Genomic DNA, 112,792 nt, shown 5'->3' on the forward strand with positions numbered 1-112,792 from the left:
GGTGGAGGTAAACGGGATCGAACCGATGACCTCTTGCATGCCATGCAAGCGCTCTCCCAGCTGAGCTATACCCCCGTCCAGCGAAGAAGCGAGATTCTAGACAGCGATCGGCACCTCGTCAAGACCATTTCGCGAAGTTATTTGCATGAAAGCGCATCGCCATTCAGTCACCCAGCGCAATGGGTTCCCACTACAGAAGCTTGCCCGGATTCATCAGCCCACGCGGGTCGAAAGCGGTCTTGATGGCGCGCATCATGTCCATCTCGACCGGGCTCTTGTAGCGCAGGATTTCGTCGCGCTTGAGCTGTCCCAAACCATGTTCGGCAGAGATCGATCCGCCCAGTGTCGCCACGATGTCATGCACGATGCGATTGACCTCGGTCGTCCGGGCTACGAACGCCACATTGGCTTCGCCCCCCTGAGGCATCGAGGGGTTGTAGTGCAGATTGCCATCCCCTGCGTGCCCGAAAGCCACGATGCGCACGCCCGGGAAGGCAGCTTCCAGCGCCGCATCTGTCTGTTGCAGAAAGGCCGGAATCGCGCTGACCGGCACCGACACATCGTGCTTGATGCTGATGCCGTCCTTCTTCTGCGCTTCAGAAATGTTTTCGCGCAAGGCCCACAAGGCCTGAGCCTGGCTTTCCTTGCCTGCCAACACGGCATCAATCACCCAGCCAGCTTCAAAAGCCTCACTCAGCGCAGTTTCAAGCAAAGCTTCAAGCTCGGCAGCCGGATCACTATCAACCAGCTCGACAAGTGCATACCAGGGTGCAGGTTCAGCCAGCGGACGCACGCTGCCGGGCATTTTCTGGAGCACCAACTCATGTGCTGCCGAGCACACGATTTCAAAAGCCGTGAGGCGCTCTCCTGCGCGCTGACGCAAACTTGCCAGCAAGTGGATAGCCGCCCCGGCATCCGGCAGCGCCAGCCAGGCCACGGCACGGCGGCTCTGGGAAGGAAAGAGTTTGAGCACGGCCGCGGTAATAATGCCCAGTGTGCCTTCGGAGCCGATGAAAAGATGTTTGAGATCGTAGCCGGTATTGTCCTTGCGTAAGCCACGCAAACCGTTCCAGATCCGCCCGTCAGGCAGTACAACCTCAAGCCCCAGCGTCAGCTCGCGGGTGTTGCCATAGCGCAGCACCTGCACTCCGCCAGCGTTGCTGGCGAGATTGCCGGCGATCTGACAAGAACCCTCGGAGGCCAGAGACAAGGGGAACAAGCGGCCCTGCTCCGCCGCTGCAGCCTGCACAGCAGCCAGCGTACAACCGGCTTCCACCGTCAAGGTGTTATTAACAACGTCCACAGCGCGCACCCGGTTCAGGCGTGCCAACGAGATGAGGACTTCATCGCCCCCTGCATGTGGCACGCCGCCACCAACCAGGCCGGTGTTGCCCCCTTGAGGCACCATGGGCACGCCAGCCGCCGCACAGGCCCGTACAACGGCAGCCACCTCATCGGTACAGCCCGGACGCACGACGCATAATGCACGCCCCTTGTAGCGCCCACGCCAGTCTTCTTCATAGGGAGCACAGTCCGGCTCCGTCGTCAGCACATTCGCCTCGCCGACGATGGACCGCAACGCCGCCAGAAATGCCTGCGCCACGACGCTTACTCGTCTGCCCACACCGGCTCGGCGTAGAGGTCGTGTACGTCGCAATCCGTGACGCGCACCTGATAGAACTTGCCGACCTCCATGTCCTGCCCTTCTGGCACGATCACCAGACCGTCGATTTCCGGCGCATCCCCTTCAGAGCGGCAGATGGCGCCCTCTTCCTCGTCGATCTGATCGACCAGCACCACGATTTCGCGGCCGATCTTGGCTTCGAGGCGCTGGGTGGAGATATCTTCCTGGAACTCCATCAGGCGGCGCTTGCGCTCTTCGCGCACTTCGTCCGGCACGGCGCCGGGCAACTGATTGGCCGTCGCTCCCTCTACCGGCGAATAGGCAAAAGCACCCACACGATCAAGCTTGGCTTCATCGAGGAACTCGAGCAGTTCTTCGAACTCTTGCTCGGTCTCTCCCGGGAAGCCGGTAATGAAGGTGGAGCGAATGGTGATATCCGGACAGATTTCGCGCCAGCGGCGAATGCGCTCGAGATTGTTCTCAGCATTCGCCGGGCGCTTCATGGCCTTGAGAATGCGCGGATTGGCGTGCTGGAAAGGCACATCCAGATACGGCAGGATTTTGCCCTCGGCCATCAACGGAATGATGTCATCCACGCTTGGGTAGGGATAGACATAGTGCAAACGTACCCACACATCGAGCTCGGAGAGCTCCTTACACAGGTCGTAGAGTTTGGTTTTCACCGGGCGGCCATCCACGAAACCGGTGCGGTATTTCACATCCACGCCATACGCGCTGGTGTCCTGCGAGATCACCAGCAACTCATTCACGCCGGCCTTCACAAGGGTTTCAGCCTCGCGCAGCACATCGTGGATCGGGCGCGAAACAAGATCCCCGCGCAGCGAGGGGATAATGCAGAAGCTGCAGCGATGGTTGCAGCCTTCTGAAATCTTCAGATAGGCATAGTGGTCCGGCGTCAGGCGGACGCCCTGCGGCGGCACCAGATCGGTGAAGGGGTCATGTGGCTTGGGCAGGAACTGATGCACCGCCGTCATCACTTCTTCCGTGGCGTGCGGACCGGTCACAGCCAGCACCTTAGGATGCGTCTGTTCAACAATACCGCGCCCCGCCGAATCTTTCTTGGCGCCGAGGCAGCCTGTCACGATCACCTTGCCGTTTTCGGCCAGCGCCTCGCCAATCGCGTCGAGCGACTCTTCAACCGCTGCGTCGATGAAACCACAGGTATTCACGACCACCAGATCGGCACCCTGATATTGCGAAGCGACGTCGTAACCCTCAGCGCGCAGACGAGTCAGGATACTTTCGGCGTCACTCGCCGCTTTCGGGCAGCCCAGCGACACAAAACCAACTCGGGGCGTGGAATTTTTGCTCATGTATTCAACCTTAAAAAACACAAGGCGCAGCCACCCGGCCACGCCTCTCTCTGATGCTGCATTTTAGCCCGGATCAGGTGGAATCCCGACTGTTTGAGGCCAAGAACCCCACGCGCAGTAAGGAAAACCCGTTCGCCTCAGGGGGCATCCCCAACGTACGCTTCATGGCAGAAAAACACCGAAAAGGCCATACAGCAAGGCAATAAAAATGAACAGGGCATTATTTCGACCATCGGGCAGCCCCCGGACTTTGGACGCGACGCTGACTAAGTTGGCTGTGCCAGCTGCTTTTCCGGGCGACACCCCCCAACAAAAAAGGAGTCACATCATGCTCAAAACACGCAATATCGTTTTCGCAGTCCTGACCAGTCTGTGCATTTCGAGCAGCTTCGCCGCAGCCCCCAAGCCTGCTCCCGGCTTTGTCAGCCTGAAACAGACCCAGCAGATACAGGCGGGCCAAAGCAAGGACGAAGTCATCCAGATGTTCGGCAAACCGGTTGCTACTCCGAAATGGAGCAACGGCACTTCGTCACTGGTCTACAAGACCGAGGACTCCGCCGCATTCAAGGCTCTGCTATACGTTGATTTCGACACAAAGACTGGCTCGGTGATCAGCTCGGTCATCCGCCCGGACGACAACAGCGGCATGGGGAGCGACTCGTCTGAATGAGTCAGCCCTGCTCAGAGGGGCCCCCTCGGGAGCCCCTGCCAGTCACAATCGATCTTAGAGGCTATTCACGATCTGTAGCGAGAGGCCGTCAGCGGAGTAAAGAGCAGCACAAGAACCGCAGTTTATGTTGATAAATGAGGATTCCAAGCAGCGCATGGGCCCTCTCAGTTATCAATGAGCGACCTCGCAGTCAAATCGTGAATAGCTTCTCAGTGGTGATGCCCGTGCTCACCATGCACATGCTGGTGAGCAATTTCCTCGGCAGTAGCAGCGCGCACATCAATCACCTTGAGCACAAAACTCAAGGCCTGACCGGCAAGCGGATGGTTGCCATCCAGCAGCACCACCGGCCCCTTGATCTTGGTGACAAAGAAATAGCGCAGCTCACCATCCGGACCCGGTCGCTGAATCTGCCCCCCCACCTTTACTCCAGGAGGAAACTCGGCCTTGGGCATGCTCTGCACCAAAGCCTCATCCCGTTCGCCAAAACAGTCCTCAACACTCAGTGACAAGCTGACCTGGTAACCCGGCTCCTGCCCTTCAAGGGCCTCCTCCAGCTTGGCAAAGATATTGTCGTAACCACCATGCAGGTAGGAAACCGGGCGCTTGCCATCGTCGACAGGCATTCCTTTGTCTGTACTGACCTTCATGCTTACGGTTACAGCACTGTCTTTGGTGATTTTCATGGACTTTCTCTTGCAAAGTGAGGCGGGACGCCATTGTCCCCGAACAAGGTTCTGGAGGAAACCCGGTCGCTCAAACCGGATTGTCGATATCCACGAAGATAGCTTCCAGTTCATGCTCGCGCTGCAGCCACGTCGCCAATGCCTGCACCCCATATCGCTCGGTGGCATGATGCCCTGCCGCTAGGTAGGCCACACCGGTTTCACGCGCTAGGTGCACGGTTTGCTCGGAAATTTCGCCAGACAGGAAAAGATCAGCCCCAGCAGCAATCGCGTGCTCGAAGTAACTCTGAGCGCCACCGGTGCACCACGCCACACGCCGGACAACACGTTGCGGCTCGGCGATCAGCAGCGGCTCACGGGCGAGACGGGCAGCCACTGAGCGCGCCACCTCACCGGCAGGCATCGCATGCGGCAAGCTGCCCAATAACACAAGCGACTGCTCCGCACATGGCGACTCGACCTGCCAGCCCAGCACCTGTGCAAGCTGCACATTGTTCCCCAGCACCGGATGCGCATCTAGCGGCAAGTGATAACCGAACAAGTTGATATCGTGGGCTAGCAAAAGCCCCAGGCGCTGACGACGAATCCCGGTCACACGCGGGTCCTCGGACTTCCAGAACCAACCGTGATGCACGATGATTGCATCAGCCTGCAATGCAATGGCACGCTCGATCAACGCCCGACTGGCCGTCACTCCGCAGACCACGCGCGCAATCCCGGCGCGTCCTTCCACCTGCAAACCGTTTGGGCAATAATCGTTGAAGCGGCCGCACTCAAGCAGCGTATCCAGAATCCTCTGGAGTTCCTGGCGGTCCATGACAACTCTCCCTGCACTTGATCACGGCAGACAGCGCGTCTGCGAACGGTGAATTATGCAACGTCTCTGGCTGATTTTTGCCCAGACCGCGACCATCGCGCTGGGTGTACTCTTCGTGATCACAACCCTGAAACCCGAATGGGTGAGTCGCCCCACGCTCTTCGAAGCGCCTCCGCCAGCGCTCGAATCCTCTGCCCAGACAACACCCGGCCCGGCCCGCGCCGCGGACAGCTACGCCAACGCGGCCCAGGCGGCCTTACCTGCTGTGGTGCACATCTTCACCAGCAAGGAAATCGAAGCACCCCGCCACCCGCTCTTCAACGACCCCTTCTTCCGCCATTTCTTCGGCGCCCCCGAGCGCACCCCGCAACGCAGCTCGGGATTAGGCTCCGGCGTGATGGTGAGCGGCGAAGGCTACATCCTCACCAACAATCATGTGATCGAAGCCGCGGACACCATCGAGGTCGCCCTCAACGACGGGCAGAAATACCGAGCCAGAATTGTCGGCCGTGACCCTGAGACAGATCTGGCCGTACTACGCATCGACAGCAAGACAGCACTGCACGCAATCAGCTTTGCAGCGGCAGACAGCGTGCGCGTAGGAGATGTAGTGCTGGCCATCGGCAATCCGTTCGGCGTCGGACAAACAGTCACCATGGGGATTGTCAGTGCTCTGGGCCGCTCGGATCTTGGTATCAACACCTTCGAGAACTTCATCCAGACCGATGCGGCGATCAATCCCGGCAATTCAGGAGGCGCTCTGGTCGATACCAGAGGTCAGCTGGTCGGTATTAACACTGCGATCTACTCGCGCTCCGGCGGCTCACTGGGCATCGGCTTCGCCATTCCGGCCGGCACGGCGCGCAGCATCATGGAGCAGATCATCAAGAACGGGCAGGTCACTCGGGGCTGGATCGGCATTCAGGTACAGGAAATCACGCCCGAACTCGCCCAGGCCCTTCAACTGCCGCAGAAAGGTGCGCTGATTGCCGGCATCGCCCGCAACAGCCCGGCCGCCAAGGGTGGGCTGCAAGCAGGCGATGTGCTCATCGCGCTGGATGGCAAGGCCATCAACAACGCTCACGGCGTGCTTGAAACGGTCGCTAGCCTGCCACCGGGGCAACTTGCCAAGGCCGCCATCATCCGCAAGGGAAAAACCATGGAGGCCGTGCTGCAGATAGCCCAACGGCCTTTGCCCACACAATCGGCACAGGATTAAAGCCAGCCAACGCAGCTCGAATGCCTGGCGGCAGACTCAGCTGCGCGAGCGCTCCAGCATGCGCGCCACCAGAATGCCAACCTCATACAGCAGGCACATTGGCACAGCCAGCATGAATTGCGAAGCCACGTCTGGAGGCGTAACAACGGCGGCGACCACGAATGCCCCCACGATCACGAAACGCCGCGCCTCGGCCAGCTTGGCGGTTGTTACGATCCCCAGCGCTACCAACAACACGACCGCCACAGGCACCTCGAAAGTCGCACCGAACGCGAGGAACATACCCATCACGAAGCTCAGGTATTTGTCGATATCAGTCATCCAGGCTACGCCCTCAGGCGTGAAGCTGGCCATGACCTTGAACATGCCCGGAAAAAAGATGAAATAGGCGAAAGCCATGCCGCTCACGAAGAGCAGACAGCTCGCAACCAGCAGCGGCAAGGCCAGACGCTTCTCGTGAGCATACAAGCCAGGGGCGATGAAGGACCAGGCCTGAAAGAGGATGAAAGGCATGGCAATCAGCAAGGATAGCCAGGCCACCACCTTGATCGGCACCAGAAAGACGCCCACGACGTCTGTCGCAATCATCTGCCCGCCTTGCGGCAGTACGGCCAGCAAAGGCGCTGCCATCAACGCATAGAGATCCTTGGCCCACCACACTAGGCACAGGAAAACCACCAGCACGGCCAGCAAGGAATAGATCAGGCGATTGCGCAGCTCGACCAGATGGGAAATGAAGCTTTCTTGCGAATCCACGCCCATCACCCCTTGTGCACTTTCACTGGCTCCACGGGCATCCCGAAGAGATCGAGCTGACTATCGTCGCGCTCGGGTGGCGGAGTGGGCTCGGAAGACGCGAAGAGATCGGACTCAGCTGCCACGGTCTCTGCCGGCACTTGCTCAAGCACCACGGCCACGGCTTGAGTTTCGGCGGGCGGGCGCGGCTCCTGCACCACCGGTTCGGCCAGCGCCTTGACTTCCTGCTCCACAGCGGCAGCTCCTGCCGACAGCTCAGCCTGAAAAGCCTGCGCCTGCTCGTTGATGGAAGCTTGCAGACTCCGCGCAGACTCCTGCACATCGGCCACTAGCGTCTTCATCTCAGAAGCTTCCATTTCGCGACTGATGTCGGACTTCACATCTGCCACATAGCGGCGCATCTTGCCCAGCAGATGACCCACCGTACGCGCCACACGCGGCAGCTCTTCGGGACCAAAGACAACCAGAGCTACGATGCCGATGAGAAGAAGCTCGGAAAAACCAATATCGAACATGCCGGGCCTGTCAGATCAATCCTGCAGCACAAAAACAAAGGGGCGCTCACGCGCGCCCCCACTCGGGAATGACTTCCCGCTTAGTCCTTCTTCTCGCGCGCTTCACCTTCCACAGTATTGGAGGCAGCAGCGATCTTCTCCGCCGGCTTGTCGTCAGCGCCTTCCTTCATGCCCTGCTTGAAGCCCTTCACCGCGCCGCCGAGATCCTCGCCGATATTGCGCAGTTTCTTGGTGCCGAAAACCAGCAGAACGATGACCAAAACAATCAGCCAATGCCAGATGCTCAACGAACCCATGTGCAGCTCTCCTCAGTATTTCAGCATGGCGGGCATTGGCTGCCCACCAAGAATGTGCAGGTGCAGATGATACACCTCCTGCCCACCATGCCGTCCGGTGTTGATGATGGTACGAAAGCCCTCGCCCGCACCCAGTTCTTTTGCAATGCGCGGCGCCAGCTCCAGCATGCGGCCCAGCACCGGTGCATCTTCCGGCATGGCATCCGCCAGCGTCGCAATATGCTTCTTCGGGATGATCAGGACGTGCACCGGCGCCTGCGGATGGATGTCCTTGAACGCAAGGATTTCATCATCCTCATACACCTTACCGGAGGGAATCTCGCCACGGGCAATACGGCAGAAAATGCAGTCGCTCATGATTTGCGGGAATTCTTTTCTTCGATGCCTGAAATGCCTTCGCGCCGGCGAAACTCGCCGAGCACGTCATCCGCCGACAAACCGAACTGCGACAACAGGATCAGCGAGTGGAACCACAGGTCGGTAACTTCATACACGATGTGGCGCAGATCCCCATCCTTGGCTGCCATGATGGTTTCGGCAGCCTCTTCGGCCACTTTTTTGCAGATCGCGTCAGTTCCTTTGGCGTACAGGCTGGAAACATAGGACGACTCGGGCGGCGCGGATTTCCGCGCTTCAAGCGTCGCCGACAAGCGCTGCAGAACTTCCGGATCAATCATGGCTGAGGCCTTTTACAGAATTATTTCTTGGGGTAAATCTCGGCCGGATCTTTCAGAACCGGCTCGACGTCTTCCCAACCGCCACCATCCAGATGACGCTGGAAAAAGCAGCTGCGGCGGCCGGTGTGACAGGCGATGCCTCCCACCTGCTCAATCTTCAGCAGAACAACATCACCATCACAATCCATACGGATTTCGCGTACGCGCTGAGTATGGCCGGACTCCTCGCCCTTGTGCCACAGCTTGCGCCGGGAGCGCGACCAATACACGGCCTCGCGCTTTTCAGCTGTCAGCGCCAGTGCTTCCCGATTCATCCAGGCAAACATCAGCACTTCGCCCGTATCCGCATCCTGAGCAATAGCCGGCACCAGCCCCTGCTCGTCCCACACCACATCATTGAGCCAGCGGCTGTCTTCGCTCACAGTCTCACCTCCACGCCACGTTCGCGCATGTATTCCTTGGCCTGCCGAACGGTGTACTCACCGTAGTGAAAGATGCTCGCCGCCAGCACTGCATCCGCCCGACCTTCGATCACCCCATCCGTGAGGTGCTGCAGATTGCCCACGCCACCACTCGCAATCACCGGGATATTTACTGCGTCAGAGATTGCGCGGGTCAGCGCCAGATCAAAACCAATCTTGGTGCCGTCACGATCCATACTGGTCAAAAGGATTTCACCGGCGCCAAGCTTTTCGACGCGCTGGGCCCATTCAATGGCATCCAGATCGGTGAGCTTGCGTCCGCCGTGAGTGAATACCCCCCACTTGCCCGGCGCAGTCTGCTTGGCATCTATCGCCACCACGATGCACTGATTACCAACCTTGCCGGAGGCTTCGGCCACCAGATCGGGGTTGTACACCGCAGCACTGTTCATGCTGACCTTGTCCGCACCGGCATTGAGCAGGCGTCGAACATCTTCAACACAGCGCACGCCACCGCCCACCGTTAGCGGAATGAAAACCTGGTTGGCCACCTGTTCGACGATATGCAGCATGATGTTGCGCTCGTCGGAACTGGCCGTGATGTCCAGAAAGGTCAGCTCGTCGGCGCCCTGCTCGTCATAGCGGCGTGCAATCTCGACGGGATCACCGGCGTCGCGCAGCTCAAGGAAATTGACGCCCTTGACGACACGTCCGGCGGTGACATCGAGACAGGGGATGATGCGTTTGGCGAGCATTGATCAGTCAGCCTCGCCATTGAGTTCATCGGCACGCGCCTGAGCCACTTCGAAATCCAGCGTGCCCTCGTAGATGGCCCGGCCAGTAATGGCACCCATGATGCCTTCAGACTCGACAGCACACAGCGCATCAATATCCTTCAGATCAGTGATGCCTCCGCTGGCGATCACCGGAATGCGCAGGGCCTGGGCCAGTTTCACGGTCGCCTCGATATTCACGCCGGAGAGCATGCCATCGCGGCCGATATCGGTATAGATCACGGACTCGACACCGTAGTCCTCGAATTTTTTGGCCAGATCAATCACGTCGTGCCCGGTCAGTTTGGACCAGCCATCGACAGCCACCTTGCCATCCTTGGCATCCAGACCAACGATGATATGGCCCGGAAAGGCGCTGCAGGCATCGTGCAGGAAGCCAGGGTTCTTGACCGCAGCAGTGCCAATGATCACATAGCTGATACCGTCGTCCAGATAACGCTCGATGGTATCCAGGTCGCGGATGCCACCACCGAGCTGAACCGGGATGTCGTCACCGACCTCCTCGCAGATCGCCTTGATCACCGCCTCGTTCTTGGGCTTGCCGGCAAAGGCACCATTGAGGTCGACCAGATGCAGGCGACGCGCGCCTTTATCGAGCCACATCCGGGCCATGGCGCGCGGGTCTTCGGAGAAGACCGTGGCACCTTCCATCTCGCCCTGGCGCAGGCGAACGCAGTGGCCGTCTTTGAGGTCAATCGCGGGAATGAGCAGCATGATTTTTCAGGGGGCGTTAGCGCTTGAAGGCAAGCGGTGAAGTGATTCCGGAGGTTCCGGGCGTTCCTTGTGGGTCAGGCTCAGGGTTGCCAGCTCACGAAATTCGAGAGCAACTGCAGACCCGCAGCAGCGCTCTTTTCCGGATGGAACTGAACTGAAAAAATATTAGCTTGGGCCACCGCCGAGGTAAAGCGCAGGCCGTAATCAGTCGTCGCCGCGCTCGCCGACTCATCATCGGGCTGACAGTAGTAGCTATGCACGAAGTAGAAGCGTGCCCCCGGTTCGATACCCGCCCACAGAGGATGAGCGCGCGTGGGATCAACCCGGTTCCAGCCCATATGCGGCACCTTCAGACGCAAGCCATCCGGCCCGCTCATGCCATCAGCAAAGCGCTTCACCTGACCCGGGATGAAACCCAGCCCAGCCGTATCGCCCTCTTCGCTGTGATCGAAGAGCATCTGCATGCCAACACATACACCCAGAAAAGGTTTGCTCTGCGCAGCTTGATGCACCGCTTCGCGCAAACCACGCCCCATGAATTCGCGCATGCAGTCATGCATGGCGCCTTGGCCGGGCACCACTACGCGATCTGCCGCATGGATCTGCGCGGCTTCGCTACTGATCAGCACACTGGCACTGGCGGGCGCCACCTTTTCAATGGCCTTGGCAACCGAACGCAGGTTACCCATGCCGTAATCGACTACAACGATCTTCATTTCTGTGAGCTTCGCTACGAAGTGAGGAGTGAAGGGCAAAGCCCCTCTGGAGACTTTAGAGCGTGCCCTTGGTCGACGGCATGGCGCCAGCGGCACGTTCGTCAACTTCACATGCCGCGCGCAGGGCGCGGCCAAAGGCCTTGAACACGGTCTCACACTGGTGGTGTGCGTTCTTGCCACGCAGGTTGTCGATATGCAGCGTCACGCCGGCATGATTAACGAAACCCTGAAAAAACTCGCGGGTCAGATCCACATCAAACGAGCCAATCATGGCGCGCGTGAAATCCACATTGAACTCCAGCCCGGGGCGGCCCGAGAGGTCCACCACTACGCGCGACAAGGCCTCATCCAGCGGCACATAGCTGTGGCCATAACGGCGCAGACCCTTTTTGTCACCCACGGCCTTGGCAAAAGCCTGGCCCAGGGTGATACCCACATCCTCCACCGTGTGGTGAGCATCGATGTGCAGATCCCCCTTGGCCTCAACAGTCAGATCAATCAGGCCATGGCGGGCTATCTGATCAAGCATGTGATCCAGAAAAGGCACGCCGCTGGCAAGCTTGGCCGCACCGCTGCCATCCAGATTGAGGCTTACGGTGATTTGGGTTTCAAGAGTGTTGCGGCTGACTTCGGTTTGCCTCATGGCGGGGGCCCATGTCGAAGGAAGTGAAAGCCCGGCACAAGGGCGTCCGGGTAAGCCCTATGATAGCATTGGTGCGGCTTTGCACCATCTGCAAGACCGTGATTGCCGCGCAACGAAACCCTCGGAATGAATCCATGAGTGCCTACTGGAGCGATCTTGTTCATCGCCTGACCCCTTACGTGCCGGGCGAACAGCCCAAGATTGCTAATCTGGTCAAGCTCAATACCAACGAGAACCCTTACGGCCCCTCACCCAAGGCCTTGGCCGCCATCGCTAGCGAAGCTAGCGATGCGTTGCGCCTCTACCCGGACCCGAACTCCGATCTTTTCAAGCAGGCGGTCGCCCGCTTTTTCGCCGTGGAGCCTGCCTGCGTATTTGTCGGCAACGGCTCGGACGAAGTGCTGGCGCATGTCTTCATGGGTCTCCTGAAACACGACAAACCCCTGCTTTTCCCGGACATCACCTATAGCTTCTATCCGGTGTATTGCGGGCTCTACGACATCGCCTACGAAACCGTGGCCCTGGACGCGCAATTCGGCATTTGCGTCGACGACTATCTCGGCCGTGAAGCGGGCGCGATCATCCTCGCCAATCCGAACGCCCCTACTTCGCGTCTGCTCCCCCTGGCAGACATCGAGCGCCTCGCTGCAGGCCAGCCGGATGCGGTAATCGTCATCGATGAGGCTTATATCGACTTCGGTGGAGAAAGCGCCGTGGGTCTGACCCGCAACCACCCGAATCTGCTGGTCATCCAGACGCTCTCCAAGAGTCGCTCGCTGGCTGGGCTACGGGCCGGCTTTGCGGTCGGTCAGGCGCACCTGATCGAGGGACTGGAGCGCGTCAAGAACAGCTTCAACTCCTATCCACTGGACCGCATGGCCATCGTTGCCGCCGCGGCTGCCATGGATGACATCGCCTGGTTTGAGGACACCCGCCAGCGCGTGATCGCCAGCCGCGAAAAACTCAACACCGAGATGCAGGCACTGGGTTTCGAAGTGCTGCCCTCGGCCGCCAACTTCATTTTTGCACGTCACCCAAAGCGCGATGGCGCCGAACTGGCACAGGCACTCCGCGCCCGGGGCATCATCGTGCGCCACTTCAAGCTACCGCGTATCGATCAGTTTCTGCGCATCACCATCGGCACTGACGCGCAATGCTCCCTGTTGGTCGCCGCACTGAAGGAAATCCTCAGCTGAGTTTGCGCGTCTTCTTGCACACACCACTACGGGGATCAAAGGCGTCGAACCATAACTCCTTGCGCTGCAAGGGCTTAGGGTTAAGGAGATTGTAGTTCTCAAGCAGGAATACGCGCCGCTCGCAAAGGCGCGCACGCTTGAACACATCTGCGTAATGCTGCTTGAGCATGCGCAACAAGCTGCCGTCTCGCACCATACTTTCGAGACCCGCAGAGAGGCGTTTGTGCAAGCGCGGATGGGCCGGCGAAACAAACACATAGCCCGGCAGAGGAAACTTGAGCAGGATGTCCTGCTCGACACGCAAATTGGGAGACGCTGATCGAAGCTCGTCGAACTCGGCAAACACTTCATTCAGGCCACGCGGAAAGTAATCAATTTTCCCTGCCAACAGCCGAGCCACCAAAGGCTTGGCGCTCTCCTCCGTGTAAACCGCAAAGCCAGCAATCTCCAGCACTCGCCGCGACGACCAGGCCTCTCCCACCCCCACCCGCAACGCTCTCAGCTGATCAAGGTTCCCTACTGCGCTGAGCTTCGGCTGCACTTCTGCAGTTGTCAGAGCAATCCGGTAATTCGACAGGCCCATATCCGGCGCAATATAGATCGGCAGAAGCTGCAACTCCCAAGAAGGCTGAGTTGCGACGACCGAAACATTGACCTCGTCACCAAGCAGCATCTTGCGTAGTTGCTCTTCACGGCCCACGGGCACTTGCCGGGTCTCGATGCGATATGCGCCATAGCTTGACCTGGTTCGTCGCATCGCCTCATCCAGAACCCGTCCAGCGTAGTCATGCCCAGCGGCGCCCGTATCCTGGAGTGGGCCAAAACGGCGTAAAACATCCTCTGCAAGAGCCAGATTGGAAAAAAAGAGAAGGGCTGCGAGCGGCAGAACACTGCTCAGCAAGGAGGAAAAAGACATACGGCACCAAACTAACTTTCAGCACCTCAATCTACCCTAGAGCATTATTGCCCCCTACTGCACTGACGGGCTATCCACCCGCCCTATTCAAGCCAGATGAGGGAAGCCTGTCGCCCCGACTGAGTACCGTCTCGACGCGCCGAGAAAAAAGCGTCCGCTTCGTCATAGGTGCAGCGATCGCCACCATACACCTGCGTCACCCCCATTAAAGCCAGGCGCTGCCGTGCCAACAGATACAGATCAGCCTGCCATTTCCCCTGCTCCTTGCCCGGCAGGAAGGCCTCCGCTGCCGCGGGCGTATGCGCCAGGAAAGCCGTCCGCACTTCATCACCGACCTCGAAGCGAGCCTGCGAGATGGCAGGGCCGAGCCAGGCCATGATCGACGTGGCCGGTACCTGCATGGCGCGCGCGGAGTTCTCCAGCACGCCCCCCGCCAACCCTCGCCAGCCTGCATGTGCTGCCGCCACGGCTGTGCCGGCAATATCACAGAGCAGTACCGGCAAACAGTCGGCCGTCATCACACTGCAGATCTGGTAGCTCATGCGCGCCACGCTGGCATCAGCCTGCGCATCGGGGCATGTGCAGGCTGCATTGACGACGGTAGAACCGTGCACCTGCTCCAGCCACAAGGGCTCCATGGGCAGCTTGGCTACCAGACGACGGCGATTCTCCAGCACGTGCTCAAGTGAATCACCAACATGCTTGGCCAGGTTCAATGCAGCATAGGCCCCGGTGCTCACACCACCCCAGCGCGTCGTAGAAACGGCTCGAACCTTTTTCGGTGCAGGCCAGTCAGGCGTAATGAATTTCAGCTCGGGCATATCCAGGCGTATCGATCCGTAGCCCGGATGCAGCAAAGCGAAGCCCGGGAGCGTCCACAACACATCCCCGGATCCGGCTTGCAGCCTTCACCCGGGTTACTTTATTTGCGATATTCAGCCGACTTTGCGTGAGCCTGCAGGCCTTCACCATAAGCCAGTGTTGCAGCAACTGGGGCCAGTTCAGCGGCACCGGCAACTGACATGTGAATGATGCTGGTACGCTTCTGGAAGTCATAGACCCCAAGCGGCGAAGAGAAACGTGCGCTGCGCATGGTAGGCAATACGTGGTTTGGCCCGGCACAGTAGTCGCCCAACGATTCAACCGAACAGTGCCCGACAAAAATGGCGCCAGCATGGCGAATCCGCTCAATCCAGGGCTCGGCATCTTCAATGGCGAGCTCTAGATGCTCCGGCGCGATACGGTTAGCGATCTCACAAGCTTCGCCGAGACTCGCCACCTTGATCAGTGCACCACGATTCTTCAGTGAGGCGGCAATGATCTCGTGCCGCGGCATTTCCGGCAGCAGTCTGGCAATCGAGGCAGCAACCGCGTCGATAAAAGCGTCGCTGGTGCACAGCAGGATGGATTGCGCCACTTCATCGTGTTCGGCCTGGGCAAAAAGATCCATCGCCACCCAGTCCGGCTCACCCGTGCCATCCGAAATGATCAGCACTTCCGAAGGGCCGGCGACCATGTCGATGCCCACCGTGCCAAATACGCGGCGCTTGGCTTCAGCCACATAGGCGTTGCCTGGACCAACGATCTTGTCGACCTGAGGAATCGTCTGCGTGCCATAGGCCAGCGCGGCCACAGCCTGTGCGCCACCGATGGTGAACACTCGGTCCACGCCAGCAATGGCCGCGGCGGCCAGCACCAAGGGGTTACGCTCGCCACGCGGGGTCGGCGTCACCATGATGAGCTCGCCCACGCCCGCCACCTTGGCCGGAATCGCGTTCATCAACACCGAACTCGGGTAGCTGGCTTTGCCTCCCGGCACATACAGGCCGGCACGATCCAGCGGCGTGACCTTCTGCCCCAGTCGCGTGCCGTTGTGCTCGGTGAAGCTCCAGGATTCGAGCAGTTGCTTCTCGTGGTAGCTGCGCACGCGAGCGGCAGCGATATTGAGCGCGCTGCGTTGCTCCGGCGTGAGGCTATCGAGCGCTTCCTGTAGGGCTGATTTGGGTAGCTCCAAAGCGGCCATATCTGCCACATCAAGCTGGTCAAAGCGGTTGGTAAATTCGACCACCGCCGCATCGCCCCGCGCGCGCACCGCCGCCAGCACTTCGGTCACGGCCGCATCGACACGCGTATCAGTGCTGTTGTCGAAGGCCAGCAGTGCGTCTAGCGCAGCGATAAAGCCAGGCTCAGCAGCGCTCATGCGGCGAATCTGGCTCATGGCTTGACGGCTCCGGCAAAAGCTTCGATCACGGGTTGCAACAACTCGCGCTTCATTTTCAGCGAAGCCTGATTCACGACCAGACGTGAGCTGATCTGCATGATCTCCTCGACCTCGCGCAAATTGTTGGCGCGCAAGGTACCGCCGGTCGACACAAGATCGACGATGGCATCGGCCAAGCCCACCAGTGGAGCCAGCTCCATCGACCCGTATAGCTTGATCAGATCCACGTGCATGCCCTTGGCTGCGAAGTGCTCGCGGGCAATCTTGATGTACTTCGAAGCCACGCGGATACGCGCACCACGCTGCACGGCAGCGGCATAGTCGAAATCATTCGGCACAGCCACGCTCATACGGCACTTGGCGATATTCAGATCCACTGGCTGATACAGCCCTGCCCCTCCATGCTCGATCAGGGTGTCCTTGCCGGCGATACCCAGATCGGCCGCACCGTACTGCACATAGGTCGGCGTATCGGACGCACGCACGATTACCAGACGCACATCAGCACGATTGGTTCCGATAATCAGCTTGCGCGAAGACTCAGGATTCTCGACCGGCTCGATGCCGGCCGCAGCGAGCAGCGGCAAGGTTTCCTCAAAAATGCGACCCTTGGAAAGCGCCAGGGTAATACCGTTGTAAGTGCTCACAATCCCGTCCTCAGCTGGTGCGACGCACGCGCGCGCCGAGTGCAGCCAGTTTTTCTTCCAGCTTTTCGTAACCACGATCAAGGTGATAGATGCGCTCGATGGTGGTTTCACCTTCCGCCACCAAGCCCGCAATCACCAGGCTCGCCGAGGCGCGCAGATCGGTCGCCATCACCGTGGCACCTTGCAGTTTTTCGATGCCGGTCACGAAGGCCGTGCTGCCATCAATCTTGATATTGGCACCCAGACGCTGCAACTCCACCGCGTGCATGTAGCGATTCTCGAAAATCGTCTCGCGGATGATCGACGAGCCCTCCGCCACGCAGTTGATAGCCATGAACTGGGCCTGCATGTCGGTCGGGAAAGCCGGATAAGGCGAAGTGCGCAGGCTCACGGCCTTCAAGCGCACTGGCGCCGTGATGCGAATCGCATTGCGCTCCGACATGACCTCACAGCCAGCATCCATCAGCTTGTCGACCACAGCATCGAGATACGCCGACGAGGTGTTCAGCAGACGTACATCACCAGCAGTGACGGCCGCTGCGCACAGATAGGTGCCGGTCTCGATGCGGTCCGGCATGATGCGGTGTGTGGTGCCATGCAGACGATCAACGCCCTTGATGCGGATCACGTCGGTACCGGCGCCGGAAATCTGTGCCCCCATGGAGACAAGGCAGTTGGCGAGATCGACAACTTCCGGCTCGCGTGCGGCATTCTCGATCACCGTTACGCCCTCGGCCAGACAGGCCGCCATCATCAGATTCTCGGTGCCGGTCACGGTCACCATATCGGTAAATAGGCGAGCACCCCGCAGACGCGGCGACTTGGCCAGCACATAGCCGTGCTCGACCGACACTTCAGCGCCCATCGCCTGCAGACCCTTGATGTGCTGATCCACCGGGCGGGCGCCAATCGCACAACCACCAGGCAAGCTCACCTTGGTCTCACCACAACGGGCGAGCAGCGGACCGAGCACCAGGATTGCCGCTCGCATGGTCTTGACCAGCTCGTAGCTCGCCACCGGATTGCTGATCACAGCAGCGTTCAGGGTCACCGTATCGCCGTTGCGCTCAACCTTCACGCCCATATCGGCCAGCAGGTGCAGCAAGGTACCGATGTCCTTCAGTTGCGGCACATTGGTGAAAGTCACCGGTTCGGCGGTGAGCAGCGCAGCGCACAGAATCGGCAAAGCCGCATTCTTGGCGCCGGAGATGCTGATTTCACCACTCAGGCGGGCACCGCCTTCAATCAGGAGTTTGTCCATGTCGTTCAGTGAAAGGGAAAAGAGAGGTGAAAAGGCTACAAACCCTTGCCTGCCACTCGTTCCCCGTATTCCTCTTCAATGGCCCGCAGGCCGGTTCAATTCAAAGGGTTTTCTGCAACTCGGCCCACTGGGCCGGGGTATAGGTGGTGAGCTGCAAGGCATGAATTTCGTTGCCCATCAGGCTGCCCAGCGTGGCGTACACGGCCTGATGCTGGCGCACGCGCATCTTGCCCTCGAATTCGGCACTCACGACGATGCCGGAAAAATGCACGCCGTCATCACCTTCGATGATTACGGTGTCGCAGGCTAGCCCCTGCTCGATCAAACGCTGGATTTCGCTGGCTTGAAACATCATTCAACCTCTCAGTTTGTAACCACGCTGCAGCATGTTCAGACACATCCCGGCCAGCGCCAGCAGCGCGGCGCTCACGATGGCAAGGCTCAACCAGGGCGACGCGTCGGAGACGCCGAAAACGCCGTAGCGGAAACCGTCGATCATGAAGAAGAACGGGTTGAAGTGCGACAGTGCCTGCCAGAAGGGCGGCAGCGAGTTGATGGAATAGAACACTCCGGAAAGCATAGTCAGCGGCATGATCAAGAAGTTCTGGAAGGCCGCGAGCTGATCGAACTTGTCCGCCCAGATCCCGCCGACAACACCCAGTGTGCCCAGCAAGGCCGCGCCCAAGACCACGAAAGCCAGTGCCCACAGAGGATGCGCCACTCCGGTCCAGCTGAAAAATAGCGACGCTAGCCATACCCCACCGCCCACCACCACGCCTCGGACGATGGAAGCAATGACGTAAGCGGCATAGAACTCCAGCCAGGAGATCGGCGGCAGCAACACAAACACGATGTTGCCGGTGATCTTGCTCTGGATCAGCGAGGACGAACTGTTGGCAAACGCGTTCTGCAGCACACTCATCATCACCAGTCCCGGAACCAGGAAGCTGGTATAGCTGACGCCATCGAAGGGCTGCAGACGGCCTTCGAGCACATGACCAAAAATCATCAGATAGAGCACCGAGGTGAGTACTGGCGCCCCCACGGTCTGGAAACTGACTTTCCAGAACCTCAATGTTTCTTTGTAAAGCAGAGTGCGGAAGGCAATCATGCCGTGACCTCCGCATTCATGATTTCGACGAAGGCCTGCTCCAGATCGGGACGCGCGACTTCAACCTCCAGAATCCCAGCCCCGGCTTCACGAACCGCAGCCAGCAAGCTTTCTATCTGCGCATGGCGCTCGAAGGGAATCTGCAGCACACCGTCCTGCAACACCGCACCCTGCGTCTGCAGCGAAGCCGGCAGGCAATCAAGTCCCGCCACCCGGAGCTTGAGGGCATGGTGGCTGACACGGGCAAGAATGTTCGGCGTGGTATCAAGCGCGATGACACGCCCAGCCTTGAGCATGGCTATCCGCCCGCACAGCTCTTCAGCCTCTTCCAGGTAGTGCGTGGTCAACACGATGGTGTGGCCCGCCTCGTTGAGCTTGCGGATGAAGACCCACAGGGTCTGCCGCAATTCCACATCGACGCCGGCCGTGGGCTCATCGAGCACGATCACCGGAGGTTTGTGCACCAGTGCCTGAGCCACCAGCACCCGGCGCTTCATGCCGCCAGAGAGCTGGCGCATGTTGGTATCGGCTTTACTGGTGAGGTCTAGGCTGGCAAGCAGCTCGTCGATCCAGTCATCATTGCGACGGATGCCGAAATAACCGGACTGGATGCGCAGCAACTCGCGCACCGAGAAGAAAGGATCGAAAACCAGCTCCTGTGGCACCACACCGAGGCTACTGCGTGCGGCACGGTAGTCACTCACCACGTCATGCCCCATCACCCGGATCGAACCTGCAGTGAGACGCTGCAAACCAGCGAGCGCGGAGATGAGGGTGGTCTTGCCGGCACCATTAGGCCCCAGCAGACCGAAGAACTCACCTTGCCGGATTTCGAGGTCTACACCAGCCAACGCCTGCAGCGAGCCAAACTGCTTGACTGCCCCGCATACCTGGATGGCGGGAGAGTCAATGCTGGACACTGGTGCGGCTACCGTCGGCGGAAAGTTCAGGAAAAAGGAAGGGCGTTACGCTATACAGGCTGGCAAGGCTGACAAATGCAGCCGGGGCCGACACAATAGACAGCTGCTTGCCCGCTGCCAGTGCAGCCCGCTTCCAGCTCAGCAACACGGCAATCGCGGACGAATCCACGGCTTCGATACCCGCAAGATTCACCACGCGATCGGCCTGCACGACCAGCAGTTCGCCCTCCGGCTGCAGCTCCGGCACTGTCTGCTGATTCATGGCCCCCGTGATGAAGAGCTGACCGTCGCGTTCGGAAATCACTTCTTGACCACCTCGGCTTGAGCGTTCTTGGTCTTCAGGCTCTTGATCAGGCCGTCGATACCACCAGCCTTGATCTCCTGCGCGAATGTTTCGCGATAATTGGTCACCAAGCTCACTCCGGCCACCATCACGTCGTAAACCTTCCAGCCCTCAGCCAATTTTTCCATCTGGTAATCGATCGACACCGGTTTGGCGCCGGCCTGCTTGACCTCGGTACGCACGATCACATCGCTATCTGCGGCTTGCATGCGGATCGGCTTGAAATCAATGGTCTGATTCTTGTATTGGGCCAGCGCATTTGAATAGCTGCGCACCAGCAGGATCTTGAATTCCGCCGTCATCGCATCTTTCTGCTCGGCCGAAGCATTCCGCCACTCGCGCCCCATGGCCAGTGCTGTCATGTGACGAAAATCGAAATGCGGCAGCACTTTGGCATCCACCAGCTCGAAAATGCGCTTCTGATCACCCGACTGGATGGACTTGTCGGTACGCACGATCTCCAGCACTTCGTTCATCACACGCTTGGCCAGCGCGTCCGGCGCCTCCTGCGCCACGGCCTGGAGGGCAAAAACCGACAGCAACAGACTCGACAGGAACTTGATCAGTTTCATTCTCTACTCCTTGAGGGAAGTGGCTCAGCGGTAGTCATCGTCTTCACGCGGCGGCCGGCCATCGTAAATCTGGCTCTTGCGGCGCTGCAGATAAAAACCTCTGAGATAGTTGTATTTATCAAGCGCAGCGTCTTCCAGCACGGACTCCGCACCGAGCAGACGCGTACGCGTATCAACAAACTTGGTTACGTAGCCGGCATTACGCATCGGCACGCTTTCGATGAAGTAATCGGGATAGTTCGCCAGCTTGTCCACCACGAAACCACCAGCATCACGTACAGAACTGGGGCCAACCAGCGGCAAAACAAGATAGGGGCCACTCGGAACCCCCCAGCGCCCGAGAGTCTGACCGAAATCCTCGTCATGCTTCTCCAGGCCCAGCTCGGTCGCCACGTCAAAGAAACCAATGATGCCGATCGTGGAGTTGACGGCAAAACGGCTCAAATCATTCAAACCATCCCTCGGCTTGCCTTGCAGCAGGTTATTCACCCCAATCCACACGTCTTCCAGATTACCGAAGAAATTGCTCACATTGCTACGCGTGGGCAAGGGCACGCTGGCCCTGTAAACCTCGGCAACGGGTTTGGCGGCGTAGTCATCGAGATTGTCGTTGAAAGTCTGAACCTTGCGATTCATGCTCTCCCACGGATCATCTGGATGACCACTCGTGCTGGCACAGCCGCTCAAAGCGAGCAGTACTAACAAACAAAGCGAAAGCAGACTGCGGGCACTCACTTCAGCAGACCTCAGTTACCGGTTTTGACGGAAGAGCCTTCGGCCGTACTGAACATGAACTGACTGATCAGTTTTTCCAGCACGACAGCAGACTGGGTTTTCTTGATCACTTCGCCAGCAGCCAGCGTCTTTTCATCACCGCCTGGCTCGAGGCCGATGTACTGCTCACCCAGCAGGCCGGAGGTATTGATCGTCGCGAAAGTGTCCTGCGGGAAGGCGTAGCGCGCATCCATCTGCATGGTCACGTTGGCCTGATAGGTCTGCGAATCGAGCACGATCTTCTCCACCCGGCCAACCACTACCCCGGCACTCTTGACCGGAGCACGGACCTTGAGGCCGCCGATATTGTCGAACTTGGCTTGCAGCTCGTAGGGGTCGCGCAGCTTGCTGCCGCCCAGGTTACCTACCCGCATTGCCAGAAACAGCAAGGCGCCAAACCCGATCACCACAAAAATACCCACCCAAATGTCGATGGTAGTGCGCTTCATATCCGTCAGCCCCTGAACATAAGAGAGGTCAAAATGAAATCCAGCCCGAGGATGGCCAGCGAGGAGGTCACCACGGTACGCGTGGTTGCGCGCGAAACGCCCTCTGCCGTGGCATCCGAGTCATAGCCCTCGAACACCGCCACCCAGGACACCGCCACCCCAAACACCACGCTTTTCACCACGCCGTTCAGGATGTCACGCTTGAAATCAACCGAGGCCTGCATTTGGCCCCAGAAACTGCCGGTATCCGTGCCGATCAGCACGACCCCCACAATGTAGCCGCCCAGCACTCCCATTGCCGAAAACAGTGCAGCCAGCAAAGGCATCGAGATCACGCCGCCCCAGAATCGCGGAGCAACCACGCGCGCAATCGGGTTCACCGCCATCATGTCCATCGCGTCGAGCTGCTCGGTGGCTTTCATCAGACCAATTTCAGCCGTAATCGCCGAGCCCGCACGACTGGCAAACAACAAGCCCGCAACCACCGGCCCCAGTTCGCGCACCAATGACAAGGCTACAAGCACACCCAGCGCCTCTTCCGAACCGTAGCGCGCCAGCGTGTCATACCCCTGTAAACCGAGCACCATGCCGACAAAAAGGCCGGACACCATGATGATCACCAGCGACAGCACGCCGGAAAAATAAACCTCGCGCAGAGTCAGATGGATACGCCTGAAACTCGTTCCAGAAGCCAGCAAGACTGCTACGAAAAATCGAGTGGCGAAACCCAGGTGCCACACAGCGGCCGTGGTGCGCGCACCAATGCCCTGCAATACAGACAACACAGACTCAAGCACGGCTCACCCCCAGCAAGGCAGTTTCGTAGGGCTCGGCCGCCACCTGGAAGGGCACCGGACCATCTGCCTCACCCCACACGAACTGATGCACCCAGGGATCGGTAGAGGCGCGGATTTCATCCGGCGTCCCTTCAGCCACAACCTTGCCTTCAGACAGGAAGTAGATGTAATCGACGATCTGCAGGGACTCATGCACATCGTGGGTCACCACTATCGAACTCGCCCCCAGCGCATCATTGAGCTTGCGGATCAGCTGACCGATCACGCCCAGCGAAATCGGATCCAACCCGGCGAAAGGCTCGTCGTACATCATCAGCTCAGGGTCCAGTGCAATGGCCCGCGCCAGCGCTACTCGCCTGGCCATGCCACCCGAAAGCTCGCTGGGCATCAGGTCCGCCGCACCGCGCAAGCCCACCGCATGCAGCTTCATCAGCACCAGGTCACGGATGATTGGCTCCGAAAGCCCCGTGTGCTCGCGCATCGGAAAGGCAACGTTATCGAACACGGACATGTCGGTGAACAAGGCGCCAAACTGGAACAGCATGCTCATGCGTCGGCGCAAGGCATACAGCCCCTCTCGATCCAGCGCCGGCACGCTCTGACCACACACATTGAGCTCACCTCCGCGCGGCTTGAGTTGCCCGCCGATCAGACGCATCAGCGTGGTCTTGCCACAGCCGGATCCGCCCATGATGGCCACCACCTTGCCACGCGGCACAACCAGATTCACGCCTTGCAGCACGTCACGGTCGCCATATCCAAAGCGCAGATCGCGCACTTCAACCAAAGAAGGAGTTTTGCTCTGTGTGTTCAAAGTATCGGCTGCTGTCGGGGGCTCAGCGGGGGAAGCGGATTTTAGCACGCCACGTTTGCGCGGCAGCGCACACCCATGACTAGGAATCCGCTTTCTCGCGATATGAAAACGAGGAGTTAATATACATACATCCGTGGATGTATGTAAGTCAAAATCTGCAAAAGCTCGCCAATACGGGATCAAGGGTGACAGGCCTCAGAGCATCCATCCTCAAGCTCGCCGCCGGTCAGGGCAATCGAATACGCTACACTGGACACACCCCTGTTCACCATCCAGATTGCCGCCACTGCATGCCTGCAGCCACTGCTCCGCGCCCAAGCCTGCTGCTCGTTGATGACGATCCGCTGATCCGCAGCTCGCTCGCTTACATTCTGGCCACCGATTTCGATCTGTGCATCGCCGAAAACCGCAGCGACGCTCGACAGCAAATCCTTGCCACCGGCAGGCCTCCCGCGCTGGCTCTGCTTGATCTGGGGCTCCCCCCGCACCCGCACCGCGCAGATGAGGGCCTCGCACTGATCGGCGAACTTCTAGCCAGCGACCCCCTGTGCAAGATCATTGTGCTCTCGGGACAGGACGAAGAGGCTCACGCTCGTCATGCCCGCACCCTCGGCGCCCTCGAGTTCATAGCAAAACCCGCCAGCCCGGATCAGTTACGTCAGGCCTTACAACGCGCTTTGCAGCTACGCCGACAAGAAGAGGCTGAACGCCAGCAACCGCTAGCCCTGCAGCGCATTCGGGGTACCCACCCCGCGTTGCAGATTGTGCGCGCAGAGCTGCAACGCAGCGCCACCACACCATTTCCAGTCTTGATCGAAGGCGAATCAGGCACCGGCAAGGAAATCGCCGCACGGGCCCTGCACGAACTGGCTCGCCACCATGACAAACCCTTCGTGGCCCTGAACTGCGCAGCCATCTCGCCCGGCCTGATCGAAGCCACCCTGTTCGGCCATGCACGCGGAGCCTTTACCGGTGCAGTCGGCGCTCAAGCAGGCTTCTTCGAGGAGGCGCGTGAAGGCACACTGTTTCTTGACGAAATCGGTGAGCTACCGCTGGACTTGCAACCCAAGCTTTTACGCGTACTTGAGTCCGGCGAGTACCAGCGTCTTGGCGAAACCCAGCGCCGCCATACCGGCGCCCGGATCGTTGCCGCAACCAATCGCGATCTGCGTGGCGAGGTACGTGCCAGCCGCTTCCGGGCGGATCTTTACCACCGGCTCTCCGTACTGCGTCTGGTCATGCCGCCCTTGCGCAGTCTCGGCGAAGATCGCCTAGCGCTCTTTGAGCACTATGTGCAGGATTACGCCCACCAGTTGCAAGTGCCGCCATGCTCGCTAACGCCTAGCGCCCGCTCGGCCTGGCTTGGCTACGACTTCCCCGGCAATGTACGCGAGCTGCGCAACATCGTCGCGCGCCTGCTCAGCCGCCATGCTGGCCTCGCAGTCAGCGCCACCCAACTCGAAGCCGAGTTCGAATCCTCCCCCGACTGCCTGCCAGCCAGCCCCTCGCCAGCAGTCATGGCAGCCCCAGCTGAACAGGCCGCCCTGCTCGCCCGCCTGCAGGCTTGTGGCTGCGTATCTCTCGATGAAGAGCTGCGCCGCGTGGAAAGCGACTGGATTGCTGCAGCCCTGCAACTGGCCCACGGCAACATGAGCCAGGCCGCACGCCTGCTGGGCCTGAATCGCTCAACCCTCTACAGCCGCATCGATACCCTCGCGCGCCACGCCAGCCAAGCGCCGGCCAACGAATTCTCCAGCCAGGGATAGCCGCCATGTATCGCGAACACTTCGGACTCAGTCACCCGCCTTTCCGGATCACACCGCAAACCGAACACTTCTACACCGGCGCTCAGCGGGGACCACTACTCGAAGCGCTGCTATTCGCAGTCAGCAACGATGAAGGCATTATCCGCGTCAGTGGCGAAGTCGGTACCGGCAAGACCATGCTGTGTCGCATGCTGATCGACCGCCTGCCCACCGACACGCTGGTGATCTACATCGCCAACCCCAGCCTCAGCCCGAGCGAACTGATCGCCACTGTGGCGCATGAACTGCAGGTCGAAGCACAAGAAGGCCACAGCCTGCTGCGCCAGATCGAGCGTCGTCTGATCACGCTATATGCCGAAGGCCGGCGCGTACTCGCCATCATCGACGAAGCGCATGCCATGCCGCGCGAATCCCTAGACCAGGTCCGCCTACTCTCGAACCTCGAAACCAGCACGCGCAAGCTGCTGCAGATCGTGCTCTTCGGCCAGCCCGAACTGGATGCGATCCTGGCCGAACGACCCATGCGCTCTCTGCGCGAACGCATCACCCAGAGTTTTCGCCTGCAGCCACTGGATCGGCAGCAAACCCGTGATTACCTCGATTTCCGCCTGCGTGCCGCGGGCTACCGCGGCCCCGAGCTTTTCGGCGACAAGGTGCTTAACCTGATCGTACATGCCTCGCGAGGCCTCACCCGGCGCATCAACATTCTCGCCGACAAAACCCTGCTGGCGGCCTTCGCCGACAACACCCACACCCTGAACCAACACCACGCCGAAGCCGCCTTGCGCGACGCGGACTACCATGCCCCCATTCCTTGGCAACGCATTAGCCAGATCGGCCTGGTAGCCCTGCTGCTGATCGCCCTGGCAGGCGCCGGCTACCTGTGGCAGCAACGCATGCCAGGCAGCCCGACCACTACACCAGAAGCAAGCGCCTCAACACCGGCAAGCACGCACTCCACGGACAGCAGCGCAGCCAGCACGACGAGCCCGCCAGCCAAGACTGCCACTGCAGCGCTCACCGCCCGTTCCACCCCAGCGGTGGCGCCCATCACGAATACTCCGTCAAACAGCGACTCAAACACTGCCACAGAACGCTTCGCCCCGATTCCGGAACAGCTTGGTGTGCTCGCCCGCGAGCGCCTGCAGGCCTCACGTGCCGACATGCAACAGATCAGTGACAAACAGTGGTTCATCCAGCTGCGCTCGATCCCGGCCTCCAATGCCTCCACGCTGGAGAACTTCATTCCGGCTGCAACCAAAACCATCGACGTGAGCGAACTACGCCTCTACGTCGTCAAGAACGATCCACGCCAGACCATCGGGGTGATCTACGGCAGCTACCCTGATGCCACCGCAGCCCAGAACGCTCTCGCCAACCTGCCGGGCTGGATCCGTGCCGGTGGAGCTTTCGTCCGCCCCTTCAAGTCCCTACGCTGAAAAACATAAAGGCCATCGCAAGGATGGCCTTTATACAAAACGGGGTAGGAATCAACGCTCCAGAGGCGGAGCAGCCAGCAAGGGCGGCGGGGCCAGCGGAGCGGCCTGGGCTTCAGGCACCAGACGGCGCGCACCATTGAAGCGCTTCATCCAGTAACTGCTGTCGATCTCCTCGACGCGCACCACGCCACCTTTTGACGGAGAGTGGAGGAACTTGTTATCCCCCACGTAGATGCCAACGTGCGAAAACGCGCGGCGCATGGTGTTGAAAAACACCAGATCGCCCGGCTTGAGATCCTGAGCGCCAACCTTGTCGCCAATGCGGGCCATTTCAGCCGCCGTCCGGGGCAGATTGAGGCCCAGCGCATCACCAAACACCTTGCGCACCAAGCCGCTGCAATCAAAACCACCCACTTCGGGACCAGTGCCTCCCAAGCGATATTTAATGCCCAGATAACCAAAACCCTTGTCGATCAGGCTGCCAACAGCACCTTGCTCGCCCTGGGCAGCAGGCGCGGCCTCCTGTGCACTGGCCACGGCAGTGACCAGCAGCAGGGACAACACGACAAGACGTTTGGGCAGGTTTCGCATGGACTGGACTATAACCTCAGCAGAAAGAGACTGTAAACCGTGACGGATTTCCGCTGACAGGGAAATCCGCGCCGTAAAACAAGGCCGCCGCTTTGCTCAAAAACAAAGCGGCGGCCCGCATACGCCGGTTTCAGAGGGTTTCAGCCGCGTAATCGGCCAAACGCGAGCGCTCGCCACGCTGCAAGGTAATGTGACCGCTGTGTTCCCAGCCCTTGAAACGATCTACCACGTAGGTCAGGCCTGAACTACCTTCGGTCAGGTAGGGTGTGTCGATCTGCGCAATATTGCCCAAGCAGACAACCTTGGTACCAGGGCCCGCACGCGTGATCAGGGTCTTCATCTGCTTTGAGGTCAGGTTCTGCGCCTCATCGATGATCAGGAATTTGTTCAGGAAGGTGCGCCCGCGCATGAAGTTGAGCGACTTCACCTTGATCCGGGTACGAATCAGGTCGCGCGTGGTTTGCCGCCCCCACTCACCACCATAACCACCATCATCCGGGCTGCCGTTAAGCACTTCGAGGTTATCTTCCAACGCCCCCATCCACGGCGCCATCTTCTCTTCCTCGGTACCGGGCAGGAAGCCGATGTCTTCACCGACTGGCACGGTCACCCGGGTCATGATGATTTCGGCGTAGCGCTTGGTTTCAAGCACCTGAGTCAGGGCTGACGCGAGCGTCAGCAGGGTCTTGCCGGTGCCGGCCTGGCCGAGCAGCGAAACAAAATCGACCTCCGGGTTCATCAGCAGGTTCAAGGCGAAGTTCTGCTCACGATTACGCGCCACGATGCCCCAGACGTTGTTTTTCTGGTGGGTGAAGTCAATCAACGACTCCAGCACCACGACTGGGCCATCCTTCTGCTTCACGATGGCGTACAACGGCTTTTCGCCCTCCTGAAAAACCAGTTCGTTGATGACCAGTTCAGCGCAGAGTGGACCACGGATCTTGTAATAGGTCCGCCCGGCTTCCTTCCAGGAAGACATGTCCTTACCGTGTGTTTCCCAGAAATCCGGCGGCAACTCGCGCATACCGGTGTAGAGGAGATCCGTATCCTCCAGCACCTTGTCGTTGAAATAATCCTGCGCCTCCAGCCCCAGCGCACGGGCCTTGATGCGCATATTGATGTCTTTGGACACCAGGATCACATGGCGATCCTTGCGCTTCTCGGTGAGGTACATGACCACCGCGAGAATCTGGTTATCCGCCTTGGCAGTCGGCACCGAGGCGGGCAACGTGGAGTCGATCGCCTCGGTCTGCAGGTAAAGGCGCCCGGAAGCCTGGCCCCGCGAGGGCTCCTGTAACGGGATGCCCTGCTCGATGTGATGCTCACAGGTCGTGACCACCTCATCCATGGTCCGGCTGGCCTGGCGCGCGTTGCGCGAGACTTCGGACATGCCCTTCTTGTTATTGTCCAGCTCCTCGAGGGTCATCATCGGCACGAAAACATCGTGCTCCTCGAAGCGGTAAAGACTGGTCGGATCGTGCATCAGCACATTGGTGTCGAGAACAAACAGCTTGGTGGTTGGCGGCGTAACTGCTTTTTTACGGGTGGCCATGTCTGCTTTCGAGAGTAGAAGGGAGGGGTCCAGCGGGCGGCAAGCCGCCTAACAACGCTTAAAGAGAGCGAACGAACTCCAGAACTTCCTGCACGTGGCCATCCACCTTCACGCCACGCCATTCACGCGCCAGTTGGCCTGCCGCGTCGAATACGAAGGTGCTGCGCTCGATACCGCGCACCTGCTTGCCATACATATTCTTCATCTTGATCACGCCAAAGGCTTCGCAAAGCTTTTCGTCTGCATCCGAGAGCAGCTCGAACGGGAACTCAAACTTGCACTTGAAACCATCGTGGGACTTCACGCTGTCGCGCGAAACACCGAACACCGCCGCACCGACTGCTGCGAACTCGGTATGCAGACGTGCGAAGTCGATGCCTTCGGTGGTGCAGCCAGGCGTGTTGTCCTTGGGGTAGAAATACACAACGATCTTTTGGCCGGCCAGGGCGGCCAGTGATACTGACGCTCCGCCGGTTGCCGGCAGGCTGATATCGGGGGCAGACAGACTCATGTTTTTATGTGCTCCGCTGATGAGGAAATCGAGCATTCAGGTGCAGCGTATCGGCATTTTCAGCCCCTCGCAACAGCCCGGCCGGCCTGCTTCGCAAGCCCTTGATTACTCAGGCGGCGACTTCCAGGATCAAGGCTGCGGCCACTCGCCGCCCCTCGCTGGCGAGCAGGTTGTAGGTGCGGCAGGCCGCCCCGGTATCCATGATTTCAAAACCGATACGCGCCTCAATCAGCGGGCGCAACACGGCCGGCGCGGGGAAGCGCTGACGCACTCCGGTGCCGATCAGCAGTACAGCGGGCTGCAGCGCACAGGCTGCAGCCAGGCTCGCGGCATCCAACGCAGCAAAACCGGCAACGGGCCAGGCCTGCACCCCATCGGGCGTGATCAACAGGCTGTGCGACCAGGCTACGCCCTGCACGGTAATGGATTGAGGGTCGTGGGCGTCGACAAGAAAGATGCCGCTGGCGGCTTCGCGATTAAGCTTCATGGAAACAAGTGTATCGGCAGGAATACCGGGCCATTCCGGCGGGCCGCGCCCCTTCGGGGATTGGCAGGGATTCGCTATCATAGAGGGTTCAAGGGGCAGTTGCCCCGCCTACCGGAGCTCCGATCATGAAACACGGCCACACCCTGCACGTCGCGACCAACGAAACCCCCGGGGCTTCGGAAGCCGCCGCCCGTGCCGTGGCCCGCTCAATCGCCAAGTCCGACAAGCTCGCCAACGTCTGCTATGAAATCCGTGGCCCGGTACTGGAGCGCGCGCGCCAGATGGAGGAAGAAGGCCATCGCATTATCAAGCTGAACACCGGCAATCCGGCGGCTTTCGGCTTCGAAGCACCCGAGGAAATCACCCAGGACATGATCCGCAACATGGGCAATGCGGCGGGCTATGTTGACTCCAAGGGGATCTTCCCGGCACGCAAGGCGATCATGCATTACACGCAGGAGAAGAAGATTGCCAATGTGCATGTCGACGACATCTACATCGGCAATGGCGCCTCCGAACTGATCGTGATGGCCATGCAGGCACTCCTGAACAACGACGATGAAGTGCTGGTGCCCGCACCGGATTACCCGCTGTGGACCGCCGCCGTAAATCTCTCCGGCGGCAAGGCCCGCCATTACCTGTGCGATCCAGACAACGGCTGGCTGCCCGCGATTGACGACATCAAGGCCAAGATCACCAAGCGCACCAAAGCCATCGTCGTAATCAACCCTAACAACCCGACCGGCGCCGTCTATCCGGACGATGTGCTGCGCGAAATCATAGAACTCGCCCGTCAGCACAACCTGATCGTCTGCTCCGACGAGATCTACGACAAGGTGCTCTACGACGGCGTGACGCACACCTCGATGGCCTCACTGGCCGATGACGTGCTGTTCCTCACCTTCAACGGTCTCTCCAAGAACTATCGCGCCTGCGGTTACCGCGCCGGCTGGATGATCGTTTCCGGCGACAAGCGCAACGCTGCCGACTACATCGAAGGCCTGAACATCCTCGCAACGATGCGCCTGTGTGCCAACGTGCCGGCCCAGTTCGGCATCCAGACTGCACTGGGCGGCTATCAGTCGATCAATGATCTGGTCAAACCCACCGGCCGCTTGACCCGTCAGCGCGACATCGCTTACGAGGCGCTCAGTGCCATGCCCGGTGTTTCCGTTGTCAAGCCCAAGGGCGCGTTGTACATGTTCCCGCGCTTTGACCCGAAGATGTACCCGATCTTGGACGACCAGCAGTTCGTGCTCGAAATGCTCGAGGCCGAACGCGTGTTGATGGTGCAGGGCACTGGTTTCAACTGGGCAACGCCGGATCGGATCCGTGTAGTCTTTCTGCCGAACTCGGACGACCTGACCGAAGTGATGGCTCGCATTGCCCGCTTCCTCGACGGCTATCGCAAGCGTCACGGTCGCTGAACTGCATGACCGGGCACGCGCCGCTGTATCTCGTGAATGTCTGCGACGACGCCGGAGAGGTGACAGAACCTATCTGGCTCGCCCGCGCGGAAAGCATCCATCGTCAACTACGCCCGGCCCTGCCTGCTGATTACGCCGCCAAGATGCGGCGCGTATTTGCCGGCGGGGCACGCATGACCCTGGCCACACGTGGCGAAGCCGTTTGCGGCCTGGCGGTATGGCGCTGGCACGAGAACACCTTCGACGGCATCAAGTTTTACATCGATGATCTGGTCACCGATGCAGCACTACGCTCCCAAGGCGTGGGAAAATCCCTCATTGCCCAGCTTGAAATGGAAGCGCAGCAGCGCGGCGCCGAGGCGCTGGTGCTGGACTCCGGCACGCAGCGCCAGCAAGCGCACCGCTTCTATTTTCGCGAAGGCTTCGTAATCACCTCGTTCAACTTCAAGAAACAGCGCGTATGAAACCGATGAATGTAGGCCTGCTGGGCATTGGCACCGTAGGCGGCGGCACCTGGACTGTCCTCTCCCGTAACGCGGAGGAAATCACCCGTCGCGCCGGCCGCCCGATCCGCATCACCGCCGTGGCTGACCGCAACACGGAGCTCGCTGCAAAAGTCACCGGCGGTGCCGCGCGTGTCACGGCCGACGCCTTCGAATTGGTCCGCGATTCTGAAATCGATATCGTCGTCGAGCTGATCGGCGGCTACACCATCGCTAAAGATCTGGTCCTTGCCGCCATCGAGAACGGCAAACACGTCGTCACCGCCAACAAGGCCCTGCTCGCCGTGCATGGCAAGGAGATCTTTGCCGCCGCACAGGCCAAAGGAGTCACCGTCGCCTTCGAAGCTGCCGTTGCCGGTGGCATCCCGATCATCAAGGCGCTGCGCGAAGGCCTCTCGGCCAACCGCATCGAGTGGATCGCCGGCATCATCAACGGCACCACCAACTTCATCCTCTCCGAGATGCGCGACAAGGGCCTCCCCTTCGCCGACGTGCTCAAGGAGGCGCAAGCGCTGGGCTACGCCGAAGCCGATCCGACCTTCGACATCGAAGGAGTGGACGCGGCGCACAAGATCACATTGATGTCCGCCATGGCTTTCGGCATCCCGGTGCAGTTTGACAAGGCTTACATTGAGGGCATCACCAAGCTCGAAGCCACCGACATCAAATATGCCGAACAGCTCGGCTACCGCATCAAGCTACTGGGCATCGCGCGTCGTCGTGACGCCGGCATCGAGCTGCGCGTGCACCCGACCCTGATCCCTGCCAAGCGCCTGATTGCCAACGTGGAAGGCGCGATGAACGCCGTGCTAGTGCAGGCCGACGCCGTGGGCGCCACGCTGTACTACGGCAAGGGTGCCGGCGCCGAGCCGACCGCCTCAGCGGTGATCGCAGACCTCGTGGATGTCACCCGCCTGGCTACCGCCAGCGTCGAGCACCGCGTGCCGGCACTGGCCTTCCAGGCCGACCAGCTGGTCGACCTGCCCATCCTGCCGATCGAAGAAGTCCAGACCGCCTACTACCTGCGCATGCGGGTAGAGGACAAGACCGGCGTGCTCGCCGACATCACCCGCATCCTCGCAGACGGCAAGATCTCCATCGACGCCATGCTGCAGAAGGAACCGGGCGAAGGCGAATCACAGACCGACATCATCCTGCTGACCCATGTCGCTGTTGAAGGTCAAGTCAATGCAGCGATTGCGCGCATTGAAGATCTCGCCACTGTCGTCGGCAAGGTCACCAAGATCCGTCTGGAAGAACTCAACTAAGCTCACAGCCGGGCGCCAAGGCGCCCGGGCACGGGAATCCTGCAATCATGCAATACCTCTCCACCCGCGGCCAGTCGCCGCAACTCGGCTTCTCCGACATTTTGCTCGGCGGCCTGATGCAGGACGGCGGCCTGTCGCTGCCGGCCGAATATCCGCAGATCACCGACGCCGAGCTCAGCGCCATGCGTGGAATGAGCTACGCGGAGCTGGCCTTCACGATCCTGTCGAAGTTCGCCACCGACATTCCGGCCGAAGACCTGCGCGCGCTGACCGCCAAGACCTACACGGAGCAGGTCTACTGCAACGGCCGCCCGGATTCGGACGCCAAGCAGATCACGCCGCTGCGCAAGCTGGAGAACAACCTCTACCTGCAGGAGCTCTCAAACGGCCCGACGCTCGCCTTCAAGGACATGGCGATGCAGCTCCTGGGCAATCTGTTCGAGTACGTGCTGGCCAAGCGCGGTGAGGAGATCAACATCCTCGGAGCGACCTCGGGCGACACCGGCTCGGCGGCCGAATACGCGATGCGCGGCAAGCAAGGCGTGCGCGTCTTCATGCTCTCGCCGCGCGAGAATATGAGCGCCTTCCAGCGCGCCCAGATGTATTCGCTGCAGGACGCCAATATCTTCAACATCGCCGTGCGCGGCATGTTCGATGATGCGCAGGACATCGTCAAAGCCGTCTCCAATGACCTGGACTTCAAGGCGCAGTACAAGATCGGCGCGGTGAATTCGATCAACTGGGGCCGCGTCGCCGCGCAGATCATTTACTACTTCAAGGGCTATCTGGCCGCCACCACCAGCAACGATCACGAAGTTAATTTTGCCGTGCCCTCGGGCAACTTCGGCAACATCTGCGCCGGCCACATCGCGCGCATGATGGGCCTGCCGATCCGCAAGCTGATCCTCGCCACTAACGAAAACAACGTGCTGGACGAGTTCTTCCGCACCGGCGCCTACAAGCCGCGCAAGACCGCCGACGTGAAGGTCACGAGCAGCCCGTCGATGGACATTTCCAAGGCTTCTAACTTCGAGCGCTTCGTGTTCGATCTGGTCGGCCGCGACCCGAAGGTGGTGGCCGAGTTGTGGAAGGCCGTCGATTCCGGCGGCTACTTCGACCTCTCCGCCACGCCCTACTGGACACGCATGGAAGAGTTCGGTTTCGTCTCCGGCGCCAGCAGCCATGCCGACCGCCTCGCCACGATCCGCCGCGTGCACAAGGACTACGGCCTGATGATCGACACCCACACGGCCGACGGCATCAAGGTGGCGCTGGAACACCGCGATGCAGACATCCCGACCATCGTGCTGGAAACCGCACTGCCCGCGAAATTCGAAGAGACCATCATCGAAGCCTTGGGCGAGAAACCCTGGCGTCCGGCCAGCATGCAGAACATCGAAGCCCTGCCGCAGCGCGTGGAAGAAATGCCTGTTGATGTGCAGACGGTTAAAGACTTCGTCGTGCAGCACACGCGCTGAGCGTTACCGGCACCTGTCACGAAGGGTCGCTGTGGCGGCCCTTTTTTGTGGTCCCCGACCCTAAACAATTCGGATCACCACAAACAAAAAGGGCCGCGATTTCGCGGCCCTTTTCTTTGATACCGCGCCCTGACGGACGCCAATATCAGTGTTCGCCCAGCACGGAAACCGTAACCGGAACCACCACGTCGGTGTGCAGAGCCACTTCAATCGCGTGGTCGCCCACGAGCTTGATGGCGCCGTTCGGCAGGCGAACGCCAGCCTTCTCGACCGGGTGACCCAGTGCCACCAGCGCTTCAGCGATATCGCCAGTGCTGACGGAACCGAACAGACGACCATCCACACCGGCCTTGCGGACGATCTGAACGGTCACGCCTTCCACCTTGGCGGCGGCGGCTTGAGCACCTGCCAGCTTTTCAGCGGCAATCTTTTCCAGTTCGGCACGGCGAGCTTCGAACTCAGCCAGGCTGGCAGTAGTCGCGCGCTTGGCACGGCCGCTCGGGATCAGGAAGTTACGAGCGTAACCTTCCTTCACGTTGACGACATCGCCCAGGTTGCCGAGGTTGACGACTTTTTCAAGCAGAATGATTTGCATCGTGAGTCCCCCGGGTTACTGGTGCAGGTCGGTGTAAGGCAGCAGCGCCAGGAAACGGGCGCGCTTGATCGCGGTCGACAGCTGACGCTGGTAGCCGGACTTGGTGCCGGTGATGCGTGCCGGCATGATCTTGCCGTGCTCGGTCACGAAATCCTTCAGGATTTCGGTGTCCTTGTAATCGATCTCTTCAATCTTTTCAGCGGAGAAACGGCAGAACTTGCGACGCTTGAACAAGCCACCGCCGCGATTGCCACCCTTCTTTTCGTCCTTCTTGGGCCTGAATGCCATGATTAATTTCCTTCCAACAATTCAAATGTTCTGATGTGCAGTACCGGAGCCCGGTTTCGGGCGCTCTTGGCAGCGAGAAAGCCTTCAATGGCGAGTCTGCTACCCGGTGCTACCACTTCGATCTGCTGTGCTGCGGGGCCGACAGCCCTGAGACTGAGTTCGCAGGAGACTTCACGTTCCGCACCGGCTTCCATCTGCCGGCTCTGATGTTCGATGCGTAATTCCAGCACCGGCACCCGGGCAGGCGTCCATCGCATAGCTTCTTTTGCGACCAGGACTCCGGAGATACGAACCGTGTTCTCTCCACTCACTCCGCTCAGGCTTCCGGTTGGGCAGCCTCGGGCTTGGCTTCTTCAGCGGCAGCCGGGGTCAGCGAACGGGACTTCTCTTCCTTCATCATCGGCGAAGGAGTCGTAACAGCCTTCTTCATCTTGATGGTGAGGTGACGCAGCACGGCGTCGTTGAACTTGAACGCGTGCTCAATTTCGTCGAGGGTCGGCTGATCCACTTCGATGTTCATCAGAACATAGTGAGCCTTGTGGATCTTCTGGATCGGGTAAGCCAGCTGACGGCGGCCCCAGTCTTCCAGACGATGGATCTGTCCATTGCGCGAAGCCACGACGGACTTGTAGCGCTCGATCATTGCGGGCACCTGCTCGCTCTGATCCGGATGGACGATGAAAACAATTTCGTAGTGTCGCATGCGGACTCCTTACGGGTTGAAAACAGCTCCCCGGCATGCGTACCGGTGGAGCAAGGGAACCCGCAATACTAGTGCAAAAAGGCGCCCAGAGCAAGCGAACCGGTCATTTCGCCCACAACGCCCAAAGACCATACTGAAAGGAGGCCTCAAGCGGCTTTCCATACGCAACCGTTCTTGCGTAATACTTCGCTCATAACACTGAAAACAGCCCTGCCCCAACATGCTCAAGATACTCGTCATCGACGAAATTCAGGAACGCGCCCTGGAGATCTGCGAGGGTCTGACCCGCGCCGGCCATATGGTCGCTGCGGTACTGCCTGATGCAATCGAACTCCACGACCGGGTGCAGCAGCTGCAGCCCGACGTAGTACTGATCAATACCGAATCTCCCAGCCGTGACACGCTGGAGAACCTCGCCGTGCTGGACCGCAAGATGCCACGCCCGGTGCTGATGTTTGCCGAAGACGATGCGGACGACGTCATTCGCCAGGCCATGCGTGCCGGCGTCTCTTCCTATGTAGTGGATGGCCTAGCCCCCGAGCGCCTGCAAAGCCTGCTCAAGGTTGCCACCCTGCGTTTCGAGGAATACCTGGCCTTGCGCCAGGAGCGCGATGAAGCCCAGCGCAAGCTCTCCGAACGCACCCTGGTCGATCGCGCCAAGGGCATCCTCATGAAATCCCGCAACATGAGCGAAGACGAGGCCTATCACGCCCTGAGGAAGCTGGCGATGGAACGCGGCCGCAAGATCGGCGAAGTGGCAGAGCAGATCATCTCAGCAGCAGACCTGCTGCTCGGCTGACCCCACGCCCTGCCGTCCCTGCCCCACGACAGGCAAGACGGGGCCGCCCTGCACCAGGAAAAAGCCGTAGCACAAGCACTTCGCACAAACCATTTCATAAAAATGGTTTTTTGATTCGGATCAAACTGGTGCCTGAGCGCCATTCCGGCACATTCACAGTGCGTCATTTTTCCTGCCAGGCCACTCTCAAGAAGCGCTCCATAAACATCGAGGCCTTGTAGCGCAAGGATTTCAGGAATCTGGCACGCCCCATGCTAACTCTCCATTGAAGTCGAGCCAAAGATGGCTTGCATGGACAACGGCGTCCAGCCCTTCTGCCAATTCGGCAGCAAGGAGCTGTGGCGCCGTTTTTCTTTTGGTGCCCTTCCAATTACCCCGGAGAGAGAATCATGACGGAGAAATACGATGCCAACCTCAGCCGACGCAGCTTCCTCAAGCAAGGTGCTGCCGTGAGCAGCGCTGCCGCCGTGGCCGCCAGCGGCCTGCTTCCCGCCACCAGCGCGTGGGCCGCAGGCAGCGACAAGCCGGAGCTCACTGAAGTCAATATCGGCTTCATTCCGCTGACCGACTGCTCCTCGGTAGTAATGGCAAGCGTGATGGGCTTCGACAAGAAATACGGCATCAAGATCAATCCGACCAAGGAAGCCTCTTGGGCTGGCGTGCGCGACAAGCTGGTCAACGGCGAACTGCACGCAGCGCACGTCCTCTACGGCCTGATCTACGGTGTGCATCTGGGCATCGGCGGCCCGAAGAAAGACATGGCCAACCTGATGACCCTTAACAACAATGGTCAGGCCATCTCGCTCTCGAACGAAATGCGCGACAAAGGCGCTATCGACGGACCTTCGCTGGCCAAGCTGATTGCCAAGAAGGACAAGGAATACACCTTCGCCCAGACCTTCCCGACCGGCACCCATGCCATGTGGCTCTACTACTGGCTGGCCGCCAATGGCATCAATCCTATGAAGGACGTGAAGACCATCGTTGTGCCTCCTCCGCAAATGGTGGCCAACATGCGCGTGGGCAACATGGATGGCTTTTGCGTGGGCGAACCCTGGAACCAGCGCGCCATCATCGACAAGATCGGCTTTACCGCCACCACGACACAAGACATCTGGACTGATCACCCAGAGAAGATCCTCGGCACCACGGCCGAATTCGTGCAGAAATACCCAAACACGGCCCGTGCCATGATCTGCGCGATTCTCGAAGCCTCGATGTGGATCGACACCAGTGCTGCCAACCGCAGCAAGACTGCCGAAACCATCTCAGCCAAGGCTTACGTCAACACAGACACCGACGTAATCCGTAGCCGCATGATCGGCCAGTATGAAAACGGCCTCGGCAAGACCTGGTCGGAGAAGAACTACATGAAGTTCTACAACGACGGCACGGTGAACTTCCCCTACCTCTCCGATGGCATGTGGTTCCTCACCCAGCACAAGCGCTGGGGCTTGCTCAAGGGAGACGTGGATTACCTGGGCGTGGCCAAGAAGATCAACCAGATCGAGCTCTACAAGCAGGCCGCTGCCATCGTCAAAGCGCCGATCCCGAAGTCCGACATGCGCAGCTCGAAACTCATCGACGGCGTGGTGTGGGACGGCAAGGATCCAAAGAAGTATGCCGAGAGTTTCAAGATCAAGGCCTGACAACCGGGCATTCTGAATCCAGTCAACGGGCGGGGCCCCAGCCCCGCCCGATCAGGAGTAACGATCATGAGTGCAGCCAGCCTGAGCCTTACCGCCAACAGCAGCAACCCGGCGCCCGCAGCCGAGCCCACAAGCCCCGCCAGGACGACAGAGAATCACATGACCAGTGCAGCCCCCGCCACCATCGCCGCGAGCAAGCCGGCGCCTAAAAACTACGCCGAGCCGATCGGCCGCGCCTTGCGCGCCCTCCTCCCTCCGATCCTGGGCTTCGCCTTGCTGGTCGGCATCTGGGCCATCGTCTCGATGAAGAATAAAGGCATACCGACACCGGAAGTCGTCTGGCATGCCGCCGTCACCCTGTTCTCCGATCCCTTTTACAGCAACGGCCCGAATGACCAGGGCATCGGCTGGAACATCCTGTCCTCGCTCAAGCGCGTTGCAATCGGGTTTGGCTTTGCCGCCGCCGTCGGCATCCCGCTGGGCTTCATGATCGGCCGCTTCAAGTTCCTCAGCGCCGCGCTGGATCCGATCATCTCGCTGCTGCGCCCGGTGTCCCCATTGGCCTGGTTGCCAATCGGCCTGCTGGTGTTCAAGAAGGCCGACCCGGCCGCCACCTGGACCATCTTCATCTGTTCCATCTGGCCGATGATCCTCAACACCGCTCAAGGCGTACAGCGCGTACCGCAGGACTATCTCAACGTGGCCCGGGTCCTGAACCTCTCTGAATGGAAGGTCATCACCAAGATTCTCTTCCCTTCTGTTCTGCCCTATATGCTGACCGGCATCCGCCTCTCGATCGGTACGGCCTGGCTGGTCATCGTGGCCGCTGAAATGCTCACCGGCGGCGTTGGCATCGGCTTCTGGGTGTGGGACGAATGGAACAACCTGAAGGTCGAGCACATCATCATCGCCATCTTCGTGATCGGTCTGGTCGGTCTGCTACTTGAACAGTTGCTGATCCAGATCGCCAAGAAATTCAGCTACGACAGCAACAGCTGAGGAGAACCGTCATGAAATCACTGGTACAGATTGAAAACGTCGGCATGAGCTTCGAAACCAAGAAAGGCTCTTTCGTCGCCCTGCGTGACATCAACCTGCAGATCAACGAAGGCGAAGTAGTCTCGCTGATCGGGCACTCGGGCTGCGGCAAATCCACACTGCTGAACCTGATCGCCGGCCTCACCCTGCCCACCGATGGAGCGCTCATCTGTGGCGGACGCGAAATCGCCGGCCCCGGCCCGGAGCGCGCCGTAGTGTTCCAGAACCATTCGCTGCTGCCCTGGCTGACCTGCTTCGAGAACGTGTATCTCGGTGTGGAGCGTGTCTTTGGTCAGAAGGAAGGCAAAGCCAAACTCAAGGCCCGCACAATGGCCGCCATCGAAATGGTGCACATGGCGCATGCAGCAGACAAACACCCCGGCGAGATCTCCGGCGGCATGAAGCAGCGCATCGGCATTGCCCGCGCCTTCGCCATGGAACCCAAGATCCTGCTGATGGACGAGCCCTTCGGTGCACTCGATGCGCTGACCCGCGCCGCCCTGCAGGACGAGCTGATCGGTGTAATGCAGAAAACCGGCGCCACCGTAGTGATGGTGACCCACGACGTGGATGAAGCTGTGCTGCTGTCCGACCGAGTGGTGATGCTCACCAACGGCCCGGCCGCCACCATCGGCGAGATCCTCGAAGTGAATCTGGCCAAACCACGCAATCGCCTGACGCTCGCCAACGACGCGGAGTACACCCGCTGCCGGGCAGCGATCATCGAGTTCCTGTACCAGAAGCAAGTCCGGAAAGCCGCCTGATCCTCCTCCAGCAGTTGTTTGAGCGCCCGTCGGCCTGCAAGCCGGCGGGCGTTTTGTTGTTCAGCCCCTCGGACGCCCGCTCAAGCCTCAAGACAGGGCAGCGCACGCCCACAAACGGGGCACCCCCAGGCATTCAAGGCCTTTTCAGCGCCCCAGACGGCCAATCAAATCCAATCAAATCAGTCTCTTGTGAAAAATGGCCCGGGACCTGCTTAAAACCCTCCACCAAGCACCAAGCCCCGTAAAAAGCCGGGGCGTGCAATTGCACGACAAAGACGTCGCGCAGTACAGGATCAACGGCGATCTCTGGTAGCTGAATTTCAAGCCAACCCACAGAGAAAAGCAGATCCATGGACAAGCAATCCTTTCTCAAGGCCGGCCATACGCCGACCCTGCTCGCCGCCTTCCTGTATTTCGACCTCGCCTTCATGGTCTGGGTGCTGCTCGGCCCGCTGGCCGTACAGATCGCCGTGGATCTGCAACTGAGCGCCGCCCAGAAAGGCCTCATGGTCGCCACACCCCTGCTCGCCGGCGCGCTACTGCGCCTGGTGATGGGCGTACTGGTCGACCAGATCCAACCCAAGAAGGCCGGCCTGATCGGCCAGCTGATCATTCTCGGCGCACTGTGCTGTGCCTGGTATTTCGGCATCCATAGCTACACCCAGATCCTGGTGCTGGCTATCTTCCTCGGCGTGGCCGGCGCATCGTTTGCCGTGGCCCTGCCGCTGGCCTCGCGCTGGTATCCGCCGGAGCATCAGGGCACCGCCATGGGCATTGCTGGTGCCGGCAACTCCGGCACCGTGCTGGCCGCCCTGTTCGCCCCGGGCCTGGCCATGGCCGTAGGCTGGAACAATGTCTTCGGCCTCGTCCTGATCCCGCTCGGCATCGTCTTCGTCATCTACTGCGCAATCGCCAAGGATGCCCCCAACAGCCCACCGCCCAAGCGCCTCGCCGACTATGCCAAAGTACTGACTGATCGCGACGCTTGGTGGTTCATGTTCTTCTACTCGGTGACCTTTGGTGGCTTCTCAGGGCTTGCCAGCTCACTGGTCATCTTCTTCAACGGCGAATATGGCCTGGACCCCAAGACTGCTGGCTACTTCGCTGCGGCCTGTGTGTTTGCCGGCAGCGTGTCGCGCGCCATGGGCGGCAATTTTGCCGACCGCATTGGCGGCATCAAGATGCTCACCGGCGTCTATATCGTGGCCGCGATCTTCCTTGCCATCGTGAGCGCCGGCATCAGCAACGTCTGGCTCGCCGCTGGCGTGATCTCGATTGCCATGCTCGCACTGGGCATGGGCAACGGCGCAGTATTCCAGCTCCTGCCGCAACGCTTCCGCAAGGACATCGGCGTCATGACCGGGCTCGTGGGCATGGCCGGCGGCATCGGCGGTTTCTACCTCGCCTCCAGCCTCGGCTACGCCAAGCAGCACACCGGCAGCTACCAGATGGGGCTCTTGATCTTCATCGGTCTCGCGGTGGCTGCATTGCTGGGCCTCACCGGCGTAAAGACCCGCTGGCGCACCACCTGGGGCGCAGCGGTGGCGGCAAAGATCTAGAAACCTGATAGTGGGGAGTGTGAAGTCGGGCGTGGGATAAAGTCACGTTTCCCCACACTTCCACCTCCCACCGCCACTTCCCACTCCCCCATGCCTCTTACCGTCACCCTCGGTCACGCCTCGCTGACTGGCCCGCGCGCCCGCAACGAGGATTTCGTCGGCGCCGTCACGCCAGAAGGGGCCGAGCTCGACAACAAAGGCCTGCTCGGAGTGGTCGCGGACGGCGTGGGCGGCCACGCTAACGGGCGCGAAGCCGCCGAGTTCACCGTCCGCAGCCTGCTCAGCGATTACTACGCCACGCCGGATACCTGGGCCGTGCCTCAGGCGCTGGACAAGGTGATCGGCGCGGCTAACCGCTGGCTGGTATCACAGTCAGCCCGTCGCAGCGAAACGGCTGGCATGGCCACCACGCTCTCGGCGGTGGTTCTACGAGGCCGGCGCTGGATCACGGCGCATGTAGGCGACTCGCGCATCTATCTGCTGCGTGAAGGGCAATTGCGCCGCCTGACCCAGGATCACGTGTGGGAGCACCCGGAACTGAAGACCGTGCTGTCCCGCGCGGTTGGCCTCGACAAGCATCTGTCCATCGACTTCGGCGAAGGCGAGCTGAATGAGGGCGACTGCTTCATTCTGCTGAGCGACGGGGTGTGGGGCACGCTGCGCGATGCACGCATCCAGAGCCTCATCGAAAGCCATCCGGACGCTCAGGAAGCCGCTTTCGCACTGGCCGACGGGGCGGTCGACAGTGGTGCGCAGGACAACTGCACGGCCCTGGTGATTCGTGTCAGCGAATTGCCGCGCGACACCCTGCGCGATTCGCTGGCCCGCCTGCGCGAGTTGCCGCTGCCGCCGCGCCTCAAACCGGGGCAAAGCCTGGACGGGCTGGAGGTGCTTGATGTGCTGCACGACTCGCGCATCACCCTGCTCTACCGTGTGCGCATGCCCGCCGGCGGTATCGCCGTGCTCAAGACCCTACATGCCAGCGCCGACCTGGAGGATGCCGCCGCACTCGCCCACGAGGAGTGGATTGCCCGCCGGGTCACCGATGCAGCCTTCCCGCAGGTGATCCCGTGGCCCTCGCGCAGCCACCTGTACTACCTGATGAGCTGGCACGAAGGGGAGAGCCTCAAACAGCGCCTCACCCGCGGCCACCGCTTCAATGCGGCCGAAGTGGCCGAGACGGGAGAGCGCCTACTCAAGGGGCTGGCCACTCTGCATCGGCTGGCCATCGTGCATCGCGATATCAAGCCGGACAATCTGCACCTGGGTGCCGATGGGCGCCTGCGTATCCTCGATCTAGGCGTGGCAGCCGCCGATGGCCAGCACGAAGGCGAACGCTTCGGCGAGATCAACAATCCCGGCACCCCTTCCTACATGGCGCCGGAGCTCTTCCAGCAAGGTGCCGAGCGCCCGCGCGCCAACGAATCCAGCGATCTGTACGCCGTTGGCGTCACGCTCTACGAACTCGCCACCCGCAAGTATCCGTATGGCGAGATCGAACCCTTCCAGCATCCGCGCTTTGGCGACCCGGTGCCGCCCACACGTTACCGGCCGGACCTGCCGGAATGGCTCGAATCGGTGTTGCTGAAAGCCGTGGCACGCGAACCGGAGCGCCGCTTCGAAACCGCCGAAGAATTCCTGCTGGCCCTTCAGCGCGGCGCCCATCGCCCGCTCGCCGTGCCACGCCAGCGTCCGCTGCTGGAGCGCGACCCGCACGCGCTGCTGAAGCTCGTGTGCGCCCTGTCGCTGATCGCCAACCTGCTCCTGCTGCTCCTGTTCCTGAGCAAATAAAGAGTGCGGCGCCATGCTTCAAGAACGTGCATCCTCGCCCTCCGCGAGTGCATCGAAGGCCTGATAAAAACACTATAAAAACAACCCAACCCTTGAATTTCAATGAGTTAAAAAGTCTGGCACAACGCGTGCTTTGATTTGGATCAATATCGAGCACCAAGTACGGCTGGGCAATCCTGCCGTACGCAACCGGCCAGCAACGAAGCTGTCCGGACAGGGTCAAGGGCGATCTCTGGTGTAGCTGAAGATTTATGAACAGGACGTATGTCAAGACGTCCTCAGCTTTCAACAGAGGGAACCGCATGGAAAAGCTCAAGCTCGTCATGGTTGGCAATGGCATGGCCGGTGTGCGCACGCTCGAGGAGCTGCGCAAGATCGCTCCGGACATGTACGACATCACTGTCTTCGGCGCCGAACCTCATCCCAATTACAACCGCATCATGCTGTCGCCGGTGCTCGCCGGCGAGATGACCATCCAGGACATCATTCTCAACGACTGGAACTGGTACAAAGACAACGGCATTACCCTGCAGACCGGCAAGAAGATCATCAAGATCGATCGCAAGGCACGCAAGGTTTTCGCTGAGGACGGGACAGAAGCCGAATACGATCGCCTGCTGCTGGCCACCGGCTCGAATCCCTTCATCCTCCCGGTGCCGGGCAAGGATCTGCCGGGCGTGATCGCCTACCGCGACATCGCCGATACCGACGCGATGATCGATGCCGCCGCCCAGTACAAGCACGCAGTGGTGATCGGCGCCGGCCTGCTCGGCCTGGAAGCCGCCAACGGCCTGATCCTGCGCGGCATGAGCGTCACCGTGGTGCACATCGGCGAGTGGATCATGGAACGCCAACTCGACAAGACCGCGGCCAACATGATGCAGAAGGAGCTCGAGGCCCGCGGCATGCAGTTCCGCCTCGGCGCCCACACCGCCGAACTGGTGCAGGGCGAAAGTGGCCGCGTCTGCGCACTCAAGCTCAAGAGCGGCGAAACCCTGCCGGCCGATCTGGTGGTGATGGCTGCCGGTATCCGCCCCAACACCGCGCTGGCCGAATCGGCCGGCATTCACTGCAACCGCGGCATCGTGGTCAATGACACGATGCAAACCTACGATCCGCGCGTGTATGCCGTGGGCGAGTGCGCCAACCACCGTGGCATCGCCTACGGTCTGGTCGCGCCGCTGTTCGAGCAGGCCAAGGTCGCCGCCAACCACATTGCCCAGTTCGGCATCGGCCGCTATCAGGGTTCGGTCACCTCCACCAAGCTCAAGGTCACCGGCATCGACGTGTTCTCGGCCGGCGACTTCTCCGGCGGCGAAGGCACTGAGGACATCGTGCTCTCCGACCCGGCGGCGGGCGTTTACAAACGCGTGGTGGTGAAGGACGACAAGATCGTCGGCGCTGTGGCCTATGGCGACACTGCTGACGGCTCCTGGTACTTCCAGATGCTCAAGGACGGCCAGAACATCGCCGACATCCGCGATCACCTGCTGTTCGGCAAGAGCCACCTCGGCGACGCGGGGCACAAGGGCCAGAACCAGGCCGCCAGCCTGCCCGACACCGCCGAGATCTGCGGCTGCAACGGCGTGTGCAAGGGCACCATCGTCAAGGCCATCAAGGAACAGGGCCTGTTCACGCTCGATGATGTAAGGAAGCACACGAAGGCCTCCAGCTCCTGCGGCTCCTGTACCGGGCTCGTGGAGCAGATCATCGCCTCCACCGTGGGCGGCGCCTACACCCCGGCGGACTCCACCAGCAAGCCGGTGTGCGGCTGTACCGATCACTCGCATGGCGAAGTACGCAAGGCCATCCGCGATCAGCACCTGACCAGCATCCCGGCCGTGATGCACGCGCTGGCCTGGAAGACGCCCAATGGCTGCGCCTCCTGTCGTCCGGCACTGAACTACTACCTGATTTCCACCTGGCCGCACGAGGCAAAAGATGACGCGCAAAGCCGCTTCATCAACGAGCGCGCCCACGCCAACATCCAGAAGGATGGCACCTACTCGGTGGTGCCACGCATGCTAGGCGGCCTCACCACGCCCGACGAGCTGCGCGCCATCGCCGATGCAGCGGACAAGTACGCCGTACCCACGGTGAAGGTCACCGGCGGCCAGCGCATCGATCTGCTCGGCGTGAAGAAGGATGACCTGCCCAAGATCTGGGCGGATCTGTCGAAAGCCGGCATGGTCTCCGGCCACGCCTATGGCAAGAGCATCCGCACGGTGAAGACCTGTGTGGGCGCCGAGCACTGCCGCTTCGGCACCCAGCGCTCGATGGACATGGGCGTCAAGCTCGAGAAGATGCTCTTCGGCATGTGGTCGCCCCACAAGGTCAAGCTCGCCGTCTCCGGCTGCCCGCGCAACTGCGCCGAGGCCGGTATCAAGGACGTCGGCGTGATCGGTGTGGATTCCGGCTACGAGCTGTATGTAGCCGGCAACGGCGGCATCAAGACCGAAGTCGCCGAGTTCTTCTGCAAGGTGAAGACCGACGAGGAAGTCATGGAGTACTCCGGCGCCTTCCTCCAGCTCTACCGCGAAGAAGGTTTCTACCTGGAGCGCACGGTGCACTACGTGCAGCGCGTCGGCCTGGAGTACGTGAAGGGCAAGATCGTCGAGAACGCCGCACTGCGCCGCGAACTCTACGAGCGCCTGCTCTACGCGCTGCAGGACTACACCGACCCCTGGCTCGAACGCAGCACTCTGGCCAACAAGGGCACGCTGCGCGCGGCTTTTGAGGACTTCACGGCCTGAACTCTGTAGGTGCGGCTTCAGCCGCACATCGCCGACTGAAGTCGGCCCTAAGGAGTTCCCTGCACATCTGACAGGAGAAACATCATGAGCGAATGGGAAACCGATTTCGGTTTTGACGACGAAGAGACACATTCGTGAGCTGCGCGCAGGGCGTAGAAAACCCCTGCCCCAACTCACGACGCCTGACTCACTACTCCCGAGAGAACAACCATGTCCGACTGGAAAAAAATCTGCGCCCTCACCGACATCCCGCAACTCGGCTCGCGCGTCGTAAAGACTGCCAAGCACGGTGACATCGCCATCTTCCGCACCTCGGAAGACGAGGTCTTCGCCGTGCATGACAAGTGCCCGCACAAACAAGGTCCGCTCTCGCAAGGCATCGTGCACGGCAAGCAGGTCACCTGCCCGCTCCACAGCTGGAAGATCAACCTCGACAGCGGCGAAGCCCAGGCACCCGATGTGGGCTGCACCAAGTCCTTCGCCGCCAAGCTCGAAGCCGGCGAGGTGTGGCTGTCGGTTTGATTGGTCGGGCGCAACAAGCGAAGCGGATTGCGCCCAAAGCCCCTGCACAGAGATCGAGGAAAACAACATGAACAGCAGCCTCAACCCCACCAGGCGTCGTGTGCTCTTCGCACTTGGCGCCCTTCCCCTGGCAGCCCGTGCGCTGGCTGCCCCCCAGAAGCCCGCAGAGATCGGCATGCTGGAGGCCATCAACCAAGCCGGTCGCCAGCGCATGCTGTCGCAACGCATGGCCAAGCTCTATGCCCAGCAACTGCGCGGCGTGCGCGAAGCCGATGCACGCGGTCTGCTGGCTGATTCGATGGCCTTGTTCGACAAGCAGCTGCAGACCCTGCGCGAGTTCGCCGCCAGGAAAAATGCGCCGGAACTGATCCAGACCTACGAGCAACTGGCCACCCGCTGGCTGGACTACCGGCGCGTGGTCGGCACACCGGCCAGCAATGACGGCCTCAAGACCGTCGCCGCACTCAACGAGCAGGTGCTGGCGCTGGCCAACCAGGGCACGCTGCAGCTTGAAGCCTTGCACGGCGGCTCGCTCGGCAAGCTGGTGAACATCGCCGGACGCCAGCGCATGCTGTCCCAACGCATGTCCAAGTTCTACTTCTTCAGCGTGACCGGCGTGAATACGCCCGAAGTGAGCAAGGGCCTCGACGCGGCACGCAAGGAATTCGTGGCCGCTATGCAGACCCTCAAGATGGCGCCGGAGAACACCAAGGACACCGAATCCTGGATCAAGCTCGCCGAAACTCAGTGGATGTTCTTCGACGACGCCCTGCGCGGCAATGCCAAGCAGCACGAGCAGGCCTATCTTGAAAACAACGTGGCCGTGAGCTCGGAGAACATCCTCCAGGTCATGGACAAGCTGACCGGCCTCTACGCAACCCTGAGCTGAACCGAGCAAACATGGCTGAAACCAAGGCTACCTGCCCCTACTGCGGCGTCGGCTGCGGCGTCATCATCCAGCATGATGGCGCCCGCGTGATCGAAGTGCGTGGCGACCCGGATCACCCGGCCAACTTCGGCCGCCTGTGCTCCAAGGGTTCGACCCTGCACTTCACCGCCCGTCCGGAAACCCGCCTGATCTTTCCCGAGCTGCGTCAGGGCCGCGCCGAGCCGCGCGCCCGGGTAGGCTGGGATCAGGCGCTGGATACGGCGGCGGACAGGTTCGCCAGCGTGATCGCCGAGCACGGCCCGGACGCTGTCGGTTTCTACCTCTCGGGCCAGCTGCTGACCGAGGATTACTACGTCTTCAACAAGCTCGCCAAGGGTCTGATTGCCACCAACAACGTCGACACCAACTCGCGCCTGTGCATGAGCAGCGCGGTGGCCGCCTACAAACAGACACTGGGCGCCGACGCACCGCCCTGTGCGTATGAAGACTTCGATCACACCGACTGCCTGCTGATCGCCGGTGCCAACCCGGCCTTTGCCCACCCGATTGCCTTCCGCCGCATCGAAGCCGCCAAGGCCGCCCGGCCCGGCATGAAGATCATCGTGGTGGACCCGCGCCGCACTGACACTGCCGCAAGCGCCGACCTGCATCTGGCGATTCTGCCAGGCACCGACATTTGGCTGTTCAACGCCATGCTCCACGTGCTGCTGTGGGAAGGCTATGTGAACATGCCGTGGGTGCGCGAGCACACCGAAGGTTTCGGAGCCCTGCGTGAAGCTGTGCGCGAAGCCACCCCGGCCACCGCCGCGCAGATCTGCGGCGTGAATGAAGCGGACATCATCACCGCCGCCAAGTGGTGGGGCGAAGCTCAGGCCCCGCTCTCCCTGTGGTGCATGGGCCTGAATCAATCGCATCACGGCACCCACAACGGCACCGCGCTGATCGCCCTGTCACTCGCCGTTGGCAAGATCGGCACACCCGGCTGCGGCCCCTTCTCGCTCACCGGCCAGCCCAACGCCATGGGCGGACGCGAAGTCGGCGGCCTCTCCAATCTGCTCTCGGCCCACCGCGATCTGGCCAACCCGACGCATCGCGCCGAGGTCGCCGCGCTGTGGGGCATCGACTCAGTACCGGAGAAACCCGGTCTGTCCGCCGTCGAGCTCTTCGAAGCAGTGCGCGAAGGCAAGGTCAAAGCCCTGTGGATCGCCTGCACCAACCCGGCCCACTCGATGCCGCAACAGGCCCTGATCCGCGAGGCGCTGGAGAAGTGCGAATTCGTGGTGCTGCAGGAAGCCTATGCCAACACCGAAACCGCAGCCTACGCCGACCTGCTCCTGCCGGCCCTGACCTGGGCCGAGAAGGAAGGCACGGTCACCAACACCGAGCGCCGCATCACCCATGTGAATGCCGCCATTCCCGGCCCAGGCGAAACCCGCGCAGACTGGGCCATCGCGCGCGACTTCGCGCTCTGCCTCGGCGCGAAGCTCGGCCGTAAGGACGTGCATCGTCTCTTCGCCTACCCCAACGCCGAATCCGTCTTCCTGGAGCATGCCGAATCCACCCGGGGCCGCGATCTGGACATCACCGGCCTCTCCTACGCCGTGCTCGACGAACTCGGTCCGCAGCAATGGCCCTTCCCGGCCGGCGCCTCGGAAGGCCGCACCCGCCTGTATGCCGATGGCAAATTCGAGACCGAGTCCGGCAAAGCGAAATTCGTCGTGCCGGCCACCACACTGACTTCTGAGGCCATCGACGCTCGCTATCCGCTGCGCCTCACCACCGGCCGCCTGCGTGATCAGTGGCACGGCATGAGCCGTACCGGCAAGGCCGCCCGCCTCTACGCCCATGTCGACGAGCCACGCATCGAACTCAACAAGGCTGACATCGAACGCCGCGGCCTGCGCGATGGCGATCTGGTCAGCGTGAAGAGCCGGCGCGGCAAAGTGGTGCTGCGCGCCTATGCCACCGAAGAGATCAAGCCGGGCCACGCCTTCATCGCCATGCACTGGGGGCGCAATCTGCTCTCCTCCTCAGGCGCCAACGAACTCACGCTCAACACCGTCGACCCCTTTTCCAAGCAACCCGAGCTCAAGCATGCAGCGGTGCAGATCGAAAAGGTCGATCTGCCACACCAGGCCCTGCTGATGAGAAGCGCCGTATATGCCGACGCTGCCAACGGCCTCGCCCTGGAACGCGCTGCTGCGCTGTCACATTGGCTCCCCAAGTTCGACTACGCCGCCATCTCGCTGGCTGGACGCGACTTTCCCTCGGTGGTGCTGCGCATCGCCCACAGCGAACCGATCCCGACCGAATGGCTGGAGCAGCTCGACGCCCTGATGGATCTGCAGGGCGATCAATGCATGGCCTATGCCGATGCGCGCCGCGGCGTGAGCAAGAAGGCCATGGTCGAGGAAGGCATCCTCACCGGCCTGCGCCTCACCGGCGAAACCGCCGCTGCGGGCTGGCTCAAGGAACTGATGATCGAGCGCGCCCCGACCGATACCGTGCGCCGCTGGCTCTTCGCTCCCTTGCCCAAGCCGCCCGGCCCCGGCAACAGCCGCGGACGCATTGTGTGCAACTGCCTCAACGTATCCGAGAACGAAATCAAGGTTGCAGTGGCCGCTGGCGCCGATCTGGCCAAGCTGCAGGAAGGGCTCAAGTGCGGCACCTCCTGTGGCTCCTGCGTGCCGGAGTTGAAGCGCCTGATCGCGGAAGGCAGCAAGGCCATCGTCTGACGCCGGGCTCAAGTCATCAAAAGGGGGAGACCTGAACCAGCGCCCCCCCCCCTTTTTTTTCTCATCTCTGAGTGCCTCCTTCGACGCTTGCTGGCGCAAGCTCGCAGCACGCGCCGAAGCTCAAACTAGGCTCAGGACTTCTCACTCCCGGCAGCCTCGGCTTTTTTCGCCGCGAACGGATAGGCGCTGCCGCCCTTGCCCTTGGCCGGAATAAACACCGACAGCAGCATGGTGGTGACCAGGATGCCAAAAGTAACCGATAGCGACAGGACCACGGGGATCTTGTAGAAATCGACGATCAGCATCTTGATCCCGATGAAAGCCAGCACCAGTGCCAGGCCATAGCTGAGCAGGTGGAAACGCTCATGCGCGCCGGCCAGCAGGAAATACATCGCCCGCAGCCCCAGAATGGCGAACACATTCGAGGTCAGCACGATGAACGGGTCGGTGGTGATGGCGAAGATCGCGGGAATCGAGTCCACCGCGAACACCACATCGACGATCCCGATCAGCGCCACCACGATGGCCAGCGGAGTCGCCATGCGCACGCCCTTCACGAAGGTGAAGAACTTCTCGCCGTCATAGTCCGGCGCGATCCGCACCTTGCGGCGAATCCAGTTGAGCGCCGGGTTGTTGTCCAGATCAGGCTCCTGTCCGGCAGCCCACCACATCTTGATGCCGGTAAACAGCAGGAATACGCCGAAGACATACAAGATCCAGTGGAACTGAGCGATCAGCCAGGCCCCCACCAGAATCATCACCGCACGCAACACCAGGGCCCCCATCACCCCGATCATGAGAACCCGTTTCTGAAACTCGGCGGGTACTGCGAAATAGGTGAAGAGCATCAAAAATACGAAGACGTTGTCCACCGCCAGGGCTTTCTCGATCAGATAACCCGTCGTGAATTCGATGGCCTTGGTATTGGCCAGCTCTCGCGCGGCGGCGTCATCCCCCAGCCCGCCGAGATACCACCATAGCCAGCCCATGAACAGGAAGGAAACCGCCACCCAGACCAGTGACCAGACGCCCGCCTCACGCATCGAGACTCTGTGGGCGCCTTGGCGGCTGAGTGCAAAAAAATCCAGAACAAGCGCCAGGAGGACGAATAGCGCGAATAGCGTCCACATCAAAGGCGTACCAACAGTCAGCATGATTTGTTATCCAGTGGAGAAGAGTCTGTGTGACTCAGTACGAAGCAGAATTCGGCTGGTAAGGCTTGTCCGGCCGCAGCGTAGGAATGAAGGGTTTGGGGCTGCGTAAAACATTGGCCAATTGCAGATCCCATGCATCCAGCGCTGCCCACAACAGGATGGCTTCGCCCGAATGCACAAGCTGGTCGGCCCCGATCACGCTCAACGCTGCACGGCACAGGCTGCGTTGCAAGTCCGGCTGATCAATGTCAGCCAGCAGACGGGCGATATCGCCGGGCCTGAATTCAAGCTTGAAATCAGCTCCCACCCGCTGGCTGCGCTGCGCGTCTTCGCAGAAATCGCCCAAAACGGTATCGATCAGGTCGCGATCAATCCCCAGCTTTCTCAAGGCCGGAAAATGATCCAGGACGGCCAGCTCAAGCCGGTCCAGATCTCCATCCGCAAGCGCCGTTAAAACGAGAAATCGGGCGGCGGCCTGAGGGCTGTTCTTCGCATAACTACGCATCATTTTTCTCCTTCGATTCAATCAGGTCATGCCACTCATTCATCATTACCGCCCATACCGAGCAGGCTCAGCAGACTGGTAAAGAGGTTGTAGATCGACACATACAGACTCACCGTCGCCATGATGTAGTTTGTCTCTCCGCCATGAATGATGTTGCTGGTCTCATACAGGATCATCCCGGCCATCAACAGCACCACGACCGCCGACACCGCCAGTGCCAGCCCTGGTACCTGGAAGAACATGGCGCCAAGCCCGGCCAGAAACGCGACCACCATCCCCACGAACAGAAAACCACCCATGAAACTGAAGTCCCGCTTGGTCGCCAGAACCCAGGCCGACAGGCTGAAAAAGATCACGGCTGTTCCGCCCAGTGCCATGGCCACGATCATGCCGCCGTCCTGCATGGCGAGCGTGCGATTGATGATCGGACCGAGGGTGTAGCCCATGAAACCGGTGAGGCCGAACACCGACAGCAGCCCCCAACCTGAGTTGGCGAGTTTTGCGGTCAGAAAGAACAGGCCGAAAAAGCCACCCAGCGTCAGCAGCAACCCGGGGGCCGGCAAGGCCAGTGCAGTACTGAGACTCGCCACCACCGCGCTGAACAGAAGCGTCAGGCCCAGCAGCGCATAGGTATTGCGAAGTACGCGATGCGTGCCGAGCAGCGATGCACCCCCTGCCAGCGTGCCCGTTCTGTAGGCAGAAATACCGTTTGTCATGCTCACACTCCTTTGAGAATCAAGAATCTTCAAACCAGCTCGGCCTCGGCCGGGATGCGCTCACTGCGTGCCGCATAGCGCTGGCGTGCCTGGCGCTCCAGCCGCCGCACTACCGTGCGCCCGGCCCTCGCCAGGCTGCGGTCCAGCACCTGATACAAGTCAGCGCCCAACTCCTCCACCACGACGGAGCCCGGCTGTTGCAGGCTGATCTGCACCGTGCAGGATTTATCGTCACCACCTTTGGGGCCGTTGATATCCACCAGGCTGATGCTCACACGTGCGATCCGCCCCGCGAGTCGCCCGAGAGTGAAGCGCACACGCCGCTCGGCGTGCTCACGCAAGGCCTGGCTCACATCAATCCCGCGAAACTGGATGTCGATATGCATGATCTGCTGCCCTTTCAAGAGATGTCGGTATTGACATGCCTCACTCTAGGCGCAGAGACTTCCATTGAAAATTCGGATTATCAAAACAGATACTCCGAAAAAACGGGAGTATAGAAATGACCAACTACAAGCATCTGCACTACTTCTGGATGGTCGCGAAATCAGGCGGCCTGCTCCCGGCGAGCGAGGCGCTACACACCTCGCAGCAAACCCTCAGCGGACAGATCAAGCTGCTGGAGGATCGCTTCGGCAAAGCTCTTTTTCAGAAGCGCGGGCGCAAGCTGGAACTCACCGAAGCCGGCAAGACCGTTTTCAGCTTTGCCGACGAGATCTTTTCGCTCGGCGCCGAGATGGAACAGGTTCTTCGCACTGAAACCCCGTCCGGGCGAGCCATCGAGTTCCGGGTCGGCGTGGCGGATGCCCTGTCCAAATCCATCGTCTACCACCTGCTGGAACCGGCCATGCGCCTGCCGGAGCCAGTACGCATCGTGTGTCGGGAATGGAAGCTGGACAGCCTGATGGCCGAACTCGCTACCCACCGACTGGATCTGGTGATCGCCGACAGCCCGATCCCCACAGGCCTCTCGGTCAAGGCCTATAACCACAAGCTGGGGCGCTCCGGCCAGAGTTTCTTTGCGGCGCCACAACTGGCGGCCCGTTGCACAGGCAGCTTTCCGGCCACGCTCAACGGCATGCCGATGCTCATGCATGGCGACGACTCCGAAGTCCAGAAACAGCTCGACCGCTGGCTCGAGAGCGAGCACCTGTATCCGAACGTAGCCGGTGTCTTCGACGACAGTGCCCTGCTCAAGGCCTTCGGTCGTGAAGGTCACGGCATCTTTGCAGCCCCCACGATTCTGGAAGCGGAAATCATCAGTCAGTACGGTGTAAAGCTGCTGGGGCGTACCGCGGCCATCTGGCAGGATTTCTATGCCATTTCGATTGAACGGCGGATCACCCATCCCTGCGTGCTCGCCATCTGCAATGCCGCACGTGGCGAGCTATTTGCTCCAATGTGACACGCAGGCCTTGCGTGCCTCCTCCAGCCCCCGGCAAGGCGGTCAACGGTGCCGTGCCGAAGAGCACGTTGCCCAGCAGGGTGTAGATGATCAGCAGCAACAGCCCCAACTCCAGTGCCAGCCCGGCCAGCAACAAAATGCCAGAGTGGCAACTGCAGAGGGCAGCAGACGAAGACATTCGCCATCTGCGCCCGCACGATGGCCATGAGGCAAGCCGTGGTCGCCTGCAGATAGAGCGGATCGCGTGGCGCCAGCGCAGTGTGCGGATGATCGCCGGTGACCATGATCGCGCGCAGCCTGGCACCGTGGCAGGGCTGCACCTCCTTCGCGGCGGATCTCCCGGCCCGAGCAGGCCACACCGATGCAGGCCCTGCTCCACGCTCACGCAAGGCTTCCAGGCGCAGGCCAGCACACGCAGGCTGCGATCGGCCATGTCGTTCTGCGCGCGCTCGAACATCTGCCGCACCGCCGCGTCCAATGGCAGCAAGGCGTCGCCCTTCATCCAGCCGATGCATCCTAACTGAATCGACGCTTCGGGTAGTTCATCAACGCTTAGTCCACAATCCTTGCCTAACGCCCGCCCAAAGCGCGAGATAATCTGCTCCATGCCGCTCAAAAACCCCCTCTTCCGCCAGCACGCCTTCCTGTCTTTCTGGGTGTCGCGCATCTTCACCACCATGGCCAACCAGATGCTGATGGTGGGCGTGGGCTGGCAGATGTATGACCTCACCCACAGCGCCTGGGATCTGGGCCTGGTGGGCCTCGCCCAGTTCCTGCCGGCGCTCGCGCTGACCCTGGTGGTCGGCCATGTGGCCGATCGTTTCGACCGCCGCCGCGTGCTGGGCCTGTGCCTTGTGGCGCAGGGACTGGTGGTGCTGGCAATGGTATGGGGCACGCTTTCTGGCTGGATCAGCCGTGAACACATCCTGCTGGCTTCCGTGGCGCTGGGCGCCGCCAAGGCCTTCCAGATGCCCACCCAGCAGGCGCTGGCGCCGCTGCTGGTGCCGGCCGAAATCCTGCCGCGCGCACTGGCCTTCAACTCAGCCGGCGCCCAGTTCGCCATCATTGCCGGGCCAGCTGCGGGCGGCTTCGTCTATGTGGCCGGTGCCGAGACGGTGTATGGGCTGTGCGGCCTGCTCTTCCTTACGGCGCTGATCTTTCTGGCCCGCGTGCGCTATGACCATGCACCGGCCGTCTCGCGTCAGCCGGTGAGCTGGGACAGCCTGTTCGCGGGCATCCGCTTCATCTGGCAGCGCAAGCCGGTGCTCGGCGCGATCTCGCTGGACCTCTTCGCGGTGCTGCTGGGCGGCGCCACCGCACTCCTGCCGATCTATGCGCGCGACATTCTTCATACCGGCCCCTGGGGCTTGGGCATCCTGCGCGCTGCGCCGGCCGTTGGCGCGTTTGCAATGTCGATCTGGCTGACCCATCACAGCATCGAGCGCGGTGCAGGCAAGCTGATGTTCGGCTCGGTGGCCGTGTATGGGCTAGCGACCCTAGTGTTCGGGCTATCGACGAGTTTCCTGCTGTCACTCGCGATGCTGGCGATTTCGGGCGCGGCGGACATGATCAGCGTCGTAATCCGCCAGTCGCTGGTGCAACTTGAAACGCCAGACGAGATGCGCGGCCGGGTCAGCGCGGTGAACTCGATCTTCATCGGCGCTTCCAACCAGCTCGGTGAGTTCGAGTCCGGCGCCACGGCAGCCGCCTTTGGCGCGGTCTGCTCGGTGGTGCTCGGCGGCCTCGGCACTCTGGGCATCGTCGCCCTGTGGATCCGGCTCTTTCCGCAACTGGCCCAACGCGAGCGCCTGCAGGCCTGAACCTAATCATCTTTTCCATGACACACCACGAAGCGAACGACGAATCCCCGTCCATCCACGAAGACCGCCTATGGGTGGATCGCGGCTGGACTGCACGCGTGATCAAGAATCAGGATGACGACGGCTGGGCCGTCGAGATGATTCTCGACGGCGAACCGGAACCCGCACTGGTCGGCCCGTGGACCATGGGACGCGATAAGAAGAACCCCAAGCCGCTGGATGCAACCGCCTTCAGCACCCTGGTGAAAACCGCATCAGAAGTGATCCGCCGTCACGAGCAGCATCTGCATGCGATGCTCAATAAGCGTCTCTCCGTAAGCACCGACGACGGGGTGGTCGAAGTCTCGCTCTGCATCGTGCCGGACGAGGACGACCCCTACGCCACACTGTCCGCACATGATGCCGCCGGCGAGCTGCTCGCCGAGCTACGGGTGGGGCCGGACTTCCGGTTCAGCCAGACGACTGCCCGTGCCTGGATTGAAAGCGACTTCCGACAGCCCGGGCGCTAGGCCTGGAGCCGAAGCGGCCGAATGAAAACGCAAAAAGCCGGGCACGCCCGGCTTTTTGCTGAGTGCTGCACGCGCTAAACCGCAGCGCCGTTAGCTGGCCGCTTTGCGACTGCGCGAGCGGGTAGCCACGGCAACAGCCTTGGCCGCAGGTTTGGCCGCGACCGGTTTGGCTACAGGCTTGGCAGCCACCAGGTTGCGTGCGGCGACTGCCGGGGCTGGCGCAGCGCTCGGTTTGGCGGCCGCACTGGCCTTTACTGCGGACTTGGGCGCAGGCTTCGGCGCGGCCTTGCTGGCAGCCTTGGCAACGACAGGCTTCGCCGCCGACTTGCTGGCCGCCCTGGGCTTGGCTGCCGGCTTGGTTGCGGCTTTGACAGGCGCTTTCGGTGCAGCTTTCGGCGCACCCCGGGCCACTGCAGGCTGCGCAAGGCTGGCACGGATCTTCGTGATAATCGCCTGCTGCGACGGATCCAGACCATGCTCAATGAAGCGCGGGTCAGCAGCCAGTGCATCGAGCAAAGCCAGGTAACGGCTGCGCTCGTCGGCATTGCTGAGAAGTTTCGGCAGGCTAGCCAGGGCACGCGCGGGCTCGTAACGGCAAATGATTTCCTGCACCCCGCGCAGCTGGCGCCAGTCAGCCCGCTCCATCTTCGGCAGCAGGTGAGCATAGCTCTCTTCGAGATCACGCTTGAGCTCGATCTGCTCCAGCAGGAAGGGCTGGCCGTGGCGCTTGATCAGGGCCGCCGTACGCACCAACGCTTCGGCATAGCCGCCGCGCTCGATGGCGGCCAGCGCCTCCTTCACCACCGCCAGCTGGCGAGGCTCGGTCACCACTTGCGGCACTTCGCGATCGGGGTCTTCCACCCCCATCAGGAACAGGTTTCCGTAGAGTTCGAAGAAGGATTTTTCGGTCATGCCATCGCGCATGTCACGATAGAAATCGAGCAGCGAACTCATCATGCTGGAGCCGAAGCGCTCAGCCTTTCTCAGCGGCGCATCTGCCGGCACGGCACGGCGTTGGGCCTTCACCTGCGCAGCCACCGGCCCCAGCCAAGCCATCATCGGATTCAGGTCGGAGAGGATCCAGCGCTGCAGGCGCAGCGGGTGCAGGGTCCGCAGAGCCTGGGCCATCGGCTCGTTGGCAATCATTTTCACCCAGGGGCGCACGAACATCTCGTAGCTGCGCTGGTTGTGCTTGGAAATCTCGGCCACGGCCTCGAAGATGTTCTCGTCCTTGCGCCCCACCTTGTTGAGGCGCTGGGAGATGTCTTCCAGACGGTGCTCGACGAACTCCACCGAATACTCAATCTTGCCGCCGGCGCCCTTTTCTTCATTGATTTTCATGGCATACAGGCCGGGCGGCAGGCTTTCGATGGACTTCATCACCTCGACGATCTGCGCATGCTCCTTCTTCGCCACCTTGCCGGAAACGAAGATGCCGAGGTGACCGATGTTCTCGTGCAGCATGCCAACGATCACCTGGCCGTTGGCCTTGATGTCGTCGGTGGAGGCATACACGTCAGCCACCCAGTTGAAGGCCTGTTGCGGCGGGGTGATGTTGTCGCCCATCGAGGCGAACAGGATGATCGGCGAGCGGATCGCGCGCAGGTCCAGACGATCGCCGTCACGCGCACGCAGATCACCCTCCCACAGGGTGTTGCCAACGAAGAGATTGCGCACGATCCACTCGATTTCTTCGCGGTTCATCAGGAAGAATCCGCCCCACCAGCGCTCGAATTCGAGGAAGCGCGGCGGCTCGGTATCGATGTTGGCAAACACGTGGTAGTACTTGTCCCACATCGAATTCGAGGGGTGCAGGTTCTCGAAGTTCTGCACCAGCCAGGCGCCGTCGAATACGCCGTTACCCAGATCTGCCGTCAGCGACGAGAGCCAGCTGCCGCCCAGCATGCCGCCGGCGTAACGCATCGGATTGTCGCCCTCGCCTTCCTTGAAGGCGCCGCCCCAGTAGGACATCGGTGCGCCGTTGATCACGATCGGGCCGGTATCTTCCGGATTGCTGGCAGCCAGCATCATCGCCGCCCAGCCGCCCTGGCAATTGCCCACCAGCACTGGCTTGGGGCTGTGCGGATGCAGGCGGCGCACTTCGGCCACGAAGCGGCGTTCGGCCTCACATACGTCAAGCAGAGTCTGGCCTGGTTCGGGCTTCGGATGGAAGGACACGAAGTACACCGGATGGCCTTCGCGCAAGGCCACGCCAACCTGTGAGTCATCCTTGAAACCACCGATGCCGGGGCCGTGACCGGCACGCGGATCGATGATGATGTAGGGCCGCAGCTTCGGATCGATCTTCACGCCCGCCGGCGGGATGATCTTCAGCAGCATGTAGTTGACCGGCGTTTCAAACTTGCGTGCATCCAGCACCACTTCGTAATCGAAGTGCAGCAGTGGCGGCTGGCCGGCCTTCACGTGCTCAAGATAGTTGTTGCCGCGCTGGCGCAGGGTGTCCATGAAAAGCACGGAGCGCTGCGCGAAATCCACCACGTAATCGCCATAGCCACTCCAGAACTCCTGCGGCGTGATCTTGCCGCCCATGGCGTCGGCAAGAGCCTCCTTGAAGCGCGCCGTGGCCTGGGTGTTGGCAAGCTCACTGCGGCGGGAGAAGAGGTGGGAGGACTTCTGATACAGCTCGAAGCTGTTGCGTAGCTGCTGGGCGAATTCGGTGAACATGCGGATCTCCGACAAGGAACGGAAAGCGGTTCAGGCGGCAGGTACGGCACAACGCAAAGAGCCTGCCGGGAGTATGCTGCGCAGCAACAATACGCCTGTTTGCTTGAGCCTGACACCGCACACAAGTACAGCGTCGGGCACCAGCCAGGGGCTGTATCCGGATGCTCCGGCACCATCGGCGGGAATGCCGCAGGCACAGGCGCCTCCGAACCAATGCGTTTCCTCTTTCACTTCAGCTGCTTGACGCCCCGGGCACAGGCCCTGCATCGTTCCAGGGATGAACCCCAGCCCCCTGCCCCAAGCCAGTGCCGACGAGCACGATGCCGTACAACGCGTCGTGAAGGTAAGGCGCGACTACAACACCTGGGTCGCCAGTGAAACCATCGAGGATTACGCCCTGCGCTACACCCCCAAGAGCTTCCGCAAGCTCTCGGAATGGCAGGTTGCCAATACCGCTTTCGGGGCCGCCGCCTTCCTCGTGCTGGAGGCCGTGGGCGCCACCTTGCTGGTCAATTACGGCTTCACCAACGCCGCTCTGGCCATCCTGGCCACCGGCATCATCATCTTTCTGTGCGGCACGCCGATCAGCCTCTACGCCGCTCGCTACGGGCTGGACATGGATCTGCTCACACGCGGCGCGGGCTTCGGCTATATCGGCTCGACCATCACCTCACTGATCTACGCCAGTTTCACCTTCATCTTTTTCGCCCTTGAGGCGGCGGTGATGGCCTACGCACTGGAACTCGCCTTCGACATCCCGCCCGCCTGGGGCTACCTGATCTGTGCTCTGGTGGTGATTCCGCTGGTGACCCACGGTGTCACCGTGATCAGCCGCCTGCAGCGCCTCACCCAGCCGGTGTGGCTGATCCTGCTGGCCCTGCCCTTTGGCTTCGTGCTGACCAAGAACCCCGGCGTGCTCGGCGAACTGGCCGCTTATCCCGGTACGAATGGCCTCGGCGCAGGCTTCAACATGCATCTGTTCGGCGCCGCACTTACGGTGGGCATCGCGCTGATCACCCAAATGGGCGAGCAGGTGGACTACCTGCGTTTCATGCCCGCGCAGACGGCGCAGAACCGCAAAAGCTGGCTCGCCGCAGTGCTGGTCGGCGGGCCGGGCTGGGTGCTGATGGGCGTGGCCAAGATGCTCGGAGGTTGCCTGCTGGCTTATCTTGCACTGCGCAATTCGGTGCCGGTGGACCGGGCCGTCGACCCGAACCAGATGTATCTCGTGGGCTTCGAGTCCGTCTTCAGTCATCCAGGTTTGGCGGTGGCGATCACGACCGGTTTCGTGATCATTTCGCAACTCAAGATCAACGTCACCAATGCCTACGCCGGTTCGCTCGCCTGGAGCAACTTCTTCGCCCGCCTCACCCACAGCCACCCGGGCCGCGTGGTGTGGATGGTGTTCAACACCGCGATTGCCCTGATGCTGATGGAGCTGGACGTATTCCAGGCCCTCGGCCAGGTGCTGGGCCTGTATTCCAACATCGCGATTGCCTGGCTGGTGGCCGTGGTGGCGGACCTCGTCATCAACAAGCCGCTGGGCCTGTCGCCGCCCGGCATCGAGTTCAAGCGCGCGCATCTGTACGACATCAATCCGGTCGGCGTCGGTGCCATGCTGATCGCCTCCACGCTTTCGATCCTTGCCTATCTCGGTGTCTTCGGCGCCAACGCCCAGGCCTTTGCCAGCTTCATCGCACTGGCTGCCGCCCTGATCAGCTCACCACTGATTGCCTGGGCCACTGGCGGCAAGTATTACCTCGCCCGTCCGGCCGTGCCCGCTGCGGCCGGCACCCTGCGCTGCGTGATCTGCGAGCGCGAGTACGAGAGCGAAGACATGGCGCGCTGCCCGGCCTACCAAGGCCATATCTGCTCCCTGTGCTGTTCGCTGGACGCCCGCTGCCATGACCTGTGCAAGCCAGACGCACGCCTCTCCGCACAGTGGTCTGCCGGCATGCGCCGCCTGCTGCCGCGTTCGCTGTGGCCTTACATCGACAGCGGGCTGGGCCACTACCTGCTGCTGATGGCTGCAGTACTGGCCGGCCTCGCCGCCCTGCTCGGCGTGCTGTACTACCAGCAGGCCCAGACCCTTGTCGACCCGGTCTTGATGCCTGCCATCCGCAGCACCTTCACCAAGGTCTTCTGCGTGCTCCTGCTCGCCTCCGGCATCATTGCCTGGTGGCTGGTGCTGACCCACAAGAGCCGCCAGGTGGCGCAGGAAGAATCGAACCGCCAGACCCATCTCCTGATGCGCGAGATCGAATCCCACAAACGCACCGACGAAGCCCTGCAACAGGCCAAACAGGTTGCGGATGCGGCCAACCAGGCCAAGAGCCGTTACGTCACCGCGATCAGCCACGAGTTGCGCACGCCGCTCAACTCCATCCTCGGCTATGCCCAGATTCTGGAGGATGACCCCACCATCCCCAGCCACCGCCAGCAGGCCATCCGCGTGATCCGGCGCAGCGGCGATCACCTGCTGTCGCTCATCGAAGGCACCCTGGACATCGCCCGCATCGAGGGCGGCAAACTCAGCCTGGAAACCCGCGCCATCGACTTCAGCGCCCTCCTCGAGCAACTGGTGCAGATGTTCAGCCTGCAGGCCCAGCATAAAGCGCTGACCTTCGATTACCAGTGCCTCGGCGAGCCGCCTGCCGTGGTGCGGGCCGACGAGAAACGTCTGCGCCAGATCCTCATCAACTTGCTGGGCAATGCGGTGAAATTCACGCGTGTCGGCGGCGTGAAGTTCCGCCTGCGCCACAGCCGCGACATGGCCACCTTCGAGATCGAAGACACGGGCCCCGGCATTTCTGCCGAAGAACTGGAACGCATCTTCGAGCCCTTCTCGCGCGGCAGCAGCGCCCAGAGCACCTCCGGCACGGGACTGGGCCTGACCATCGCGCGCATGCTCACCGGCCTCATGGGCGGCGAGCTCTCGGTGAAGAGCGAACCCGGCATCGGTACCTGCTTCACGGTGCGCCTGTTCCTGCCGCAGGTGCATGCAGCCCAGGCCGCCCGCGAACTGCCACGCCGCCACTACACCGGCTACCGCGGCGAGCGCCGGCGCATCCTGATCGTCGACAACCAGGCCGACGACCGCGAGCTGCTCGCCAGCGTGCTCGCTCCGCTCGGCTTCGAGCTGGACCAGGCCGCCTCTGGCATCGAATGCCTTGAAGTACTGCCGCGTTTCCAGCCGCACCTGATCTTCATGGATCTGGCCATGCCCGGCATTGACGGCTGGGAAACCATCCGCCGCATTCGTGCTCAGCGTCCGCCGGGCCGCCCCGAGGCTGATCAGTCCGCCTCTACAACAGACGCTACGACCGAAACCAGTGCGCCCTTCATCGCCATCCTCTCGGCCAACGCCTTCGACAAGGGGCTGGAAAACGACGCTGGCGTTTCCCCGCAGGACTTCATCCTCAAGCCCTTCAAGGTGGCAGAACTGCTCGACTGGATCGGACGCACGCTGCAATTGGAATGGATCGAAGCCCCCGCCGAAATCACCGCGCCCTTGCCAGAGGAGCGCAGCAGCCAGCCGCCCCGGGCGCTGCTCGAAAAACTCGATCAGCAAGTCCGCCTGGGCTATGTGCGCGGCATCCACGCAGCCCTCGATGCGATCAGCCAGGCCAACCCGGCGCACGCCGCCTGGGCTCAACCGCTACGCGAACTGCTGGCACAATTCGATCTCGATAGCCTGCAACAGCGTGTGAAGAAAGCCCTCGATGCCGCCGCTTGACCTCGACCGCAGCCGCACCGATCTCGTCCTGATCGTCGATGACGTACCGGAAAACCTCTCCGTGCTGCACGATGCGCTCGATGAGGCCGGCTTCACTGTGCTGGTCGCCATCAATGGCGACTCGGCCCTGGCCCGCGCCCGCCAGAGCCTGCCGGACATCATCCTGCTCGACGCGCTGATGCCCGGCATGGATGGCTTCGAAGTAGCGCGTCGTCTCAAGGCCGACTTTTCCACCCGCCACATCCCGATCATCTTCATGACCGGCCTCACCGAAACCGAGCATGTGGTGGCGGCCTTCAACGCTGGCGGCTCAGACTACGTGAGCAAACCGGTGCGCACCGGCGAGGTGATTGCCCGCATCAGCAGCCACCTGGCCAGCGCCCGCCAGATGAAGCAGGCGCGCAGCGCACTGGACGCCTTTGGCCAGGCTACCCTGGCCGTGCGCCCCGAGAGCGGCCGCGTCACCTGGCAAACACCGCTCGCGCGCCGCCTGCTGGCCGACTACTTCCCGGCCGAAAGCGCTGCCGAACTGGCGCCGCCGCCGCTGCTGCAATGGATCATCCGCACCCTTGATCAGGCGCGCCGCGAACCCGGTAGCCCGCTGCTGCCCCTCAACATCGCCCACGAATCCCGGCGCCTGATCTTCACCCTGCATGATCAAACCGCCGACGGCGAATGGCTGATCGTATTGCGCGAAGAAAACGATGCCGCGCAGATCGAGGCCCTGCTTGCCGCCTTCACGCTGACCCGCAAGGAAGCCGAAGTGCTCTACTGGGTATGCAAGGGCAAGACCAGCCCGGATATCGGCGAAATCCTCGGTTCCTCACCGCGCACCGTGAACAAGCATCTGGAGCACATCTACGAGAAGCTGGGCGTGGAGAACCGTACGGCGGCCGCCAAGCTGGCACTCGAAAAACTGCGCGGCTGAGCGCCGTCCCGCCCCCGATACGAGCCGGAGCTCAGAGCTTGAAGCGCGCCAGCGAATCCCGCAGATCGTGCGCCACTTCCTGCACCTCGCCCGCCTCCTGGGCAATATCTCGGGTGGCTGCGGTCGCCGAGTCCGCCCGGCAGGACACCCGGTCCACATGACTGGCGATCTCGCCCGTCACCGTACTCTGTTCGCTCAGGGCGCCGGAAATGGCTTCCACCACCTCCCCCACGCTATGCGTCTGGGTGTTGATCTGAGCCATCCGGCTACCGGCCTCACCCGCATGCGCCACACCGGCTTCGACCTTGCCGACCGCCTGCTCGATGGTATCCAGCACACTCTGCTTGGCCGCGCGCATGTCGTCCATCATCTGGTTGATCTCGTTGGTAGCCTTGGTCGTACGTTCGGCCAGCTTGCGCACTTCGTCAGCCACCACGGCAAAGCCGCGCCCCGTTTCACCAGCCCGTGCTGCCTCGATGGCCGCGTTCAGGGCCAGCAAATTGGTCTGGTCGGCGATCTCCTTGATGATGTTGACGACCTGGGCGGCACGCTCGGACTTTTCGCCCAGCTCCTCGACCCGCTCTGCCGCCTGCGAGATCACCCCGGCAATCGCACCCATTTCGCTGACCGAATTCTGCACCACCTGCCCGCCCTCGGCCGCCGCCGTCTGCGAGGCCGCAGCGAGACGCCGCGCTTCCGCCGCCTCTCCGGTAATCATGCTGATCGAGGCGTTCATCTCCTGCATTGCCGTGGCCATGCTCTGGGTAGCTTGCCCCTGCTCGGCCGCATCGCCGGCAATCGCCTGCACCGAGGCATTCAGCCGCGTCACCAGTGCAGCCAAACGACCCGAACCCTGGCTCACGCGCTGCAGCGATTCGCGCAACTGATCCTGCATCGTGGCCACCGCCTGAATCACCGGGCTGGCCTCGCGCCGCGCGGCATCGAAGCGATAGTCGAGGCGGCCGGCGCTGACTTCCAGCGCGAAGCGGGAGACCTCGGCTGCGTCCAGCACCATCGCGCGCAAGCGCAAGGCCACAAAACACAGCACCACGGTTTCCACCACCACATACACCGCATGCAGCACCACCAGCCCGACTGTGCCGGGCTGCGGGAACACATATACGCCCAGCCCGCCGGCCTGCAACCACGAGAACAGCACGTGATGCACCGCAATCAGCCCGGCCGCAAACACCGGCGGCTTCCAGTCGCAGTACAACACCAGAAAGGCCAGCAGCACGAAGATGCCGAAGTGGGCCTCGATCATGCCGCGCGCCTGATGAATCATCAGTCCTGAGAAAATCATGAAGGCCGCCGCCACTGCCAGTCTGGCGATCAGGCCGCCCGGCTCCAAACGGATCAGGGCCAGTGGCACGACGAGGGCCGGCACGCCCAGCAGAAGCGCCGGCAACCAGCTGCCATTGGCCACGGCAAGGCCCAGGCAGACCAGCAGTAACAGGCCCAGCCCCCCAGCCAACAACCCATCGGCCCGGGCCCGAAAAGCCTGCAAGGCCTGTTGCTCGGAATTCTGTGCAGCGGATGGGTTCATGTGAGCGGCTCCTGTGGTTTGCGTACTTCAGCCAGTAGCCACCCTGCACAGGATGCCGCGCAGAGCCGCTTCGTACTCAACATAGAGCAGCCCGCCGAAACTGGCACTGAGCCAAGCGGCTAGCAGGGTCCAACGGGCAGTACGGGTACGCAGCAAGTCGTGCATGACAGTGCGGATGACAAAAGAGGGAGGCCACGCATTTATCGGCAGTGCGGACTCCTCGCTTGAATGCCCAACAGTGCGCGCGCTTCTTGCATAAGCTGAAGATAGGTTCTGCCAAGGAGACTTGCCATGCCCGAGCTGCCCTCCCGCCCGCGCGGCGTGCTGATCGATCTGGCCGGCGTGATTCACGTCGGTGATCGTGCTCTGCCCGGCACCATCAACGCCTTGGCGCGCCTGCGTGCAGCCAAGCTGCCACTGCGTTTTCTCACCAACACCACACGCAGCCCGCGAGCCAGCGTGGTCGGCAAGCTGCAGGCGATGGGCTTGGGCATCGCGCCGGATGAGGTGATGACGGCGGTGCATGCCACGCACCAATATGTACAGCGTCACCACTTGCATCCCTGGCTGCTGATTCACCCGGACATTGCCGCCGAAATGGGCCCCAGCGCCGCCGCACCGGATGCCGTGGTGCTCGGCGATGCGGCCGATGGCTTCAGTTTTGCCGCCATGAACCAGGCCTTCCGCCTGCTCAAACAAGGCCTGCCGCTGATCGCCATGGCCCGCAACCGTTTCTTCCAGGAAACCGACGGACTCACGATTGACATGGGCGCTTTCGTCACTGCCCTGGAATACGCCGCAGACGTACAAGCCACCATCATCGGCAAACCGGCTGCAGCCTTCTTCGAGGCCGCGCTGGGCGAACTGGGCATCGGCGCGCAGGAGGCCGTGATGATCGGTGATGATCTGCGCGACGATGTGCAAGGCGCCCAAGCCTGCGGGCTTGCCGCCATGCTCGTACGGACCGGCAAATACCGGCCAGCCGATGAACAGGCAGCAGGCGAGCGCCCGGCACTCGTCTGCGATGACTTCGCGGCCGCCGTCACGGCCATCCTGGCGCGCGTCTGAACATACGCCCCGGCCCAAGGAGTAAAAAAATATCAAGTTAACCCACTGGCGCTGAAAAATTCATAAGCTGGCCTCGCTTGCATCGCAGCCCATCCAGCTCACATGAACCACGCTTCCGGCGCCCTCCTCGCCCCGCCCGCCGACGCCCTCTTCAATGAAGGGGTGGCTCTGATGATGGCGGGTACCCGTACCCAAGCCGAGGGCTGTTTCCGCCGCGCGATCAGCCTGCAACCGGAATTCTCGCAAGCCTGGGTGAATCTGGGCCTGCTACTCGATCAGGGCGGCGAGGCGACAGAGGCCGAGCACTGTTATCGCCACGCGCTGGAGCTGGGCGAGCGCAGCCCGCAACTGTTCCTGAACTACGGCGCATTGCTGGCAGCCCGCCAGGACTTCGAAGCCGCCATCGCCACCTATCGCGAAGGCATCTCCAGCGACCCGCACACCCCAGCCCTGTGGTCCAACCTCGGCGCACTGCTGGTCAGCCTGCGCCGTGATGCCGAAGCCGAAGCTTGCTTGTACACAGCCCTCGAGCATTCGCCGGACTACCCCAGCGCCCGCTACAACCTGGGCTACCTGCTCCTGCGCCAGGGCAATTTCGACGAAGGCCTCAGCTACTTCGAGGCACGCGACTGGTATGCCGGCCTGGAGAATGTTCTCGGCGACACCCTTGGCATCCGCCGCTGGCAGGGAGAAGCACTGACGGGAAAGTCCATCCTGATCACCTGCGAGGCCGGCCATGGCGACATGATCCAGTTCAGCCGCTATGCGCGCCTGCTCAAGGCACGCGGTGCGGCACGGGTCGAACTGCTATGCCACCCGGGCCTGCAGCGGCTCTTTACCACGCTGGCGGGTATCGATCAGGTGCTGCCCCTCGACCACCCGGTACATCTGGCGAGCTGGGACTTCTGGTGTCCTCCGCTGAGCCTGCCCCGCTACTGCGGCACCAATGCCCGTAGCATCCCGGCCGCCACGCCCTACCTGCATCCGGATGCTGCGGACAAAGCGCGCTGGCAACGCGTGTTGCCCAACGGTGGCCTGCGCATAGGGTTGGTGTGGCGCGGCAATCCGAAATTCGAGAACGACCGCGAACGCTCCCTTCCGCACCTGCTGCATCTCGCGCCGCTGTGGTCAGTCCCCGGCGTGAGCTTCGTGAGCCTGCAGAAAGGCACTGGGGAAGACGAGGCGCATACCGTGCAGACCGCCTGCCCGATCACTCCGCTCGGCCCGCAACTGCGGGACTTTGCTGATACCGCAGCCGTGATCGCAGGGCTCGATCTCGTGATCAGCGTGGATACGGCGGTGGCTCATCTGGCCGGTGCGCTGGGCAAGCCCTGCTGGGTCATGCTGCCGCATTTCAATACCGACTGGCGCTGGCAGCTGGAGCGCGACGACAGCCCCTGGTACCCGGGCATGCGCCTGTTCCGTCAGCCCAGCCATGGCGACTGGCGCAGCGTGGTTGACGCACTGGTCGTCGCGCTGCAGGCCTTGCCTCAACGCCCGTCGCGCTGAGCACTACGCAGCGCCTACGCACTCTGACGTATTCAGCTCCCGAAGCTGACTCCCTAAAGTGGCACCACGCGATCAGGAAACGGTCGCCTGCACACCACCACACACTCAGGGAGCTTTCACATGCAATCTCGTCGCAGCTTCATTAAGATCTCGGCGCTGTCTGCCGCCATGGCCGTCGCCGGCTTTGCCTCCTTCAGCGCCTCGGCCGCTGACACCATCAAGGTGGGCGTGCTGCACTCGCTCTCCGGCACCATGGCCATCTCGGAAACCGTGTTGAAAGACACCGTGCTGATGGCGATTGAAGAGATCAACGCCAAGGGCGGCGTGCTGGGCAAGAAGCTCGAACCGGTCGTCGTCGATCCGGCTTCCAACTGGCCGCTGTTCGCCGAAAAGGCCCGCCAGCTGATCTCCAAGGACAAGGTCGCCGTCACTTTCGGTTGCTGGACTTCCGTCTCCCGCAAATCCGTGCTGCCGGTCTATGAAGAGCTGAACAGCCTGCTCTTCTACCCGGTGCAGTACGAAGGCGAAGAGCTCTCCAAGAACGTGTTCTACACGGGTGCTGCTCCCAACCAGCAAGCCATTCCGGCTGTCGAGTACCTGATGAGCAAGGACGGTGGCGGTGCCAAGCGCTTCGTGCTGCTGGGTACCGACTATGTGTATCCGCGCACCACCAACAAGATCCTGCGCGCCTTCCTGAAGAGCAAGGGCGTGGCCGATGCCGACATCCTGGAGGAATACACCCCCTTCGGTCACAGCGATTACCAGACCATCATCGCCAAGATCAAGAAGTTCTCCTCTGAAGGCAAAAAGACAGCTGTGGTCTCCACCATCAATGGCGACTCAAACGTGCCCTTCTACAAGGAACTGGGCAACCAGGGCCTGAAGGCAACCGACGTGCCGGTGGTGGCTTTCTCGGTGGGTGAAGAAGAACTGCGCGGCGTGGATACCAAGCCGCTGGTCGGCCACCTGGCCGCCTGGAACTACTTCATGAGCATCAAGAACCCGACCAACACGGCCTTCGTGAAGCAGTGGAGCGACTACGCCAAGAAGAACAACATCGCCGGTCACAAGGACAAGCCGCTGACCAATGACCCGATGGAAGCCACCTACATCGGCATCAAGATGTGGGCGCAAGCGGTCGAGAAGGCCAAGAGCACCGACACCGACAAGGTCATCGCTGCGATGGCCGGCCAGACCGTGAAGGCTCCGGGCGGTTTCGTTTCCACCATGGACCCGAAGAACCACCACCTGCACAAGCCGGTGTTCATCGGCGAGATCAAGGCGGATGGTCAGTTCAAGGTCGTGTGGAAGACCCCGGGCCCGGTCAAGGCCCAACCCTGGAGCCCGTTTGTTGAAGGCAACGACAAGAAGAAGGATGAGCCGGAAAAGAAGTAATCCGGTGATCTGAAAGGACAGGGGATGCATGCATCCCCTTCCTCTTCATGCCGGGTGCGCGCAGCGCGCGTGCATCAAGGCAATTCCCTTGCCCTTGCTGCAGCCGGCCTCACCGCCGGACACCCGGGCCACGCGGCCCGCCACGCCTGAATCCTGGATTTTCAAGACCGCCATGACCTTCATGCGCCCTGCCCTTCTTGCCCTGCTGAGCCTGGCTCTCACGCTTGCCAGCCCGCTCAGCCTCGCCAAACCCGCCCCCGAACTGATCCTCCAGCTCGCCACGGGCGACAACGACGCCAAGGTCGCCGCGCTCTATGCAATTGCCGGCAGCGCCGATCCAGAAGCTCTGCCCATTCTCGAAGCCCTGCGCGACGACACGCTCAAATCGCTCGGAGGCAAGCAAGCCATCATTTTTGATGGAGAAACCGCCAGCGATGCCATCAGCGGTGAAAAACTGGCCAAGGTGCCGGATGAACTCGAAGACGTGGTCAGCAATAACCGCGTCACCAATGCACTGGACGGTGCTTTCGCCGCCCTCGCGCTATCCTCAGCCGACCAGAGCGAACGCCTGGAAGCCGTGAAGAAACTGCAGGACTCGGCCAACCCGGCGATCCTGCCCCTGCTGGACAAGGCGCTGGCCACCGAGTCTGACCCGCAGATCGCCAAATTGCTGCGCCTTACCCAGGCTGCCGCCCAGCTGCAACATCCGGACAAGGCCATCCGGCTCGCGGCCATCCAGACCCTCGGTGGCAGCGGTGAGCCGAACGCCAAGGTATTGCTCGGCGCCCTGCTCGAGAAAGAGGGAAGCAGCTATCGTGAAGCCGACGAAGCCCTGCGCGTGGCGGCCCAGCAGGCCATCAACTCGATCAACTCCCACCTCAAGCTGGGTGAAGCCGCAGGCGGCCTGTTCACTGGCCTGTCACTGGGCAGCATCCTGCTGCTCGCCGCGCTGGGCCTCGCGATCACTTACGGCCTGATGGGGGTGATCAACATGGCCCACGGCGAGCTGATCATGATCGGCGCCTACGCCGCCTACGCCGTGCAGAACCTGATCCGCGCCCACGCGCCGGGGCTCTTTGAGTTCTACCCGCTGATCGCCATCCCGGTCTCCTTCTGCGCCTCCGCTCTGGTGGGCGTGGCGATGGAACGTCTGGTAATCCGCCACCTGTATGGCCGTCCGCTGGAGACGCTACTCGCCACCTGGGGCATCAGCCTGATGCTGATCCAGGCTGTGCGCAGCCTCTTCGGCGCGCAGAACGTGATGGTCGAAAACCCGGCCTGGCTCTCCGGCGGTGTGCAGGTCATGAGCAACCTGATCCTGCCTTACAACCGTCTCGCCATCATCGCCTTCGCCGTGCTGGTCGTGATCGGCATGGGCCTGATCCTGAGCCGCACCCGCCTCGGCCTGTTTGTGCGCGCCGTGACCCAGAACCGCCAGATGGCGAGCTGCGTCGGCGTGGCCACCCCGCGTGTCGACACGCTGGCCTTCGGCCTGGGCTCGGGCATCGCCGGCCTCGCCGGTTGTGCGCTGGCGCAGGTCGGCAACGTGGGGCCGGATCTGGGCCAGGGCTACATCATTGATTCCTTCATGGTCGTGGTGCTGGGCGGCGTCGGCCAGCTTGCCGGCACCGTGTATGCCGCACTGGGCCTCGGTGTGCTGAACAAACTGCTGGAAGGCTTCGCCGGCGCAGTGCTCGCCAAGATCGCGGTCCTCGTTTTCATCATCATCTTCATCCAGAAGCGGCCACAGGGGCTGTTCGCGGTGAAGGGCCGGTTTGTCGACAATTGAGCGTGGAGCCACAAGTAATGAACAAGACCCTCACCGCCCGCCTCTTCGGCCCCAAAGCCTGGGCTGCACTGGCCGCCTTTGCCGCCGTCACGCTGATTCTGGTCCCCATCCTCAACCTCGTCGTGCCGGAAACAAGTGCCCTGCACCTCTCCACCTACTGGGTGACGCTGATCGGCAAGATCATGTGCTACGCCATCGTGGCACTGGCCATGGATCTGGTCTGGGGCTACACCGGCATCCTCTCGCTGGGCCACGGCATCTTCTTCGCCCTCGGCGGCTATGGCATGGGCATGTACCTGATGCGCGCCATCGGCCGCGAAGGCAACTACCAGAGCGACCTGCCGGACTTCATGGTCTTCCTGAACTGGAAAGAACTGCCCTGGTACTGGCAAGGCACCGAACACTTCCTGTGGGCCATGCTGCTGGTCGTGCTGGTGCCGGGCCTCTTGGCCTTCATCTTCGGTTACTTTGCCTTCCGCTCGCGGATCAAGGGGGTGTATTTCTCGATCATCACCCAGGCCATGACTTACGCCGCGATGCTGCTCTTCTTCCGCAACGAAACGGGCTTTGGCGGCAACAACGGCTTCACCGATTTCAAGCGCATCCTCGGCTTTCACATCGCAGCACCGGAAACCCGTGTCGTGCTATTCGGGCTGACCGCCGCAGCCTTGATCGGCTTCCTGTTGCTGGGCCGCTTCATCGTCACCAGCAAGCTCGGCCGGGTGCTCGCCGCGATCCGCGATGCCGAGTCGCGCGTCATGTTCTCCGGCTACAACCCCTTGCCCTACAAGCTCTTCATCTGGACGCTCTCGGCCGTAATCTGCGCGATTGCCGGTGCGCTGTATGTGCCGCAGGTGGGCATCATCAATCCCGGTGAAATGAGCCCGGCCAACTCCATCGAGATCGCCATCTGGACGGCCGTAGGCGGGCGCGGCACCCTGATCGGCCCGCTGATCGGCGCCGGCCTCATCAACGGCGTGAAGAGCTGGTTCACCGTGGCCTTCCCCGAAGTGTGGCTCTACTTCCTCGGCCTGATCTTCATCCTCGTCACCCTGTGGCTGCCACGCGGCGTGGTCGGCCAAGTCCAGAGCTATTTCAGCAAGCAGGAGAAGCGCGCATGAACGCCGCCGCGACAACAGAAAAGAAACCCGGCCTGCCGATCTCCGGCGCCGAGAGCGCCTTCGACCGCGCAGTAGGCCTTGAGCGCCCGGTTGATTCGAGCCAGCTCGATACCACGCACGGCGTGATCCTCTACCTCGAAGGCATCACCGTGTCCTTCGATGGTTTCAAGGCCATCAACAACCTGAATCTCGCCATCGACAAGGGTGAGCTGCGCTCCATCATCGGCCCCAACGGTGCCGGCAAGACCACCATGATGGATGTGATCACCGGCAAGACGCGCCCTAGCGCCGGCACCGCCTACTTCGGCCAGACCATCGATCTGACCAAGCTGAACGAAGCACAGATCGCCCACGCCGGCATCGGCCGCAAGTTCCAGAAGCCCACCGTATTCGAAGAGCTGAGCGTGTTCGAGAACCTCGAACTCGCCATGAAGACCGACAAGGGCATCTGGTCCAGCCTGTTCTTCAAGCTCAGCGGCGAGGCCCGCAGCAAGATCGAACAGAAGCTGGAGCTCATCCGCCTCAAGGATCAGGCCCATCGCCCGGCTGGTCTACTCTCACACGGCCAGAAGCAGTGGCTGGAAATCGGCATGCTGCTGATGCAGGAACCGCTCCTGCTGTTGCTAGACGAGCCTGCGGCGGGCATGACCGATGAAGAAACCGAGCGCAGCGGCGAGCTGTTCCTGGAGCTGGCCGGCGACTACACCCTGGTGGTGGTGGAGCACGACATGGATTTCATCAAGCAGATCTCCGCTCGCAACGGCAAGGTCACCTGCCTGCACGAAGGCAGCGTGCTGGCCGAAGGCTCGCTGGAGCAGGTGCAGAACGATGAACGCGTGATTGAGGTGTATCTCGGCCGCTAGCCGGGATATGTAGGGTGCGCATTGCGCACCGCATGGATGGTGCGCAATGCGCACCCTACGGAATGAATATGCTGACCATCGAAAACCTCAACCAGTACTACGGCGGCAGCCACACCCTGCGCGGCGTTTCGCTTTCGCTCAAGCAAGGCGAAGTCACCACTCTGCTGGGCCGCAATGGCGTGGGCAAAACCACCCTGCTCAAATGCCTGATGGGTCTGTTGCCCGTGGCCAAAGGCTCGGTATCTTTTGATGGCCGCGACATTACCCGGCTGGCTGCCTACAATCGCGCAGCGCTGGGCATGGCCTATGTACCGCAGGGACGCGAAATCTTCCCGCGCCTCACGGTAGAAGAGAACCTGCTGATGGGCCTCGCCAATGGCAAGGCCTCACGTGGCATTCCCGGCTACATCTACGAGATGTTTCCGGTCCTGAAAGACATGCTCAAACGCCGGGGCGGCGACCTCTCCGGCGGCCAGCAACAACAGCTTGCCATCGGCCGCGCACTCACCATGCGCCCTAAAGTTCTGATCCTCGATGAGCCCACCGAGGGCATCCAGCCCTCGATCATCAAGGATATCGGTGCCGCCATCCGCAAGCTGGCCGAAGGCGGTGAAATGGCCATCCTGCTGGTCGAACAGTATTACGACTTTGCGGAATCACTCGCGGACCAGTACGCCGTCATGGCGCGTGGCGAAATCGTCAAGGCCGGCCCTGGCAGCGAGATGCAAGCGGAGAATGTGAAGAGTCTGGTCGCCATCTAACTCAACGCCCGACTCTAGTGCATCATCACGCACCAAACGCGTGCTGATGCACTAAAAACAAGCTTCAAACCTGTCTGCGTAATGCCGGGAGCCGTTTCCCGGCATGGCACCGCTCTTGCTATGCACCGGGATAGGATTTTGAACCTGAACTCAAGTGAACGCCCCTGCTGATCCGACACACCCGCCCCCCTTCACCCAACCCCTAGGCTGGCAGGCTTCGCTCGCCTTGCGCGTGGAGAACCGGACGGGGCGCAGCGTGCTCGCCCGTAATCAGCATTACGGCCCGCTGCGCGTGCAGAAAGCGCTCTACCCGGAAGGCGATCCTGTCTGCCAGATCCTGATGCTGCACCCGCCGGCAGGTATCGCCGGCGGTGACCAGTTGCAGATCGAAGTCGAAGTCGCCGCCGATGCCCACGCCCAGCTCACCACGCCCGGTGCCGGCAAGTGGTACAAGGCACGTGGAGCGGATCAGGCGCTCGCGACGCAGGACATTACCCTGAACATAGCCGCTGGCGGCAAGCTGGAGTGGCTACCGCAAGAAGTTATCCTCTTCGACCAGGCGCAGGCGCGTGCCAGCACCCTCATCAGCCTCGCCGAAGGCGCCCGCGCCATCGGCTGGGACATCCTGTGCCTGGGCCGCCAGGCCAGCGGCGAAGACTTCAGGACCGGCTCATTCCGTCAGCGCCTGCGCCTGCAGCGCCCGGACGGCACACCGCTCTGGCAGGAAGCCATGCATCTGCAAGGCTCGGACTGCGCCATGCGCTCGCCTGTCGGACTCAATAACAACCGGGTTTTCGGCACGCTGTGGCTGGCTGGCATTACGCCGGATGCTACGCTCACCGAATCGCTGCGCACGCTCGCCATCAGCGCCGGAACATATGGGCTATCCGCCCTGCCACAAGTCACGATCGTTCGCGCCATGGCAGACTCTGCCGAAGCGATCCGCCAGTATTTTGAAGCAGTCTGGGCCATCGCCCGGCCGCATGTATTGCAACGCGAGGCAGTATCGCCCCGCATCTGGAAAACCTGATGCCATCCCGGAAACGCCTCGCGCCTGTCGACTTCGCCTTGCCGTGGCCCAGGCACTGCCTGCGGCTCGTCTTCGCGACCGGAACGTTTCCGAAATGGCATGAAATTTAGGAGAAACAATGGAACTCACCCCCCGCGAAAAAGACAAGCTGTTGATCTTCACCGCCGGCCTGCTTGCTGAACGTCGCAAGGCGCGTGGCTTGAAGCTCAACTATCCGGAGGCCGTAGCTTTCATCAGCGCAGCAATCATGGAAGGCGCCCGCGACGGACGCAGTGTTGCCGAGCTGATGAGCTATGGCACGACGCTGCTCGCCCGCGATGACGTGATGGACGGGATCGCCGAGATGATCCCCGAGATCCAGGTTGAAGCCACATTTCCTGACGGCACCAAGCTCGTCACCGTCCACCACCCGATCATCTGACGCACATGAATAAATCTACTGCGCACGCCAATCCCGAAGTTCCAGTGCTCAAGGTACTTACGTACGCCTCCGCGCCTCACTTCGGCCTTGTCGCGCTCGCTACGATTTCTTCACGCGCTTAATCCCTCAAGGAGTCCACCATGAAACGCGCTCTGATTGCCCTCGCCGCTCTGCTCCCCGCCTTCGCCTTTGCCCATGCCGGTGGCGATCATGTCCACGGCTCGGCACTGTTTGCCGGCCTCTCGCACCCCTTCACCGGCCTGGATCACATGGCTGCGATGATCATGGTCGGCGTATGGAGCATGCTGGCATTCCGCCACAACACACGTGCAGCCCTCATCACACCAGCGGCCTTTGCAGGCGTGCTGCTGATCGGCGGCCTCTTGGCCTTCGCAGGCGTACAGGTGTCCGGCGTCGAACCGATGATTGCCGCTTCCCTGCTGGTGCTGGGCCTGCTGGTCGGCCTGCAGGTGAAGCTGCCCGCCATCGTTGGCGCTGCGATAGCCGGCGCTTTCGCCCTCTTCCACGGCCTCGCCCACGGCGCCGAGCTTCCGGCTCAGCAAGCGCTGGCCGCGCTCTCCGGTATGGTCTTCAGCACTCTGGTGCTGCATGTCTTCGGCATGCTGCTGACCCGCTTCGCACTGGAACGCAGTGTGTGGTTGCCGCGTCTGTGTGGCGCAGCCGTCGCCCTGTTCGGCTTCACCCTGCTGGCGGCCTGAGGAGCACGTGATGATCCCCGGAGAACTGCTTGTCGAAGATGGCGAACACGAACTCAATGTCGGCCGCCGTACGCACTCGCTCAGCGTAGCGAACACCGGCGACCGACCCATCCAGGTCGGCTCGCATTACCACTTTGCCGAAACCAATGCGGCGCTCAGCTTTGATCGCGCCGCTGCACACGGCATGCGCCTGAACATCGCCAGCGGCACGGCCGTGCGTTTCGAGCCGGGCCAGAGCCGCACCGTGGAGCTGGTTGATTACGCGGGCGAACGCAAGGTGTATGGCTTCCGCGGCCTCGTGCAAGGAGCACTCTGAGATGGCAAAGATTTCCCGCCGCGCCTACGCGGAAATGTTCGGCCCCACCGTCGGTGATCGCCTGCGTCTAGCCGATACCGATCTGATCATCGAGGTCGAAAAAGACTTCACCATCCTCGGCGAGGAAGTGAAGTTCGGCGGCGGCAAGGTGATCCGCGACGGCATGGGCCAGAGCCAGCTGCCCGCCGCCGAGGTGGCCGACACCGTGATCACCAATGCACTGATCATCGACCACTGGGGCATCGTCAAGGCCGACATCGGCATCAAGAACGGCTACATCTGTGGCATCGGCAAGGCCGGCAATCCGGACGTGCAGCCGGGCGTAACCATCGCCATTGGCGCGGCCACTGAAGTGATCGCCGGCGAAGGCCAGATCATCACCGCCGGCGGCATCGATACCCACATCCACTTCATCTGCCCGCAACAGATCGACGAAGCGCTCATGAGCGGCGTGACCACCATGATCGGCGGCGGCACCGGCCCGGCCACCGGCACTTTTGCCACCACCTGCACGCCCGGCCCTTGGCACATCGCGCGCATGCTGCAGGCAGCCGACGCCTTCCCGATGAATCTGGGTTTTCTCGGCAAGGGCAACGTCAGCCTGCCGGGGCCACTGCGTGAGCAGGTCGAAGCCGGCGCCATCGGCCTCAAGCTGCATGAGGACTGGGGCACGACCCCGCAGGCCATCGACACCTGTCTGGGCGTGGCCGAAGAGCTGGATGTGCAAGTCGCCATCCACTCCGACACCCTCAACGAATCCGGCTTCGTCGAAGACACCGCCGCCGCCTTCAAGGGCCGCACCATCCACACCTTCCACACCGAAGGTGCGGGCGGCGGCCATGCGCCGGACATCGTCAAGCTCGCCGGCATGAAGAACGTGCTGCCTAGCTCCACCAACCCGACGCGACCCTACACGGTGAACACCATCGACGAGCATCTGGACATGCTGATGGTCTGCCACCACCTCGATGCTTCGATTGCCGAAGACGTGGCCTTTGCCGAGTCGCGCATCCGCCGCGAGACCATCGCCGCCGAAGACATCCTGCACGACATCGGCGCCCTGTCGATGTTCTCATCCGACTCGCAGGCCATGGGCCGCGTGGGCGAAGTAATCATCCGCACCTGGCAGACCGCGCACAAGATGAAGCAGCAGCGCGGCGCCCTACCCGGCGACGGAGCGAAGAATGACAACTTCCGCGCCAGGCGCTACATCGCCAAATACACCATCAACCCGGCCATCGCCCACGGCATCAGCCATGTGGTCGGCTCGGTCGAAGTCGGCAAGTTCGCCGATCTGGTCGTCTGGCGCCCGGCCTTCTTCGGCGTGAAGCCTTCCACCATCATCAAGGGTGGCATGATCGCAGCGGCGGCGATGGGCGATGCGAATGCATCGATCCCCACCCCGCAGCCGGTGCACTACCGCCCCATGTTCGGCAGCTTCGGGGGCGGCCTGAAAACCTCGCTGACCTTCGTGTCGCAAGCCGCGCTGGACAAAGGCACCCTCAAGGATCTGGGCCTCGCCAAGCCACTCGTGGCAGTGAAGAACATCCGGGGTGTGACCAAGGCCGACATGATCCACAACGACTGGTGCGGTGAAATCACGGTTGATGCCGAGACCTACGAGGTCCATGCCGATGGCGAATTGCTGACTTGCGAACCAGCAACCAGCCTGCCGATGGCACAGCGCTACTTCTTGTTCTGACGCGGATAATGTAGGTGCGGCTTTAGCCGCACACCATGCGTGGATGGCCGACTGAAGCCGGCCATCCACCGGCGCCCCACTCACGACTTTCCATTTCTGCAACCATGCTCCTGATCGAATCCCTCTGCCCCGCCGACACCCCTGCCAGCGAAAAGCTGATCCTCGATTTCGACGCCCGCACCAAGAGCCGTCTGCGCACCAAGCTCGCCTCCGGTGAAGAGGTCGGGCTATTCCTGCCGCGCGGCACCATCCTGCGCGGTGGTGACAAGCTGCAAGCCAAGGATGGCCGCATCGTGGAAGTGATCGCTGCGCCCGAAGCCCTCGTCGAAGCCCGTTGCAACAGCGCTTTCGAGCTAGCGCGTACGGCCTACCACCTGGGTAACCGCCACGTCGCCGTGCAAGTGGGTGAAGGCGCGCTGCGCATCCAGCAGGATCATGTGCTCGAACACATGCTCGAAGGCCTCGGCGCAGAGTTGCTGCACATCGTCGCCGCATTTGAACCCGAAGCCGGCGCCTACGCGCCCGGCCATCATCATTCCGAACGCGGCGCCACCGAAGCCAAGATTCACGTGATGGGCGGCCATGCGTAACACCGTAGCCCGGATGCAGCGTAGCGGAATCCGGGGCCGGTGCCTCGACATGCTTCCCCGGATTCCGGCCAGCGGCCTTCATCCGGGCTACAGCGCATGAATCTGCAGCTCGTCCGACTCCTCCATCTGGCCAGCCCGGCTTTGCCCGTCGGTGCCTTCTCCTACTCGCAAGGTCTGGAATGGGCCGTCGAATCGGGCGCGGTCAGCTCGGAAGCCGCTGCGCAAGCCTGGATCCGCGATGCCCTGCATCTCGCGCTGGCGCGTTGCGAAGCGCCGGCCCTGATTGGCCTGCTGCGCGCCTGGAAAGCAGGCAACGCTGACGGAATCGCGCGTCTGAATGCCGAATTCATCGCCACCCGCGAAACCAGCGAATTGCGCGCCGAAACCCTACAGATGGGCTACTCGTTGGCGCGCTTGCTGCGCGACCTGCCGGATACGCCAGAGGCCACCAAAACCGCGTTGCTCGAGCTGCGCGAAATAGCCTTCCCCACTCCCTGGGCTGCTGCGGCGGCGCACTGGAACATCGACGAAACAGATGCAGCCAACGCCTATCTGTGGGCCTGGCTGGAGAATCAGGTGATGGCCGCCGTAAAGCTCGTGCCGCTGGGCCAGACCGCTGGCCAGCGCATGCTCGTCGCCCTGGCCGAAGACCTGCCCGCCCTCGCGCTTGAAGCCGTTCGCCGAGCGGATACAGAGGACTGGGAAAACTTCACCCCCGGCATGACGCTGGCGAGTTGTCAGCATGAGACGCAATACACCAGACTCTTCCGATCCTAAGAGGCCGTAGCAAAATGGTTCTGCCTTTGTTGCACCTCCTTGCCGTACCACTTGTACTGTCTGCGTCGGTACGCCGTGCCAGAACCGTTTCGCTGCGCTTCACTCCATTTTGTTACGACCTCATTGAGAACAGATCATGAACGCATCATCCCAACCCCTGCGCGTCGGCATCGGCGGCCCAGTCGGCTCCGGCAAGACCGCCCTGACCCTCGCCCTGTGCACCGCCCTGCGCGATAAATACAACATCGCGGTGGTGACCAACGATATCTACACCGCCGAAGACGCGCAGTTCCTCGTGCGCAACGAAGCCCTGCCCGCCGAGCGCATCCTCGGCGTGGAAACCGGCGGCTGCCCGCACACAGCAATCCGCGAAGATGCCTCGATCAACCTCGAAGCCATCGACCAGCTCAACCGCCGTTTCCCCGGCCTTGAAATCATTTTCGTGGAAAGTGGGGGCGACAACCTTGCGGCGACCTTCTCGCCCGAGCTCTCGGATCTCACGCTGTATGTGATCGATGTGTCGGCAGGCGACAAGATTCCGCGCAAGGGCGGGCCGGGCATCATGAAGAGCGATCTCTTGGTGATCAACAAGATCGATCTGGCACCACTGGTGGGTGCCTCGCTGGAAGTGATGGATCGCGACTCGAAGAAGATGCGCGGCACCAAGCCTTTCGTCTTCAGCAACCAGAAGACGGGCCAGGGCCTCGATGAAATCATCGCCTTCATCGAAACTCAGGGCATGCTGCGCACGGCTGCCTGACTGATCTAGCACCCAGCCCCGGCTGCTCGGCAGCCCGGGAAAGAGACTGCTTCAGCGCAGCCGGATATCCACGTAGAGCGGATCGTGATCCGAGCTGCGGAACGGATCCGGCTGATAGCGATCCGGGGCGCAGCTTCGGCAAGCCGGCTGACGAAACTCCAGGTTGTAATCCAGATAGACCGGCTCATCGGCATTGATATGCCAATGCCCTGCACTGACGATCCGAGGCCATAGGCTTTCGTTCGAGAGGGCATGATCGAGCGCGCCCGACTCTCCGTCGAACACGTAGGAATAGGGCTTCGTATCGAAACGCGCGATCTGGTCGACCAAGCCGTTATGAACCAGTTCCAGTACCGGCGCTTCGCGGGCATAGGCATTCAAATCGCCGATCAGCAATACATCCTGCGCACCGCTGCGCCGCTGCATGGCGCTGATGAAGGTGCGCGTCGCCTGCGCCTGCGCCACCCGCCGGGCATTCCAGCAACCCTGACCGTCGCCCAGATCCCCATCCAGGCTGCCGAGCTCAGACGGGCAACGCCCCTTGGACTTGAAGTGAGCCACGATCACGTTAAAGCGCCTCCCTTGCGCAACCAGGGTCTGCGCCAGCAAGGGGCGATTATGTACCGGGCGGCTATCGCTCACGCTTGCTCCGAGCGGCACAACCCGCGCGGGTCGATAGATCATTGCGCTGCGGATTGCATCACTCCCGGCTCCACCCTCCGGCAGAGACACGCTGGCATAAGTCCCGGCCCCCAGCCGCTCGTTCAACCCGGCCACCAGGTCCTGCACCGCTTCGTTGCCGCGATTCTCAACTTCCAACAAGCCCACCACATCCGCACTCAAGGCCACCAGGGCGTGGATGATCTTGGTGCGCTGACGCTGCAGCTCCATTGCGCTGTCGGCGCCGCGGCAATCATTGCGGGAAGCCCCGGGTCCGCAGTCCGCTCCGCTGCGATCCCGCGTAATGAAGTAATTCTGCAGATTGAAACTAGCGATGCGAAGGTCTCCCTTCGGCGCCGGAGGCAGCTCGGAACGCGGGTTGCCGCGCGTGAACAGGGGCGGTGTAAGGGGATGAAGGCGATACTCTGTCAGCCCGGCTCCCTCGTTGCCGGACAAGCCATAGTCGATCACGCCCAATAGCGACTGCACACGATCCCCGACACGCACCTGCCCCCCGCTGCCCGGATAGGGCGTGGGATCCGGATTCTGGCGGCTGCTGCCATCGTCCAGCACGATCCGCCGGCGAGCATTCTCCGTCGCCAGGGCCCGGGCCTCAGGCGACCCCGCCACGAACTGGCTGAGAGGGCGCATCAGGCGCCCACCTGCCGCCAGCGTAAGCTGGCCATAACGGCCGAGAAAGTAATTCTGGGTCACAGTCAGCAGCCCGGGCAATTCAACCAGCATGCCCTCCACCCGCTCAAGATCGCCCTCTACTGCCGGGGGAAACATGATCCGCTTCGGCACCAGTGACGGGCCCGAGCTCAGGATATCGACCTGCACACGCGTCAGTTCAGTATGCGGGTTGGCGCGCGCCAGAGCGCTGCTCTCCGGCACATACTCATTCACGACCCCCTGGACCCTGACCCGGTCTCCTGGCGTTACCCAGGGCATCAGCCCCTGATGCACATAGATGCCATCCGAAGTGGCTTCATCACCGTCACCGGTTTCATCCTGCATGAAGAAGCCAAGATTGGTGACCAGGCTCACGACCCCGGTGGTGGTAACCGTCTGCCCCTCCAGCGGGCTGCGCACGCCGCGCCCCTGGATCTGCGGGATCGACACGACCAGCGAGGGTTCTGCGGCCTCGGCAGCAAGGGCAAGACACAGAAAGGCAACAAGGAACAGCAAGACGTTTTTCATGCAATTCGGGGTACGGCCAGGCAGCCGCAAACTATACCTGCCCTGCACCCCACAAAACACATGCTTGCAAAGCAGGAATTTGCGTGCCATTGGCCGCGCGAATATGATTACTGCCCCGACTGTCGCACGGCGGATGATGCATGCGGCGGCCAGGGCCGGCCTGCGAATTCCGCGCCACGCGCAAGCTGACTCCTCCTGCGGCACGCCTCTCAATCCTCACGCCCCTCCCGGCCCGGGTCTGCTGAGTTCGGATCGCAGTTGTTTGCCCCTGCGAGCTGGCGCGACTTCGATGTACAGACCATGACCACCTACGATTCGACCCCTGCCCCATCCCGTCCCATGGGGCGCGAGGACTACAAGACTCTTTCCCTGTCCGCGCTCGGCGGCACGCTGGAGTTCTACGACTTCGTCATTTTCGTGTTCTTCTCGGCCACACTAGGCCGCCTGTTCTTTCCATCCACCCTGCCCGACTGGATGATCCAGCTGCAAACCCTGGGCATCTTCGCGGCCGGCTATCTGGCGCGCCCGCTGGGTGGCATCATCATTGCGCACTACGGCGACAAGCTCGGTCGCAAGCGCATGTTCACGCTGTCCATCTTCCTGATGGCGGCGCCCACCCTGCTCATCGGCCTGCTGCCGACCTATGAGGTCATCGGCGTAGCCGCCCCATTGTTGCTGCTCGCAATGCGCGTACTGCAAGGCGCCGCTATCGGCGGAGAAATGCCAGGCGCTTGGGTCTTCGTATCCGAACACGTACCGCCACGCCATTCCGGTTTCAGCGTCGGAGTGCTGACCTCAGGCATCTGCGGCGGCATCCTGCTCGGTTCGCTGATCGCGATCGCCATCAACCGCAGCTTCACGCAGGAAGAAATCGGCAGCTATGCCTGGAGAATTCCCTTCATCCTCGGTGGCCTGTTCGGATTCATCTCGGTGTATCTGCGCCGCTTCCTGTCAGAGACCCCGGTTTTCAAGGAACTCGCCGCACAGCGCGCGCTGGCCGAAGAAATGCCCGTCAAGACCGTGCTGCGCGAGCACCGCGCGGCCTGTCTGCTGACAGGGGCCTACACCTGGTCGCTGTCCACAGCCGTCGTGGTACTGATCCTGATGACGCCGACCCTGCTGCAGAAGATGCACCACATCGCGCCAGCCACTGCGCTCGAAGCCAACTGCGTCGGAACCCTGATGCTGGTGCTCGGCTGCGGCTTCTTCGGCTGGCTGGCTGATCGCGTCGGCATGCGTCTGACGCTGCTGATCAGCTGGGGCGGTCTCGCCCTGAGCGCCTATCACTTCTTCACCGTGCTGCCCGCCGGCGTGAGCTATGGCGAGCTGGTGTTCAATTACGGCCTGATGGGCTTCTTCGTTGGCGCCATCGCCACCATGGCCATTGTTGGCGTGCGCGCCTTCCCACCCATGATCCGTTACTCCGGCCTGTCCTTCGCCTACAACATCGCCTACGCGATCTTCGGCGGCCTGACGCCCGTGCTGACTCAGTTGTGGCTGCAGAAGGATGCGCTGGCCGGTGCACACTATGTGGCGCTGGTATCGGTACTGGCGATGCTGCTGGCCTTCACCTCGCTGGCAGCCTACGGCTGGGCTAACGAACACCGTCGGTAAGCTGACCGCGGGCCTGTCCCTGCTCGCTGGGGGCAGGCCTTCTGCAGGGGCACGTTCACCGAGCTGTTACAATTCCCGGCTTCGCACCCACACAGCAGGAAGCCCAGCTTGCAGCCCTTCAAGCCCCTCAGCGACCAGGAGCTCGCCGCTCATACCCCCATGATGCAGCAGTACCTCCGGATCAAAAACCAGCATCCGGACACCCTGCTTTTCTATCGCATGGGCGACTTCTACGAGCTGTTTTTCGAGGATGCCGAGAAGGCCGCACGGATGCTGGACATCACGCTCACCACGCGTGGCGCCTCAGGTGGCTCGCCGATCAAGATGGCCGGTGTACCGCACCATGCACTGGAGCCCTATCTCGCCAAGATCGTGAAGATGGGCGAGTCCGCCGTGATCGCCGAGCAGGTCGGCGAGCCGGGTGCCACCAAGGGGCCGATGGAACGCGCCGTCTCGCGCATCGTCACCCCCGGAACGCTCACCGACGCAGCCCTGCTCGACGAGCGCGCCGAAGCACCGCTGCTCGCCGTGCAACTCCATCGAGGTGTATTGGGCCTCGTGTGGCTGAACCTCGCCAATGGCGACTTCCGCCTGGTCGAGACCGAGCCCGAAAACCTGATCAGCCATCTGGAGCGATTGAGACCCGCCGAGGCGCTGATCCCCGAATCGCTCAAGCTGCCGGCGCTGGAAGCGCGCGTACCGGCCATCCGTCGCCTCGCGGACTGGCAGTTCGACGCCAAGACCGCGCAGGAACTGCTGACCACCCATTTCGGCACCCGCGATCTGGCCGGCTTCGGTGCCGAAGGTCTCAACGTGGCGCTGGCCGCCGCCAGTGCGCTGTTCGAGTTCGCACGCAGCACCCAGCGTCAGACCCTGGCCCACATCACCACGCTGAAGGTGGAGAGCGAGGGCGACTACCTGCGCATGGACGCGCAGACCCGCCGCAACCTCGAAATCTCCGAAACCCTGCGTGGCGACCCAGCCCCCACCCTGTTGTCGCTCTTGGACCTGACCGAAACCAGCATGGGCTCGCGCTGGCTGCGCCATGCCCTGCATCACCCGCTCGCCAGTCGCAATGCCTGCCGCGAGCGCCACGCGGTGGTCGGGGCACTGCTGGGTGACGCCGGTGACGGCCCGCTGAATGCGGTGGCCGCGGCCCTGCGCCCGATTGCCGATATCGAGCGCATCGCCACGCGCATCGCGCTGACCAGCGTGCGCCCGCGCGAACTCGCCGCGCTGCGCGAGAGCCTTGGCGCGCTCGACTCGGTACGCGCTCCGCTGCCGCAAGCGGATTCGAATCTCCTCAAACACATCCACATGGATCTGGAGACGCCGCTCGACACGCTCCTGCTGTTGAAGAGCGCGATTGCCGAGGACCCCGCCACCCAGGTACGCGACGGCGGCGTGATCGCCAAGGGTTATGACGCGGAGCTGGACGAGCTGCGCGACATCCAGAACAACTGCGGCGAATTCCTCATCGCGCTGGAAGCCCGCGAGCGGGAACGCACCGGCATCGCGACGCTGAAGGTCGAGTTCAACCGCGTGCATGGCTTCTACATCGAAGTCACCCACGCCAACACCGACAAGGTGCCGGAGGACTACCGCCGGCGCCAGACCATGAAGAATGCCGAGCGCTACATCACGCCCGAGCTGAAGGCCTTCGAGGACAAGGCTTTGTCGGCGCAGGATCGTTCCCTGGCGCGCGAGAAGATGCTCTACGAGGCGCTGGTCGCCCAGTTGGCACCCCAGGTGCCACGCCTGCAACAGATCGCCCACGCCGTCGCGCTGCTCGATGGCCTCAACGCCTTCGCCCAGGCCGCCGCACGCTTTGACTACCGCGCCCCCGAGCTTTCGGACGAGCCCGGCATCGAGATCACGGCCGGCCGCCATCCGGTGGTCGAGCGGCAGGTCGACGCCTTTATCAGCAATGACACGCGCCTGGCGCCGACGCGGCGCATGCTGCTCGTGACCGGCCCGAACATGGGCGGTAAATCGACCTACATGCGCCAGGTTGCGCTGATCGTGCTGCTCGCCCACTGCGGCAGCTTCGTGCCCGCAAGTCAGTGCCGGATCGGCCCGGTGGATGCGATCTTCACGCGCATCGGCGCCTCAGACGATCTCGCCTCCGGCCGCTCGACCTTCATGGTCGAGATGACCGAAGCCGCGGCGATCCTCAATGGTGCGACCGACAAGAGCCTAGTGCTGATGGACGAGATCGGCCGCGGCACCTCGACCTTCGACGGCATGGCGCTAGCCTATTCGATTGCCAAGCACCTGCTGGACAAGAATCTCAGCTATTCGCTGTTCTCGACGCACTACTTCGAGCTCACACGTCTGGGCCAGGACTACCCGGAGTGCGCCAACGTACATCTGGGCGCGGTAGAGCATGGCCACAGCATCGTCTTCCTGCACGCGGTACAGGACGGCCCCGCCTCGCAGAGCTACGGTATCGAAGTGGCGGCGCTGGCCGGCATTCCGCCTGCGGTGGTACGCGACGCAAAACGTCGCCTGCGGGCACTGGAAAACCGCGAAGTGGCGAGCGGCCCGCAGGATGACCTCTTCGCCTCGCTGCCCGAACCAGAACCCGCGCAGGTCAGCCATCCGGCCCTGTCGGCATTGGCCGAACTGGACCCAGACAGCATGACGCCGCGCGAAGCCATGGAAGCACTCTACGCGCTGCGCAAAACCCTGCAGCAATAAGCGCCATGAAGCACCCTGCCCTGCCGGCGCGCCAGTTACTGCACGCGCGCATCGCCACCAAGGCCCACTTCTTCATCTGCGGCCTGCTCTTCGCCACCTGGGGCGTGCATGTGCCCACCGTGAAGGCGCAGTTCGGCCTCAACGAGGCCCAGCTGGCCTGGCTGATGCTGGCTGCCGGCATCGGCTCGCTGATCTCGCTCACCCGCGTGGGCGGCTGGGTGGCACGCCACGGCGCGCGCCCGGTGGTGCTGTGCGGCGCCAGCGTGGTCTGTGCCAGCCTTGCCGCCCTGCTCTTCGCCCCCGGCTATGCGCTGCTGATGCTCTTGCTGTTTGCCTTCGGGCTGGGCAGCGGCGGCTTCGATGTGGCGATGAATGCCGAAGCCGTGGCGGTGGAACGCGAGATGGGCAAACCGATCATGTCGTCCTTCCACGGTTTTTTCAGCCTGGGCGGACTCGCGGGCGCGCTGATCGGCAGCTTCGTCGCCGGGGCCGGAATTCGCCCGGTGCTGCACGTTGCGCTCACCTGTGCGGCCGGTTTTGCCCTGGTGTGGTTTGCTGCCCGCGCCATGCTGCCCACCCACGCCACCCATTCGCCGGATGAGCAGCATCAGGGCTTCCGCCTGCCGCATGGCGTGCTGCTGCTTCTGGGCCTGCTGGCTGCACTGGCGCTAGTCAGTGAAGGTGCGATGTACGACTGGAGCACGCTCTACATGAGCCAGGAGTTGGCCAGCCCGGCCAGCATCGCCGCGCTGGGCTATGCCGCCTTCTCCGGCGCGATGGCGGCCGGCCGGTTCGGTGGCGACTGGTTACGCGCCCGCCTCGGCGCCAGCCTCACCTTGCAATGCTCGGCCTGGCTGGCTGGCGCGGCCATGCTGATGACCCTCGTGATCGGTGAGCGCTGGGCCGCGATTGGCGGTTTCGCTCTGGTTGGTCTGGGCCTTTCGAACGTGATCCCGGTGCTGTTCTCAGCCGCCGCCAGGGTGCCGGGCGTATCACCGGCCAGCGGCATCGCCGGCGTTTCCGGCATCGGCTATCTGGGCTTCATGTGCGGCCCGCCATTGATCGGCGCTATCGCCGAGCACAGCAGCCTCTCCAGCGGCCTGCTGGTGGTGGCCTTCTTTGCCGTCCTCGTGGCTTTGCTGACGCCCCATGCCATGCACGGCATCGCACGTCCGGACGCCGCCAGAGTTCCACACTGACGCTAGAGGCCAGCGCAGTACTGGCCTCTCTACGCACCGCCGGGCGCCCCTTCTAGAAAAAGGGTTTTCCCTGTTCAAGCCCCTGCTCCTGTCTGCCGCTATTTCTTGAAGCAAGCCCATCCCGGTAATGGATGGTCCGGCCGCATGTCATGCAAACCCGTCCGCTTCGCTGTGCCGGCGAGCGTCAGACCATGCGCCGCTCAACAGGAGAAGCGCATGTTCGGCCCTTCAAGAAAGCACGTTCAGGAAATCACGGAACTGCGCACCGAGCTTTCATCTCTGCGCGAAATTGCCTCAGCACTGGACCGCTGCGTGGCGCGTATCGAGTTCGGCAGCGACGGGGTGATCCGCAATGCAAATTCTCTTTTCTGTCAGACGATGGCTTATGCCGCCAGTGAAGTAATTGGCCGGGACCACCAGATCTTCTGCGAGCCTGCCTTCGCAAACAGCGATGAATATCGTGATTTCTGGCAGCGCCTACGCCGCGGCGAGTCTTTTACGGGCACGTTCCGCCGCCTGCGCAAGGATGGCGGTGTCGTGTGGCTGGAGGCCACGTATTTCCCGGTAAGCGATGCGGAGGGCAAGGTCTGCAAGGTGATCAAGATCGCCAGCGACGTCACGGAACGCGTCAAGACTGCAGAACAAAGCAAAGCCCTGCTTGATGCCCTCAACCGCTCGATGGCGGCCATCGAATTCGATATGCAGGGCCGGATCATCACCGCCAACCCGCCCTTCCTCGCCGTCATGGGTTACCGCCACGACGAACTCATCGGCCAGCATCACCGTATTTTCTGCACCGCCAGCCATGCCGCCAGTGCGGAATATGCTGAATTCTGGCGCGCCCTCAATAGCGGCCGGTTTTTCACCGGCCTCGTGGAGCGCGTCACGAAACAGGGGCAAACAGTCTGGCTTGAGGCCAGCTACAACCCGGTGCTGGATGAACAGGGCAAGCCCTGCCGGGTCGTGAAATTCGCCAGCGATGTCACACAGCGCGTGCTGCGCGCGCAGGCCGAGCATCAAAGTGCAGAAACTGCCAGCGAAGTTTCACTGCAGGCCGAAGCACTCTCCAACCATGGCAATCTGACCATCCGCGACACGATTGCGCAGATGGAAAAGCTGTCCTCCCAGATGAATGCCTCATCGAGTCAGGTGTATGGCCTGGGTGAGAAGACCAGCCAGATCACTTCCATCGTCAATACGATCAAGGAAATCGCCGACCAGACCAATCTGCTGGCCCTGAACGCCGCCATTGAAGCCGCACGTGCGGGGGAATCGGGGCGCGGCTTTGCCGTGGTGGCCGATGAAGTCCGCAAGCTTGCGGAGCGAACCAGTCTGTCCACCGGGGATATCTCGCGGATGATCAACGAGATCCAGAGCGAAACCCGCACGGTGATCGACAGCATGGACAAGAGCCTGCAGGGGGTTGAAGAAGGCACCCGCATGGTGTCGGAGGTCGGCACCACGATCCGCCAGATTCAGGACGGGGCGGGGAAAGTCGTCACGATCGTGCAAGAACTGAAGAAGGCGGCGGCACATTCAGCCAACTGAGCCCTCGCTCAGGGCACGTCAGTCAGACCGCTGCGCTGGTCATAGCTCTGCTGAGCGGCCAGGATGCCGGGCATGTTGGATTCGGCCCAGCGCGAAAGATGCTCGATGGTTTCGGCCAGCGTGTTGCCAAGCCCGGTCAACGAGTATTCGACCGTGACCGGCACCGTTGCAATCACGCTGCGCCCGATCAGGCCATCACGCTCGAGTTTCTTGAGCGTCTGCGACAAGACCTTTTGCGATACGCCATCCACCTCGCGGCGCAGCTGGTTGAAACGCAGGGTGCCGCCGCGCAGGCGGCCGATCACCAGCAGCGCCCACTTGTCCGCAAGGCGATCAAGCACCAGACGAGCCGGACAGTGACGAGAATAGACATCATAGGCGCCGGACATGCAGCGCTCACTCGAAGTCACTACAGACATGGTTTCTCCAAGGTAACCAGGTGAGTACAAAGTACCTTCTTGTTGACCTGGTTTCCAGAAGATACCATCCATCCAGACTCATCGCGAGCGAGCCAAACGCTCATGCCTGAAGCGATACAGATTTTCTCCCTAGCAGTGCCCAACCGAAAGGACGTCCTCATGAGCAAGATCGTCGTTGTGTATTTCTCCGGCTATGGCCATACCCGTCGCATTGCTGAAGCGGTTGCCGCAGGCGCCAGCGCATCGCTGCTTGCAGTCGACAGCGAAGGCAATATTCCGGAGGCAGGCTGGGATGAACTGGCAGCTGCCGATGGCATCATCTTCGGCGCGCCGACCTATATGGGTTCCGCCCCCTGGCAGTTCAAGAAATTTGCCGATGCCACCTCCAAGGCCTGGTTCACCCGCGCCTGGCAGGACAAGGTCTTCGGCGGCTTCACCAATAGCGCCAGCCTCAATGGCGACAAAGCCGTCACACTGATCAGCCTGCAGACCCTGGCTTCGCAGCACGGCGGCATCTGGGTGAGCCTCGGGCTGCCGCCGGCCAACACGCTGGCCTCCACTCGCCAGGACGTCAACAACCTCGGCGGCTCGGTTGGCCTGCTGGTGCAATCGCCATCCGACGCGGGCGCCGATGCCATTCCGCAAGGCGACCTGGATACCGCCGGAAAGTATGGCGCACGGGTGGCCGAAATCGCCTCACGCCTGAAGGCCTGAAGGCCTGAAGGCCTGAAGGCACTTGATACATCGCACGGGGCTGCCACGGCAGCCCCTTTTTTTTGGGGCGCAAACAGCCGACGACGTTATCGGCAATCTGGGCCGCCCTGCAGAATGGCCAAGAGGGGCTAATATGCTGAAGGGCGGCTTCAGATATCTGTCGCAGCGACCGTTATGACTGCATCCGCCTTCTTACGCCTGCCATGCTCCAGCCTCCCGTACAGCACCTCATCCGACTGCTGACTCTGCTCTTCTGCCTGCTCGGCAGCACCACACTCCAGGCAGAGATCTTCACCCTGACGGCGGCGGAGAGCGGGAGCGATCCGCGCACTTCCTACAACCTGAAACTGGTGAAGCTGGCGCTGGAGAAAACCCGCGCGGAATACGGCGATTACGAGATCCGGACCAGTGCGCCAATGAATACCGCGCGGGCCCTGGCTGAAGCCAGGGCCGGTAGCCTCACCAACCTGCTGGTGATGACCACTTTTCAGAATGCCTTGCTCGATCAGGGCCTGGACTACGCCCGCTTTCCGGTTGATTTCGGTGTGACTGGCTACCGCGTGTGCTTCGTCTCCCCGGCGGCCCATGATGCAATTGCCCGCCTCGAGAGCTTCGAAGAGTTACGCAAGTACACCATCGCCCAGGGCCTGGGCTGGGCGGATGTGAACATCCTGCGCCACAACCGACTCACGGTGCAGGAGGTTGGCAGCTACGAGAGCCTGTTCGGCATGGTAGCCGCCAGCCGGGTGGATCTTTTTTGCCGCGGCATCAACGAGCTGGAACCCGAGCTGAAGAGCCATGAAGGGCAATCGAACCTGTTGGTGGACAGCTCTTTCGCCCTGGCCTATCCCTTGCCGCGCTTTTTCTTTTCCAGCGCACGAAATGGCCCGGCCCTCCAACGGATTACCCGCGGCATGCAGAGGGCGTACAAGGACGGCTCCCTGCGCAAGCTCTGGCTGGCGGAGTTCCGCAGCGCCCTGGCATTTGCGCGCCTTGATCAGCGCCGCATCTTCCACCTGCAGAACCCGGATATCGGACGCATCGATTTCGATTACCAGAAGTATTACTTCGACCCCAAGAAGCCCTTCTGATTGCCCTTGGCCCTGGCCTGGCTCAGGCCGGCCAGCGCAGGGTGGCGCGCTTGTGCACCGCCAGCGGCACCACGCCGTATTCAGCGTCGGTCACGCCTTCCATCATGCTGCTGGCTGCCACCTGCAACTGACGTTCTTCGATCCGCGCACGGCGTTCGGCCACCAGTTCCGCGCGAGCCGGCGCTGCCGGTAAGGGGCGCAGGCGGCCGGCGAGAAAGTCTGGCGTGTCGAGCAGATCGATCCGGCGTTCGGCCAGTTGCACCCACAGCAGATCTCCATCGACCAGCGCACCGATACCGCCGCCCTCATAGGCTTCCGGCACCATGTGGCCCACGCAGGCACCCTTGGTCACGCCGGAGTAGCGGCCATCGGTAATCATGATCGAAGTCTTCTCGATCACCCCGTGATGGCGCATGTACTGGCTGGGCGCGAACATCTCGGGCATACCGAAGGCCTTCGGCCCTTGCCCGGCGATAACGAAGGCGAAAGCCAGCACGCCGCTGGTGATCATCTCGGTGACGCTCTGGTCGGCTGGTGCTCCCGCATGGCGACGGATTGCAGCGAGCAATTCGGGGGTCAGCGCCGGTCGTGCGGCGAGGCGTTCGACGAGATTGGTCGAGCGCAGGTCGTCGTTGCAGTCGATCTCGTTCTCGTAATAGCGCACCAGAAACACACGGCCATTGAAGCGCTGCCAGGACTCGCTGCTCATGCCGGCCACCTTCAGCGTGCAGGACGAGAAGAAGTTGCCGCGCATCACGTCGGTGCCGGAAATGGCGCGGATCGGCTGGATGCGGATCACCGACTTTTCCTGCGGCAGCTTTGGTGACACGGCCACCGGAATCGCCGCCACACGCTGGCGCCAGGTGAGGCCCGCCACCGTCGGCGCATCCAGATCCATCGGCACGCCCAGGTCGGTGAGCACCTTGAACAGGCTGGTCATGCCGTGATGCAGGCCGGCAGCGGCCTGCTGGGCCAGCACGAAGGTGTCGCGCCCCTCGGTGAGGCTGTGGGCGAACACATCCGGCACAGCGTGCGAATCGCGCACCCGAGCATAGTCGAAGAGACTCACGTCGAAACCGGCATGGCGCATCACGCAGGGCATGTGCAGCATCAGGTTGGAGGAACTGCCAGTCGCCCCGTGGATGCGGATGGCGTTGGCGTAGTTCTTCTCGAGCAGATTGCACACCGAATACTCGGGCTTGTTGAACATGCGGAAGAGCTGATCAACATTGCGCTGGACCACATCGGTGCCCGGCTCGTCGGTGAGCAGCTCGGATTCTGCCGGCACGAAACCGAGCGCCGCAACCAGGGTGCGCGAGGAGTTGCCGGTGCCATTGAAGGCGCAGATGCCGCCCTTGTCGTCACAGGTGGCGGCAGCCAGCTCGTTGAGGATCGCATCGGCTTCGGCACGCGTCACCAGGCTCTTCTCCTCGGCGCGCTGCAGATGGCCGAGAAAAGCTTCGTCCGACGAGCACTGCAGGATGTAGTGGCAGTTTTCCTCGATGTCCGCGGCAAGCTGGGCATCGCCGGCGGCGATGGCGGCATCCTGAATAGCCTGCAGCTTCTGGCGCGTGCGCTTCGGAATCGTGCCGCCCTTGAGCACATGCGCCGGCACGAAGATCGCCCACACCGGCGCGGTGCCGCGTGCAGGCTGACGCCGGGCGCGATCCGCCGAGGCGAGGCCGGAAAGGATGCCGGTCGGCGTTTTGTCGCAGCCCGACAGCACATAGGCCGCGTGGTAGCTGTGGCCCTCGAAATTGATGTTCACGGCGGTGGCCGTGTGGTTGCGCGAAGCCAGCGAGTAACTCTGGCCGATGTTGCTCTGCGCGGTGCCGTCGCAGATCACCGGGATGCCGAAGGTGAAGGGCACGCCACCGTTCTGCCAGATGCGCGCAGCGGCGCGCAGGCTGTGCTCGTAATCGAACATGTGCGCCGGATGATCCGGCGAGCCCTGAATGATCGCCACCCGCGGGCGATTGGCCGCGAGACGCGCCACGATCGCCTCCAGCGAATGGTCTCCCAGACCCGCGAACGCTGGCTCATCGCACAGAAGGTCATCCGCCCGGCGCAACAGCGCCCGCACCGTGATCGGCTCGTTGGCCAGACCCTGGATGCAGCTGCGATAGGGGTTGTAAGCCTCATCTATATGGAGGGTGGCGAACTCGGGGTTCACGACGGCGGTGTTGTCCATGGCGCTTTCTTCCTTCCGGACCAGCAAGGGCGAGACTGCCCATCGGCTGCGTTCCAGGTGATTGTAGTACAACCGTATGCAGACAGTAGTATCATGGAAAACACCTATGGGCTCATAAGAGTTTCATGCACTACATTTCACCCCAAGCCAGTCCGGTGTGCGAAAACGCTCCCGCCGCCGGGCCGGCACGACCGCAAGGAGAATCATCGTGAAACAACTGACCCCGCGCCTCGAACACGCCGTTGAATGGCTGATGGCGCTTGCTCTCGCCGTGATGGTGGTGGCCATCGGCGCCAACGTGGTGCTGCGCTATGTGTTCAACACCGGCATTCCAGCGGCCGAAGAGGTGGCCCGCCTGATGTTTGTGTGGATGATCTTCCTCGGCGCAATCCTGGCCCTCCACCGCGGCGCGCACCTGGGCATGGAGATCCTTCAGGCCCGCCTGCCCGCCGGCCTTCGCCGCAGCTGCGCAATCGTGAGCCATCTGCTGATGCTCTACGCGCTGTGGCTGTTCCTCGAAGGCAGCTGGAGCCAGACCGTGATCGGGCTCGACACCTACTCCACCGTGCTGGGCTTTCCCACCGCGCTGATGGCAAGCAGTGGCCTCGTCTGCGCGCTGGTCATGCTGCCGATGGTGGGCCTGAACCTGTGGCGCATCGTGACCCGCCATCCGCTCGCCCGTATCCCGGGCGAGCCGCAGGCCCACGAACACGCCCCCGCCTCCGAACCTGAAGTCAGCCAATAAAGGACGCCGATCATGACGCTCGCTGTATTCCTCGGCTCCCTGCTTGGCCTGATGTTGCTGGGCATGCCGATTGCCTTCGTGCTGGTGCTCACCGGCGTGGCATTGATGTTCCATCTGGACTTCTTCGATGCCCAGCTGGTCGCCCAGAACCTGCTCTCGGGTGCTGACAGCTTCCCACTGATGGCGGTGCCCTTCTTCATCCTCGCCGGCGAACTCATGAATGCCGGCGGCATTTCACGGCGGATCATCGATCTGGCCGTGACGCTCGTAGGCCACATCAAGGGCGGCCTCGGCTATGTGACCATCGCCGCCGCCGTACTGCTAGCCAGCCTCTCAGGTTCGGCAATTGCCGACACCGCCGCACTCGCCACCCTGCTGGTGCCGATGATGCGCAACCACGGCTACCCGGTGCCGCGCTCGGCCGGCCTGATCGCCGCCGGCGGCATCATCGGCCCGATCATTCCGCCCTCGATGCCCTTCATCATCTTCGGCGTCACCACCAACACCTCGATCACCAACCTCTTCCTCGCCGGCATCGTGCCGGGCGTGCTGATGGGCCTGGCGCTGATCTTCGTGTGGGCACGTCTGGCCAAGAACATGGACGTGACGCCGCAGCCGAAATGCACCTGGGGCCAGCGCGGCCAGGCAGTGGTCAAAGGCCTGTGGGCGCTGATGCTGCCCGTGATCATCCTCGGCGGTTTGCGCGGCGGGTTCTTCACGCCGACCGAAGCCGCTGTGGTGGCCGCCGCCTACTCGATGTTCGTGGCGATGGTCATCTACCGCGAGGTCAACTTCAAGCAACTGGTGCATCTCCTGATCGATGCCGCCCGCACCACCAGCACCGTGATGTTCCTGTGTGCCGGGGCGCTGGTGTCGTCCTACATGGTCACGCTGGCCGATCTGCCGCAGCAGGTCACCGAGTTCCTCGGCCCGCTGATGCAGGACCCGCGCCTGCTGATGGCCGCGATCATGCTCCTGCTGTTGGCCGTGGGTACCGTGATGGATCTGACCCCGACCATCCTGGTGATGGGCCCGGTGCTGCTGCCGATCGCGCTGAAAGCCGGTATCGACCCGACCTATTTCGGCGTGATGTTCGTGCTCGTTGGCACCCTCGGCCTGATCCACCCGCCGGTGTGCACCGTGCTCAACGTGGTCTGCGGTATCTCCAAGATCTCGCTCGAAAGTGCCACCAAAGGCATCTGGCCCTTCCTGCTGGTCTACATCGTGCTGATCGCACTCTTCGTGGCCTTCCCGGGAATCATTACCGCCCCGATGGCCTGGTACCGCTGATCTGGAAACCGTTTCGTATCCCCCTCTTCCGCAGTGGAGGAGGGGCGCTTCAAGAAGCCGCTTCGCGACTTTGCTCTCAACCCCGCATCCGCTGGAGGAATCATGAACCGTCTCTTCAAATCCATCATCATCGGTCTGGCTGTGGCCGGCAGCCTCGCCTCCGCCCAGGCGGCCGACTTCAAGCCGCGCATCGTGCGCTTTGGCTACGGTCTGGCGGAAGACAGCAACCAGGGCCGTGCGGTGAAATATTTTGCCGACGAAATGAGCAAGCTTTCCGGCGGCAAATGGAAGGTCAAGGGCTTCGGCGCTGCCAGCCTGGGCAGCGATCCGCAAATGCAGAATGCATTGATCGGCGGCGCGCAGGAAATCATGGTCGGCTCCACCGCCACCCTGGTCGGCATCGTTAGCGACTTCGGCGTGTATGACCTGCCTTTCGTCTTCGCCAACGAGAAGGAAGCCGACACCGTGCTCGACGGCCCCTTCGGCCAGAACCTGATGGCCAAGCTGCAGGCCAAGGGCATGGTCGGCCTGACCTACTGGGAAAACGGTTTCCGCAACCTGACCAACTCCAAGCGCCCGGTCAACAAGATGGAAGACATGGCCGGCATCAAGCTGCGCGTGATGCAGAACCCGGTCTACATCGACATGTTCAAGGGCTTCGGCGCCAACGCCGTACCGCTGGCCTTCTCCGAACTCTTCACCGCACTCGAAACCGGCGCCGTGGATGGTCAGGAAAACCCGGTGACGACCATCGAATCCTCCAAGTTCTACGAAGTGCAGAAATACCTGTCCATGACGCGCCACGTCTACAGCCCGTGGATCGTGACCGTGTCGAAGAAGTGGTACGACGGTCTCTCCGCCGACGAAAAGGCCGCGTTGCAGAAAGCCGCCATCGCCTCGCGTGATTTCGAGCGCAAGGACAGCCGCGCCGCCTCCATCAAGGCCATGGAAGTGCTCAAGCAGAAGGGCATGCAGATCACCACGCCGAGTGACGCCGAGCTGGCCCGCATGCGCGCCACAACCACCGCAGCGGTCGACAAGTTTGCTGCCGACGGCCACACCCAGGTCGTGAAGGATCTGCAGACCGAACTGGCCAAAATCCGCAAATAAGCCGGAAGCCGCATCGGGCCACGCCATGTGGCCCGATGCGCTTGCGCTTCCCTGCTAGGATACCGGCTGCCTGAAAACCTGAAGGAAACCGCCGTGAGCCCCAAGCTGACGAAGACCGACCGCCTGATCCATGCCTTCGGCCGTGACCTCGTCCAGGGCGTGTTCACGCCGGGCGCCGCCCTGCCCTCCGAAGCCGAGCTGTGCGAGCGCTACGACACCTCGCGCAACGTGATGCGCGAAGTCATCAAGGTGCTCGCCACCAAGCGCCTGATCGATGCTCAGCGCTACCGTGGCCTCGTCGCCATGCCACGCGAGCAGTGGAATTACCTCGACGCCGACGTGCTGGAATGGGCGCTTTCCGGCGATGCCGACCCGGCCCTGATCGCCTCCCTGATCGAAGTGCGCAGCCTGATCGAGCCAGCCATTTCGCGCTGGGCCGCCGAGCGTGCCACCGCGGTCGATCTGGTCGCCATCGAAGCCGCACTCAACGGCATGAAGGCCAACACCACGAACCGTGACGCCTTCATGGAAGCGGACATCGCCTTCCACCGTGCGATTGTCGCTGCCACCCACAACTTCGTGGTCCAGCAACTGGCCGATGCGATCAGCGCCCTGCAACGCGCGATCTTCGACCACACCTATCTCTCCGAACCCGGCCACATGGCGCTCACGATCAAGGAGCACAGCGATCTCTTCGACATGATCCGCATGAAGAATCCGGTCGCCGCCGAAGATATGGCTCAGGGAATGATCTCGCGCACTGCCAGCCGCGCCCATATCAAGCTCGAGAGCGCGGCCTGATCAAACGCGGCGGAGTCCAAAACTGCTAGGCTTGCCGCCATCGTTTTTCCTTGCCGGACCTGCCTCATGAATCAGACCCCCAGTTCTTTCGCCGAGATCGTCACTAGTCGTCGCTCGATCCGCCGTTTCCTGCCCGACCCCGTTCCGCGTGACACCCTGCTCGCCCTGCTGGACCTTGCCGCGCGCGCGCCCAGTGGCGTGAATACCCAACCCTGGCATGTGCATGTTGTGACCGGAGCGGCGAAAGAAGCCCTCAGCGCAAAGATTCTCACCGAGTACGAAACCCCCAGCTTCGAGCACAAGGGCGAGTACGCCTACTACCCGGAATCCTGGGGCGAGCCCTATCTGGGCCGCCGCCGCCACACCGGGCTGGCGCTCTACTCCCTGCTGGAAATCGACAAGAAAGACACCGCCCGGATGCGCCAGCAATGGGCACGCAACTACACCTTCTTCGACGCTCCGGTGGGCCTGATCTTCACGATCGACAAGGTGCTCGGCCAGGGCAGCCTGATCGACTACGGTGGCTTCCTGCAGACCCTGATGCTCGCTGCCCGCGCGCATGGCCTGCATACCTGCGTGCAGGCGGCCTTCTGCGAATACCATCCGATCGTGAAACAGCAGCTTGGCATCCCGGACGATCAGATGGTCGTCTGCGGCATGTCGCTGGGCTATGCCGACGAAAGCGCTCCCGAAAACACCCTGGAGCTGCCGCGCATCCCGGCAAGCGAGTTCACCCAGTTTCACGACTGAAGAACGAGCCATCGGCTCACGTCGCACCCAGACAAACTCACAATCCGCACACGCATGAAAAAGGGGCAGCCGAGGCTGCCCCTTTCTTTAACCAGTGTGCACTGACACTCAGGGCTTGGGGGCCCAGCCGATGGCCGAGAACACCTGCTCGCGGGTGGCGTAAGGCGCGGCCTCTGCAGCACTCAGGCCACGGGCAGCAGCTACACGACCGCCAACGTTGAGCGGGGCACCCTGCAAGGTGGCGCTGGCATATTCGCGCCAGCCGGCCTTCTCGCTGGCCTTGGCCGGATTCGGCAGCGGGTTCAGCCACCAGCCTTCGGGCGCGATGTGCTTGTCCATCCGGCTATTCACGAACACCACATTGTCAAAGTAGTTCGGGCTGCCGGCACTGCGGGCGAGCACGGTGGAGCCATCGGGCACCCCTTCCTCCCGGGTCAGGCGGCTGTTGAGGAAAACGTAGCCCTTGTCCACCGCAGTGCTCACGCGGGCCTGCAGCACATAGCCGCCCTTGCTTGCATCGGTGGAATCGACCACGGTGCGGATTTCACTGTTCTCGAACAAGGCTGCCTTGGAGCTGCCCCAGATGAAGTCCACGTCCCCCGCCACCAGGGTGTTGTAAAACCAGCTGTAGGCGTTGAGCTGCAGGGTGTCCTGACGACTGATGAAGTTGGCGTTCTTCGCGATCAGACGTTCCTTGTCGCCCATGAAGAAAATCGTCTCGGCCTGGCCATTCACGCCCAGACGCTTGTAATGCGTGTTCTTCAGGGTCAGGCGATCAATCACCAGCATGTCGGCATTGCCCACGGCAAACACCGCGCGCCCGCCGCCACTGGCCACCGGCTTGTTCATGCCGATGGAAAGGCCGGTATTGAGAGACTCGTAGTTATCAAACTGGATCACCGTAGCTTCGCGGCTCTCGCCCTGAATGCTGACGTTATCCTTGCCACGCAGGAACAGGATTTCCTCATAGCTGCCTTTCTTCACGCTGATGCTGACCGGCGTTTCCTTCGGCAGTTTCATGGCGTGGTCGAGCGCCCCCTGCACGCTGCGATAGTCAGCCTTGCTGCCATCGTCATCTACCGTCAGCCGGGTCAGTGAGGCAGCCGGCGCTTTCTTGGTGACAAAGCTCCAGCCGGCCTTCTTGCCCAGCCCGGTGAAGGGCTTGCCAGCGAGTTTGGCGTCCTTCACCAGATTGTCGGACAGCGCCACGTAGTAGGCCGTGTTGTACTCCAGCTTGCCGTTGTGCGGACGCACGACGAGCTTGTTGCCGACAACGCGCATCAGCGGCATGTTCACGCCACGGTAGAAACCATCCGGCGAGGGGCCAAAGACATTGCCTTCGCCCTTCGGACGGATGACGTCGACCAGTTGATCATCGCTGGCGCGGAAGATGCGCAAGGAGCCGATGCTGTTGAGCACCGGTGGCGCATCGAAGCTCAGGGCCAGTTCGCCATCGGCATACGCAGCCTTGCTGCCCGCGGCCGGCTCGGTTTTCTTTGCTAGATTGCCGTAGCTGGCGGCAGAGAGCGCAAAGGCAGGTTCGATATTGGCTTTCACCGAACGTTGCAGAGCCGGGTTGCTACCACTCTTGAAGGTGATGCTGGCCGAGCCAGCACTCAGCGCACGCAGGCTGACCTGGTTGCCGTGCTGGGTCACAGCCACCACCTTCGGGTCACTCGATACCACGCTGAAGCTGTCCGCCGAAGAATCCGTCTTGGTGGCGGACACTTCGATCACGCGCTCCGCGCCTCCCACTTCACCGTTCCACTCTCCCGGCTGATCCAGCGAAAGCAGGACCGGCTTGACCCTGGCATCGCCCACCACGATATCGTCGATGGCGAAAGAGCGGTTGTCCAACCACAGGCCCAGCTTGCCCGGCCCTTTGATGCTGGCATCGGTGAAGCTGCCGGTGAGGTCATCATCGATATAGAAACTGAGCGTATCGCCCTTCATTTCCATACGCAGCTTGTACCACTGGTCATTCACGATGCTACGGGTCGGGAACTGGCGTGCGCGCAGCCACTTGCCACCATTGGCCTTGTGAAACTCGACCTTGGAGCTGGCGCTGTTCTGCACGTTGAGGCAGCCGCCATACCAGTTGTTCACATCCTGATAGCGCCCCAGCAGGCACAGGAACTTGTTGCTGGTCTGATTGTTGATCGGCTTGATGCGGGCTTCAACAAAGTAATCCGCAGTCTTCACGCCCGCGAAAGCCTCGCTCTTGAGCGCAGCCACCACGCCCTTGCTCTGGCCAGCGTCATATTGCATGAAGCTGTTACCGGCCTCCGTTTTCACGATGGCCACGCCATCGGCCTTGCCGATAGTGGCAGCGCCCCCCGCCGGGAGCAGATCCCAGCGTGCCAGCGTGCCACTCTCGAAGTTTTCGCAGAACCAGATCCCTGGCGCGCATTGCGCAGCCGCAGCCGGCGCAGCAGCGGGCGGGCTGCCCCCCTGCGGAACGGCGCAGGCCGCCAGCAAGGCGGCTGAAACTGCTGCGGCAGCCCGTGTGATTTGACGCAGAGAAGAAGCCATCACATCCCCTTTATTTGGTGAAAAACAGCCCGCCATACGCAGGGCTGGAACCGGTCGCATGTTACACCTGCGCTAGGGCTGCCACGCCCGGCCATCCACACTCCAGGCCGAGTCCGGCACTTCGGCGTGGCCCTGCCGCAACAGGCGCCGGCCGCTCACCACGTCAGCCTGTAACTGCAATACCCCAACGCTGGCGCGGACCACATCCCCCTGCAACGTGGCCTCGCCACCCAGGCCGAGAATCCGCTGCCGCTCGCGCGCAAAGACTTGCTCGTCAGCCAGGCCTTCGCCAGCCCAGGCCCACATCGCCAGCGAGGCCCGCTGATCCGTCGCCTGCGGCGAATGCACGGCGGTAAGGCGCAAGGCCCGCCAGGCGAGTCCGTCGTTATGCAAGGTGAAACCGATCGGCGTCCCGGCCACATCCCAGGCAGCCAGCAGGCGTAGCGCGGCTACCGCATCACCGCGACGCACAAAGAGCGTGCGGCCCGCCGGTAGCGCAATCGCCTGCGGCTGGAAAACCTGGAAATCAAAACCGCCTAGCAGCGTCGCCCCTTCAGGCCCGACTTGCTCGAAGCGCAGATCACGCACCCGCAGCTCGGTTCGATTGGCACGCGTGGAGTACAGCCAGGCCTTGCACCACACCGCCCCCTCAGGCGCCGGCAATGTGAGTTCACGCATCGCAAATCCGTCTTGCCCACCCGCCACTTTGAGCGAATGCTCGCCGCCAATCAGGCGCCGCTCTGCATCGAGGTAGTTCAGGTAGAGAAAAACTTCGCCGCCCTGCAAGCTGGCAGCCAGGCGATAGCGTTGCCCACCCTGCACCGGAAAGCTCTGCGACACCCCAACGCCCTGCGCTTCATCGCGATCGCTCAGATGCAATTCATTCACGCCCTCGCGTGCTTCGACCTGCAGGAAGCTTGTGCGGCCATTCGGCGCGTAATCCGGTCGCCAGCGGCTGACGGCCCGGAACACGTCCAGGCGTTTGTCATCCAGCCAAAACTCGGCGTCCGCCGGCAGGGTCACTACTGACTCCAGTGCCACGTACTCAGGCTTACGCTCACGCACCGAGGCCAGGAACAACACCTCTCCCTCTCGCTGCACGCTGGTCAGGAAGGGCCGCAGGTGGAGCGCCTTCAGGTGACCGGAGCCCGCCTCCAGGGTCTTGTTCTGACCGTAGTAGTCACGGCGGCCATCCATGAAGAAGTTGATGATCGGTACATCCTGTCCGCCACCCAGATTAATCACCAACGGCGAGTTGTCATGCCCCGCGTAATAGCCGGACTCGGCCGAAGCGATGCTGAAACTGCGTCCCAGATAATGCGTATGGCGCTTTTCGGGCGCCTCTCCCCAGCGGGAAGACACCAGGCGCGGGAACGGTCCCTGCAGCCAGCGGCCGGCAGCGGGCGGCGGCGGCGCCCAGGCCAGGGCGGTGTAAGGGCCGCGTGCGGGCTGAACGGGCTCTCCCGTCCAGCCCGCACGCTTCACCCAGGCGTTCAAGCCACCCAGGTTGAAGAGCCGGTCATAGTCACGGCTATGAGTACCGCCGAGGCGCTGCGCCGGCGCATACCAGTTCAGCGCAACGTCATGCCACAGCAGATCCAGTGCCTCACGTGCTTCAGCACGCGCCTGCGGCTGGGCGGAAAGACGATGGATCAGGGCCAGGCTTTCGAGATCAACAGGGTAATAACTCGGGCTGAGGTACTCGTTGATTCCGGTGCGACGTGTATAGGCCAGCCATTCCGTCAGCATGGCGTAGCCCTGGCGGGCCAGCGCCTCGTCCTGCAGCCCTTCACCCAGCGCGATCAAGTTCCAGCATTTCATGAGCCAGATGTTGGTGTAGCTGATGGCCACCGCGTGCCGCGTCACACCGATCCGCGCCCACTCCAGCAAGCTTCGCAACTGCTGGCGTTCTGCCACGCCGAGCTGATCGCCATAGAGCAGCCAGGCCAGCGCCGTCATGCGCGTCACGAACTCCACCCCATTGCGATCCACCAATGTCTGATCGCCCTGATACCAGTGAATATTGCCGTAGCTGCGACTCGCAGTATCGCGATCAATTTGCGCATCAATGGCTGCCAGCAAGCGTGACTGCTGCGCGGGTTCCGACCCGCTGGCCAGCGCATCCAGCAGCAGCCCGGCCGTGTCGATTACGCTGGCATGCGGTTTCAGCTGCTCCCCGCTAAAGAAGCGTTGTTCGCGCTCTGCCACGCTCTCGCGCAGCGCCGCCAATGTCGCCTCATCGAAGCCAGGCTTCACAGGCGCTGCCAGGGCGAACAAGGGCAGCAGCAGGAAAGAGACAAGGAATGCGCGCATCGCAGGCTCCGCCAGGATAGAGCGGCGAGCATAGCGCAGGGCTCATGTGACATACGTCCCATGACAGTCATCTCTGCGCAAAAAATGCGCAACACGGCCGCGCCCCGCAGCAGAGCGGCCTTGGCCGGCTTTCGGATGGATTATCCACAGGCTTCTCCCCACATTGTGTGGAAAGCCCACCCGCTACCGCCCGGAAAACCGGGCCAGAAAGTCAGTTTTTCAAGCCCGGCTACTTGACAAAACCGATGCATAGCAAGGTAGGCACCCACCATCGAATGCAATCCGGATATCGTGCAATTCTTGCTCAGCACCGGATTAGTGAAGGGCTTCAAGCACTTGCCTCGCTTATCCTGCACTCATCCACAGGCTTCTCCCCATTTCGTGTGGATTCCCTAGCCACGAAGTCTGCGGCGGGCAACAAAAGCGTCCAAAAACAGCACTTTGCAGCTTGACCTTTATGGGCGCTCATGCAGGCCGACGCCCATTGGTACAACTGCTCATTTTCTGCCCGCTGCTCAAATTCCGAGGCCGATCAGGCACTTGCCCTGCTTATCCTGCAGTCATCCACAGGCTTCTCCCCGCTTCGTGTGGATTCCCTTGCTGCAAGGGACTCTGCGGGCAGCAAAAGGGGGGAAATAAGCGGTTTTGTGTCTTGACCTTTGGGCCCGTACATGCCGCCCGCCTCCTTCTGGCGAACCTGCTCCTTTTTTGCCCGGCGAGCAAATCCCGAGGCCGATCAGGCACTTGTCCTGCTTATCCGGCACTCATCCACAGGCCTATCCACGCAAACTGTGTATCAAGTCACCCGCAACACCTGCCGTAATCTCAAGAGAGCCATATCTACTGGAATCAGTCTGCCTCAGGAGACTCCGCATGAAAGCCCTGCTCGCCCCCGCACTGGCCCTCAGCTGCCTGCTGCCCACGCTATCTGCCGCTCAGCAGCCCACTTACCGCTTCTCACCGGTCAATCAGTGGGACATCACCAAGACCGCCGCTTACTGGAACCCAATCGTCCAGTACATCAGTGAAAAGAGCGGAGTAAAGCTTGAACTGAAAATCGGACGCACCTCGGCGGACACAACCAGCTATGTGCTGGCTCAGGAAGTTGAATTCGTATTCAGCAATCACCTATTCAGCCCTGAGCGAGAAACCTTGGGGTGGAAGATTTTCGGTCGTCGGCAGGCGCCGGAAATCCATGGTCAGATCGCGGTACCAGAGGACTCACCAATCACCCGCCTGGAAGAGCTCGCCGGGCAGGATATGGCCTTTGCCGGCCCCGAAGCCTTCATCGGCTACAAAGTCCCCTATGCCTACCTGCTCTCGCGCAACATCGAGGTCAAACCCGTCTTCGGCGGCAACCAGAACGCGGCATTCGCTCAACTCTTTGCCGGCAAGGCCAAAGCCGTGGGCAGTAATTCGGCGCTGGTTGAGGGCTATGCGACGCGCGAAAACAAGAAGTTCCGCGTGCTGTGGACGTCCGAGGGCTATCACGATCTGGCCCTGATGGCTTCAGGCAAGGTGGCGGAAAAGGACCTCAAGGCCGTCGCCAACGCCTTTTTCAACATGCATAAGGATCCCCGTGGCAAGGACATCCTGAGCCGCTCTGGCCAAGAAGTGGGCCTCCCGGAGACCCCCTCCTTTGTGCCCGCCACCCAGGCGGACTACACGTCTTACAAGCGCTTCTACCAGAAAGCCCCAAAAAACCTGCACTAAGCCAAGCCCCTGAGATGAAACTCGGTCGTCTGCTGCCGCGCTCTCTGGTCAGCCGGATCTACGCGCTGTACTCCGTGACCTGGCTGCTCTTCTGCAGCAGTGGCCTGCTGATGTTCTATCGCTCGCAATTCGTCCAGCATGTGGAGGATGTCCAGCAGACTGCGTCCATGCTGGTCGAAATCATGACGCAAACCATCGGCGAGAGCGCCGTGATCGGCGACTACGACACCATCCAGCGCACGCTGGATCTGAGCATGCGTCAATCCCCCTTCTCGGCAGCGCTCTTCATCGATCGCAGCGGCGCAAGAATCACCAGCCCGAATCCGGGAATCCGTCAGCAGTCGTCACCCGACTGGTTGCGCGAACGCCTAGCCAGTCAGCTCCTGGATGCCAATCGCATCATCAATATTGGCGGGCGGGATTACGGTGTATTGCGCCTGCAGTTTGATGCAGAGGCCGTCGCCAGCAGTCTCTGGGGGGTCGTCCGCGCAGCCCTTGCGCTGGCCGTCGCCAGCATGCTTGGCGGCATGCTGATGATCTGGTACCCGCTGCGACGCTGGCTAGGGAATCTGCAACAGGGCCGCCGCGCAGCCGGGGCCGCAGAAGCAGGCCCTGTGCAACTGAGTCAGCAGTTGATCGACGATGCTCCGCTGGAATTCCGCCACACCCTGGAGACCCTGCAACACACGGCAGACCGGCTGCGCTCCGAGCTCGCAGGGCGAGAGCAGGCGCTCTCCTCACTGCACCGGCTGGTGGCCGAGCTACTGCCGGAAGCAGCCTCCGACACCTCCGCCGAAGGCGACATCGAAGAGCTCATCGCCACCATCGCACGGCTCGTGAGCGAACGCGAGGAGGCAGCTCGCCAAATGCAGGAAGCCAAAGAAGCGGCCGACGCGGCCAACCGCGCAAAGAGCGACTTCCTGGCCAACATGAGTCACGAAATCCGCACCCCCATGAACGGCATCATGGGCATGATTGACCTGACGATGGACACCCCGCTCAACGACGAGCAGCGCGACTATCTGGGCGTCGCCAAGGGTTCAGCTGACAGCCTGCTCACCATCATCAATGACATCCTGGATCTGTCGAAAATCGAGGCGGGCAAGTTGAGTCTCGAAGCCCTGCCGGTCGAACTCGCCCCACTACTCAGTGATCTTGAGCGCAGCACCCGTGCAGCGATAGGCGAACGCCCCATTCGCTGCCAACTGACAATCAGCGAGGCCCTGCCGCCAGTGCTTCAGGGAGATCCAGTACGACTGCGCCAGATCATCTCCAACCTGTTGGGCAACGCCGTCAAGTTCACCGAGCAAGGCAGCATCACCATCGAGGCGCGCCTGTTGAACCTTGCGGGCACAGAACAGCTTGCCATCGCCGTCCGCGATACCGGCATCGGTATCGCTCAGGACAAGCAAGCCTTGATCTTCGACGCCTTCAGCCAGGAAGACGAGACCACCACCCGACGCTTCGGTGGTACAGGTCTGGGGCTTTCCATCTGCAGCCGGCTAGCCGACCTGATGGGTGGTCGCATCACGCTTCAAAGTGCTCCTGGTCAGGGGAGCTGCTTCGAACTGAGCATACCGCTGATCCGCCTCAGCAACGCAGCAATGCCTGCGCCACCGCAGCCTTCCCCTGCAACCGAGCGCTTCCCGCTCAGCGTTCTGGTCGCCGAAGACAACCCCACCAACCAGAAACTGGTACTCAAACTGCTCGACGGACTCGGCTGCAGCAGCCAACTCGCTCGCGATGGCCACGAGGCAGTGGAACTATGGCGCGGCAGCAACTTCGATGTCATTTTCATGGACATGCATATGCCCGGCATGGGCGGAATTGATGCCACCCTTCAGATCCGTGCAACCGAAGCCGCCTTGGGCCGCCACCCGGTACCGATCTACGCGCTCACCGCAGCCGCTATGGCGGACGAGCAAGCCAACGGGCTGGCCGCCGGCATGAACGACTATCTCACCAAACCAATCAGCCGCCGTGCCCTGGCTGAAGCCCTGCAGGCCGCGCAGGAGCGCCGCACTGTCGGTGTCTGACCGCGGCTGGCTCTGAAACCGCTAGAATCGCGGCCCCGCCATCAGAAAGCTCTGCCATGTCCGACCCCTGCATTGACATCAGCGAAGAAGATGGCGTGCGCTACCTGCATTTCGGCTCGGAATGGGTACAGGGCGCCATGCGCCTGCGCCGCCCGGTGGATCTGGAACTCGAATACACACGCGACATGATGGCCGGGTTGCTCCTGCGTGAAGGCTTTAGCGCGGAAGCCAAATGGCCCAAACGCATTCTTCTGATCGGACTCGGCGCAGGCTCGCTGACCAAGTTCTGCTACTGGAAGCTGCCACAGGCGCGCGTGACCACGGTGGAGATCAGCGAGGAAGTGTGGACCGCGGCGAGTGCGCTCTTCAAGCTGCCGCCCGAGGATCTGCGGCTCTCGATCGTGATCGGCGATGGCGTGGAGTACATGCAGAGACCCAGCCCGAAATATGACTACATCCTGGTCGATGGCTACGATGAGGACGCCAAGGTCGGCCTGCTCGACAGCCTGCCCTTTTACCAGGCCTGCTGGGCGCGCCTCAATGACGGGGGGATCCTCGCCACCAATCTCTTTGGCCGCGCACAGAAATACGCAGCGCCACTCAAGCGTCTTGGCGAAGCCTTTGAGGGCCGCAGCCTGGCGTTGCCCCCCTGCGCCAGTGGCAATGTGGTGGCCCTGGCCACCCGTGGTGTACCGGTCGCACTGTCTGGCGAGGAGCTGAAAGCGCGTGCCGTTCAGCTCAAGGCCAGCACTGGCCTGGATCTTCGCCCTTTGCTCAAACGCTTGCCGGCGGGTGCCGGGCTGCAGCTCTGAAGCCTTGGTACGCAGATTTATCCCAGAAATTCATGCAGATACAGATGCTGCTACGCACAAATCCAGCTTGAGCTTTGCTGCCGGGCTGCCACAATGAATACATCCCCTGGCGCCCGTCCCTGCATCCGGATCGCCCCTGAAAGATCTTCCGGGGGCGGGCGCCGTGAAGGGGACCCTGATCAGCGCTGCACGTTTTCAGCGCGTCGCCGCGCCTGATCAACCTCAGCCTCCAGCCGGATACGTTCGCGATCTGCCTCGATGCGCAAGCGCTCGGCATCCACCCTCTGACGCTCGCGCATGACCTCCGCCTGCTGACGCGCATTCTCCGTCTGCTGGCGCGCGCGCTCGGCCTCCTGGCGTGCCTGCTCGCGCTGGCGCCGCACCTGCTCATCCTGCTCCTGCTGCTGGCGACGACGCTGCTGATCCGCGTCGGCCTCGCGGCGAATGCGCTCACGATCCTGTTCGGCCAGCCGCCTCTGCTGCTCAACCTCCGCCCGCTGGCGCTGCAACACCTCGTCCTGGGGCGTTGCGGCCTGAAGCGGCAGGCAAACCAGACACAGACTGTAAAGACTCAATCGCAAGACAAGGCGCATGACCCACTCCGGAACTCGAACAAGCCGCCATCATAGCGGCAAGCCTGCACTGCCGAAGCAGCGCTGGATCCCGCTAGCGATCGAGTCCGTCGCACGCCCGCCACACGGCGCACGTGTTCCCGTTCCCAAACCGGAACGACGGTGGCAGACTGTGCGCCTCCGCAGCACCCGCCGAGATCATGAACGTCGCCACCTATGCCCGCAAACTCTCCCGCCTGCGCCGTGTGGCTAGCCATGTCGACGCACACCTGGGTGAGTCGCTGAGCCTCGACGCACTGGCCGACATCGCGCATCTCTCACGCTTTCACTTTGAACGCGTATTCAACGAATACTCTGGTGAAACGCCGGTTGCGCGCGTGCGCCGCCTGCGCCTTGCCCTGGCGCGCCGCCGCATCGAGGCTGGGCGCGTCGGCTCACTCCTGGAGTTGGCCTTCGACAGCGGTTATGGCTCTGCTGAAGCCTTCTCGCGTGCCTTCCGGGCGGCACATGGTCTGGCGCCTTCAGCCGTGCGCCCGCGTGCCGCCGAGGCTCGCCCGGTGCGCATCGAGCTGCTCACCGGCCAGCGCATACAGTATGTGCATTTTCGCGGCCGCCTGGGCGAAGGCATTCCGCCTTTCGATGAGCTGCGTGCCCACGCTCTTCTCGCAGGTATCCCGCGCGAGCGCCGCAAGGGCTGGTGCGTGCAACTGGCCGGTGACATGAACAATCCGAGCGGTGAAATCGAACTACAGGCCGCCCTGCTCTCGGAACGCCTCGGCCAGCAGGTGCCGGGGCTGCAGCAGGGACACCTGCCCGAGGGCCACTATGCCGTGCTGCGCATCGGCGGCGGCTTCGCCATCCCGGGGTCGGCTGAGCTGGCAGGTCATATCGAAACCAGTACCGGCTGGCGGATGCAATCTGATGCGCCGATGCTGCGCTGTTTCCATAACACCAGCTATCTGCCGGCCGACTTCGAGCGCCAGTTCGATCTCTATGTGCCGGTAGAGAGATAAGCGCAATCCCTATCAAGACAGCCCGCCAGCCTTGCGCCATGCTCGCGCGATCCATTTCCGTCCGGCAGCCGCAGCGCGGCCTGCCATTCCGCGTCACACAGGAGAAACCATGAACCTGAATCTGCGTCTGTCCATCGTCGCCATGATCGGCGCCTCGCTGATCGGCTGTGCCAGCAATGCCCCAACTCAGGCCCCGGCCGCCAGCCCGGCGGCTGCCCAGTCGGCCGTGAAGCCGCTTGCCGGCGTCACCCTGAGCGGCGTTGCCGGCGCTGGCCAGCAGAAATTCACGGTCACTGCGTATGACGCCCAAGGCAACCGCAAATCCGTCACCAGCGACGACAAGGGTGCCTACAGCTTGAGTGCCGATGGCTTGGTCGCCCCGCTGATGCTGGTCGCCGAAGCCGGCCGTACCCAGTTCGTGAGCCTCATTGCCGAACCGGCCGGCAAGGTCACCGCCAATATCAACGCGCTGACTGACTTCATCGCTTCCGGCGCCGCCAAGGAAGCCAAGTTCCAGGGGCCGGCTGGCATGGTTCAGTCTGGCAAGGCTCCGGCCGTCAAGGCCGAAGCCCTCAAGAGCAAGGCCAGTAGCCTGCAACCGCTGCTTGGCTCAGCCTTGAAGGAAGCCGGCGTCTCCGACGCGGCTAACTTTGATCCGGCCAGCGGCAATGCTGGGGAAGTGCTCAAGTACATCCGCCACAACCGCGGCTATCTCTCCTCGCAAGGCGTGCTCGGCGAAACCTCGCTGTTTGACAGCAACTACCACGAGATCACCAAGCTCAGCCCGCTCTCCATGGCGCACGCCCGCGCTGAAGCCCAGGCCATCGCGGCACCGGGCGTGACCCGCATCTTCATTGCCGGCGACTCCACGGCCAGCAACTACGACGTGGACGTCACCCCACGCAATGGCTGGGGCCAGATCTTCGAGCGCCAGCTCAAGGATGCCAAACAGGTTCAGGTCGTGAACGTGGCGCAATCGGGCCGCAGTTCGCGCAGCTTCATCACCGAAGGCTGGTTCGACATGATCAAGGCCGACATCCGCAAGGGTGACTACCTGCTGGTGCAGTTCGGCCACAACGACGAGAAGTGCGGTGAGGAGCCGCCGCGCCCCGCACCGGCTCGTGACGTGATCGACATCGCCAACCTGTGCACCTACCCTGGCACCGCTGCTGGTGTGCCGGCCGAAATGGGCTTCCAGAAGACCCTGGAGAAGTACATTGCGATCGCCAAGGACGCTGGCGCCACCCCGGTGCTGATCACGCCGGTGACCCGTCGTCAGTTCAAGGACGGCAAGATCGGCGGCACGACCCATACCTGGGGCAAGGGCAAGGTGCCGGGCGATTACTCGCAGACCATCCGCGACACAGCCAAAGCCAACAAGGTGGCGCTGGTCGATCTGGATCAGAAGAGCATGGACTTCTTCAACAAGCTCGGTGAAGCCGAGTCGCTGAACTATTACCTCGCCGTCGATCCGGCCAAGTATCCGTACTACGCGACCCAGACCGGCTCACGCACCAAGCCTGACAACACCCACTTCCAGGAAAAGGGTGCCGAAGCCATTGGTGGCTTGGTCGCCCAGGGCCTCAAGGAAGCCAAGTTGCCGATCGCCAGCCAGCTGAAGTAAGCCCACGGACAGGCAAACAAAAAGCCCGGGCTCTCAGGAGCCCGGGCTTTTTGTCGTTATCTGGCTGTGCAGCGACTGTTACAGCTCAGCCCTGAAGCGCGGCAAAAGCCTTGGCGGTGATCTCTTCCACCGGCCCAAGCCCCAGGATCTTCGCGTAACGCGGCGCCTGCTTGTCACCCGTCGCCGCCCACTTGCCGTAGTACTCAACCAGCGGCTTGGTCTGCGAGTGATACACATCCAGGCGCTTCTTGACGACTTCTTCCTTGTCGTCATCACGCTGAATCAGGTCCTCGCCACTTTCATCGTCCTTGCCTGCCACCTTCGGCGGGTTGAACTTGATGTGATAGGTGCGGCCCGAAGCCAGGTGCACACGGCGGCCGCTCATGCGCTCGATGATCTCGGAGTCCGGTACATCGATCTCCAGCACCACGTCCAGTGCCACGCCGGAATCCTTCAGCGCATCAGCCTGCGGCAGGGTGCGCGGGAAGCCGTCGAACATGTAGCCCTTGGCACAGTCCGGCTGGGCAAGGCGTTCCTTCACCAAGCCGATGATGATGTCATCAGACACCAATTGCCCTGCATCCATCACGGCCTTGGCCTGCACACCCAGCGGGGTTCCGGCCTTGACGGCTGCGCGAAGCATGTCGCCAGTGGAAATCTGCGGGATGCCGTACTTCTCGGCAATGAATTTGGCCTGCGTGCCCTTGCCGGCTCCCGGCGGTCCCAAAAGAATCAGACGCATGTGCGCTATCTCCAGTTTATTGATTGTTGGCGGCAAACAAGGCTCGCACACGGGCGAGATCCTCGGGAGTATCGACCCCGGCAGGCGGTGCTTCGCTCAGGGTTTCAACGCGAATCTGGTAACCGTGCCAGAGGGCACGCAATTGCTCGAGCAGCTCGATCTGCTCGGTCGGCGCCGGGGCCAGGTTGGCAAAAGCCTTCAGAAAACCGACGCGGTAAGCATACAGGCCGACGTGACGCAGCAAGCCCAGCCCTGCGGGCAGGGGATTTCCAGGCTGCAAGGCCCCTGCGAGCACTGCATCGCGCGGAAAGGGAATCGGCGCGCGTGAGAAATAGTGCGCATGACCATTCTTCTGGCACACAACTTTCACCACACCCGGATTGAGGAAATCCTCCACCGTCACGATCGGATGGGCCGCTGTCGCAATTTCCGCATTCACATCGCGCGCCAAGGATTCAGCCACCAGACGCACCATGGCGGGATCAATCAGGGGCTCGTCACCCTGCACGTTCACCACGATATCGCCAGGAGCCCAGCCCAGCTGGGTCACAACTTCGGCCAGGCGAT

General features: G+C 62.0%; 108 protein-coding genes and 1 tRNA gene (1 of these 109 cut by a window edge). 56 read left to right on the top strand and 53 right to left on the bottom strand.

What is annotated here, in order from left to right; genetic code table 11:
- Positions 1 to 2 precede the first annotated feature (2 nt).
- The 3 genes from Q3Y64_RS05200 to rimO all read right to left on the bottom strand — a co-directional run bounded on the left by Q3Y64_RS05200 (position 3) and on the right by rimO (position 2,958).
- Positions 3 to 75 (bottom strand) — tRNA-Ala (locus Q3Y64_RS05200).
- A 115-nt stretch (positions 76 to 190) separates the two neighbouring features.
- Positions 191 to 1,603: an FAD-binding oxidoreductase gene (locus Q3Y64_RS05205; protein WP_303560379.1), complete on the bottom strand. Its 1,413-nt coding sequence runs from the start codon at positions 1,601 to 1,603 to the stop codon at positions 191 to 193.
- 5 nt (positions 1,604 to 1,608) lie between these two features.
- Positions 1,609 to 2,958, bottom strand: a complete 1,350-nt coding sequence (gene rimO, locus Q3Y64_RS05210) for a 30S ribosomal protein S12 methylthiotransferase RimO (protein ID WP_303560380.1) — start codon at positions 2,956 to 2,958, stop codon at positions 1,609 to 1,611.
- Positions 2,959 to 3,286: 328 nt separating this feature from the next.
- Between rimO and Q3Y64_RS05215 the strand changes: the two genes are divergently transcribed.
- The gene (locus Q3Y64_RS05215; protein WP_303560381.1) at positions 3,287 to 3,628 is read left to right on the top strand and encodes a hypothetical protein; all 342 of its coding nucleotides are present in this window, start codon (positions 3,287 to 3,289) and stop codon (positions 3,626 to 3,628) included.
- Positions 3,629 to 3,837: 209 nt separating this feature from the next.
- Here Q3Y64_RS05215 and Q3Y64_RS05220 read toward each other — a convergent pair whose 3' ends face one another.
- Together Q3Y64_RS05220 and Q3Y64_RS05225 are read right to left on the bottom strand one after the other, a co-directional pair.
- Entirely contained in the window at positions 3,838 to 4,314 is a 477-nt protein-coding gene (locus tag Q3Y64_RS05220) for a peptidylprolyl isomerase (protein WP_101941210.1), read from the bottom strand.
- A gap of 70 nt (positions 4,315 to 4,384) precedes the next feature.
- The gene (locus Q3Y64_RS05225) at positions 4,385 to 5,131 is read right to left on the bottom strand and encodes a Nif3-like dinuclear metal center hexameric protein (RefSeq protein WP_303560382.1); all 747 of its coding nucleotides are present in this window, start codon (positions 5,129 to 5,131) and stop codon (positions 4,385 to 4,387) included.
- 55 nt (positions 5,132 to 5,186) lie between these two features.
- Between Q3Y64_RS05225 and Q3Y64_RS05230 the strand changes: the two genes are divergently transcribed.
- Positions 5,187 to 6,350: a Do family serine endopeptidase gene (locus Q3Y64_RS05230; RefSeq protein ID WP_303560383.1), complete on the top strand. Its 1,164-nt coding sequence runs from the start codon at positions 5,187 to 5,189 to the stop codon at positions 6,348 to 6,350.
- Between the two features lie 36 nt (positions 6,351 to 6,386).
- Here Q3Y64_RS05230 and tatC read toward each other — a convergent pair whose 3' ends face one another.
- The 10 genes from tatC to hisB all read right to left on the bottom strand — a co-directional run bounded on the left by tatC (position 6,387) and on the right by hisB (position 11,883).
- Entirely contained in the window at positions 6,387 to 7,112 is a 726-nt protein-coding gene (tatC, locus tag Q3Y64_RS05235) for a twin-arginine translocase subunit TatC (protein ID WP_101941213.1), read from the bottom strand.
- Positions 7,112 to 7,621 (bottom strand): Sec-independent protein translocase protein TatB, encoded by a 510-nt coding sequence (gene tatB, locus Q3Y64_RS05240; protein WP_303560384.1) that lies wholly within the window; start codon positions 7,619 to 7,621, stop codon positions 7,112 to 7,114. Before tatB ends, tatC begins: the two co-directional genes overlap by 1 nt.
- Positions 7,622 to 7,701: 80 nt before the next feature.
- Positions 7,702 to 7,917 carry a Sec-independent protein translocase subunit TatA gene (gene tatA / locus Q3Y64_RS05245; RefSeq protein WP_101941215.1) on the bottom strand — a complete coding sequence of 72 codons (216 nt, stop codon included), beginning with the start codon at positions 7,915 to 7,917 and terminating at the stop codon, positions 7,702 to 7,704.
- Positions 7,918 to 7,929: 12 nt separating this feature from the next.
- Positions 7,930 to 8,274 (bottom strand): histidine triad nucleotide-binding protein, encoded by a 345-nt coding sequence (locus tag Q3Y64_RS05250; RefSeq protein ID WP_101941216.1) that lies wholly within the window; start codon positions 8,272 to 8,274, stop codon positions 7,930 to 7,932.
- On the bottom strand, positions 8,271 to 8,594 hold the full coding sequence (locus Q3Y64_RS05255; protein ID WP_101941217.1) for a phosphoribosyl-ATP diphosphatase: 324 nt from the start codon (positions 8,592 to 8,594) through the stop codon (positions 8,271 to 8,273). Before Q3Y64_RS05255 ends, Q3Y64_RS05250 begins: the two co-directional genes overlap by 4 nt.
- Before the next feature lie 20 nt (positions 8,595 to 8,614).
- Positions 8,615 to 9,016, bottom strand: coding sequence for a phosphoribosyl-AMP cyclohydrolase (gene hisI / locus Q3Y64_RS05260; RefSeq protein ID WP_101941218.1), 402 nt, complete (start codon positions 9,014 to 9,016; stop codon positions 8,615 to 8,617).
- Complete coding sequence (gene hisF, locus Q3Y64_RS05265) at positions 9,013 to 9,771, bottom strand: imidazole glycerol phosphate synthase subunit HisF (protein ID WP_303560385.1); 759 nt, start codon at positions 9,769 to 9,771, stop codon at positions 9,013 to 9,015. The genes hisI and hisF overlap by 4 nt, the downstream gene beginning before the upstream one ends.
- A 3-nt stretch (positions 9,772 to 9,774) precedes the next feature.
- Positions 9,775 to 10,524, bottom strand: a complete 750-nt coding sequence (hisA, locus tag Q3Y64_RS05270; protein ID WP_303560386.1) for a 1-(5-phosphoribosyl)-5-[(5-phosphoribosylamino)methylideneamino]imidazole-4-carboxamide isomerase — start codon at positions 10,522 to 10,524, stop codon at positions 9,775 to 9,777.
- A gap of 80 nt (positions 10,525 to 10,604) precedes the next feature.
- A complete protein-coding gene (hisH, locus tag Q3Y64_RS05275) occupies positions 10,605 to 11,240 on the bottom strand; it encodes an imidazole glycerol phosphate synthase subunit HisH (protein WP_101941221.1) in 636 nt (211 codons plus the stop codon).
- A gap of 55 nt (positions 11,241 to 11,295) precedes the next feature.
- Positions 11,296 to 11,883: an imidazoleglycerol-phosphate dehydratase HisB gene (gene hisB / locus Q3Y64_RS05280; RefSeq protein ID WP_101941222.1), complete on the bottom strand. Its 588-nt coding sequence runs from the start codon at positions 11,881 to 11,883 to the stop codon at positions 11,296 to 11,298.
- 134 nt (positions 11,884 to 12,017) lie between these two features.
- Between hisB and hisC the strand changes: the two genes are divergently transcribed.
- Entirely contained in the window at positions 12,018 to 13,079 is a 1,062-nt protein-coding gene (gene hisC, locus Q3Y64_RS05285; RefSeq protein WP_101941223.1) for a histidinol-phosphate transaminase, read from the top strand.
- Here hisC and Q3Y64_RS05290 read toward each other — a convergent pair.
- From Q3Y64_RS05290 to Q3Y64_RS05355, 14 genes are all read right to left on the bottom strand, one after another.
- Positions 13,072 to 13,995: a hypothetical protein gene (locus Q3Y64_RS05290; protein WP_101941224.1), complete on the bottom strand. Its 924-nt coding sequence runs from the start codon at positions 13,993 to 13,995 to the stop codon at positions 13,072 to 13,074. The two genes, hisC and Q3Y64_RS05290, sit on opposite strands and share 8 nt — an antisense overlap.
- 83 nt (positions 13,996 to 14,078) lie before the next feature.
- Entirely contained in the window at positions 14,079 to 14,879 is an 801-nt protein-coding gene (pgeF, locus tag Q3Y64_RS05295; RefSeq protein ID WP_368506644.1) for a peptidoglycan editing factor PgeF, read from the bottom strand.
- A gap of 38 nt (positions 14,880 to 14,917) precedes the next feature.
- Positions 14,918 to 16,213, bottom strand: a complete 1,296-nt coding sequence (gene hisD, locus Q3Y64_RS05300) for a histidinol dehydrogenase (RefSeq protein WP_101941225.1) — start codon at positions 16,211 to 16,213, stop codon at positions 14,918 to 14,920.
- A complete protein-coding gene (gene hisG, locus Q3Y64_RS05305) occupies positions 16,210 to 16,845 on the bottom strand; it encodes an ATP phosphoribosyltransferase (RefSeq protein ID WP_303560608.1) in 636 nt (211 codons plus the stop codon). Before hisG ends, hisD begins: the two co-directional genes overlap by 4 nt.
- Before the next feature lie 28 nt (positions 16,846 to 16,873).
- Positions 16,874 to 18,124, bottom strand: coding sequence for a UDP-N-acetylglucosamine 1-carboxyvinyltransferase (gene murA / locus Q3Y64_RS05310; protein ID WP_303560387.1), 1,251 nt, complete (start codon positions 18,122 to 18,124; stop codon positions 16,874 to 16,876).
- A 100-nt stretch (positions 18,125 to 18,224) separates the two neighbouring features.
- Positions 18,225 to 18,476 carry a BolA family protein gene (locus Q3Y64_RS05315; RefSeq protein ID WP_101941667.1) on the bottom strand — a complete coding sequence of 84 codons (252 nt, stop codon included), beginning with the start codon at positions 18,474 to 18,476 and terminating at the stop codon, positions 18,225 to 18,227.
- 3 nt (positions 18,477 to 18,479) lie between these two features.
- Positions 18,480 to 19,235, bottom strand: a complete 756-nt coding sequence (locus tag Q3Y64_RS05320; RefSeq protein ID WP_303560388.1) for an ABC transporter permease — start codon at positions 19,233 to 19,235, stop codon at positions 18,480 to 18,482.
- Positions 19,232 to 20,146 (bottom strand): ABC transporter ATP-binding protein, encoded by a 915-nt coding sequence (locus Q3Y64_RS05325; protein ID WP_303560609.1) that lies wholly within the window; start codon positions 20,144 to 20,146, stop codon positions 19,232 to 19,234. The genes Q3Y64_RS05320 and Q3Y64_RS05325 overlap by 4 nt, the downstream gene beginning before the upstream one ends.
- Positions 20,142 to 20,459 carry a lipid asymmetry maintenance protein MlaB gene (locus tag Q3Y64_RS05330; RefSeq protein WP_101941228.1) on the bottom strand — a complete coding sequence of 106 codons (318 nt, stop codon included), beginning with the start codon at positions 20,457 to 20,459 and terminating at the stop codon, positions 20,142 to 20,144. The genes Q3Y64_RS05325 and Q3Y64_RS05330 overlap by 5 nt, the downstream gene beginning before the upstream one ends.
- Positions 20,456 to 21,070, bottom strand: coding sequence for a phospholipid-binding protein MlaC (locus tag Q3Y64_RS05335; RefSeq protein ID WP_101941229.1), 615 nt, complete (start codon positions 21,068 to 21,070; stop codon positions 20,456 to 20,458). The genes Q3Y64_RS05330 and Q3Y64_RS05335 overlap by 4 nt, the downstream gene beginning before the upstream one ends.
- A 24-nt stretch (positions 21,071 to 21,094) precedes the next feature.
- Positions 21,095 to 21,805: a VacJ family lipoprotein gene (locus Q3Y64_RS05340; RefSeq protein ID WP_303560389.1), complete on the bottom strand. Its 711-nt coding sequence runs from the start codon at positions 21,803 to 21,805 to the stop codon at positions 21,095 to 21,097.
- An 11-nt stretch (positions 21,806 to 21,816) separates the two neighbouring features.
- Positions 21,817 to 22,293: an outer membrane lipid asymmetry maintenance protein MlaD gene (gene mlaD / locus Q3Y64_RS05345; RefSeq protein ID WP_303560391.1), complete on the bottom strand. Its 477-nt coding sequence runs from the start codon at positions 22,291 to 22,293 to the stop codon at positions 21,817 to 21,819.
- A 5-nt stretch (positions 22,294 to 22,298) separates the two neighbouring features.
- Positions 22,299 to 23,078: a lipid asymmetry maintenance ABC transporter permease subunit MlaE gene (gene mlaE, locus Q3Y64_RS05350; RefSeq protein WP_101941232.1), complete on the bottom strand. Its 780-nt coding sequence runs from the start codon at positions 23,076 to 23,078 to the stop codon at positions 22,299 to 22,301.
- Positions 23,079 to 23,082: 4 nt separating this feature from the next.
- Positions 23,083 to 23,904, bottom strand: coding sequence for an ABC transporter ATP-binding protein (locus Q3Y64_RS05355; RefSeq protein WP_101941233.1), 822 nt, complete (start codon positions 23,902 to 23,904; stop codon positions 23,083 to 23,085).
- 290 nt (positions 23,905 to 24,194) lie between these two features.
- On the opposite strand from Q3Y64_RS05355, the gene Q3Y64_RS05360 reads away from it, so the two are divergent.
- Complete coding sequence (locus Q3Y64_RS05360; protein ID WP_303560392.1) at positions 24,195 to 25,670, top strand: sigma-54 dependent transcriptional regulator; 1,476 nt, start codon at positions 24,195 to 24,197, stop codon at positions 25,668 to 25,670.
- A 5-nt stretch (positions 25,671 to 25,675) separates the two neighbouring features.
- The gene (locus tag Q3Y64_RS05365) at positions 25,676 to 27,109 is read left to right on the top strand and encodes an ExeA family protein (protein ID WP_303560393.1); all 1,434 of its coding nucleotides are present in this window, start codon (positions 25,676 to 25,678) and stop codon (positions 27,107 to 27,109) included.
- A gap of 51 nt (positions 27,110 to 27,160) precedes the next feature.
- On the opposite strand, the gene Q3Y64_RS05370 is transcribed toward Q3Y64_RS05365, so the two are convergent.
- The 4 genes from Q3Y64_RS05370 to Q3Y64_RS05385 all read right to left on the bottom strand — a co-directional run bounded on the left by Q3Y64_RS05370 (position 27,161) and on the right by Q3Y64_RS05385 (position 30,250).
- Complete coding sequence (locus Q3Y64_RS05370) at positions 27,161 to 27,700, bottom strand: C40 family peptidase (protein WP_101941236.1); 540 nt, start codon at positions 27,698 to 27,700, stop codon at positions 27,161 to 27,163.
- 130 nt (positions 27,701 to 27,830) lie between these two features.
- Entirely contained in the window at positions 27,831 to 29,252 is a 1,422-nt protein-coding gene (locus tag Q3Y64_RS05375; protein WP_101941237.1) for a PhoH family protein, read from the bottom strand.
- Between the two features lie 58 nt (positions 29,253 to 29,310).
- Positions 29,311 to 29,763 carry a peroxiredoxin gene (locus Q3Y64_RS05380; RefSeq protein WP_303560394.1) on the bottom strand — a complete coding sequence of 151 codons (453 nt, stop codon included), beginning with the start codon at positions 29,761 to 29,763 and terminating at the stop codon, positions 29,311 to 29,313.
- 109 nt (positions 29,764 to 29,872) lie between these two features.
- Positions 29,873 to 30,250: an Mth938-like domain-containing protein gene (locus Q3Y64_RS05385; RefSeq protein WP_101941238.1), complete on the bottom strand. Its 378-nt coding sequence runs from the start codon at positions 30,248 to 30,250 to the stop codon at positions 29,873 to 29,875.
- A 125-nt stretch (positions 30,251 to 30,375) separates the two neighbouring features.
- Between Q3Y64_RS05385 and Q3Y64_RS05390 the strand changes: the two genes are divergently transcribed.
- The 4 genes from Q3Y64_RS05390 to thrC are packed head-to-tail and all read left to right on the top strand — an operon-like array spanning position 30,376 to position 34,926.
- Complete coding sequence (locus Q3Y64_RS05390; RefSeq protein WP_303560395.1) at positions 30,376 to 31,677, top strand: pyridoxal phosphate-dependent aminotransferase; 1,302 nt, start codon at positions 30,376 to 30,378, stop codon at positions 31,675 to 31,677.
- 5 nt (positions 31,678 to 31,682) lie between these two features.
- Positions 31,683 to 32,141: an N-acetyltransferase gene (locus Q3Y64_RS05395; protein ID WP_303560396.1), complete on the top strand. Its 459-nt coding sequence runs from the start codon at positions 31,683 to 31,685 to the stop codon at positions 32,139 to 32,141.
- The gene (locus Q3Y64_RS05400) at positions 32,138 to 33,448 is read left to right on the top strand and encodes a homoserine dehydrogenase (RefSeq protein WP_303560397.1); all 1,311 of its coding nucleotides are present in this window, start codon (positions 32,138 to 32,140) and stop codon (positions 33,446 to 33,448) included. Before Q3Y64_RS05395 ends, Q3Y64_RS05400 begins: the two co-directional genes overlap by 4 nt.
- 47 nt (positions 33,449 to 33,495) lie before the next feature.
- The gene (gene thrC / locus Q3Y64_RS05405) at positions 33,496 to 34,926 is read left to right on the top strand and encodes a threonine synthase (RefSeq protein ID WP_303560398.1); all 1,431 of its coding nucleotides are present in this window, start codon (positions 33,496 to 33,498) and stop codon (positions 34,924 to 34,926) included.
- Positions 34,927 to 35,071: 145 nt separating this feature from the next.
- Here the strand turns inward: thrC and rplI are convergent, their stop codons facing one another.
- From rplI to rpsF, 4 genes are read right to left on the bottom strand one after another with little or no spacing between them, the layout of a single operon-like run.
- Positions 35,072 to 35,521 (bottom strand): 50S ribosomal protein L9, encoded by a 450-nt coding sequence (gene rplI / locus Q3Y64_RS05410; protein WP_101941243.1) that lies wholly within the window; start codon positions 35,519 to 35,521, stop codon positions 35,072 to 35,074.
- A gap of 15 nt (positions 35,522 to 35,536) precedes the next feature.
- Positions 35,537 to 35,809 (bottom strand): 30S ribosomal protein S18, encoded by a 273-nt coding sequence (gene rpsR, locus Q3Y64_RS05415; RefSeq protein ID WP_101941244.1) that lies wholly within the window; start codon positions 35,807 to 35,809, stop codon positions 35,537 to 35,539.
- 2 nt (positions 35,810 to 35,811) lie between these two features.
- Complete coding sequence (gene priB / locus Q3Y64_RS05420) at positions 35,812 to 36,120, bottom strand: primosomal replication protein N (RefSeq protein WP_254048191.1); 309 nt, start codon at positions 36,118 to 36,120, stop codon at positions 35,812 to 35,814.
- Between the two features lie 5 nt (positions 36,121 to 36,125).
- A complete protein-coding gene (gene rpsF, locus Q3Y64_RS05425; RefSeq protein ID WP_101941246.1) occupies positions 36,126 to 36,512 on the bottom strand; it encodes a 30S ribosomal protein S6 in 387 nt (128 codons plus the stop codon).
- Between the two features lie 220 nt (positions 36,513 to 36,732).
- On the opposite strand from rpsF, the gene Q3Y64_RS05430 reads away from it, so the two are divergent.
- The 4 genes from Q3Y64_RS05430 to Q3Y64_RS05445 all read left to right on the top strand — a co-directional run bounded on the left by Q3Y64_RS05430 (position 36,733) and on the right by Q3Y64_RS05445 (position 40,762).
- Positions 36,733 to 37,311, top strand: a complete 579-nt coding sequence (locus Q3Y64_RS05430; RefSeq protein ID WP_101941247.1) for an ANTAR domain-containing response regulator — start codon at positions 36,733 to 36,735, stop codon at positions 37,309 to 37,311.
- A gap of 389 nt (positions 37,312 to 37,700) precedes the next feature.
- A complete protein-coding gene (locus Q3Y64_RS05435) occupies positions 37,701 to 38,960 on the top strand; it encodes a CmpA/NrtA family ABC transporter substrate-binding protein (protein ID WP_303560399.1) in 1,260 nt (419 codons plus the stop codon).
- 66 nt (positions 38,961 to 39,026) lie between these two features.
- The gene (gene ntrB, locus Q3Y64_RS05440; protein ID WP_101941249.1) at positions 39,027 to 39,959 is read left to right on the top strand and encodes a nitrate ABC transporter permease; all 933 of its coding nucleotides are present in this window, start codon (positions 39,027 to 39,029) and stop codon (positions 39,957 to 39,959) included.
- Between the two features lie 11 nt (positions 39,960 to 39,970).
- Positions 39,971 to 40,762: an ABC transporter ATP-binding protein gene (locus tag Q3Y64_RS05445; RefSeq protein WP_101941250.1), complete on the top strand. Its 792-nt coding sequence runs from the start codon at positions 39,971 to 39,973 to the stop codon at positions 40,760 to 40,762.
- Between the two features lie 133 nt (positions 40,763 to 40,895).
- On the opposite strand, the gene Q3Y64_RS05450 is transcribed toward Q3Y64_RS05445, so the two are convergent.
- Positions 40,896 to 41,114: a hypothetical protein gene (locus Q3Y64_RS05450; protein ID WP_303560400.1), complete on the bottom strand. Its 219-nt coding sequence runs from the start codon at positions 41,112 to 41,114 to the stop codon at positions 40,896 to 40,898.
- On the opposite strand from Q3Y64_RS05450, the gene Q3Y64_RS05455 reads away from it, so the two are divergent.
- The 6 genes from Q3Y64_RS05455 (at position 41,113) to Q3Y64_RS05480 (ending at position 51,011) form a co-directional block, all read left to right on the top strand.
- Positions 41,113 to 42,321, top strand: a complete 1,209-nt coding sequence (locus Q3Y64_RS05455; RefSeq protein ID WP_101941252.1) for a NarK/NasA family nitrate transporter — start codon at positions 41,113 to 41,115, stop codon at positions 42,319 to 42,321. The genes Q3Y64_RS05450 and Q3Y64_RS05455 overlap by 2 nt on opposite strands.
- 90 nt (positions 42,322 to 42,411) lie before the next feature.
- A complete protein-coding gene (locus tag Q3Y64_RS05460; RefSeq protein WP_303560401.1) occupies positions 42,412 to 44,112 on the top strand; it encodes a bifunctional protein-serine/threonine kinase/phosphatase in 1,701 nt (566 codons plus the stop codon).
- A 302-nt stretch (positions 44,113 to 44,414) separates the two neighbouring features.
- Entirely contained in the window at positions 44,415 to 46,865 is a 2,451-nt protein-coding gene (nirB, locus tag Q3Y64_RS05465; RefSeq protein WP_303560402.1) for a nitrite reductase large subunit NirB, read from the top strand.
- A gap of 210 nt (positions 46,866 to 47,075) precedes the next feature.
- Positions 47,076 to 47,387: a nitrite reductase small subunit NirD gene (nirD, locus tag Q3Y64_RS05470; protein WP_101941255.1), complete on the top strand. Its 312-nt coding sequence runs from the start codon at positions 47,076 to 47,078 to the stop codon at positions 47,385 to 47,387.
- A 67-nt stretch (positions 47,388 to 47,454) separates the two neighbouring features.
- Complete coding sequence (locus Q3Y64_RS05475; RefSeq protein ID WP_303560403.1) at positions 47,455 to 48,276, top strand: type IV pili methyl-accepting chemotaxis transducer N-terminal domain-containing protein; 822 nt, start codon at positions 47,455 to 47,457, stop codon at positions 48,274 to 48,276.
- Between the two features lie 11 nt (positions 48,277 to 48,287).
- Positions 48,288 to 51,011, top strand: coding sequence for a nitrate reductase (locus Q3Y64_RS05480; protein WP_303560404.1), 2,724 nt, complete (start codon positions 48,288 to 48,290; stop codon positions 51,009 to 51,011).
- Positions 51,012 to 51,142: 131 nt separating this feature from the next.
- Here Q3Y64_RS05480 and Q3Y64_RS05485 read toward each other — a convergent pair whose 3' ends face one another.
- Genes Q3Y64_RS05485 through Q3Y64_RS05500 form a run of 4 tightly spaced genes read right to left on the bottom strand, consistent with a single transcriptional unit; the run spans position 51,143 to position 53,772 of the window.
- Positions 51,143 to 52,165: a TerC family protein gene (locus Q3Y64_RS05485; protein ID WP_101941258.1), complete on the bottom strand. Its 1,023-nt coding sequence runs from the start codon at positions 52,163 to 52,165 to the stop codon at positions 51,143 to 51,145.
- 34 nt (positions 52,166 to 52,199) lie between these two features.
- On the bottom strand, positions 52,200 to 52,673 hold the full coding sequence (locus Q3Y64_RS05490) for a hypothetical protein (RefSeq protein ID WP_303560405.1): 474 nt from the start codon (positions 52,671 to 52,673) through the stop codon (positions 52,200 to 52,202).
- Between the two features lie 32 nt (positions 52,674 to 52,705).
- On the bottom strand, positions 52,706 to 53,386 hold the full coding sequence (locus Q3Y64_RS05495) for a Bax inhibitor-1/YccA family protein (protein WP_101941260.1): 681 nt from the start codon (positions 53,384 to 53,386) through the stop codon (positions 52,706 to 52,708).
- Between the two features lie 29 nt (positions 53,387 to 53,415).
- Complete coding sequence (locus tag Q3Y64_RS05500; protein WP_101941261.1) at positions 53,416 to 53,772, bottom strand: HPF/RaiA family ribosome-associated protein; 357 nt, start codon at positions 53,770 to 53,772, stop codon at positions 53,416 to 53,418.
- A gap of 116 nt (positions 53,773 to 53,888) precedes the next feature.
- Here Q3Y64_RS05500 and nhaR point away from each other — a divergent pair, with 116 nt between their 5' ends.
- From nhaR to Q3Y64_RS05520, 4 genes are all read left to right on the top strand, one after another.
- Positions 53,889 to 54,791 (top strand): transcriptional activator NhaR, encoded by a 903-nt coding sequence (gene nhaR / locus Q3Y64_RS05505; RefSeq protein WP_303560406.1) that lies wholly within the window; start codon positions 53,889 to 53,891, stop codon positions 54,789 to 54,791.
- Between the two features lie 86 nt (positions 54,792 to 54,877).
- Positions 54,878 to 55,315, top strand: a complete 438-nt coding sequence (locus Q3Y64_RS05510; RefSeq protein WP_303560407.1) for a hypothetical protein — start codon at positions 54,878 to 54,880, stop codon at positions 55,313 to 55,315.
- 81 nt (positions 55,316 to 55,396) lie between these two features.
- Positions 55,397 to 56,611: an MFS transporter gene (locus tag Q3Y64_RS05515; protein ID WP_303560408.1), complete on the top strand. Its 1,215-nt coding sequence runs from the start codon at positions 55,397 to 55,399 to the stop codon at positions 56,609 to 56,611.
- Positions 56,612 to 56,628: 17 nt separating this feature from the next.
- Positions 56,629 to 57,120, top strand: coding sequence for a hypothetical protein (locus Q3Y64_RS05520; protein ID WP_303560409.1), 492 nt, complete (start codon positions 56,629 to 56,631; stop codon positions 57,118 to 57,120).
- 90 nt (positions 57,121 to 57,210) lie between these two features.
- Here the strand turns inward: Q3Y64_RS05520 and Q3Y64_RS05525 are convergent, their stop codons facing one another.
- A complete protein-coding gene (locus tag Q3Y64_RS05525) occupies positions 57,211 to 59,805 on the bottom strand; it encodes a DUF3141 domain-containing protein (RefSeq protein WP_303560410.1) in 2,595 nt (864 codons plus the stop codon).
- Positions 59,806 to 60,082: 277 nt separating this feature from the next.
- Here Q3Y64_RS05525 and Q3Y64_RS05530 point away from each other — a divergent pair, with 277 nt between their 5' ends.
- On the top strand, positions 60,083 to 63,541 hold the full coding sequence (locus Q3Y64_RS05530; RefSeq protein ID WP_303560411.1) for an ATP-binding protein: 3,459 nt from the start codon (positions 60,083 to 60,085) through the stop codon (positions 63,539 to 63,541).
- On the top strand, positions 63,528 to 64,469 hold the full coding sequence (locus tag Q3Y64_RS05535) for a response regulator transcription factor (protein WP_101941268.1): 942 nt from the start codon (positions 63,528 to 63,530) through the stop codon (positions 64,467 to 64,469). Before Q3Y64_RS05530 ends, Q3Y64_RS05535 begins: the two co-directional genes overlap by 14 nt.
- 31 nt (positions 64,470 to 64,500) lie before the next feature.
- Here the strand turns inward: Q3Y64_RS05535 and Q3Y64_RS05540 are convergent, their stop codons facing one another.
- A complete protein-coding gene (locus tag Q3Y64_RS05540; RefSeq protein WP_303560412.1) occupies positions 64,501 to 66,015 on the bottom strand; it encodes a methyl-accepting chemotaxis protein in 1,515 nt (504 codons plus the stop codon).
- Between the two features lie 27 nt (positions 66,016 to 66,042).
- Complete coding sequence (locus Q3Y64_RS05545; protein ID WP_303560413.1) at positions 66,043 to 66,180, bottom strand: hypothetical protein; 138 nt, start codon at positions 66,178 to 66,180, stop codon at positions 66,043 to 66,045.
- Positions 66,181 to 66,306: 126 nt separating this feature from the next.
- Here Q3Y64_RS05545 and Q3Y64_RS05550 point away from each other — a divergent pair, with 126 nt between their 5' ends.
- The 15 genes from Q3Y64_RS05550 to ureG all read left to right on the top strand — a co-directional run bounded on the left by Q3Y64_RS05550 (position 66,307) and on the right by ureG (position 80,836).
- Positions 66,307 to 67,083 carry a TIGR01458 family HAD-type hydrolase gene (locus tag Q3Y64_RS05550; RefSeq protein WP_303560414.1) on the top strand — a complete coding sequence of 259 codons (777 nt, stop codon included), beginning with the start codon at positions 66,307 to 66,309 and terminating at the stop codon, positions 67,081 to 67,083.
- Positions 67,084 to 67,185: 102 nt separating this feature from the next.
- Positions 67,186 to 68,592 carry a tetratricopeptide repeat protein gene (locus Q3Y64_RS05555; protein WP_101941271.1) on the top strand — a complete coding sequence of 469 codons (1,407 nt, stop codon included), beginning with the start codon at positions 67,186 to 67,188 and terminating at the stop codon, positions 68,590 to 68,592.
- Positions 68,593 to 68,712: 120 nt separating this feature from the next.
- Positions 68,713 to 69,987 carry an urea ABC transporter substrate-binding protein gene (urtA, locus tag Q3Y64_RS05560; protein ID WP_101941272.1) on the top strand — a complete coding sequence of 425 codons (1,275 nt, stop codon included), beginning with the start codon at positions 68,713 to 68,715 and terminating at the stop codon, positions 69,985 to 69,987.
- A 28-nt stretch (positions 69,988 to 70,015) separates the two neighbouring features.
- Positions 70,016 to 71,776, top strand: a complete 1,761-nt coding sequence (gene urtB, locus Q3Y64_RS05565) for an urea ABC transporter permease subunit UrtB (RefSeq protein WP_303560415.1) — start codon at positions 70,016 to 70,018, stop codon at positions 71,774 to 71,776.
- A gap of 17 nt (positions 71,777 to 71,793) precedes the next feature.
- Positions 71,794 to 72,897, top strand: coding sequence for an urea ABC transporter permease subunit UrtC (gene urtC / locus Q3Y64_RS05570; protein ID WP_303560416.1), 1,104 nt, complete (start codon positions 71,794 to 71,796; stop codon positions 72,895 to 72,897).
- Positions 72,894 to 73,760, top strand: a complete 867-nt coding sequence (gene urtD, locus Q3Y64_RS05575; RefSeq protein WP_303560417.1) for an urea ABC transporter ATP-binding protein UrtD — start codon at positions 72,894 to 72,896, stop codon at positions 73,758 to 73,760. Before urtC ends, urtD begins: the two co-directional genes overlap by 4 nt.
- A gap of 68 nt (positions 73,761 to 73,828) precedes the next feature.
- A complete protein-coding gene (urtE, locus tag Q3Y64_RS05580) occupies positions 73,829 to 74,521 on the top strand; it encodes an urea ABC transporter ATP-binding subunit UrtE (protein ID WP_101941275.1) in 693 nt (230 codons plus the stop codon).
- A 154-nt stretch (positions 74,522 to 74,675) separates the two neighbouring features.
- The gene (locus Q3Y64_RS05585) at positions 74,676 to 75,551 is read left to right on the top strand and encodes an urease accessory protein UreD (RefSeq protein WP_303560418.1); all 876 of its coding nucleotides are present in this window, start codon (positions 74,676 to 74,678) and stop codon (positions 75,549 to 75,551) included.
- Positions 75,552 to 75,669: 118 nt separating this feature from the next.
- Positions 75,670 to 75,972 carry an urease subunit gamma gene (gene ureA, locus Q3Y64_RS05590; protein ID WP_101941277.1) on the top strand — a complete coding sequence of 101 codons (303 nt, stop codon included), beginning with the start codon at positions 75,670 to 75,672 and terminating at the stop codon, positions 75,970 to 75,972.
- Between the two features lie 140 nt (positions 75,973 to 76,112).
- Positions 76,113 to 76,691, top strand: coding sequence for a HupE/UreJ family protein (locus Q3Y64_RS05595; RefSeq protein ID WP_101941278.1), 579 nt, complete (start codon positions 76,113 to 76,115; stop codon positions 76,689 to 76,691).
- Positions 76,692 to 76,701: 10 nt separating this feature from the next.
- The gene (locus tag Q3Y64_RS05600) at positions 76,702 to 77,007 is read left to right on the top strand and encodes an urease subunit beta (RefSeq protein WP_101941279.1); all 306 of its coding nucleotides are present in this window, start codon (positions 76,702 to 76,704) and stop codon (positions 77,005 to 77,007) included.
- A 1-nt stretch (position 77,008) separates the two neighbouring features.
- Complete coding sequence (gene ureC, locus Q3Y64_RS05605) at positions 77,009 to 78,709, top strand: urease subunit alpha (RefSeq protein WP_303560419.1); 1,701 nt, start codon at positions 77,009 to 77,011, stop codon at positions 78,707 to 78,709.
- 104 nt (positions 78,710 to 78,813) lie between these two features.
- The gene (gene ureE, locus Q3Y64_RS05610) at positions 78,814 to 79,299 is read left to right on the top strand and encodes an urease accessory protein UreE (RefSeq protein ID WP_101941281.1); all 486 of its coding nucleotides are present in this window, start codon (positions 78,814 to 78,816) and stop codon (positions 79,297 to 79,299) included.
- 96 nt (positions 79,300 to 79,395) lie between these two features.
- Entirely contained in the window at positions 79,396 to 80,076 is a 681-nt protein-coding gene (locus Q3Y64_RS05615; protein WP_101941282.1) for an urease accessory protein UreF, read from the top strand.
- Positions 80,077 to 80,212: 136 nt separating this feature from the next.
- Positions 80,213 to 80,836, top strand: coding sequence for an urease accessory protein UreG (gene ureG / locus Q3Y64_RS05620; RefSeq protein WP_303560420.1), 624 nt, complete (start codon positions 80,213 to 80,215; stop codon positions 80,834 to 80,836).
- Between the two features lie 51 nt (positions 80,837 to 80,887).
- On the opposite strand, the gene Q3Y64_RS05625 is transcribed toward ureG, so the two are convergent.
- Positions 80,888 to 82,696, bottom strand: a complete 1,809-nt coding sequence (locus Q3Y64_RS05625) for an ExeM/NucH family extracellular endonuclease (RefSeq protein ID WP_303560421.1) — start codon at positions 82,694 to 82,696, stop codon at positions 80,888 to 80,890.
- Between the two features lie 258 nt (positions 82,697 to 82,954).
- Here Q3Y64_RS05625 and Q3Y64_RS05630 point away from each other — a divergent pair, with 258 nt between their 5' ends.
- The 4 genes from Q3Y64_RS05630 to Q3Y64_RS05645 all read left to right on the top strand — a co-directional run bounded on the left by Q3Y64_RS05630 (position 82,955) and on the right by Q3Y64_RS05645 (position 89,757).
- On the top strand, positions 82,955 to 84,310 hold the full coding sequence (locus tag Q3Y64_RS05630) for an MFS transporter (RefSeq protein WP_303560422.1): 1,356 nt from the start codon (positions 82,955 to 82,957) through the stop codon (positions 84,308 to 84,310).
- A 159-nt stretch (positions 84,311 to 84,469) separates the two neighbouring features.
- Complete coding sequence (gene mutS, locus Q3Y64_RS05635) at positions 84,470 to 87,010, top strand: DNA mismatch repair protein MutS (RefSeq protein WP_303560610.1); 2,541 nt, start codon at positions 84,470 to 84,472, stop codon at positions 87,008 to 87,010.
- A 5-nt stretch (positions 87,011 to 87,015) separates the two neighbouring features.
- Positions 87,016 to 88,209 (top strand): MFS transporter, encoded by a 1,194-nt coding sequence (locus Q3Y64_RS05640; RefSeq protein WP_303560423.1) that lies wholly within the window; start codon positions 87,016 to 87,018, stop codon positions 88,207 to 88,209.
- A gap of 216 nt (positions 88,210 to 88,425) precedes the next feature.
- A complete protein-coding gene (locus Q3Y64_RS05645; protein ID WP_303560424.1) occupies positions 88,426 to 89,757 on the top strand; it encodes a PAS domain-containing methyl-accepting chemotaxis protein in 1,332 nt (443 codons plus the stop codon).
- 8 nt (positions 89,758 to 89,765) lie between these two features.
- Here Q3Y64_RS05645 and Q3Y64_RS05650 read toward each other — a convergent pair whose 3' ends face one another.
- On the bottom strand, positions 89,766 to 90,176 hold the full coding sequence (locus Q3Y64_RS05650) for a helix-turn-helix domain-containing protein (protein ID WP_303560425.1): 411 nt from the start codon (positions 90,174 to 90,176) through the stop codon (positions 89,766 to 89,768).
- A gap of 159 nt (positions 90,177 to 90,335) precedes the next feature.
- On the opposite strand from Q3Y64_RS05650, the gene Q3Y64_RS05655 reads away from it, so the two are divergent.
- On the top strand, positions 90,336 to 90,890 hold the full coding sequence (locus tag Q3Y64_RS05655) for an NAD(P)H-dependent oxidoreductase (RefSeq protein WP_303560426.1): 555 nt from the start codon (positions 90,336 to 90,338) through the stop codon (positions 90,888 to 90,890).
- Between the two features lie 203 nt (positions 90,891 to 91,093).
- The gene (locus Q3Y64_RS05660) at positions 91,094 to 91,981 is read left to right on the top strand and encodes a hypothetical protein (RefSeq protein WP_101941288.1); all 888 of its coding nucleotides are present in this window, start codon (positions 91,094 to 91,096) and stop codon (positions 91,979 to 91,981) included.
- A 22-nt stretch (positions 91,982 to 92,003) separates the two neighbouring features.
- Here Q3Y64_RS05660 and Q3Y64_RS05665 read toward each other — a convergent pair whose 3' ends face one another.
- Entirely contained in the window at positions 92,004 to 94,172 is a 2,169-nt protein-coding gene (locus Q3Y64_RS05665) for a dihydroxy-acid dehydratase (protein WP_303560427.1), read from the bottom strand.
- A 208-nt stretch (positions 94,173 to 94,380) separates the two neighbouring features.
- Here Q3Y64_RS05665 and Q3Y64_RS05670 point away from each other — a divergent pair, with 208 nt between their 5' ends.
- From Q3Y64_RS05670 to Q3Y64_RS05690, 5 genes are all read left to right on the top strand, one after another.
- Positions 94,381 to 94,917: a TRAP transporter small permease gene (locus tag Q3Y64_RS05670; RefSeq protein ID WP_101941289.1), complete on the top strand. Its 537-nt coding sequence runs from the start codon at positions 94,381 to 94,383 to the stop codon at positions 94,915 to 94,917.
- 12 nt (positions 94,918 to 94,929) lie between these two features.
- Complete coding sequence (locus tag Q3Y64_RS05675) at positions 94,930 to 96,207, top strand: TRAP transporter large permease subunit (protein WP_101941290.1); 1,278 nt, start codon at positions 94,930 to 94,932, stop codon at positions 96,205 to 96,207.
- A gap of 102 nt (positions 96,208 to 96,309) precedes the next feature.
- Positions 96,310 to 97,317 (top strand): TRAP transporter substrate-binding protein, encoded by a 1,008-nt coding sequence (locus tag Q3Y64_RS05680; protein WP_303560428.1) that lies wholly within the window; start codon positions 96,310 to 96,312, stop codon positions 97,315 to 97,317.
- A 93-nt stretch (positions 97,318 to 97,410) separates the two neighbouring features.
- The gene (locus Q3Y64_RS05685) at positions 97,411 to 98,118 is read left to right on the top strand and encodes a FadR/GntR family transcriptional regulator (RefSeq protein ID WP_254048193.1); all 708 of its coding nucleotides are present in this window, start codon (positions 97,411 to 97,413) and stop codon (positions 98,116 to 98,118) included.
- A gap of 66 nt (positions 98,119 to 98,184) precedes the next feature.
- Positions 98,185 to 98,868 (top strand): nitroreductase, encoded by a 684-nt coding sequence (locus Q3Y64_RS05690; RefSeq protein WP_101941292.1) that lies wholly within the window; start codon positions 98,185 to 98,187, stop codon positions 98,866 to 98,868.
- 108 nt (positions 98,869 to 98,976) lie between these two features.
- On the opposite strand, the gene Q3Y64_RS05695 is transcribed toward Q3Y64_RS05690, so the two are convergent.
- Positions 98,977 to 101,400 (bottom strand): pectinesterase family protein, encoded by a 2,424-nt coding sequence (locus Q3Y64_RS05695; RefSeq protein WP_303560429.1) that lies wholly within the window; start codon positions 101,398 to 101,400, stop codon positions 98,977 to 98,979.
- 72 nt (positions 101,401 to 101,472) lie between these two features.
- Entirely contained in the window at positions 101,473 to 103,713 is a 2,241-nt protein-coding gene (locus tag Q3Y64_RS05700; RefSeq protein WP_303560430.1) for a hypothetical protein, read from the bottom strand.
- An 873-nt stretch (positions 103,714 to 104,586) separates the two neighbouring features.
- On the opposite strand from Q3Y64_RS05700, the gene Q3Y64_RS05705 reads away from it, so the two are divergent.
- From Q3Y64_RS05705 to Q3Y64_RS05715, 3 genes are read left to right on the top strand one after another with little or no spacing between them, the layout of a single operon-like run.
- A complete protein-coding gene (locus Q3Y64_RS05705) occupies positions 104,587 to 105,426 on the top strand; it encodes a phosphate/phosphite/phosphonate ABC transporter substrate-binding protein (RefSeq protein ID WP_303560431.1) in 840 nt (279 codons plus the stop codon).
- A gap of 14 nt (positions 105,427 to 105,440) precedes the next feature.
- Positions 105,441 to 107,462: an ATP-binding protein gene (locus Q3Y64_RS05710; protein WP_303560432.1), complete on the top strand. Its 2,022-nt coding sequence runs from the start codon at positions 105,441 to 105,443 to the stop codon at positions 107,460 to 107,462.
- A gap of 56 nt (positions 107,463 to 107,518) precedes the next feature.
- A complete protein-coding gene (locus Q3Y64_RS05715; protein ID WP_101941297.1) occupies positions 107,519 to 108,274 on the top strand; it encodes a spermidine synthase in 756 nt (251 codons plus the stop codon).
- A 179-nt stretch (positions 108,275 to 108,453) separates the two neighbouring features.
- On the opposite strand, the gene Q3Y64_RS05720 is transcribed toward Q3Y64_RS05715, so the two are convergent.
- Entirely contained in the window at positions 108,454 to 108,867 is a 414-nt protein-coding gene (locus Q3Y64_RS05720) for a hypothetical protein (RefSeq protein ID WP_101941298.1), read from the bottom strand.
- 179 nt (positions 108,868 to 109,046) lie between these two features.
- On the opposite strand from Q3Y64_RS05720, the gene Q3Y64_RS05725 reads away from it, so the two are divergent.
- Positions 109,047 to 109,859: an AraC family transcriptional regulator gene (locus Q3Y64_RS05725; protein WP_303560433.1), complete on the top strand. Its 813-nt coding sequence runs from the start codon at positions 109,047 to 109,049 to the stop codon at positions 109,857 to 109,859.
- Between the two features lie 109 nt (positions 109,860 to 109,968).
- Positions 109,969 to 111,483, top strand: coding sequence for a rhamnogalacturonan acetylesterase (locus Q3Y64_RS05730; RefSeq protein WP_303560434.1), 1,515 nt, complete (start codon positions 109,969 to 109,971; stop codon positions 111,481 to 111,483).
- Between the two features lie 85 nt (positions 111,484 to 111,568).
- Here the strand turns inward: Q3Y64_RS05730 and adk are convergent, their stop codons facing one another.
- Both adk and kdsB read right to left on the bottom strand, forming a co-directional pair.
- Positions 111,569 to 112,225 (bottom strand): adenylate kinase, encoded by a 657-nt coding sequence (adk, locus tag Q3Y64_RS05735; protein WP_170020832.1) that lies wholly within the window; start codon positions 112,223 to 112,225, stop codon positions 111,569 to 111,571.
- A 16-nt stretch (positions 112,226 to 112,241) separates the two neighbouring features.
- Positions 112,242 to 112,792, bottom strand: the 3' portion of a protein-coding gene (kdsB, locus tag Q3Y64_RS05740; protein WP_303560435.1) for a 3-deoxy-manno-octulosonate cytidylyltransferase. It continues 238 nt past the right edge of the window; the window shows 551 of its 789 coding nt (coding positions 239-789); the start codon falls outside the window, past its right edge; the stop codon is at positions 112,242 to 112,244.

This window comes from Uliginosibacterium sp. 31-12, assembly GCF_030548425.1.
Lineage (GTDB): Bacteria > Pseudomonadota > Gammaproteobacteria > Burkholderiales > Rhodocyclaceae > Uliginosibacterium > Uliginosibacterium aquaticum.

What these genes read in the sequence shown, in the direction of transcription:
- rimO (WP_303560380.1), bottom strand. Translation starts at nt 2,958, where the DNA reads ATGAGCAAAAATTCCACGCCCCGAGTTGGTTTTGTGTCGCTGGGCTGC.
- Q3Y64_RS05215 (WP_303560381.1), top strand. Translation starts at nt 3,287, where the DNA reads ATGCTCAAAACACGCAATATCGTTTTCGCAGTCCTGACCAGTCTGTGC.
- Q3Y64_RS05220 (WP_101941210.1), bottom strand. Translation starts at nt 4,314, where the DNA reads ATGAAAATCACCAAAGACAGTGCTGTAACCGTAAGCATGAAGGTCAGT.
- Q3Y64_RS05225 (WP_303560382.1), bottom strand. Translation starts at nt 5,131, where the DNA reads ATGGACCGCCAGGAACTCCAGAGGATTCTGGATACGCTGCTTGAGTGC.
- Q3Y64_RS05230 (WP_303560383.1), top strand. Translation starts at nt 5,187, where the DNA reads ATGCAACGTCTCTGGCTGATTTTTGCCCAGACCGCGACCATCGCGCTG.
- tatC (WP_101941213.1), bottom strand. Translation starts at nt 7,112, where the DNA reads ATGGGCGTGGATTCGCAAGAAAGCTTCATTTCCCATCTGGTCGAGCTG.
- tatB (WP_303560384.1), bottom strand. Translation starts at nt 7,621, where the DNA reads ATGTTCGATATTGGTTTTTCCGAGCTTCTTCTCATCGGCATCGTAGCT.
- tatA (WP_101941215.1), bottom strand. Translation starts at nt 7,917, where the DNA reads ATGGGTTCGTTGAGCATCTGGCATTGGCTGATTGTTTTGGTCATCGTT.
- Q3Y64_RS05250 (WP_101941216.1), bottom strand. Translation starts at nt 8,274, where the DNA reads ATGAGCGACTGCATTTTCTGCCGTATTGCCCGTGGCGAGATTCCCTCC.
- Q3Y64_RS05255 (WP_101941217.1), bottom strand. Translation starts at nt 8,594, where the DNA reads ATGATTGATCCGGAAGTTCTGCAGCGCTTGTCGGCGACGCTTGAAGCG.
- hisF (WP_303560385.1), bottom strand. Translation starts at nt 9,771, where the DNA reads ATGCTCGCCAAACGCATCATCCCCTGTCTCGATGTCACCGCCGGACGT.
- hisA (WP_303560386.1), bottom strand. Translation starts at nt 10,524, where the DNA reads ATGCTGCTCATTCCCGCGATTGACCTCAAAGACGGCCACTGCGTTCGC.
- hisH (WP_101941221.1), bottom strand. Translation starts at nt 11,240, where the DNA reads ATGAAGATCGTTGTAGTCGATTACGGCATGGGTAACCTGCGTTCGGTT.
- hisB (WP_101941222.1), bottom strand. Translation starts at nt 11,883, where the DNA reads ATGAGGCAAACCGAAGTCAGCCGCAACACTCTTGAAACCCAAATCACC.
- hisC (WP_101941223.1), top strand. Translation starts at nt 12,018, where the DNA reads ATGAGTGCCTACTGGAGCGATCTTGTTCATCGCCTGACCCCTTACGTG.
- Q3Y64_RS05290 (WP_101941224.1), bottom strand. Translation starts at nt 13,995, where the DNA reads ATGTCTTTTTCCTCCTTGCTGAGCAGTGTTCTGCCGCTCGCAGCCCTT.
- hisD (WP_101941225.1), bottom strand. Translation starts at nt 16,213, where the DNA reads ATGAGCCAGATTCGCCGCATGAGCGCTGCTGAGCCTGGCTTTATCGCT.
- murA (WP_303560387.1), bottom strand. Translation starts at nt 18,124, where the DNA reads ATGGACAAACTCCTGATTGAAGGCGGTGCCCGCCTGAGTGGTGAAATC.
- Q3Y64_RS05315 (WP_101941667.1), bottom strand. Translation starts at nt 18,476, where the DNA reads ATGTTTCAAGCCAGCGAAATCCAGCGTTTGATCGAGCAGGGGCTAGCC.
- Q3Y64_RS05320 (WP_303560388.1), bottom strand. Translation starts at nt 19,235, where the DNA reads ATGATTGCCTTCCGCACTCTGCTTTACAAAGAAACATTGAGGTTCTGG.
- Q3Y64_RS05335 (WP_101941229.1), bottom strand. Translation starts at nt 21,070, where the DNA reads ATGAAACTGATCAAGTTCCTGTCGAGTCTGTTGCTGTCGGTTTTTGCC.
- mlaD (WP_303560391.1), bottom strand. Translation starts at nt 22,293, where the DNA reads ATGAAGCGCACTACCATCGACATTTGGGTGGGTATTTTTGTGGTGATC.
- Q3Y64_RS05360 (WP_303560392.1), top strand. Translation starts at nt 24,195, where the DNA reads ATGCCTGCAGCCACTGCTCCGCGCCCAAGCCTGCTGCTCGTTGATGAC.
- Q3Y64_RS05365 (WP_303560393.1), top strand. Translation starts at nt 25,676, where the DNA reads ATGTATCGCGAACACTTCGGACTCAGTCACCCGCCTTTCCGGATCACA.
- Q3Y64_RS05370 (WP_101941236.1), bottom strand. Translation starts at nt 27,700, where the DNA reads ATGCGAAACCTGCCCAAACGTCTTGTCGTGTTGTCCCTGCTGCTGGTC.
- Q3Y64_RS05375 (WP_101941237.1), bottom strand. Translation starts at nt 29,252, where the DNA reads ATGGCCACCCGTAAAAAAGCAGTTACGCCGCCAACCACCAAGCTGTTT.
- Q3Y64_RS05380 (WP_303560394.1), bottom strand. Translation starts at nt 29,763, where the DNA reads ATGAGTCTGTCTGCCCCCGATATCAGCCTGCCGGCAACCGGCGGAGCG.
- Q3Y64_RS05385 (WP_101941238.1), bottom strand. Translation starts at nt 30,250, where the DNA reads ATGAAGCTTAATCGCGAAGCCGCCAGCGGCATCTTTCTTGTCGACGCC.
- Q3Y64_RS05390 (WP_303560395.1), top strand. Translation starts at nt 30,376, where the DNA reads ATGAAACACGGCCACACCCTGCACGTCGCGACCAACGAAACCCCCGGG.
- Q3Y64_RS05395 (WP_303560396.1), top strand. Translation starts at nt 31,683, where the DNA reads ATGACCGGGCACGCGCCGCTGTATCTCGTGAATGTCTGCGACGACGCC.
- Q3Y64_RS05400 (WP_303560397.1), top strand. Translation starts at nt 32,138, where the DNA reads ATGAAACCGATGAATGTAGGCCTGCTGGGCATTGGCACCGTAGGCGGC.
- thrC (WP_303560398.1), top strand. Translation starts at nt 33,496, where the DNA reads ATGCAATACCTCTCCACCCGCGGCCAGTCGCCGCAACTCGGCTTCTCC.
- rplI (WP_101941243.1), bottom strand. Translation starts at nt 35,521, where the DNA reads ATGCAAATCATTCTGCTTGAAAAAGTCGTCAACCTCGGCAACCTGGGC.
- rpsR (WP_101941244.1), bottom strand. Translation starts at nt 35,809, where the DNA reads ATGGCATTCAGGCCCAAGAAGGACGAAAAGAAGGGTGGCAATCGCGGC.
- rpsF (WP_101941246.1), bottom strand. Translation starts at nt 36,512, where the DNA reads ATGCGACACTACGAAATTGTTTTCATCGTCCATCCGGATCAGAGCGAG.
- Q3Y64_RS05430 (WP_101941247.1), top strand. Translation starts at nt 36,733, where the DNA reads ATGCTCAAGATACTCGTCATCGACGAAATTCAGGAACGCGCCCTGGAG.
- Q3Y64_RS05435 (WP_303560399.1), top strand. Translation starts at nt 37,701, where the DNA reads ATGACGGAGAAATACGATGCCAACCTCAGCCGACGCAGCTTCCTCAAG.
- ntrB (WP_101941249.1), top strand. Translation starts at nt 39,027, where the DNA reads ATGAGTGCAGCCAGCCTGAGCCTTACCGCCAACAGCAGCAACCCGGCG.
- Q3Y64_RS05445 (WP_101941250.1), top strand. Translation starts at nt 39,971, where the DNA reads ATGAAATCACTGGTACAGATTGAAAACGTCGGCATGAGCTTCGAAACC.
- Q3Y64_RS05455 (WP_101941252.1), top strand. Translation starts at nt 41,113, where the DNA reads ATGGACAAGCAATCCTTTCTCAAGGCCGGCCATACGCCGACCCTGCTC.
- Q3Y64_RS05450 (WP_303560400.1), bottom strand. Translation starts at nt 41,114, where the DNA reads ATGGATCTGCTTTTCTCTGTGGGTTGGCTTGAAATTCAGCTACCAGAG.
- Q3Y64_RS05460 (WP_303560401.1), top strand. Translation starts at nt 42,412, where the DNA reads ATGCCTCTTACCGTCACCCTCGGTCACGCCTCGCTGACTGGCCCGCGC.
- nirB (WP_303560402.1), top strand. Translation starts at nt 44,415, where the DNA reads ATGGAAAAGCTCAAGCTCGTCATGGTTGGCAATGGCATGGCCGGTGTG.
- nirD (WP_101941255.1), top strand. Translation starts at nt 47,076, where the DNA reads ATGTCCGACTGGAAAAAAATCTGCGCCCTCACCGACATCCCGCAACTC.
- Q3Y64_RS05475 (WP_303560403.1), top strand. Translation starts at nt 47,455, where the DNA reads ATGAACAGCAGCCTCAACCCCACCAGGCGTCGTGTGCTCTTCGCACTT.
- Q3Y64_RS05480 (WP_303560404.1), top strand. Translation starts at nt 48,288, where the DNA reads ATGGCTGAAACCAAGGCTACCTGCCCCTACTGCGGCGTCGGCTGCGGC.
- Q3Y64_RS05485 (WP_101941258.1), bottom strand. Translation starts at nt 52,165, where the DNA reads ATGCTGACTGTTGGTACGCCTTTGATGTGGACGCTATTCGCGCTATTC.
- Q3Y64_RS05490 (WP_303560405.1), bottom strand. Translation starts at nt 52,673, where the DNA reads ATGATGCGTAGTTATGCGAAGAACAGCCCTCAGGCCGCCGCCCGATTT.
- Q3Y64_RS05495 (WP_101941260.1), bottom strand. Translation starts at nt 53,386, where the DNA reads ATGACAAACGGTATTTCTGCCTACAGAACGGGCACGCTGGCAGGGGGT.
- Q3Y64_RS05500 (WP_101941261.1), bottom strand. Translation starts at nt 53,772, where the DNA reads ATGCATATCGACATCCAGTTTCGCGGGATTGATGTGAGCCAGGCCTTG.
- nhaR (WP_303560406.1), top strand. Translation starts at nt 53,889, where the DNA reads ATGACCAACTACAAGCATCTGCACTACTTCTGGATGGTCGCGAAATCA.
- Q3Y64_RS05510 (WP_303560407.1), top strand. Translation starts at nt 54,878, where the DNA reads ATGATCAGCAGCAACAGCCCCAACTCCAGTGCCAGCCCGGCCAGCAAC.
- Q3Y64_RS05515 (WP_303560408.1), top strand. Translation starts at nt 55,397, where the DNA reads ATGCCGCTCAAAAACCCCCTCTTCCGCCAGCACGCCTTCCTGTCTTTC.
- Q3Y64_RS05520 (WP_303560409.1), top strand. Translation starts at nt 56,629, where the DNA reads ATGACACACCACGAAGCGAACGACGAATCCCCGTCCATCCACGAAGAC.
- Q3Y64_RS05525 (WP_303560410.1), bottom strand. Translation starts at nt 59,805, where the DNA reads ATGTTCACCGAATTCGCCCAGCAGCTACGCAACAGCTTCGAGCTGTAT.
- Q3Y64_RS05530 (WP_303560411.1), top strand. Translation starts at nt 60,083, where the DNA reads ATGAACCCCAGCCCCCTGCCCCAAGCCAGTGCCGACGAGCACGATGCC.
- Q3Y64_RS05535 (WP_101941268.1), top strand. Translation starts at nt 63,528, where the DNA reads ATGCCGCCGCTTGACCTCGACCGCAGCCGCACCGATCTCGTCCTGATC.
- Q3Y64_RS05540 (WP_303560412.1), bottom strand. Translation starts at nt 66,015, where the DNA reads ATGAACCCATCCGCTGCACAGAATTCCGAGCAACAGGCCTTGCAGGCT.
- Q3Y64_RS05545 (WP_303560413.1), bottom strand. Translation starts at nt 66,180, where the DNA reads ATGCACGACTTGCTGCGTACCCGTACTGCCCGTTGGACCCTGCTAGCC.
- Q3Y64_RS05550 (WP_303560414.1), top strand. Translation starts at nt 66,307, where the DNA reads ATGCCCGAGCTGCCCTCCCGCCCGCGCGGCGTGCTGATCGATCTGGCC.
- Q3Y64_RS05555 (WP_101941271.1), top strand. Translation starts at nt 67,186, where the DNA reads ATGAACCACGCTTCCGGCGCCCTCCTCGCCCCGCCCGCCGACGCCCTC.
- urtA (WP_101941272.1), top strand. Translation starts at nt 68,713, where the DNA reads ATGCAATCTCGTCGCAGCTTCATTAAGATCTCGGCGCTGTCTGCCGCC.
- urtB (WP_303560415.1), top strand. Translation starts at nt 70,016, where the DNA reads ATGCATCCCCTTCCTCTTCATGCCGGGTGCGCGCAGCGCGCGTGCATC.
- urtC (WP_303560416.1), top strand. Translation starts at nt 71,794, where the DNA reads ATGAACAAGACCCTCACCGCCCGCCTCTTCGGCCCCAAAGCCTGGGCT.
- urtD (WP_303560417.1), top strand. Translation starts at nt 72,894, where the DNA reads ATGAACGCCGCCGCGACAACAGAAAAGAAACCCGGCCTGCCGATCTCC.
- urtE (WP_101941275.1), top strand. Translation starts at nt 73,829, where the DNA reads ATGCTGACCATCGAAAACCTCAACCAGTACTACGGCGGCAGCCACACC.
- ureA (WP_101941277.1), top strand. Translation starts at nt 75,670, where the DNA reads ATGGAACTCACCCCCCGCGAAAAAGACAAGCTGTTGATCTTCACCGCC.
- Q3Y64_RS05595 (WP_101941278.1), top strand. Translation starts at nt 76,113, where the DNA reads ATGAAACGCGCTCTGATTGCCCTCGCCGCTCTGCTCCCCGCCTTCGCC.
- Q3Y64_RS05600 (WP_101941279.1), top strand. Translation starts at nt 76,702, where the DNA reads ATGATCCCCGGAGAACTGCTTGTCGAAGATGGCGAACACGAACTCAAT.
- ureC (WP_303560419.1), top strand. Translation starts at nt 77,009, where the DNA reads ATGGCAAAGATTTCCCGCCGCGCCTACGCGGAAATGTTCGGCCCCACC.
- ureE (WP_101941281.1), top strand. Translation starts at nt 78,814, where the DNA reads ATGCTCCTGATCGAATCCCTCTGCCCCGCCGACACCCCTGCCAGCGAA.
- Q3Y64_RS05615 (WP_101941282.1), top strand. Translation starts at nt 79,396, where the DNA reads ATGAATCTGCAGCTCGTCCGACTCCTCCATCTGGCCAGCCCGGCTTTG.
- ureG (WP_303560420.1), top strand. Translation starts at nt 80,213, where the DNA reads ATGAACGCATCATCCCAACCCCTGCGCGTCGGCATCGGCGGCCCAGTC.
- Q3Y64_RS05625 (WP_303560421.1), bottom strand. Translation starts at nt 82,696, where the DNA reads ATGAAAAACGTCTTGCTGTTCCTTGTTGCCTTTCTGTGTCTTGCCCTT.
- mutS (WP_303560610.1), top strand. Translation starts at nt 84,470, where the DNA reads ATGATGCAGCAGTACCTCCGGATCAAAAACCAGCATCCGGACACCCTG.
- Q3Y64_RS05640 (WP_303560423.1), top strand. Translation starts at nt 87,016, where the DNA reads ATGAAGCACCCTGCCCTGCCGGCGCGCCAGTTACTGCACGCGCGCATC.
- Q3Y64_RS05645 (WP_303560424.1), top strand. Translation starts at nt 88,426, where the DNA reads ATGTTCGGCCCTTCAAGAAAGCACGTTCAGGAAATCACGGAACTGCGC.
- Q3Y64_RS05650 (WP_303560425.1), bottom strand. Translation starts at nt 90,176, where the DNA reads ATGTCTGTAGTGACTTCGAGTGAGCGCTGCATGTCCGGCGCCTATGAT.
- Q3Y64_RS05655 (WP_303560426.1), top strand. Translation starts at nt 90,336, where the DNA reads ATGAGCAAGATCGTCGTTGTGTATTTCTCCGGCTATGGCCATACCCGT.
- Q3Y64_RS05660 (WP_101941288.1), top strand. Translation starts at nt 91,094, where the DNA reads ATGCTCCAGCCTCCCGTACAGCACCTCATCCGACTGCTGACTCTGCTC.
- Q3Y64_RS05665 (WP_303560427.1), bottom strand. Translation starts at nt 94,172, where the DNA reads ATGGACAACACCGCCGTCGTGAACCCCGAGTTCGCCACCCTCCATATA.
- Q3Y64_RS05675 (WP_101941290.1), top strand. Translation starts at nt 94,930, where the DNA reads ATGACGCTCGCTGTATTCCTCGGCTCCCTGCTTGGCCTGATGTTGCTG.
- Q3Y64_RS05680 (WP_303560428.1), top strand. Translation starts at nt 96,310, where the DNA reads ATGAACCGTCTCTTCAAATCCATCATCATCGGTCTGGCTGTGGCCGGC.
- Q3Y64_RS05690 (WP_101941292.1), top strand. Translation starts at nt 98,185, where the DNA reads ATGAATCAGACCCCCAGTTCTTTCGCCGAGATCGTCACTAGTCGTCGC.
- Q3Y64_RS05695 (WP_303560429.1), bottom strand. Translation starts at nt 101,400, where the DNA reads ATGGCTTCTTCTCTGCGTCAAATCACACGGGCTGCCGCAGCAGTTTCA.
- Q3Y64_RS05700 (WP_303560430.1), bottom strand. Translation starts at nt 103,713, where the DNA reads ATGCGCGCATTCCTTGTCTCTTTCCTGCTGCTGCCCTTGTTCGCCCTG.
- Q3Y64_RS05705 (WP_303560431.1), top strand. Translation starts at nt 104,587, where the DNA reads ATGAAAGCCCTGCTCGCCCCCGCACTGGCCCTCAGCTGCCTGCTGCCC.
- Q3Y64_RS05710 (WP_303560432.1), top strand. Translation starts at nt 105,441, where the DNA reads ATGAAACTCGGTCGTCTGCTGCCGCGCTCTCTGGTCAGCCGGATCTAC.
- Q3Y64_RS05715 (WP_101941297.1), top strand. Translation starts at nt 107,519, where the DNA reads ATGTCCGACCCCTGCATTGACATCAGCGAAGAAGATGGCGTGCGCTAC.
- Q3Y64_RS05720 (WP_101941298.1), bottom strand. Translation starts at nt 108,867, where the DNA reads ATGCGCCTTGTCTTGCGATTGAGTCTTTACAGTCTGTGTCTGGTTTGC.
- Q3Y64_RS05725 (WP_303560433.1), top strand. Translation starts at nt 109,047, where the DNA reads ATGAACGTCGCCACCTATGCCCGCAAACTCTCCCGCCTGCGCCGTGTG.
- Q3Y64_RS05730 (WP_303560434.1), top strand. Translation starts at nt 109,969, where the DNA reads ATGAACCTGAATCTGCGTCTGTCCATCGTCGCCATGATCGGCGCCTCG.
- adk (WP_170020832.1), bottom strand. Translation starts at nt 112,225, where the DNA reads ATGCGTCTGATTCTTTTGGGACCGCCGGGAGCCGGCAAGGGCACGCAG.